104 protein-coding genes and 3 tRNA genes (1 of these 107 only partly in view) are annotated in these 100289 nt (G+C 72.6%); 64 read left to right on the forward strand and 43 right to left on the reverse strand.

The window, feature by feature from the left end; translation table 11 throughout:
* Positions 1-251, reverse strand: the 5' portion of a protein-coding gene (locus NYO98_RS05745; protein WP_268110560.1) for a hypothetical protein. Its footprint begins 118 nt before the window's first position; 251 of the gene's 369 nt are visible here — the first part of the coding sequence; it begins with the start codon at positions 249-251; its stop codon lies off the left edge, out of view.
* A gap of 54 nt (positions 252-305) precedes the next feature.
* On the opposite strand from NYO98_RS05745, the gene NYO98_RS05750 reads away from it, so the two are divergent.
* Positions 306-806, forward strand: coding sequence for a MarR family winged helix-turn-helix transcriptional regulator (locus tag NYO98_RS05750; RefSeq protein WP_268110561.1), 501 nt, complete (start codon positions 306-308; stop codon positions 804-806).
* 62 nt (positions 807-868) lie between these two features.
* Entirely contained in the window at positions 869-1777 is a 909-nt protein-coding gene (locus NYO98_RS05755) for a helix-turn-helix transcriptional regulator (RefSeq protein ID WP_268110562.1), read from the forward strand.
* A 13-nt stretch (positions 1778-1790) separates the two neighbouring features.
* On the opposite strand, the gene glgX is transcribed toward NYO98_RS05755, so the two are convergent.
* Positions 1791-3965 (reverse strand): glycogen debranching protein GlgX, encoded by a 2175-nt coding sequence (gene glgX / locus NYO98_RS05760; protein WP_268110563.1) that lies wholly within the window; start codon positions 3963-3965, stop codon positions 1791-1793.
* A 102-nt stretch (positions 3966-4067) separates the two neighbouring features.
* On the opposite strand from glgX, the gene NYO98_RS05765 reads away from it, so the two are divergent.
* From NYO98_RS05765 to NYO98_RS05780, 4 genes are all read left to right on the forward strand, one after another.
* Complete coding sequence (locus tag NYO98_RS05765; protein ID WP_268110564.1) at positions 4068-4844, forward strand: enoyl-CoA hydratase/isomerase family protein; 777 nt, start codon at positions 4068-4070, stop codon at positions 4842-4844.
* A 38-nt stretch (positions 4845-4882) separates the two neighbouring features.
* The gene (locus NYO98_RS05770; protein WP_268110565.1) at positions 4883-5185 is read left to right on the forward strand and encodes a hypothetical protein; all 303 of its coding nucleotides are present in this window, start codon (positions 4883-4885) and stop codon (positions 5183-5185) included.
* Between the two features lie 169 nt (positions 5186-5354).
* Entirely contained in the window at positions 5355-6137 is a 783-nt protein-coding gene (locus NYO98_RS05775) for an electron transfer flavoprotein subunit beta/FixA family protein (protein ID WP_268110566.1), read from the forward strand.
* A gap of 13 nt (positions 6138-6150) precedes the next feature.
* Entirely contained in the window at positions 6151-7104 is a 954-nt protein-coding gene (locus tag NYO98_RS05780) for an electron transfer flavoprotein subunit alpha/FixB family protein (protein WP_268110567.1), read from the forward strand.
* Between the two features lie 66 nt (positions 7105-7170).
* Here the strand turns inward: NYO98_RS05780 and NYO98_RS05785 are convergent, their stop codons facing one another.
* A complete protein-coding gene (locus tag NYO98_RS05785) occupies positions 7171-8718 on the reverse strand; it encodes a hypothetical protein (RefSeq protein WP_268110568.1) in 1548 nt (515 codons plus the stop codon).
* Between the two features lie 38 nt (positions 8719-8756).
* On the opposite strand from NYO98_RS05785, the gene NYO98_RS05790 reads away from it, so the two are divergent.
* From NYO98_RS05790 to NYO98_RS05820, 7 genes are all read left to right on the forward strand, one after another.
* Complete coding sequence (locus NYO98_RS05790) at positions 8757-10007, forward strand: glutamate-5-semialdehyde dehydrogenase (protein WP_268110569.1); 1251 nt, start codon at positions 8757-8759, stop codon at positions 10005-10007.
* Between the two features lie 30 nt (positions 10008-10037).
* Complete coding sequence (locus NYO98_RS05795) at positions 10038-10184, forward strand: hypothetical protein (RefSeq protein WP_268110570.1); 147 nt, start codon at positions 10038-10040, stop codon at positions 10182-10184.
* A gap of 4 nt (positions 10185-10188) precedes the next feature.
* Positions 10189-10869 carry a nicotinate-nucleotide adenylyltransferase gene (nadD, locus tag NYO98_RS05800; protein WP_268110571.1) on the forward strand — a complete coding sequence of 227 codons (681 nt, stop codon included), beginning with the start codon at positions 10189-10191 and terminating at the stop codon, positions 10867-10869.
* Positions 10866-11225 carry a ribosome silencing factor gene (gene rsfS / locus NYO98_RS05805; RefSeq protein WP_268110572.1) on the forward strand — a complete coding sequence of 120 codons (360 nt, stop codon included), beginning with the start codon at positions 10866-10868 and terminating at the stop codon, positions 11223-11225. The genes nadD and rsfS overlap by 4 nt, the downstream gene beginning before the upstream one ends.
* Positions 11222-11848: a histidine phosphatase family protein gene (locus NYO98_RS05810; protein WP_268110573.1), complete on the forward strand. Its 627-nt coding sequence runs from the start codon at positions 11222-11224 to the stop codon at positions 11846-11848. Before rsfS ends, NYO98_RS05810 begins: the two co-directional genes overlap by 4 nt.
* Positions 11845-12315, forward strand: a complete 471-nt coding sequence (locus NYO98_RS05815) for a DUF4112 domain-containing protein (protein ID WP_268110574.1) — start codon at positions 11845-11847, stop codon at positions 12313-12315. Before NYO98_RS05810 ends, NYO98_RS05815 begins: the two co-directional genes overlap by 4 nt.
* A 77-nt stretch (positions 12316-12392) precedes the next feature.
* Positions 12393-12468 (forward strand) — tRNA-Ala (locus tag NYO98_RS05820).
* A 60-nt stretch (positions 12469-12528) separates the two neighbouring features.
* Here NYO98_RS05820 and NYO98_RS05825 read toward each other — a convergent pair.
* The 3 genes from NYO98_RS05825 to NYO98_RS05835 are packed head-to-tail and all read right to left on the reverse strand — an operon-like array spanning position 12529 to position 14947.
* Entirely contained in the window at positions 12529-13149 is a 621-nt protein-coding gene (locus tag NYO98_RS05825; protein WP_268110575.1) for a TetR/AcrR family transcriptional regulator, read from the reverse strand.
* Positions 13150-13190: 41 nt separating this feature from the next.
* A complete protein-coding gene (locus NYO98_RS05830) occupies positions 13191-13988 on the reverse strand; it encodes an ABC-2 transporter permease (RefSeq protein WP_268110576.1) in 798 nt (265 codons plus the stop codon).
* Positions 13985-14947 (reverse strand): ATP-binding cassette domain-containing protein, encoded by a 963-nt coding sequence (locus NYO98_RS05835; RefSeq protein ID WP_268110577.1) that lies wholly within the window; start codon positions 14945-14947, stop codon positions 13985-13987. Before NYO98_RS05835 ends, NYO98_RS05830 begins: the two co-directional genes overlap by 4 nt.
* A gap of 114 nt (positions 14948-15061) precedes the next feature.
* On the opposite strand from NYO98_RS05835, the gene rocD reads away from it, so the two are divergent.
* Positions 15062-16309, forward strand: coding sequence for an ornithine--oxo-acid transaminase (rocD, locus tag NYO98_RS05840; RefSeq protein WP_268110578.1), 1248 nt, complete (start codon positions 15062-15064; stop codon positions 16307-16309).
* A gap of 153 nt (positions 16310-16462) precedes the next feature.
* On the opposite strand, the gene NYO98_RS05845 is transcribed toward rocD, so the two are convergent.
* Genes NYO98_RS05845 through NYO98_RS05855 form a run of 3 tightly spaced genes read right to left on the reverse strand, consistent with a single transcriptional unit; the run spans position 16463 to position 19067 of the window.
* Positions 16463-17224: an SDR family NAD(P)-dependent oxidoreductase gene (locus NYO98_RS05845; protein ID WP_268110579.1), complete on the reverse strand. Its 762-nt coding sequence runs from the start codon at positions 17222-17224 to the stop codon at positions 16463-16465.
* An 11-nt stretch (positions 17225-17235) separates the two neighbouring features.
* Positions 17236-18489, reverse strand: a complete 1254-nt coding sequence (locus NYO98_RS05850; RefSeq protein WP_268110580.1) for an MFS transporter — start codon at positions 18487-18489, stop codon at positions 17236-17238.
* Positions 18486-19067 (reverse strand): winged helix-turn-helix domain-containing protein, encoded by a 582-nt coding sequence (locus NYO98_RS05855; RefSeq protein WP_268110581.1) that lies wholly within the window; start codon positions 19065-19067, stop codon positions 18486-18488. Before NYO98_RS05855 ends, NYO98_RS05850 begins: the two co-directional genes overlap by 4 nt.
* Before the next feature lie 212 nt (positions 19068-19279).
* On the opposite strand from NYO98_RS05855, the gene NYO98_RS05860 reads away from it, so the two are divergent.
* Positions 19280-19780, forward strand: a complete 501-nt coding sequence (locus tag NYO98_RS05860; protein ID WP_268110582.1) for a DUF4870 domain-containing protein — start codon at positions 19280-19282, stop codon at positions 19778-19780.
* Here the strand turns inward: NYO98_RS05860 and NYO98_RS05865 are convergent.
* The gene (locus NYO98_RS05865) at positions 19773-20537 is read right to left on the reverse strand and encodes a hypothetical protein (RefSeq protein ID WP_268110583.1); all 765 of its coding nucleotides are present in this window, start codon (positions 20535-20537) and stop codon (positions 19773-19775) included. The genes NYO98_RS05860 and NYO98_RS05865 overlap by 8 nt on opposite strands.
* 161 nt (positions 20538-20698) lie before the next feature.
* On the opposite strand from NYO98_RS05865, the gene leuS reads away from it, so the two are divergent.
* From leuS to holA, 5 genes are all read left to right on the forward strand, one after another.
* Positions 20699-23203 (forward strand): leucine--tRNA ligase, encoded by a 2505-nt coding sequence (gene leuS, locus NYO98_RS05870; RefSeq protein WP_268110584.1) that lies wholly within the window; start codon positions 20699-20701, stop codon positions 23201-23203.
* Positions 23204-23228: 25 nt separating this feature from the next.
* Positions 23229-24086, forward strand: coding sequence for a DegV family protein (locus tag NYO98_RS05875; RefSeq protein ID WP_268110585.1), 858 nt, complete (start codon positions 23229-23231; stop codon positions 24084-24086).
* 72 nt (positions 24087-24158) lie between these two features.
* Positions 24159-25034 (forward strand): ComEA family DNA-binding protein, encoded by an 876-nt coding sequence (locus tag NYO98_RS05880; RefSeq protein WP_268110586.1) that lies wholly within the window; start codon positions 24159-24161, stop codon positions 25032-25034.
* Positions 25035-25040: 6 nt separating this feature from the next.
* The gene (locus NYO98_RS05885; protein ID WP_268110587.1) at positions 25041-27308 is read left to right on the forward strand and encodes a ComEC/Rec2 family competence protein; all 2268 of its coding nucleotides are present in this window, start codon (positions 25041-25043) and stop codon (positions 27306-27308) included.
* A gap of 12 nt (positions 27309-27320) precedes the next feature.
* Positions 27321-28307 carry a DNA polymerase III subunit delta gene (gene holA, locus NYO98_RS05890; protein WP_268110588.1) on the forward strand — a complete coding sequence of 329 codons (987 nt, stop codon included), beginning with the start codon at positions 27321-27323 and terminating at the stop codon, positions 28305-28307.
* Between the two features lie 71 nt (positions 28308-28378).
* Here the strand turns inward: holA and rpsT are convergent, their stop codons facing one another.
* From rpsT to NYO98_RS05905, 3 genes are all read right to left on the reverse strand, one after another.
* Positions 28379-28639, reverse strand: coding sequence for a 30S ribosomal protein S20 (rpsT, locus tag NYO98_RS05895; RefSeq protein WP_268110589.1), 261 nt, complete (start codon positions 28637-28639; stop codon positions 28379-28381).
* Positions 28640-28819: 180 nt separating this feature from the next.
* Positions 28820-29764, reverse strand: a complete 945-nt coding sequence (locus NYO98_RS05900; RefSeq protein ID WP_268110590.1) for an aminoglycoside phosphotransferase/kinase family protein — start codon at positions 29762-29764, stop codon at positions 28820-28822.
* Complete coding sequence (locus NYO98_RS05905) at positions 29761-30720, reverse strand: phosphotransferase family protein (RefSeq protein ID WP_268110591.1); 960 nt, start codon at positions 30718-30720, stop codon at positions 29761-29763. Before NYO98_RS05905 ends, NYO98_RS05900 begins: the two co-directional genes overlap by 4 nt.
* Before the next feature lie 83 nt (positions 30721-30803).
* On the opposite strand from NYO98_RS05905, the gene NYO98_RS05910 reads away from it, so the two are divergent.
* Positions 30804-31334, forward strand: coding sequence for a GNAT family N-acetyltransferase (locus NYO98_RS05910; RefSeq protein ID WP_268110592.1), 531 nt, complete (start codon positions 30804-30806; stop codon positions 31332-31334).
* Here NYO98_RS05910 and NYO98_RS05915 read toward each other — a convergent pair.
* A complete protein-coding gene (locus NYO98_RS05915; RefSeq protein WP_268110593.1) occupies positions 31310-32248 on the reverse strand; it encodes a DMT family transporter in 939 nt (312 codons plus the stop codon). The genes NYO98_RS05910 and NYO98_RS05915 overlap by 25 nt on opposite strands.
* A 136-nt stretch (positions 32249-32384) precedes the next feature.
* Here NYO98_RS05915 and lepA point away from each other — a divergent pair, with 136 nt between their 5' ends.
* The 3 genes from lepA to NYO98_RS05930 are packed head-to-tail and all read left to right on the forward strand — an operon-like array spanning position 32385 to position 35117.
* Positions 32385-34250 (forward strand): translation elongation factor 4, encoded by a 1866-nt coding sequence (gene lepA, locus NYO98_RS05920; RefSeq protein WP_268110696.1) that lies wholly within the window; start codon positions 32385-32387, stop codon positions 34248-34250.
* Positions 34247-34750: a HutD/Ves family protein gene (locus NYO98_RS05925; RefSeq protein WP_268110594.1), complete on the forward strand. Its 504-nt coding sequence runs from the start codon at positions 34247-34249 to the stop codon at positions 34748-34750. Before lepA ends, NYO98_RS05925 begins: the two co-directional genes overlap by 4 nt.
* Before the next feature lie 37 nt (positions 34751-34787).
* On the forward strand, positions 34788-35117 hold the full coding sequence (locus NYO98_RS05930) for a hypothetical protein (RefSeq protein WP_268110595.1): 330 nt from the start codon (positions 34788-34790) through the stop codon (positions 35115-35117).
* A 1-nt stretch (position 35118) separates the two neighbouring features.
* On the opposite strand, the gene NYO98_RS05935 is transcribed toward NYO98_RS05930, so the two are convergent.
* Positions 35119-35679: a TIGR03086 family metal-binding protein gene (locus NYO98_RS05935; RefSeq protein WP_268110596.1), complete on the reverse strand. Its 561-nt coding sequence runs from the start codon at positions 35677-35679 to the stop codon at positions 35119-35121.
* A gap of 51 nt (positions 35680-35730) precedes the next feature.
* Between NYO98_RS05935 and NYO98_RS05940 the strand changes: the two genes are divergently transcribed.
* Positions 35731-36582 carry a helix-turn-helix domain-containing protein gene (locus NYO98_RS05940; protein ID WP_268110597.1) on the forward strand — a complete coding sequence of 284 codons (852 nt, stop codon included), beginning with the start codon at positions 35731-35733 and terminating at the stop codon, positions 36580-36582.
* Here NYO98_RS05940 and NYO98_RS05945 read toward each other — a convergent pair.
* The 6 genes from NYO98_RS05945 to NYO98_RS05970 are packed head-to-tail and all read right to left on the reverse strand — an operon-like array spanning position 36563 to position 44392.
* On the reverse strand, positions 36563-37651 hold the full coding sequence (locus tag NYO98_RS05945) for a winged helix DNA-binding domain-containing protein (protein ID WP_268110598.1): 1089 nt from the start codon (positions 37649-37651) through the stop codon (positions 36563-36565). The two genes, NYO98_RS05940 and NYO98_RS05945, sit on opposite strands and share 20 nt — an antisense overlap.
* Before the next feature lie 9 nt (positions 37652-37660).
* Positions 37661-38569, reverse strand: coding sequence for a hydroxymethylglutaryl-CoA lyase (locus NYO98_RS05950; protein ID WP_268110599.1), 909 nt, complete (start codon positions 38567-38569; stop codon positions 37661-37663).
* Entirely contained in the window at positions 38566-39201 is a 636-nt protein-coding gene (locus NYO98_RS05955) for an isochorismatase family protein (protein ID WP_268110600.1), read from the reverse strand. The genes NYO98_RS05950 and NYO98_RS05955 overlap by 4 nt, the downstream gene beginning before the upstream one ends.
* Before the next feature lie 6 nt (positions 39202-39207).
* Entirely contained in the window at positions 39208-41079 is a 1872-nt protein-coding gene (locus tag NYO98_RS05960; protein WP_268110601.1) for a hydantoinase B/oxoprolinase family protein, read from the reverse strand.
* Between the two features lie 3 nt (positions 41080-41082).
* Entirely contained in the window at positions 41083-43158 is a 2076-nt protein-coding gene (locus NYO98_RS05965; protein WP_268110602.1) for a hydantoinase/oxoprolinase family protein, read from the reverse strand.
* A 28-nt stretch (positions 43159-43186) separates the two neighbouring features.
* On the reverse strand, positions 43187-44392 hold the full coding sequence (locus tag NYO98_RS05970) for a CaiB/BaiF CoA transferase family protein (protein WP_268110603.1): 1206 nt from the start codon (positions 44390-44392) through the stop codon (positions 43187-43189).
* Positions 44393-44545: 153 nt separating this feature from the next.
* Here NYO98_RS05970 and NYO98_RS05975 point away from each other — a divergent pair, with 153 nt between their 5' ends.
* Positions 44546-45244 carry a GntR family transcriptional regulator gene (locus NYO98_RS05975; RefSeq protein ID WP_268110604.1) on the forward strand — a complete coding sequence of 233 codons (699 nt, stop codon included), beginning with the start codon at positions 44546-44548 and terminating at the stop codon, positions 45242-45244.
* On the opposite strand, the gene NYO98_RS05980 is transcribed toward NYO98_RS05975, so the two are convergent.
* Entirely contained in the window at positions 45211-45663 is a 453-nt protein-coding gene (locus NYO98_RS05980; protein ID WP_268110605.1) for an XdhC family protein, read from the reverse strand. The two genes, NYO98_RS05975 and NYO98_RS05980, sit on opposite strands and share 34 nt — an antisense overlap.
* 23 nt (positions 45664-45686) lie before the next feature.
* Here NYO98_RS05980 and NYO98_RS05985 point away from each other — a divergent pair, with 23 nt between their 5' ends.
* From NYO98_RS05985 to hemW, 3 genes are all read left to right on the forward strand, one after another.
* On the forward strand, positions 45687-46619 hold the full coding sequence (locus NYO98_RS05985) for an aminoglycoside phosphotransferase family protein (protein WP_268110606.1): 933 nt from the start codon (positions 45687-45689) through the stop codon (positions 46617-46619).
* A 120-nt stretch (positions 46620-46739) separates the two neighbouring features.
* Positions 46740-48560 carry an AMP-dependent synthetase/ligase gene (locus tag NYO98_RS05990; protein WP_268110607.1) on the forward strand — a complete coding sequence of 607 codons (1821 nt, stop codon included), beginning with the start codon at positions 46740-46742 and terminating at the stop codon, positions 48558-48560.
* Between the two features lie 76 nt (positions 48561-48636).
* Positions 48637-49854 (forward strand): radical SAM family heme chaperone HemW, encoded by a 1218-nt coding sequence (gene hemW / locus NYO98_RS05995; RefSeq protein WP_268110608.1) that lies wholly within the window; start codon positions 48637-48639, stop codon positions 49852-49854.
* Between the two features lie 379 nt (positions 49855-50233).
* Here hemW and NYO98_RS06000 read toward each other — a convergent pair whose 3' ends face one another.
* The 3 genes from NYO98_RS06000 to NYO98_RS06010 all read right to left on the reverse strand — a co-directional run bounded on the left by NYO98_RS06000 (position 50234) and on the right by NYO98_RS06010 (position 52505).
* Positions 50234-51079, reverse strand: a complete 846-nt coding sequence (locus tag NYO98_RS06000; RefSeq protein ID WP_268110609.1) for a DUF3097 domain-containing protein — start codon at positions 51077-51079, stop codon at positions 50234-50236.
* A gap of 100 nt (positions 51080-51179) precedes the next feature.
* Positions 51180-51578 (reverse strand): hypothetical protein, encoded by a 399-nt coding sequence (locus tag NYO98_RS06005; protein WP_268110610.1) that lies wholly within the window; start codon positions 51576-51578, stop codon positions 51180-51182.
* Positions 51579-51641: 63 nt separating this feature from the next.
* Positions 51642-52505: an MBL fold metallo-hydrolase gene (locus NYO98_RS06010; protein ID WP_268110611.1), complete on the reverse strand. Its 864-nt coding sequence runs from the start codon at positions 52503-52505 to the stop codon at positions 51642-51644.
* Positions 52506-52587: 82 nt separating this feature from the next.
* Here NYO98_RS06010 and hrcA point away from each other — a divergent pair, with 82 nt between their 5' ends.
* From hrcA to NYO98_RS06025, 3 genes are read left to right on the forward strand one after another with little or no spacing between them, the layout of a single operon-like run.
* Entirely contained in the window at positions 52588-53610 is a 1023-nt protein-coding gene (gene hrcA, locus NYO98_RS06015; protein ID WP_268110612.1) for a heat-inducible transcriptional repressor HrcA, read from the forward strand.
* Entirely contained in the window at positions 53607-54776 is a 1170-nt protein-coding gene (dnaJ, locus tag NYO98_RS06020; RefSeq protein WP_268110613.1) for a molecular chaperone DnaJ, read from the forward strand. Before hrcA ends, dnaJ begins: the two co-directional genes overlap by 4 nt.
* A gap of 5 nt (positions 54777-54781) precedes the next feature.
* Complete coding sequence (locus NYO98_RS06025) at positions 54782-55522, forward strand: 16S rRNA (uracil(1498)-N(3))-methyltransferase (RefSeq protein WP_268110614.1); 741 nt, start codon at positions 54782-54784, stop codon at positions 55520-55522.
* A gap of 11 nt (positions 55523-55533) precedes the next feature.
* Here NYO98_RS06025 and NYO98_RS06030 read toward each other — a convergent pair whose 3' ends face one another.
* From NYO98_RS06030 to NYO98_RS06040, 3 genes are all read right to left on the reverse strand, one after another.
* Complete coding sequence (locus NYO98_RS06030) at positions 55534-56538, reverse strand: GerMN domain-containing protein (protein ID WP_268110615.1); 1005 nt, start codon at positions 56536-56538, stop codon at positions 55534-55536.
* Positions 56535-57065 carry a SigE family RNA polymerase sigma factor gene (locus NYO98_RS06035; RefSeq protein WP_268110616.1) on the reverse strand — a complete coding sequence of 177 codons (531 nt, stop codon included), beginning with the start codon at positions 57063-57065 and terminating at the stop codon, positions 56535-56537. The genes NYO98_RS06030 and NYO98_RS06035 overlap by 4 nt, the downstream gene beginning before the upstream one ends.
* A gap of 77 nt (positions 57066-57142) precedes the next feature.
* Positions 57143-58117, reverse strand: coding sequence for a Gmad2 immunoglobulin-like domain-containing protein (locus NYO98_RS06040; RefSeq protein ID WP_268110617.1), 975 nt, complete (start codon positions 58115-58117; stop codon positions 57143-57145).
* A gap of 74 nt (positions 58118-58191) precedes the next feature.
* On the opposite strand from NYO98_RS06040, the gene NYO98_RS06045 reads away from it, so the two are divergent.
* The 11 genes from NYO98_RS06045 (at position 58192) to NYO98_RS06095 (ending at position 68435) form a co-directional block, all read left to right on the forward strand.
* Complete coding sequence (locus tag NYO98_RS06045; protein ID WP_268110618.1) at positions 58192-58545, forward strand: HIT domain-containing protein; 354 nt, start codon at positions 58192-58194, stop codon at positions 58543-58545.
* 5 nt (positions 58546-58550) lie between these two features.
* Positions 58551-59783, forward strand: a complete 1233-nt coding sequence (locus NYO98_RS06050; RefSeq protein WP_268110619.1) for a hypothetical protein — start codon at positions 58551-58553, stop codon at positions 59781-59783.
* Between the two features lie 118 nt (positions 59784-59901).
* Positions 59902-60957: a PhoH family protein gene (locus NYO98_RS06055; protein ID WP_268110620.1), complete on the forward strand. Its 1056-nt coding sequence runs from the start codon at positions 59902-59904 to the stop codon at positions 60955-60957.
* Complete coding sequence (ybeY, locus tag NYO98_RS06060) at positions 60954-61415, forward strand: rRNA maturation RNase YbeY (protein WP_268110621.1); 462 nt, start codon at positions 60954-60956, stop codon at positions 61413-61415. The genes NYO98_RS06055 and ybeY overlap by 4 nt, the downstream gene beginning before the upstream one ends.
* Position 61416: 1 nt before the next feature.
* The gene (locus tag NYO98_RS06065) at positions 61417-62733 is read left to right on the forward strand and encodes a hemolysin family protein (RefSeq protein WP_268110622.1); all 1317 of its coding nucleotides are present in this window, start codon (positions 61417-61419) and stop codon (positions 62731-62733) included.
* A gap of 13 nt (positions 62734-62746) precedes the next feature.
* Positions 62747-63088, forward strand: coding sequence for a cytidine deaminase (locus NYO98_RS06070; protein WP_268110623.1), 342 nt, complete (start codon positions 62747-62749; stop codon positions 63086-63088).
* Between the two features lie 58 nt (positions 63089-63146).
* Entirely contained in the window at positions 63147-64520 is a 1374-nt protein-coding gene (locus NYO98_RS06075; RefSeq protein WP_268110624.1) for an FAD-binding oxidoreductase, read from the forward strand.
* Positions 64517-65821 carry a class I SAM-dependent methyltransferase gene (locus tag NYO98_RS06080; RefSeq protein ID WP_268110626.1) on the forward strand — a complete coding sequence of 435 codons (1305 nt, stop codon included), beginning with the start codon at positions 64517-64519 and terminating at the stop codon, positions 65819-65821. Before NYO98_RS06075 ends, NYO98_RS06080 begins: the two co-directional genes overlap by 4 nt.
* A 20-nt stretch (positions 65822-65841) precedes the next feature.
* Complete coding sequence (locus NYO98_RS06085; RefSeq protein ID WP_268110627.1) at positions 65842-66618, forward strand: siderophore-interacting protein; 777 nt, start codon at positions 65842-65844, stop codon at positions 66616-66618.
* Entirely contained in the window at positions 66611-67639 is a 1029-nt protein-coding gene (gene era, locus NYO98_RS06090) for a GTPase Era (protein ID WP_268110628.1), read from the forward strand. Before NYO98_RS06085 ends, era begins: the two co-directional genes overlap by 8 nt.
* A gap of 130 nt (positions 67640-67769) precedes the next feature.
* A complete protein-coding gene (locus NYO98_RS06095; RefSeq protein ID WP_268110629.1) occupies positions 67770-68435 on the forward strand; it encodes a VC0807 family protein in 666 nt (221 codons plus the stop codon).
* A gap of 8 nt (positions 68436-68443) precedes the next feature.
* Here the strand turns inward: NYO98_RS06095 and NYO98_RS06100 are convergent, their stop codons facing one another.
* Positions 68444-69253 (reverse strand): septum formation family protein, encoded by an 810-nt coding sequence (locus NYO98_RS06100; protein ID WP_268110630.1) that lies wholly within the window; start codon positions 69251-69253, stop codon positions 68444-68446.
* Positions 69250-69735 (reverse strand): NAD(P)H-dependent oxidoreductase, encoded by a 486-nt coding sequence (locus NYO98_RS06105; protein ID WP_268110631.1) that lies wholly within the window; start codon positions 69733-69735, stop codon positions 69250-69252. Before NYO98_RS06105 ends, NYO98_RS06100 begins: the two co-directional genes overlap by 4 nt.
* A 46-nt stretch (positions 69736-69781) precedes the next feature.
* Here NYO98_RS06105 and NYO98_RS06110 point away from each other — a divergent pair, with 46 nt between their 5' ends.
* The 4 genes from NYO98_RS06110 (at position 69782) to recO (ending at position 74155) form a co-directional block, all read left to right on the forward strand.
* Entirely contained in the window at positions 69782-70540 is a 759-nt protein-coding gene (locus NYO98_RS06110) for a class I SAM-dependent methyltransferase (RefSeq protein ID WP_268110632.1), read from the forward strand.
* A 182-nt stretch (positions 70541-70722) separates the two neighbouring features.
* On the forward strand, positions 70723-72450 hold the full coding sequence (gene leuA / locus NYO98_RS06115; protein WP_268110634.1) for a 2-isopropylmalate synthase: 1728 nt from the start codon (positions 70723-70725) through the stop codon (positions 72448-72450).
* A 25-nt stretch (positions 72451-72475) separates the two neighbouring features.
* Positions 72476-73372, forward strand: coding sequence for an alpha/beta fold hydrolase (locus NYO98_RS06120; protein WP_268110635.1), 897 nt, complete (start codon positions 72476-72478; stop codon positions 73370-73372).
* A gap of 54 nt (positions 73373-73426) precedes the next feature.
* On the forward strand, positions 73427-74155 hold the full coding sequence (gene recO, locus NYO98_RS06125; RefSeq protein WP_268110636.1) for a DNA repair protein RecO: 729 nt from the start codon (positions 73427-73429) through the stop codon (positions 74153-74155).
* Between the two features lie 18 nt (positions 74156-74173).
* On the opposite strand, the gene NYO98_RS06130 is transcribed toward recO, so the two are convergent.
* Complete coding sequence (locus NYO98_RS06130) at positions 74174-75517, reverse strand: glycoside hydrolase domain-containing protein (protein ID WP_268110637.1); 1344 nt, start codon at positions 75515-75517, stop codon at positions 74174-74176.
* 80 nt (positions 75518-75597) lie between these two features.
* On the opposite strand from NYO98_RS06130, the gene NYO98_RS06135 reads away from it, so the two are divergent.
* Positions 75598-75894, forward strand: a complete 297-nt coding sequence (locus tag NYO98_RS06135; RefSeq protein WP_268110639.1) for a hypothetical protein — start codon at positions 75598-75600, stop codon at positions 75892-75894.
* Positions 75891-76436 (forward strand): hypothetical protein, encoded by a 546-nt coding sequence (locus tag NYO98_RS06140; RefSeq protein WP_268110640.1) that lies wholly within the window; start codon positions 75891-75893, stop codon positions 76434-76436. Before NYO98_RS06135 ends, NYO98_RS06140 begins: the two co-directional genes overlap by 4 nt.
* 87 nt (positions 76437-76523) lie before the next feature.
* Here the strand turns inward: NYO98_RS06140 and NYO98_RS06145 are convergent, their stop codons facing one another.
* Together NYO98_RS06145 and NYO98_RS06150 are read right to left on the reverse strand one after the other, a co-directional pair.
* Positions 76524-77216 (reverse strand): maleylpyruvate isomerase family mycothiol-dependent enzyme, encoded by a 693-nt coding sequence (locus tag NYO98_RS06145; protein WP_268110641.1) that lies wholly within the window; start codon positions 77214-77216, stop codon positions 76524-76526.
* A 189-nt stretch (positions 77217-77405) separates the two neighbouring features.
* The gene (locus NYO98_RS06150; protein WP_268110642.1) at positions 77406-78812 is read right to left on the reverse strand and encodes an HNH endonuclease signature motif containing protein; all 1407 of its coding nucleotides are present in this window, start codon (positions 78810-78812) and stop codon (positions 77406-77408) included.
* Between the two features lie 111 nt (positions 78813-78923).
* Here NYO98_RS06150 and NYO98_RS06155 point away from each other — a divergent pair, with 111 nt between their 5' ends.
* Entirely contained in the window at positions 78924-79265 is a 342-nt protein-coding gene (locus NYO98_RS06155) for a hypothetical protein (RefSeq protein WP_268110643.1), read from the forward strand.
* Between the two features lie 59 nt (positions 79266-79324).
* The gene (locus NYO98_RS06160) at positions 79325-80116 is read left to right on the forward strand and encodes an isoprenyl transferase (RefSeq protein WP_268110644.1); all 792 of its coding nucleotides are present in this window, start codon (positions 79325-79327) and stop codon (positions 80114-80116) included.
* Here the strand turns inward: NYO98_RS06160 and NYO98_RS06165 are convergent.
* Genes NYO98_RS06165 through NYO98_RS06180 form a run of 4 tightly spaced genes read right to left on the reverse strand, consistent with a single transcriptional unit; the run spans position 80113 to position 83267 of the window.
* Positions 80113-80520, reverse strand: a complete 408-nt coding sequence (locus NYO98_RS06165) for a Fur family transcriptional regulator (protein WP_268110645.1) — start codon at positions 80518-80520, stop codon at positions 80113-80115. The genes NYO98_RS06160 and NYO98_RS06165 overlap by 4 nt on opposite strands.
* Positions 80507-81511, reverse strand: a complete 1005-nt coding sequence (locus tag NYO98_RS06170; protein WP_268110646.1) for a metal ABC transporter permease — start codon at positions 81509-81511, stop codon at positions 80507-80509. Before NYO98_RS06170 ends, NYO98_RS06165 begins: the two co-directional genes overlap by 14 nt.
* Positions 81508-82317 carry a metal ABC transporter ATP-binding protein gene (locus NYO98_RS06175; RefSeq protein ID WP_268110647.1) on the reverse strand — a complete coding sequence of 270 codons (810 nt, stop codon included), beginning with the start codon at positions 82315-82317 and terminating at the stop codon, positions 81508-81510. Before NYO98_RS06175 ends, NYO98_RS06170 begins: the two co-directional genes overlap by 4 nt.
* Positions 82314-83267 carry a metal ABC transporter substrate-binding protein gene (locus NYO98_RS06180; RefSeq protein WP_268110648.1) on the reverse strand — a complete coding sequence of 318 codons (954 nt, stop codon included), beginning with the start codon at positions 83265-83267 and terminating at the stop codon, positions 82314-82316. Before NYO98_RS06180 ends, NYO98_RS06175 begins: the two co-directional genes overlap by 4 nt.
* Before the next feature lie 63 nt (positions 83268-83330).
* On the opposite strand from NYO98_RS06180, the gene NYO98_RS06185 reads away from it, so the two are divergent.
* From NYO98_RS06185 to NYO98_RS06210, 6 genes are all read left to right on the forward strand, one after another.
* On the forward strand, positions 83331-83660 hold the full coding sequence (locus NYO98_RS06185) for an antibiotic biosynthesis monooxygenase family protein (RefSeq protein ID WP_268110649.1): 330 nt from the start codon (positions 83331-83333) through the stop codon (positions 83658-83660).
* Between the two features lie 64 nt (positions 83661-83724).
* Entirely contained in the window at positions 83725-85125 is a 1401-nt protein-coding gene (locus NYO98_RS06190; protein WP_268110650.1) for a glycine--tRNA ligase, read from the forward strand.
* 39 nt (positions 85126-85164) lie between these two features.
* Positions 85165-85746, forward strand: coding sequence for a hypothetical protein (locus NYO98_RS06195; protein WP_268110651.1), 582 nt, complete (start codon positions 85165-85167; stop codon positions 85744-85746).
* A 37-nt stretch (positions 85747-85783) separates the two neighbouring features.
* A complete protein-coding gene (gene dusB / locus NYO98_RS06200) occupies positions 85784-86923 on the forward strand; it encodes a tRNA dihydrouridine synthase DusB (protein WP_268110652.1) in 1140 nt (379 codons plus the stop codon).
* 298 nt (positions 86924-87221) lie between these two features.
* The gene (locus NYO98_RS06205) at positions 87222-88064 is read left to right on the forward strand and encodes an SH3 domain-containing protein (protein ID WP_268110653.1); all 843 of its coding nucleotides are present in this window, start codon (positions 87222-87224) and stop codon (positions 88062-88064) included.
* A gap of 59 nt (positions 88065-88123) precedes the next feature.
* Positions 88124-89392: a deoxyguanosinetriphosphate triphosphohydrolase gene (locus tag NYO98_RS06210; protein WP_268110654.1), complete on the forward strand. Its 1269-nt coding sequence runs from the start codon at positions 88124-88126 to the stop codon at positions 89390-89392.
* 45 nt (positions 89393-89437) lie between these two features.
* Here NYO98_RS06210 and NYO98_RS06215 read toward each other — a convergent pair whose 3' ends face one another.
* The 3 genes from NYO98_RS06215 to NYO98_RS06225 are packed head-to-tail and all read right to left on the reverse strand — an operon-like array spanning position 89438 to position 90467.
* A complete protein-coding gene (locus NYO98_RS06215; protein WP_268110655.1) occupies positions 89438-89770 on the reverse strand; it encodes a YtxH domain-containing protein in 333 nt (110 codons plus the stop codon).
* 24 nt (positions 89771-89794) lie between these two features.
* Positions 89795-90055, reverse strand: a complete 261-nt coding sequence (locus tag NYO98_RS06220) for a DUF3618 domain-containing protein (RefSeq protein WP_268110656.1) — start codon at positions 90053-90055, stop codon at positions 89795-89797.
* Entirely contained in the window at positions 90048-90467 is a 420-nt protein-coding gene (locus NYO98_RS06225) for a phage holin family protein (RefSeq protein WP_268110657.1), read from the reverse strand. The genes NYO98_RS06220 and NYO98_RS06225 overlap by 8 nt, the downstream gene beginning before the upstream one ends.
* A gap of 139 nt (positions 90468-90606) precedes the next feature.
* Here NYO98_RS06225 and dnaG point away from each other — a divergent pair, with 139 nt between their 5' ends.
* The 5 genes from dnaG (at position 90607) to NYO98_RS06250 (ending at position 95108) form a co-directional block, all read left to right on the forward strand.
* Complete coding sequence (gene dnaG / locus NYO98_RS06230; RefSeq protein ID WP_268110658.1) at positions 90607-92511, forward strand: DNA primase; 1905 nt, start codon at positions 90607-90609, stop codon at positions 92509-92511.
* 41 nt (positions 92512-92552) lie between these two features.
* On the forward strand, positions 92553-93023 hold the full coding sequence (locus NYO98_RS06235; protein ID WP_268110660.1) for a hypothetical protein: 471 nt from the start codon (positions 92553-92555) through the stop codon (positions 93021-93023).
* Positions 93024-93075: 52 nt separating this feature from the next.
* Positions 93076-93148, forward strand: a tRNA-Asn gene (locus tag NYO98_RS06240).
* Positions 93149-93426: 278 nt separating this feature from the next.
* Positions 93427-94122, forward strand: a complete 696-nt coding sequence (locus NYO98_RS06245; protein WP_268110661.1) for a GAF and ANTAR domain-containing protein — start codon at positions 93427-93429, stop codon at positions 94120-94122.
* Positions 94123-94226: 104 nt separating this feature from the next.
* Positions 94227-95108: a hypothetical protein gene (locus NYO98_RS06250; RefSeq protein WP_268110663.1), complete on the forward strand. Its 882-nt coding sequence runs from the start codon at positions 94227-94229 to the stop codon at positions 95106-95108.
* Here the strand turns inward: NYO98_RS06250 and NYO98_RS06255 are convergent.
* Positions 95062-95814 (reverse strand): PIG-L deacetylase family protein, encoded by a 753-nt coding sequence (locus NYO98_RS06255; RefSeq protein ID WP_268110664.1) that lies wholly within the window; start codon positions 95812-95814, stop codon positions 95062-95064. The genes NYO98_RS06250 and NYO98_RS06255 overlap by 47 nt on opposite strands.
* Before the next feature lie 87 nt (positions 95815-95901).
* On the opposite strand from NYO98_RS06255, the gene NYO98_RS06260 reads away from it, so the two are divergent.
* Positions 95902-97104, forward strand: coding sequence for a sulfite oxidase (locus NYO98_RS06260; protein WP_268110665.1), 1203 nt, complete (start codon positions 95902-95904; stop codon positions 97102-97104).
* Between the two features lie 34 nt (positions 97105-97138).
* Here the strand turns inward: NYO98_RS06260 and NYO98_RS06265 are convergent, their stop codons facing one another.
* On the reverse strand, positions 97139-98416 hold the full coding sequence (locus NYO98_RS06265) for a DUF1501 domain-containing protein (protein ID WP_268110666.1): 1278 nt from the start codon (positions 98414-98416) through the stop codon (positions 97139-97141).
* Between the two features lies 1 nt (position 98417).
* The gene (locus tag NYO98_RS06270) at positions 98418-99818 is read right to left on the reverse strand and encodes a DUF1800 domain-containing protein (protein WP_268110667.1); all 1401 of its coding nucleotides are present in this window, start codon (positions 99816-99818) and stop codon (positions 98418-98420) included.
* 265 nt (positions 99819-100083) lie between these two features.
* On the opposite strand from NYO98_RS06270, the gene NYO98_RS06275 reads away from it, so the two are divergent.
* Positions 100084-100157 (forward strand) — tRNA-Ile (locus NYO98_RS06275).
* The last annotated feature ends 132 nt before the right edge of the window (positions 100158-100289 follow it).

Genomic DNA, 100289 nt, shown 5'->3' on the forward strand with positions numbered 1-100289 from the left:
ATGCCGGCGATGACGTTGAGCCCGATCTTGGACGACGTGGGCGAGTCGTCGAGCATCACGGCGGCCACGACGAGCCCGACGACGAGGTGCAGGATCGTGGTGACGGCCAGCGTCGACATCACCCAGCGCTGCACGCGGGCGAGGTCGCGCGCGTCCTTCTCGGGGTCCTGGACGATCCGGCGGGGGGCGTCGAGGTCGAGCAGGTGGCCGCGACCCTTCTCCGTACGTCGAGCGGGAACGCTGCCGGCCATGCGAGCCTCTCTCACCGAATCGTTTGCTGTGACAACGATTGCTAGGCTAACGGAATGCCCGCGCCCCGCCGAATCGACGACGCCGCCGAGACGCTCGACGACCCCCTGGCCCTCGAGCGTCAGGTCTGCTTCGCCCTCGCCGTGGCGTCCCGCACGGTCATCTCGGTCTACCGCCCGGTGCTGGAGCCGATGGGGCTCACCCACCCGCAGTACCTCGTGATGCTGGCGCTGTGGGGCGAGGAGCCGTTGTCCGTGACCGACCTGAGCCGTCGGCTCGAGCTCGACCCTGCCACGCTCTCGCGGCTGCTCCGGCGGCTGGAGTCCGCCGGCCTGGTGCGGCGCGACCGCAACCCCGCGGACGAGCGCAGCCTTGCGGTGGCCCTGACCGACCGGGGCCGAGGGCTCCGCACGCAGGCGCTCGAGGTGCCGGGGACGGTCCTGCAGCGGCTGGGGATGGGGCTCGACGAGCTGATGGAGCTGCGCGACCGCCTCACCGAGGTGATCGGCGCCGCCAAGGCGGCGACGGGGCCGGCCACCGAGGCACAGCCCGCCTGACGGGTGCAGACTGCGCACGTGGGATCAAGCGTGCCGCTCGCTCGCGGGCGAGGGTGGTGGCCATGACGACAGCGGCCGACACCTTCGCCGCGTTCCTCGACACCCTGGCCGAGACGCTCGACCAGGGCGGCGACGAACGGGCGCGCCGGCTCCACCTCTCGCGCTTCCACCTCGCCCGCGTCGTGTCGGCGACGGGCGGTGAGCCGCCCGAGCGGATGCGTCGGAGGCTGCTGCTGGAGCGCGCGGCGTACCGCCTGCTGACCGGTGACGGTCAGGTGGTCGACATCGCGTTCGAGGCCGGCTTCGGGTCGCACGAGGCGTTCACCCGTGCGTTCGCGCGGGAGTACGGCACCGCGCCGAGCCGCTGGCGTCGGCACCCCACCCGCACCCAGATCGAGGGTCCGAGCGGCGTGCACTTCCACCCGCCCGGCAGCCTGCGGCTGCCGACCTCACGAAAGGTGTCCCCGATGGACCTGATGACGCGCATGATCGAGCACCACGTCTGGCTGACGGGCGAGATGATCGAGCGGGCCACCCGGCTCACCGACGAGCAGCTCGACGCCCCGATCGAGGTGCCGATCGGCACCATCGACTGCGACATGACCATCCGCTCCGTGCTCGGCCGGCTCGTCGGGCAGCTGGCGCAGTGGAACGCCGCCGTCGAGCAGCGGCGCTACGACTGGGACCAGGAGCGTGGCAAGTCGCTCAGCACCCTGCGGCGCGAGCTCTCCGAGGAGGGCCCCGCCTTCCTCGAGCAGGTGCGTACGACGATCGAGGAGGGCCGTCTCGACGACACCTTCGTCGACGTCACCTGCGAGCCGCCGCGGGTCTTCACCTACGGCGGCATGGTGGCGCACGTGCTCACCTTCGCGGCCGTACGACGCCTCGTGGTGCTCGGCGCCTTCGAGACCCTCGGCATCACCGACCTCGACGCCGGCGACCCGATGGAGTGGATGGGGTCCCCGGCCTGACCGCTCGGGGGGCTCAGGTCTGGCGCAGCACCAGCACCGAGCGCGCCTGCAGCGTCATCGTCGCGCCCGCGACCACCGGCGTGCCGACGGCCACGTCGGGGTTGGTCGACAGGACGACCTCGCCGTGGTGGACCCATTGGTTGGCCGGCAGCACCAGCTCCACGTCGTCGACGCCGGAGTTGAGCCAGATCATGAACGAGCGGTCGCGCACCTGCTCGCCCCGCGGCCCCGGGGAGCGCAGGGGGGCGCCGTTGAGGAACATCCCGATGGTGCGGATGCTGTCGTCGTTCCAGTCGTCGACGGTCATCTCGTGGCCGGCCGGGTGCACCCAGACGAGGTCCTTGATGCCGCCCTTGATCGTCGGCCGTCCCTCGAACCAGTGCCGCTGCCGCAGCGCCGGGTGCTCGCGACGCAGCCGAAGCGCGGTCTTGGTGATCTCGTAGACGTCGAGCCACGCGTCGTCGGGGCGCCAGTCGATCCACGAGGTCTCGTTGTCCTGGCCGTAGGCGTTGTTGTTGCCGCCCTGCGTGCGTCCGCGCTCGTCGCCCGCCGTGAGCATCGGGACACCGCTGGAGAAGCACAGCGTCGCCATGAGGTTGGCCGCCTGGCGACGACGCAGCGCGATGACCTCCGGGTCGTCGGTCTCCCCCTCGACACCGCAGTTCCACGAGCGGTTGTTGTCGGTGCCGTCGCGGTTGTCCTCGCCGTTGGCCTCGTTGTGCTTGTCGTTGTAGGACACCAGGTCGCGGAGCGTGAAGCCGTCGTGGGCGGTGACGAAGTTGACCGAGGCGTAGGGGGAGCGGCCGTCGTCGGCGTACAGGTCGCTCGACCCGGCGAGGCGGGTCGCGACGGTCCGCACCCCGCTGGAGTGGCCGCGCCAGAAGTCGCGCACCGTGTCGCGGAACTGGTCGTTCCACTCGACCCATGGCGGCGGGAACTGGCCCACGCGGTAGCCGTCCATCGACGCGTCCCACGGCTCGGCGACGAGCTTCACGTGCCGCAGGACCGGGTCCTGGCCGATCGCGGTCAGCAGGTGCGAGCCCATGTCGACGACCTGGTTGGTGCGCGTGATCGCGCTCATCAGGTCGAACCGGAACCCGTCGACGTGCATCTCCGTCACCCAGTAGCGCAGCGAGTCGAGGATCAACCGGAGGCTCTGCGTGTGGGTGGAGTCGACGGTGTTGCCGCAGCCGGTGACGTCCCAGTAGCTCACGGGCTCGGGGTCCTGGCCCGGCTCGGGCGCCGGCGGCACCACGCGCTGGTAGTAGCCGCGGTCGTCGAGGCCGCGGAAGCTCAGCGTCGGTCCGCGCGGCCCGGCCTCGGCGGTGTGGTTGTAGACGACGTCGAGGATCACCTCGAGCCCCGCGGCGTGGAAGTCCTTGACCATCTGCTTGAACTCGGTGACCTGCTGGCCGCGGTCACCGGCGGAGGAGTACGCGTTGTGCGGGGCGAAGAAGCACATCGAGTTGTAGCCCCAGTAGTTCACCAGGCCGCGCTCGGCGAGGGCGGGCTCGGAGAAGAACTGGTGCACCGGCAGCAGCTCGACCGCCGTCACGCCGAGGTCCCTGAGGTAGTCGGTCACGGCGGGCGTCGCGAGGCCGGCGTACGTGCCGCGCAGGTGCTCGGGCACCCGGTCGTGCAGCGCGGTCATCCCCTTGACGTGCATCTCGTAGATCACCGTGTCGCGCCAGCGCCGCCGCGGGTGCGTGTCGCCGCCCCACTGGAAGTCGTCGTAGACCACGACGCTGCGCGGGACGTACGGCGCCGAGTCGAGGTCGCTGATCGTCTCGGGGTCGCTCGGGTCGTAGCCGAAGATGGCGTCGTCGACGACGAGCTCGCCGGAGACCGCCTTGCCGTAGGGGTCGAGCAGCAGCTTGGCCGGGTTGAACCGCAGGCCTGCCTCCGGGTCCCACGGGCCGTCGGCCCGGTAGCCGTAGCGGGTGCCGGGGGAGACGTCGGGGATCGCGCCGTGCCACACGCCCAGCGCCTGCTCGGTGAGCCGGTGACGGGTCTCGGTGCCGTCCTCGTCGAAGAGGCACACCCACAGCGCGTGCGCCTCGGGGGCGTAGACCGCGAAGTTCGTCGACTCGCTGGACCAGGTGGCGCCCAAGGGGTAGTTGCGTCCCGGCCAGACCTGCATGGTCTCGCCGTCGTGCATCCAGACTGTGCTCGTCTCGGGGGGCGTCACGCGGGCCATTGTGGTCGCTCGGTCCCGGCACGGCACAATGCGGCACGCGCCCGCCATCCCCGGTGCCGCCTCGACGCCGTCCCACCGTGACAAGGAGCCACCATGGAGTTCGTCTCGATCGACGTGACCGACGGGGTCGCGGTCCTGCGGCTCGACCGCCCGAAGATGAACGCGATCAGCGTCCAGGTCCAGGCAGACCTGCGCGAGGCCGCGGCCGAGCTGACCGAGCGCGACGACGTGCGCTCCGTGGTGCTCTGGGGCGGCGAGCGGGTCTTCGCCGCGGGCAACGACGTCAAGGAGATGGCGGACCTGACCTACTCCGACATGGTCAAGGTCTCCGCCTCGGTGAGCTCGGCGACCACCGCGATCGCGCGCATCCCGAAGCCCGTCATCGCAGCGGTCAACGGCTACGCCCTCGGCGGCGGCTGCGAGCTCGCCCTCGCCGCCGACCTGCGCTTCGCGGCCGAGGACGCCGTCCTCGGCCAGCCCGAGGTGCTGCTCGGCATCATCCCCGGAGCCGGCGGCACCCAGCGGCTCGCCCGGCTGGTCGGCACGTCGCGGGCGAAGGACATCATCTTCACCGGGCGCTTCGTCGCGGCCGACGAGGCGCTGCGCATCGGGCTGGTCGACCGGGTCGTCCCGGCGGACAAGGTGCTCGAGGAGTCGGTGGCGTACGCCTCCCAGTTCAGCGGGGCCGCCGCGCTCGCCGTCCGGGCCGCCAAGGAGTGCATCGACCGGGGCAGCGAGGTCGACCTCGACACCGGCCTGGAGATCGAGCGCCAGCAGTTCGCCGGGGTCTTCGCGACCGAGGACCGTACCCGCGGCATCACCTCGTTCGTTGAGAACGGACCGGGCAAGGCGACCTTCGTGGGGCGCTGAGCCCCCGACAGACCTCGACTGAGAAGGAAGACGACCACGTGGCAACGAAGATCCGGGCGACGCTCGCCCAGCTGGTGTGGCTGGCGTGCGCGCTCGCGGCCCTGGTGCTCGCAGCCGGAGCGCTGCTGATCGCCCTGGACGCCAACAGGTCCAACGAGCTCGTCGACGCGGTCCTGCGGGCCGCGTCCTGGGTGGACCTGGACGTGTTCTCGCGCCGGGACGGGATCAAGCAGTTCCGCGGGGAGGGCGCCGAGGTCAAGAACGCGCTCTTCAACTGGGGCCTGGCCGCGATCGCCTGGCTCGTGGTCGGACGCGTGCTCTATCGCGTCATCAAGCCCTGACGGGCGCCCGGGCCGCGCTCGTCCCGGGTGGGACCGTGACAGTGCCACTGTGAGCGACCGCACCCGGATGGCCATTCCGGTCGGTGCTGACCGACCAGTAACCTCATAGCCACATCCGAGTGCACAGGAGGGGCCGCGAGGCCACACCACCATGAACATTGTTGTCTGTGTGAAGTACGTGCCGGACGCGACGGCCGACCGCAAGTTCGAGGACGACAACACCGTCGACCGCGTCGGCGTCGACGGCCTGCTGTCCGAGCTCGACGAGTACGCCGTGGAGCAGGCGCTGCAGTTCCGGGAGAAGCGCGAGGGCGAGGAGATCACCGTCACCGCGCTGACCGTCGGCCCCGAGAAGGCCGTCGACGCGGTGCGCAAGGCGCTGCAGATGGGCGCCGACTCCGGTGTCCACGTCGTCGACGACGCGATCGCCGGCTCCGACTACCTCGGCACCTCCCTGGTGCTCGCCAAGGCGATCGAGAAGATCAAGGCCGACACCGGCGCGGACCTCGTGGTCTGCGGGATGGCGTCCACCGACGCCTCCGGCTCGGTCGTCCCGGCCATGCTCGCCGAGCGCCTGGGCATGCCGCAGGTGACCCTGGCCTCCGTCGTGGAGTCGCAGGGCGACCAGGTCCGGATCAAGCGCGACAACGAGGGCTCGACCGAGGTCATCGGCGCGACCCTGCCGATCGTGCTGTCGGTGACCGACCAGTCGGGCGAGGCCCGCTACCCGTCGTTCAAGGGCATCATGGCGGCGAAGAAGAAGCCGCTCGAGACGTGGTCGCTGACCGACCTCGGCCTCGACGCCGACCAGGTCGGCCTGTCGGTGGCCTACACGCAGGTCGAGGACACCACCGCCCGCCCGCCGCGCACGGCCGGCGAGATCGTCACCGACGAGGACGGCTCGGGCGCCGGTGCGCTGGTCGACTTCCTCGCGTCCAAGAAGTTCATCTGAGGAGCAGCCAGAGATGTCTGAGGTTCTTGTTGTAGTCGACCACGCCGACGGCGAGGTCAAGAAGCCCACCTACGAGCTGCTCACGATCGCGCGCCGCCTCGGCGAGCCGTCCGCGGTGTTCTTCGGCTCGCCCGAGCAGGGCGACACGGTGGCGGAGAAGGTCAAGAAGTACGGCGCCGCGAAGGTCTACGTCGTCGACGACGCCCAGATCAAGGGCTACCTGGTCGCGCCGAAGGCCGAGGCGCTGCAGCAGCTGGCCGAGAAGACCAGCCCGGCCGCGGTCCTGCTGCCGTCGACGTTCGAGAACAAGGAGGTCGCCGGTCGCCTGGCGATCAAGCTGGGCTCGGGCCTGATCACCGACGCCGTCGACGTCGCCGAGGGTGGCGTCACGACCCAGTCGGTGTTCGCCGGCAACTACACCGTGCAGGCGAAGGTCACCACCGGCACGCCGATCATCACGGTCAAGCCGAACTCGGCCGCCCCCGAGGAGGCCGACGGCGCGGGTGCGGTCGAGGCGTTCGCCGCGACCATCTCCGACGTCGCGAAGACCGCCCAGGTCGTCGCCACCCAGCCGCGCCAGTCCACGGGCCGGCCCGAGCTGACCGAGGCCGCGATCGTGGTCTCCGGCGGTCGTGGCACCGGCGGCAACTTCGAGCCGGTCGAGGGCTTCGCCGACTCGCTCGGAGCGGCCGTGGGTGCCTCGCGCGCCGCGGTCGACTCCGGCTGGATGCCGCACGCCTTCCAGGTCGGTCAGACCGGCAAGACGGTCTCCCCGCAGCTCTACGTCGCCAACGGCATCTCGGGTGCGATCCAGCACCGTGCCGGCATGCAGACCTCGAAGACCATCGTCGCGGTCAACAAGGACCCCGAGGCGCCGATCTTCGAGCTCGTCGACTTCGGTGTCGTGGGCGACCTGCACACGGTCCTGCCCGCCGCCACGCAGAAGATCACCGAGCGCAAGGGCTGAACCGCACCACGCTCGACGAACGCCCCCGTCCGCTCGGTCGGGGGCGTTCGTGCGTCCGGAGCACGGTCACCAGGTCCGCGCCCGCGCCTTCCACTCGCCGTCGCGCCGCACGATGCGCACGACCTGCCCGCGGTCGATCCGGGTGCTGATCATGTCGAAGCTGCCGGGCGCGCCGTAGGACTGGTCCGCGTCGCTGCACCTGCCCGGGGTCGGCTTCCCGACCCTCCCGAGCCTCTCCGTCCCGGTCGAGGACAGGTGCTCGAGGAGCACCGGCCACCGTCGTGATCCGGTCGTCGCGACCAGGCGCACGGCTGCCTCAGGCCCGTCCGGAACCACCACGTCGCAGCGTCCGCGGACGCCGCCCGGCAGGGTGACGACGCCCCGTTCGGGCGAGATCACGTGGGTGCTGGTGGGGCCGGGCACGGCGACGTACCGCCCGTCGCGGGACTGGCCCAGCGGCCGTGGGCCCATCCGCAGCGCCTGCCACGACAGGCCGTCGCGGGTGGTGAGCGCCACGTTCTCGTCGTGACAGCTCAGGACGGCGACGAGCACCGCGGGGGCGTCCTCCGGGTCGGCGTCGCTCCAGCGGCACCGCACGCCCGACTCGTACGCCACCGTCGCCGGGCCCCAGGCCTGGGCGACCGGGTCGTACACCTGGGCGCGCACCTTCCGGCCCCGGCGCGAGCCGAGGGCGACGAGCGGGGCGTCCGGCGCGGTGAGGAACTCGGTGTATAGGCGCCCCTCGTGGCGGACCAGGCCGGGCGCGGAGGCCGGTGCGACCCGGGTGACGGCCCACGGCGACCCGGCGTCCGGGCGCGAGATCACGGCGACGGAGGCGGGGTCGCTGAAGTCCCCGAACACGACGGTGTCGGCGTCGACGTTGGCGAAGCTGCGGTCCTGGCACGCGTCGTCGACGTCGACGTCCTGACGCACCGGCGTGGTGTCCCCCGTGCGGCTCAGCGCGACCAGGGCGCACCTGCGGCGCGAGACGTTGGCGCCGTACAGGTACGACACGAGGGCGTCGTCGGTGATGGTCACGGTCGTCGTGTACTCCTGGCCCGGCGTCTCGAGCCGGTGCCGGACGAATCCCTCCGGGCCGAAGGTCACGTAGCCCGCGGACTCCGGGTAGACCGCCCGTCGGCCGTCGGGGGAGATGCCCGGCTCCTCGTACGCCTCGCCCTCGAGCTCGTACGACACCCAGCTCACCGTGTCGGCCGACCACAGCGCGCGCGAGGCCACCGGCGCCTGGTCGTCGGAGTACCCGCCGCGATCGCACTCCGCGACGAGCGCCACCGCCCCGTTGGCCGTCCGCGCCTCGACGTCCCCGCAGTAGAGGCGTTTCTCGCCCAGCACCACCACCGGGCCGGCCCACGCGCCGGTCGCCGCGTCCCGGCGCCTCGCGCGGACGGTGCGGTAGCTCTCCGAGGCCCACACACGGAGCAGGTCGCCGTCGGCGAGGACGAGCTCGACCCCACGCTCGATCTCCCTCGGCAGGTCGGCGACCCCGGGGACGTCCCCGGCCGGTGTGGACGCTGGCGCGGCGCCCGAGGTCGAGCCGCTCAGGACAGCCGCCGTCGTCGCCAGCGCGACGATCACCCCCGTGATGCGAGACATGGCGCCACCCTAGGCTCGCCCGCCCTACGCTGGACAGCATGAGCAGCGAGGACGCGGTGCGCGAGGTCGCCGGCCGGGCCCGGGCCGCGAGCCACGAGCTGGCCACGGCCACGCGGGCGACCAAGGACGCCGCGCTGCACGCGATGGCCGACGCGCTGGTGGCCTCGGCGGCGGACGTCCTGGCCGCCAACGCCGAGGACGTCGTCCGCGCCGAGGCCGCCGGCACGCCTGCCAACATCGTCGACCGCCTCCGCCTCGACGAGTCCCGCCTCGAGGCGATGGCCCAGGGCCTGCGCGACGTGGCCGGCCTGCCCGACCCCGTCGGGGAGGTCCTGCGCGGCAGCACGCTGGCCAACGGCCTGGAGCTGCGGCAGGTGCGGGTGCCGTTCGGGGTGGTCGGGATGATCTACGAGGCACGCCCGAACGTCACCGCCGATGCCGCCGGGATCTGCCTGAAGTCCGGCAACGCGGTGCTGCTGCGCGGCTCCTCCAGCGCCCGGTCCAGCAACGCCGCGATCGTCGAGGCGATGCGCGGCGCGGTGGGCGGCAGCGGCCTGCCGGAGGACGTCGTACAGCTGGTGCCGGGCGACACCCACGACAGCGTCAAGGCGCTGATGCGTGCCCGCGGGCTCGTCGACGTGCTCATCCCGCGCGGGGGAGCGGGGCTGATCCGCAGCGTGGTCGAGGAGTCGACCGTGCCGGTCATCGAGACCGGCGTCGGCAACTGCCACGTCTACGTCGACGCCTCGGCGGACCTCGAGCAGGCGCTCGCGGTGGTGCTCAACTCCAAGACCCACCGCACCAGCGTCTGCAACGCGGCCGAGTCGCTCCTCGTCCACGAGGACGTCGCCGACGAGTTCCTGCCCGCCGTGGTCGAGGCCCTGCAGGCGGCCGGGGTGCTCATCCACGGCGACAGCGCGTTCGCGGAGTACGACGACGTGGTGCCGGCGACCGACGAGGACCACGCCGCCGAGTTCCTCGGCCTCGAGATCTCCGCCGCCGTCGTCCCCGACGTGGAAGGGGCGATCGCCCACATCCGCCGTTGGTCGTCGGGCCACACCGAGGCGATCCTCGCCCGCGACCAGGCGACGATCCGGCGCTTCGTGGCCGCGGTGGACTCGGCCGCGGTGATGGTCAACGCCTCGACCCGCTTCACCGACGGCGGGGAGTTCGGGTTCGGCGCCGAGATCGGCATCTCCACCCAGAAGCTGCACGCCCGCGGCCCGATGGGGCTGCCGGAGATGACGTCGAGCAAGTACGTCGTGGTCGGCGAGGGCCACGTCAGGTGATCGTCCGACGGTGCCGGTAGGGTGAGCGCCATGCTGAGCACCGTCATCACGCTGGCCGCCGAGGCCGAGAGCGAGCCTGCCGTCCACCCCTACGTCGTGGGTGCCATCGCCCTGGGGCTGCTGCTCGTCCTGCTGCTGGCCGTGGTCTCCTTCGGTGGCGGTCGCGAGCACAGCTGAGCCGGTGACCGGTCCCGTGGGGCAGCGTCGCGTCGGGGTGATGGGCGGCACCTTCGACCCCATCCACCACGGCCACCTCGTGGCCGCGTCCGAGGTGCAGGCCTGGTTCGACCTCGACGAGGTCGTGTTCGTGCCCACCGGCGACCCGTGGCAGAAGAGCGACCGGGAGGTCACCCCTGCCGAGCACCGCTACCTGATGACGGTGGTCGCGACCGCGGCCAACCCACGCTTCAACGTCTCCCGGGTCGACATCGACCGCGCCGGCAAGACCTACACGATCGACACGCTCCGCGACCTCAAGGCCCAGATGCCCGACGCCGAGCTGTTCTTCATCACCGGCGCCGACGCGCTCGCCGACATCTTCACCTGGCGTGACGCCGACGAGCTGTTCGACCTCGCCAACTTCGTCGGCTGCACCCGGCCCGGCTACGAGATGGACCCCGCGGCCCTCGCCAAGATCCCGGCCGACCGCGTGACCATGGTCGAGATCCCCGCCCTCGCGATCTCCTCCACCGACTGCCGCGAGCGCAAGCGTCGCGGCGAGCCCGTCTGGTACCTCGTGCCCGACGGCGTCGTCCAGTACATCGCCAAGCACGACCTCTACACGGCCACGGGTGCCACCGCCCGCCACCGGGCCCGCCCCGCCCCGAGCGCCGGCCCCACCACCAGCAAGGACTCCGCATGACTGCCACCGACCACGCCCTCGAGCTCGTCGCCGTCGCGGCCCAGGCCGCGCACGACAAGAAGGCCGACCAGGTCCTGGCCTTCGACGTCAGCGACCAGCTCGCCATCACCGACGCCTTCGTGCTGGCCAGCGCCAACAACGAGCGGGCCGTCGGCGCGATCGTCGACGAGGTGGAGGACAAGCTCCGTGAGGCGGGCGCCAAGCCGATCCGTCGCGAGGGGCACAAGGAGGGCCGCTGGGTGCTCCTCGACTACGGCGAGATCGTGGTCCACGTGCAGCACGAGGAGGAGCGGTCCTTCTACGCCCTCGAGCGCCTCTGGAGCGACTGCCCGCTCATCCCGCTGACCCTCGCGTGAGGCGCCTGGTCCTGCTCCGCCACGGCCGCACGGAGTGGAACGACACGGGGCGAGCGCAGGGCCACGCCGACGTGCCCCTCGACGCGACGGGTGAGGCGCAGGCCAAGGCGGTCGCGCCGGTCCTGGCGGCGCTGTCACCGGTCGCCCTCTGGTCGTCCGACCTCGCCCGGGCCGCCGGCACCGCTGCCGTGGTCGCCGCCGAGGCCGGGCTGGAGCCGGTCCTCGACGCCCGCCTGCGCGAGTTCGACGTCGGCCCGCACCGCGTCGGGCTGACCGACGAGCAGTACGCCGCCGCCCACCCCGAGGAGCACGCGGCCCTGGTCGCGGGTGACGTCGCGGCCGTCCCCGGGCGCGAGACGCCGGACGACGTCCTGGCGCGCTTCCTGCCCGCGCTGGCGGCGTACGCCGACACGCTGGGGGAGGACGAGACCGGTGTCGTCGTGTCGCACGGCGCGGCGCTGCGCGTGGCGGTCCCGGCCTTCCTCGGCTGGCGCGGCGAGGTCGCGGAGTCCCTCGGGGTGCTGGCCAACTGCGGCTGGGTGGTGCTCGAGCACTCGGCGTCGACCTGGACCGGAGGGATCGTGAGGTGGCGCCTGTCGGCGTGGAACCGGGTCGTGGGGTGAGCGACCGCGCCCGCGAGGTCGACGTGGCGCTCAGCCGCCAGCTCGCGAAGGTGATGGACGACGCCGTCACCGTGCCCGGCACCCGCGTCGGGGTCGGCCTCGACGCCGTGATCGGCCTCGTGCCCGGCATCGGCGACGCCGTCGGCAGCGCCCTCTCCGGCGTGATCGTCCGCGATGCCGTCCGGGCGCGGGTCCCGATGGCGGTGCTGGCCCGGATGGGGCTCAACCTCATCGTCGATGCCCTGCTGGGCCTGGTCCCCGGGTTCGGCGACCTCCTCGACGTCGCCCACCGGGCCAACCGCAGGAACGTCCGCCTGCTCATGCGCGAGATCGAGCGCCAGCCGCTGCGCGAGCCGCCGAGCACGGCGTACGTGATCGGTGCCGTCGCGCTCATGCTCGTCCCGGTGCTCGCCGGGGTGGCCGTGGCGGTGCTCGGGTTGTGGCTGCTCTGGCGCTGGCTGACCTGATCGGGACAGGCTCCCGACGCAAGGGGGGACCCCGATTTCACCTGCCGGTCAGGTGTCGGCTAATGTTCTCGACCGTTGGGGCTGTGGCGCAGCTGGTAGCGCATCTGCATGGCATGCAGAGGGTCAGGGGTTCGAGTCCCCTCAGCTCCACCAACGAGAAGGCCCGCGGATGTCCGCGGGCCTTCTGCCGTTCTCCCGGCGCGCGCCGGGGGCTCAGGAGGAGGCGGCGGGGTCACGACCGGTGACGAGCCCCGCGCAGAACAGCTCGGCGAACAGCTGCACGTCGTCCTCGTCGAGGCCCTTCGACCCGGCGAGCGGGCTCGTCTGCACCCCCAGGAACGCGGCCAGGAGCATGACCGCGGTCCGTGCGGGGTCGAGGTCGGACCGCAGGCGCCCCAGCCGTTGCTCGGCGGCCAGGAAGTCGGCGAGCAGGAGCGGCGGTCCGCCCGTCGACCGCAGGGCGTCGACGAGCTCCTCACGCGACAGGTCCTCGACCGGGCGCATCACGTGCGGCGAGGCCTCCTCGAGCGGGAGCACCGCCTCGCGCAACCGGGAGAGCTGGGTCAGCGTCTCCGCCAGGAGCTCCACGACCGGCGCGCTCCCGGCTCGTCCGGGGAGCTGCTCCATCCACTCGGTCACGTCGCGCTGGCCGGCCATCACGGCCGCGGCGAAGAGGGCCTTCTTGTCCGGGAAGTGCCGGTAGATCGTGCCTTCCGAGACGCCGGCTCGCTCCGCGATCGCCTTCGTCGTGGCGCCGTGGTATCCGGCCTCCGCGACCAGCTCCGTCGTGGCGCGGATGAGCGCGGCCTGGGTGCGCCGGGACCTCTCCTGCATCTCCGTCCGTCCTGTCGTCGTGGTGGAGGCACGTTACGGGCCTAGTCCGTGATGTCTCGACTCCGGAAGGCGAACAATGCCGCCCCGAGCGCAGCGACGACATAGAGGGCCCCGGTGCTCGCCGCGGCCGCGAGCGAGACGGCCTCGTTGCCACCCTGGGCGAGCGCGGTGAGGATCGCGCCCGGCAGCCAGTCGCTGATGTCGGTGGCCACGGCTGAGATGACCGCCTCCACCAGCAGCACATAGCCGACCCCCACCCCGATGGCGACGCCGGCGGAGCGGGTGAGCGTCGCCAGGGCCAGCCCGATGGAGCCCCAGACGAGCAACGACAGGTAGAGGTGCCCGGTGGCTTCGGCCAGCACCACGAGCAGGTCGGTGCCCCACGCGTCCGGGGAGAAGCCTCCTGCCTGCGCCGCGACGGGCGCGACCGCCACGTTGACGACCAGCGCCGTGACGCAGGTGAGGGCCGTGACGAGGGCGAGAGCGATCCACTTGCCCATGAGCAGCCGCCCCCGACGGGGCTCGGCCGCCACGAGGATGCGGACCAGGCCGGTGCTGTAGTCGCTCGCTGCCGCGAGCGCCCAGAAGGCCAGGGTGATGACGCCGAAGAACGACGCGGCTGCTCCCAGGCCGGCGACGATGCCGTCGGGCGACAGGAGCGCAGCGGCGCTCGGGAAGGAGACGCCCGGACCGTCGGCCGGAGCGGCCCCGGACTCGTCGACGACGTTGAACATCACGAAGTTGATCAGCACGGCGAACACCACCACCAGGCCGAACCAACCGATGAGGACCGAGCGCCGACGCAGGCGCAGCAGCTCGCTCCGGACCACGCCGATCATCGGACGCCCTCCCGTCGGACGCCTCCGCGGAGGGCGGCACCCCGCGCGTCGGCCAGCTCGCCGTCGTCGGTGCCGGTCATCGCGAGGAAGACGGCCTCCAGGCTGTCGCGGTGCACGGCGAGCGAGCTCAGGGTGATCCCTGCGGCCGCGGCCTGGCGGTTGATCAGTGCCGCATCGGCCTCGCCGGCGACCACGCGCAGGGTGGGCTCCTCGGCGCTCACGCTCCACCCGTGCCCCTCGAGGACGTCGCGGAGAGCCCCGCGGTCGGACGCGTCCTCGGGCGCGACCGCGACGCTCGTCGTCGCCCGTCGCATCAGCTCGGACATGGGCCCGGAGAACACCAGGACTCCGAAGCGCACGACCACGACGTAGGTGCAGATGGTCTCGATCTCCGACATGAGGTGGGACGAGACGACGACCGTGCGGCCCTCCGAGCCGAGCTGCCGCAGCAGCGTCCTGATCTCGACGATGCCGGCCGGGTCGAGACCGTTGGTCGGCTCGTCGAGGATCAACAGCGCGGGATCGGGGAGCAGCGCCGCGGCGATCCCGAGGCGCTGCTTCATGCCGAGCGAGAAGCGTCGTACGGGCTCGTTCCCCCTCCCGGCGAGCCCGACCACCTCGAGGACCTCGTCGACGCGGCTGCGGGGGAGGCCGCGCAGCGCGGCCAGCGAGGCGAGGTTCGCCCGGGCGGAGAGTCCGGGGACGAAGGCCGGCCCCTCGATGAGCGCCCCCACCTCTGCGGCGTACGCGGTCGGGTCGTCGATGCCGCGGCCCAGGACGGTGGCCGAGCCCCCGCTCGGCGCGACCAGCCCGAGCAGCATGCGGATGAGCGTGGACTTGCCCGATCCGTTGGGGCCGACCAGGCCGACGACGCCGCCCGCCGGCAGCTCGAGGTCGAGGCCGTCGACGGCGACCAGGGTCCCGAAGCTGCGGGTCAGGGCCTCGGTGGTGATCACCATGGCAGTTCCTCCCCAAATGTAAGTGAGTACTCACTTACATTCTCACGGCCTGCTCGTCCACACAAGTCCGTCGCCGAGTCGGCCATTGCGCCGGGGCGGTGGCACCATGTGCTCATGACCGCGACCGACGTCTCCACCAGCTCCACTCCGGCCGTCTCCGAGCGCACGGCAGCCCACATCGAGGCCACCGAGCGCTACGCCGCGCACAACTACCACCCGCTGCCCGTGGTGCTCGCCGAGGGCGACGGCGCGTGGGTCGTCGACGTCGACGGCAAGCGCTACCTCGACTGCCTCGCGGGCTACTCGGCGCTCAACTTCGGCCACTCCAACGAGCGCCTCGTCGCGGTCGCGCGCGAGCAGCTCGGCAGGCTCACGCTGACCAGCCGCGCGTTCTTCAACGACAAGCTCAGCGGCTTCGCCGAGGCCCTGTGCCGCCTGACCGGCAAGGACATGATCCTGCCGATGAACTCCGGCGCCGAGGCCGTCGAGACCGCCATCAAGGTCAGCCGCAAGTGGGGCTACGAGGTCAAGGGCGTCCCGGCCGGGCAGGCCACCATCATCACGATGGAGGGCAACTTCCACGGCCGCACCACGACCATCGTGAGCTTCTCCGACGACGAGGTCGCCACCTCGGGCTACGCGCCCTTCACCACGGGCTTCCGCGGTGTGAAGTACGGCGACATCGAGGCGGTCGCGTCCGCCATCGACGAGACCACGGTGGCCGTCCTCTTCGAGCCGATCCAGGGCGAGGGTGGCGTGGTCATGCCGCCCGAGGGCTTCCTGCGCGACCTGCGTGCGCTGTGCACCGAGCGCAACGTGCTGATGGTGGCCGACGAGATCCAGTCCGGTCTCGCGCGCTCCGGCAGGACGTTCGCCTGTGACCACGAGGACGTCGTCCCCGACATCTACATCATGGGCAAGGCCCTCGGCGGCGGGATCTACCCGGTCTCCGCGATCGCCGCGGACCGCGAGGTCATGGACGTCATCACGCCCGGCTCGCACGGCTCGACCTTCGGCGGCAACCCGCTCGCGGCGGCCATCGGCACCGAGGTCGTCGCGATGCTCGAGGAGGGCACCTTCCAGGCCCGCTCGGCCGAGATCGGCGCGCAGCTCGAGGCCGGCTTCGGCCGGCTCGTCGGCAAGGGCCTCTCCGACGTCCGCGTCCGGGGCGCCTGGGCCGGCATCGACATCGACCCGACGCTCATGTCGGGCCGGCAGATGTCGGAGGCGCTGATGGCGCGCGGCATCCTCGCCAAGGACACCCACGGCTCCACCGTCCGCTTCGCCCCGCCGCTGGTCGCCAGCGACGAGGACGTCGCCGGCCTGGTCGCCGCGGTCACCGAGATCGTCGCCGCGGGCTGATCGCGCTGCGCGGCCCGGGCGGCCTCCACCGGGGTCAGCCCCTCCAACGGCGACCGGAGGGTGGGGGATGCGCGTCGAGGTGGTGCGCGACCAGCTCGGCGGCGTCCCCCGCGCAGGCCGCGGCGAAGGACGCCTCGTCGTCCCCGTGGGACCTCAGGCGATGGTGAGTCCGCCGTCGACTGGGATCGTCTGCCCGGTGACGTAGCCCGCGGCGTCGGACGCCAGCCAGACGGCGGTCGCCGCCAGCTCGCGCGGGTCGCCCTTGCGGCCGGCCGGCACGCGGGTCATGACCTGGTCGAGGTAGCCCTCGGGGTAGGTCGCGGTCATCTCCGAGGAGAAGAAGCCGGGCGCGAGGGCGTTGACGCGGATGCCCTTGCGGCCCATCCACTGCTGGGCGAGGTCGCGGGTGAGGCCGCCGAGGCCGGCCTTGGAGGCGGAGTACGCCGCCTGCGGCAGGCCGCCGGTGGTGATCCCGAGGATCGAGGAGATGTTCACGATGCTCGAGCCGGGCTGCATCACCCGGCCGCACGCCTGCGCCATCCAGTAGCAGCCGTTGAGGTTGACGTCGATCACCGAGCGGAACTCGTCGGGCGTCTCCCGGGTCGCGGGGACGGCGGTGCCGACGCCCGCGTTGTTGACCAGCACGTCGACCCGGCCGAACTTCGCCATCGCCTCGTCCACGAGCCGCTGGCACTGCTCGGGGTCGGCCACGTCGGTCGCGACGGTGTGCACGCGTCGGCCGGTCGATCGGACGGAATCGGCGACCCGCTCCAGCTTGTCCACACGACGCGCGCCCAGCACGACGTCGGCGCCCGCCTCGGCGAAGCAGTGGGCGAACGCGACGCCCAGACCGCTGGAGGCACCCGTGACGATGACGACCTTGCCGTCGAGGCGGAAGAGATCCATGACGCTCATGCCCGCTGACCCTAGGACGTGCCGCTCGTCACCTCGGCCACGGGGGTGGCCGCGGCCCGCGGCAGGTCGCGCACGGACTGGGAGCAGAGCACCGCGGCACAGATCAGCGCGTACGCCACCCCCGAGCCGACGAGCACCTCGCTGGCGCCCAGCCAGAGCGCGAGGGGACCCCAGAGCAGCTGGCCGATGGGCATGGCGACGAAGGATCCGAGGGCGTCGTAGGAGTAGGCGCGCGAGAGCATGTCGTCGTCGATGTTCTCCTGCATCGCGAGGTTCCAGCCCATGGAGAAGACCTCGATGCCGGCCCCGCCCACGAAGGCGGCGAGCACCAGTGCCAGGAGGACGGGGTCGACGCCCAGCATGACCATCGGCACCGAGGCGAGGCTGATCCCGGCCATGCCCCACAGGAGGGGCCGCTCGAGCCGCACCCGCAGCAGCACCACGGCCATCACGAGTAGGCCGACCGCCTCGGCGGACAGGACGAGTCCCCAGCCCTGGCGACCGACGGCTGCGGTGTCCTCCGCGACGGCGGGCCCGAGCGTCTGCATGGTGCCGACGTGGATCATGTTGAGGACACCGAAGGCCACCACGACGACCCACAGCCACGTCGTCGACCAGAAGAAGGTCCACCCCTCGCGGAGCTCCGCGATGGTGCTGGTGGAGGCCTTCCGCTCGCGGGGCGGCACCTTCACGGGCACGAGCAGCACCGCGGCGACGAACCAGGTCGCGGCGTCGACGGCGAGCGCCCAGCCGGAGCCGATGCTCACGACGAGCAGGGCGCCGACGGTCGGGCCGAGGACGGCGAGGCCGTTGCGGGTCAGCGACAGCAGCGCGTTGGCCGGCTGGAGCGCGTCGCGGGGGACCAGCTGCGGCACCATGCTCGCCATCGCCGGGAACGCGATGGCCGAGACCGCACCGTGCACGACCGAGAGCACGATGACCATCCACAGCTCGGCGGCGCCCGTGATCACCAGGAAGGCGATGAGGCCCTGGGTGACGGCGGAGGCGAGGTTGGAGGCCTGGAGCACCACGGTGCGGGGGAACCGGTCGGAGATCACGCCTCCCCAGAGGAGCAGGACCACCATCGGGATGGTGTGCGCTGCCAGCACCTGGCCGAGCGCTGCCGGCGAGTCGTCGATGTCGAGCACGGCGAAGGCCAGGGCGATGTTGGCCATCATCCCGCCGAAGGTGTTGACCAAGCGCGACGCGAAGTACCACGCGAAGCTGCGGTTGCGCAGCGGTGCGAAGGAGGCTGCCCAGGTCATCGGCCCGCCTCGGGAGCGGAGTCGCGACCCGGCACCCAGCGGGCGGCCTCGCCCTCGAGCCCGCCGGTCATCGTGAAGGCGGTGGTGGTGGCGCTGACGTGCACGGTGTCGGGGGTGCCGGCCGGGCGGGCCTCGGCATGGAGGAGGTGGGAGGCCTCGTGCAGCAGGTCGAGGGCCCGCCGCCACGCCTCGACGGGCACCCACGCCTCGAGGTCGCTCGACGAGCCCGACCCGCGACCCGCCTCGAGCAGCCGGCGCTCCACCTCGAGCGCCGTGGCCCGGGCGTAGGCGATCCGGTCGTCGAGGGGGCTCGTGCGGTCGGCGACGTCGCGCGTGGCGTCGTACCGGTAGCGCTTGGCCACGCCGCCGCGGATCTTCTCCTCGCTCTCGACCACGAGCTCGCCGACGTCGTGGAGCTGGCGCAGGTGGTACGACGCGTTGGCGTGGGTGATCCCCAGGGCGCGGGCCACCTCGGCCGCGCTCATCGCCTCGGCGGTCAGCAGCGAGAGGATCCGCAGCCGCACCGGGTGTGCCGTCGCCCGCAGTCGCGTCACCGCGTCCTGGTCCGTCTCGTCCATCGCCCCACCCTCCAAGAGTCGTTGGGCAGTAGCGTGCCGTCGCCCCGATGAACTGTCAAACACTTCTTGGAGGGTGACCCGCCCGAGACCTCCCGAGCCCGACCCTGAGATGACCCTGACTCGCCCCCGGGAGGGGATGATCCCGGCTGATCGGCGTGCTTGGCTTGTCATCGACAAGGCGCGGGCACCCGGCCCGCGGAGGAGTGAGTGAGATGTCCGACCAGTACCCCAGCCCGCAGGACCAGTCCGGTCAGGGCGGCTTCCAGCAGGGCGGCCACGAGCAGGGTGGCTACGCCCAGCAGCCGGAGCCCGCCTACCGCGCGGCGCCCGCCACCATGTCGGCGCAGGAGGAGCGCACCTGGGGTGCGATCAGCCACGCCGGCGCCGTGGTCGCGATGATCTGCTCGGTCGGGTTGCTGGGGTTCCTGGCCTCGATCGCGGTGTACGTCGTCCACAAGGACCGCGGGCCGTTCGTCCGCTCCCACGCAGCCAACTCGATCAACGTCCAGATCTCGATGTTCATCTGGCTGGTCGTGGCCGCGGTCCTCTACGTCATCCTCGGCCTCGTCACCCTCGGCATCGGGTTCGTGGTCTTCCTGCCGGTCTTCGCCGTGCCGTTCGTCGTCGCCGGCGTCCTGCACGTCATCGGCGCGGTCAAGGCATGGAACGGCGAGTGGTGGAACCCGCCGTTCACCCCGCAGTTCGTCAGGTGAGCTCGCGCAGGACCTCGTCCTGCCACGCGAACGCTGCCCGGGTCCGGACCACCAGGTCCGGCCCGGGCAGCAGTGCTTCCACCCGCTCCGCCATTCCCGCCGGCAGGTCGGTGCGCAGGTAGCGCAGCCCGAAGTCGTGGCGTGCCGGGCAGTGCCGGATGCGCAGCAGCCGCACGAGCGGCTCGACCGCGAACCGCAGGTGGAGCGAGGTGGCCTCGGCGAGGTCGTCCCGGGCGATCGCCCGCTCGACGAGCCAGGCCCCCGTCTGGCGCCGCGCGGCGGTCTGCGCCACCGCCTGCCGGCGCTGCGCCTCCATCTCCGCCTCGTCGTCGTCCTCGAGGACGAGCAGGCCGGCGGGGTCGTGCACCACCAGCGGCACGCCGTGCCGGCGGGTGTCCATGGTGAGGCGCTCGGGAGTGGCCTGCACGACCACGTCCAGCAGCCGCGTCGGCCGGCTCAGGTCCGCGGCATCCGGTTGCAGGTGGACGAAGCACTGCCGGCCGGAGGGCCACGTCGCCTCGGGCAGCTCCCACACGTGGTCGACCGGGAGCTCGCGCCGGGCCAGGGCCAGCACGGCGTCGTACGTCGCCGTGGCGTCGCCGCTGCACCAGGCCTCGACGTCGAGGTCGGAGTGCTCGTCCCAGCCACCGGTCACCGCCGACCCGTTGACCACGACCACTTGCAGCGCCGGCACGTGCTGGGGGAGCGCGGCGAGGAAGCGGAGGCAGTCGTCGTACCTGCTCAGGTCAGCAGCCATGGGAGCGAGTATGATGTCTCTCGTGCACCAGCAGCTCCTTCTTCGACAGCCGCGCTGATCGGGATCTCCCACCCACGGAGACCGACACGCGGCCACCCCTCCATGCGAGGGGTTTTTTCATGCCCGACCCCAGCATCACCCGCACCTGCAGAGGACACGCCATGAGCAGCCCAGACACGAGCGACACCGGAGTCCACGAGGCCGAGCGCGCGACGTACGACATCGCCGCCACCGAGACGAAGTGGCAGCGTGTCTGGGAGGACCTCCAGCCCTTCAGGGCAGACGACGACAGCCCGCGGGAGAAGCGCTACGCGCTGACGATGTTCCCCTACCCGAGCGGCGACCTGCACATGGGTCACGCCGAGGTGTTCGCGCTGCACGACGTGGTCGCGCGCTACTGGTGGCAGCGTGGCTACGAGGTGCTGAACCCCATGGGCTTCGACTCGTTCGGCCTGCCCGCGGAGAACGCCGCGATCCGCCACGACGAGCACCCCGACACCTACACCCGGGCCAACATCGCCAAGTCGATCGAGTCGTGCCAGAAGTACGCCGCGTCGTTCGACTGGACGCGCACGTTCAACACCAGCGACCCGGAGTACTACCGCTGGACGCAGTGGCTGTTCCTGGAGTTCTACAAGCGCGGCCTGGCCTACCGGAAGAACAGCCCGGTGAACTGGTGCCCCAACGACCAGACCGTGCTGGCCAACGAGCAGGTCGTCGGCGGTGTCTGCGAGCGGTGCGGGGCGGAGGTGACCAAGAAGAACCTGACGCAGTGGTACTTCAAGATCACCGACTACGCCCAGGAGCTGCTGGACGGCCTGGACGAGCTGGAGAAGACCTGGCCCGACCGCGTCGTCACCGCGCAGCGCAACTGGATCGGGCGCTCGGAGGGGGCGCACGTCACGTTCGCCCTGCACACCGCCGGCGGCGAGCGCGACATCGAGGTCTACACCACGCGCCCCGACACGCTGTACGGAGCGACGTTCATGGTGGTGGCGGCCGACGCCGCGCTGGCCGCCGAGATCGTGCACCCCGACCGCGCGCAGGCGCTGGAGGACTACCTGGTCGAGGTCCGCAAGGCCTCCGACATCGACCGGCTGGCGACCGACCGGCCCAAGACGGGCGTCGACCTGGGCATCACCGCCACGAACCCGGTCTCGGGCGAGGAGATCCCGGTCTGGGCGAGCGACTACGTGCTGGCCGACTACGGCACCGGCGCCATCATGGCCGTGCCCGCCCACGACCAGCGCGACCTCGACTTCGCGCGCGCGATGGGACTGCCGGTGCGCCGCGTCATCGACGTACCCGGTGAGGGCGACCCCGAGGAGACCGGCGTCGCGACGTCCGGCGAGGGGGCGTACGTCAACTCCGGCAGCCTGGACGGGCTGCGCGACAAGGCGTCCGGCATCCGCGCGATCGTCGAGCGGCTGGAGGCCGACGGGCGCGGCTCGGGGGCGGTCAACTTCCGCCTGCGCGACTGGCTGATCAGCCGCCAGCGCTACTGGGGACCCCCGATCCCGATCATCCACTGCCCGGTGGACGGCGAGGTCCCGGTGCCCGAGGACCAGCTGCCGGTGACCCTGCCGATGCTGAAAGGTGCCGACCTGAAGCCGAAGGGCACCTCGCCGCTGGGCGCGGCGACCGACTGGGTCGAGGTCACCTGCCCGACCTGCGGCGGCCCGGCCACGCGGGACACCGACACCATGGACACCTTCGTGGACTCGTCCTGGTACATGTTCCGCTACTGCTCGCCCCACGAGACCGACCGGCCCTTCGACAGCGCCAAGGTCAACGCGTGGATGCCGTGCAACCTGTACGTCGGCGGCGTCGAGCACGCGGTGCTGCACCTGCTGTACGGCCGGTTCTTCACCAAGGTGCTGAACGACATGGGCCTGGTCGACTTCCGCGAGCCGTGGTCGGCCCAGCTGAACCAGGGCTTCGTGATCAACCAGGGCAAGAAGATGAGCAAGTCGCTGGGCAACGGCGTCAACCTGGGGGAGCAACTTGCGGCCTTCGGCGTGGACGCGGTGCGGCTGACCCTGGTCTTCGCGGGTCCGCCGGAGGACGACATCGACTGGGCCAACATGTCGCCCGACGGGTCGTTGCGCTTCCTGCAGCGCGCCTGGCGGCTGTCCGGCGACGTCACCTCGGCCCCCGGCGTGGACGTGTCGACCGGCGACGTCGCGCTGCGGCGTACGACGGCGCGGACGGTGCACGACGCCGCCGAGCTGGTCGAGTCCTACCGCTTCAACGTGATGGTCGCCCGGGTGATGGAGCTGGTGAACGCCACCCGCAAGGCGATCGACTCCGGGTGCGGGCCCGACGACCCGGCCGTGCGCGAGGCGACCGAGGCGGTGGCGATCCTGCTGTCGCTGGTCGCGCCCTACACGGCCGAGGAGATGTGGGAGCGGCTGGGCCACGAGCCCACGGTCGTCCGCACTGGCTGGCCGGCCGTCGACGAGGCGCTGCTGGTCGAGGACACGGTCACCGCGGTCGTGCAGGTCAAGGGCAAGGTGAAGGCGCGCCTGGAGGTGTCCCCGGACGTCTCCGAGGCCGACCTGGAGGCCGCCGCCCTGGCCGACGCCGGCGTGCAGCGGGCGATCGACGGCGCGACCGTGCGCAAGGTGATCGTGCGCGCCCCCAGGCTGGTCAACATCGTGGTGTGATCCCACCACCATCTAGGGTCGCTGCATGACTCAGGTCGTCGTGGTCACGGACTCGACCGCGAGCCTGCCCGCCGAGGTGGCGCAGGCTCGCGGCATCCGGGTCGTGCCGCTCCAGGTGGTGATCGGCGCGCGGGTGCTCGAGGAGGGACCCGACGGTGCCACGCCCGACGTGGTCGCGGAGGCGCTGCGCGACTTCGTGCCGGTCAGCACCTCGCGCCCGGCACCGGCCCTGTTCGCCGACCTCTACCGCTCGCTCGAGGCCGAGGGCGTCGACGAGATCGTGTCGGTGCACCTGTCCGGCGAGATGAGCGGCACCTTCGAGTCCGCCCAGCTCGCGGCGCTCGAGGTCGAGCTGCCGGTGCACGTGGTGGACTCCGGGCAGGTCGGCATCGCCACCGGCTTCGCCGCCCTCACCGCGGCCGACGTGCTCGACGCCGGCGGGACCGGGGAGGAGGCGGCGCAGGCCGCGCTCGCCCGGGGGCAGGCGGCGACCTCGCTGTTCTACGTCGACACGCTGGAGTACCTCCGCCGCGGCGGGCGCATCGGCGCCGCCGCCGCGATCCTCGGCAGCGCGCTGTCGGTGAAGCCGCTGCTCGAGATCGCCGAGGGCCGCGTGGCACCACGCGAGCGCGTCCGCACCGCCTCGCGGGCCCTGGCCCGACTCGCCGAGCTCGCCGTCGAGGCGGCGGGCGACCAGCCGGTCGACGTGTGCGTCTCCCACCTGGCCAACGCCGGCCGCGCCGAGGAGCTCGCCGCCACCCTGACCGACCGGCTCGCCGACGGGCTGGAGGGGCGCGAGGTGATGTGCGGGGAGCTCGGTGCCGTGCTCGGCGCCCACGTCGGACCCGGCATGGTCGCGGTCTGCGTCTCCCCGCGGCCCTGACGTCCGAGCGGCTCTCCACAGATTGCCGATCGCCCCTGTCGACGGGGCGTGCGCGTTCCTAGCGTGGACGGCATGCGCCAATCCCAGTCGTCCTCCGAGCACGCCGAGGCGGTGTCGCGGCGGCTGGCGACGCTGAGCGCGGAGCTTGCCGCGGTGCGCGGGGAGCCGGCCGACGCGCTCGACCCGGCCCAGGGCCACACCCGGGTCCGCGAGCGACCCGACCGGCACCCTGCGCCTGCGCCCGCTCCGGCGCCCGTCGTGCCGCCGGTGCCGGGCCGCCACGCCTCGCGCCGGCTGCGGGTCGGCGGGGTGCAGCTCGGCCCGCTGCACCTCGCCGTCGTCGCGGTGGTCGCGGCACTGGCCGTCGGGCTGGCGGCGTGGTGGGCGGTGCGCGACCAGGCTCGCCCCGTGCCGGTCGCGCCGGCCGCGTCCGGTGCGACCGGGTCGGCCACGCCGCTGGCCCCCGTCGTGCCGTCGGACGCCACCGGCACGGGTGGCGCGTCCGGCGGGACCGGCCCGGGGGAGGACCTGGTGGTCGACGTCGCGGGCAAGGTACGACGTCCGGGCATCGCCGTGCTGCCCGCCGGGTCGCGCGTGGTGGACGCCCTGCAGGCGGCGGGCGGCGCCCGGCGAGGTGTCGACCTCACCGCGCTCAACCTCGCGCGCCCCGTGGTGGACGGCGAGCAGATCCTCGTGGGCGTCGCCCCGGCCGCGGGAGTGGCCGGGACGGTCGACTCCGCGGCCCCGGGTGGGGCGGCGCTCGTCAACCTCAACACCGCCGACCAGGCGGCTCTCGACACGCTGCCCGGCGTCGGACCGGTGACGGCGGACGCCATCCTCGCGTGGCGCGACAGCAACGGCGGCTTCACCTCCGTCGACGAGCTGCTCGAGGTCGACGGCATCGGTGAGGCCACCCTCGCCGACCTCGCTCCGCTCGTCACCCTCTGACCCGACGTGCCCGACCTGCGCGCGGTCGCCCTCGGCCTCGGTGCCTGGGCGGGCGCGCTCCTGGTCCTCCTCGCGCCGGGCCCACCGGCCCTCGCAGCGATCGTGGCGGTGGTGGTCCTGGTCGTGACCGGCGTGGTCCGCCGGTGGTGGTCCCCCGGCTGGCTGGGGCCGCTCGCAGCCCTCGCGGCGGTCGCCGGGGTGGCCGCGCTCCAGCACGTCCTCCTGACCACCTCGCCCCTCGCGGCCCTGGCCGAGGAGGGCGCCGTCGTCACGGTGGAGCTCGAGCTGACCTCCGACGTGCGCGTGGTGAGCGGGCAGTACGGCGACCTCCAGGTCGTCCGGGCCGCCGTGACCCGCGCCGAGGGGCGGGGGAGCGCGTGGACGCTCGACGCGCCGGTCGTGGTGATGGCCCCCGCCGACTGGCCACGGCTGCCGCTGGGCACCCGGCTGGAGACGACGGCCCGCCTCGTCCCCGGCGACGGGGACGTGGCTGCCCTGGTGCGCCCGTCGGGAGAGCCGACGGTCGTGGCCGAGCCCGGCGTGTGGTGGGACGCCGCGGCAGCCGTACGCCGCTCGGTGCGCGCCGCGGTCGCCGGACGGGACGCCGACGCGCGCGAGCTCGTGCCGGCGCTGGTGGTCGGGGACGACGGCGGGCTCGACCCCGACCTCGCCGACGACTTCCGGACCACCGGGCTGACCCACCTGCTGGCGGTGAGCGGGACCAACCTGACCCTGGTGGTGGGCTTCCTGCTCGTGCTCGGCCGGTGGCTCGGGGTGCGCGGCCCGTGGCTCTACGCCCTGGGTGTCCTCGGCATCGTCGGCTTCGTGCTGACCGCGCGGGCCGAGCCGAGCGTCGTGCGCGCCGCGGCGATGGGTGCCGTGGCGCTGGTCGGGATGGGGCGCAACGGACGGTCCCGCGGGGTGCGGGGCCTGGGCGTGGCGGTGCTCGGCCTGCTGCTGGTGTGGCCGCGGCTCGCCGTGACGGCGGGCTTCGCGCTGTCCGCGCTCGCGACCGCCGGGATCCTCCTGCTGGCGCCGGTCTGGCGCGACGCGCTCGGGCGGTGGACGCCGCGGTGGGTCGCGGAGGCGGTGTCGGTGCCGCTGGCGGCGCAGGTGGCCTGCACGCCGGTCGTGGCGGCCATCTCGGGCCAGGTCAGCCTCGTCGCGGTCGGGGCCAACCTGCTGGCCGCACCGGCCGTCGCGCCGGCGACCGTGCTGGGCCTGGGCGGCGGGCTGCTCGGGCTGGTGTGGAGCCCGCTCGGGGTCGCGGTGGCTGCCCCGGCGGCGTGGTCGGCGGCCTGGATCATCGCGGTCGCCCGCTGGGGCGCGGGCATCCCGACGGCCGCGGTCGACTGGGGCACCGGTCCGGTGCCGCTCGTGCTGCTCACCGGGCTGTGCCTGCTGTCGGTGCCACTCGCCCCGCGGCTGCTCGGACGACCGGCCACGACCCTCGCCTGCACCGGTCTGCTCGTGGTCATGATGCTGGTCCGGCCGCCCTCGCCGGGCTGGCCGCCGCGCGGGTGGGTGCTGGCGATGTGCGACGTGGGCCAGGGGGACGCCCTCGTCCTGCGCGCCGGCCCCGGCTCGGCGGTCGTGGTCGACGCCGGGCCCGAGCCCGCACCGACCGACGCCTGCCTGGACCGGCTCGAGGTCGAGGCCGTGCCCCTGCTCGTGTTGACGCACTTCCACGCCGACCACGTCGGAGGCGTCGCAGGCGTGCTGGACGGCCGCGAGGTGGGCGAGGTCGAGGGCACGGGGCTGCTCGACCCGCCCGAGGGCGCCAGGGCGACCGGGCGAGCGGTCGGCCACGACCTGGCCCCGGCGGCGTACGGCCTCACCCGGCGCGTCGGCGCGGTGACACTGCAGACGGTGTGGCCACGTCCCGGCGCCGGCCCGGGCGACCCCGCGGAGAGCGCGCCCAACAACGCCAGCGTCGTCCTCGTCGCCGAGGTGGGCGGGGTGCAGGTCCTGCTGACCGGCGACGTCGAGCCCTCGGCCCAGCGGACCCTCGCCCGCGACCTGGCGGGCCTGCGCGTCGACGTGCTCAAGGTGCCGCACCACGGCAGCCGCCACCAGGACCTCGACTGGCTCACGTCGCTGCAGGCGCGGCTCGCGCTGGTGTCGGTGGGGGAGGACAACGACTACGGGCACCCGGCGCCCGAGCTGGTGGCAGCGCTCTCCGCGGCCGGTGCGAGCGTGTGGCGCACCGACGTCTCCCGCGACGTGGTCGTGGTGGTCGAGGACGGCGAGCTGGGTGTCGTCGCCCGCGGATAGGGTGAGGGCACCATGGCTCGCACTCCCTCCGCCGCGCAGGTCCTCGGCCACGTCGTCCTCGTGACGGGCAAGGAGGAGTACCTCTCCTCCCGCACCGTCGCGTCCGTGCGCGAGGCCGTGCGGGCCCACGACGCCGAGGCGGAGATCGCCGAGTCGTCGGCCTCCGACCTGACCCTGGCCTCGCTCGGCGAGATGTCGGCGCCGTCGCTCTTCTCCTCGATCCGGTGCGTTGTCGTGCGCGGGCTGGAGGATCTCCCCGACGAATCCGTCGACGGGCTGCTCGACTACTGCGCGGCCCCGGCGGACGACGTCGCACTCGTGCTGGTGCACTCCGGCGGGCAGAAGGGGAGCGGTGTGCTCACCAAGCTGCGCAAGCTGTCGCCGGTGACGGAGGTGAAGTCCGAGGAGGTCAGGCCCAGCGAGATGGCCGGCTTCGTGACGTCCGAGGTCGCCTCGCACGGTGCGCGGATCGACTCCGACGCCGCGACCTTCCTCGTCCAGGCCGTCGGCACCGACCTCCGGTCGCTCGCCGCCGCGGCCGACCAGCTCACCAACGACTTCCACGGCGAGCAGCTGACCGTCGACAAGGTCCAGCGCTACTTCGGGGGTCGCGCCGAGGCGAAGTCGTTCACCGTCGCCGACGCGGCGTTCGCCGGGCGTCGCGCCGCGGCGCTGGAGGAGCTGCGCTGGGCGCTCGACTCCGGGACCTCGCCGGTGCTGGTCACCTCGGCGATGGCGGCGTCCGCACGCAGCCTCGCCCGCTACCTCGGCGCCCCGCGGGGAGCCCGTGACGCCGACCTCGCCCGCGACCTCGGCGTGCCCCCGTGGAAGGTGCGCACGGTGCGCGACCAGTCACGCTCCTGGAGCGCGGAGGGCATCGCCGCCGCGGTCCGGGCGGTGGCCCACGCGGACGCCGACATCAAGGGGCAGGCGCACGACGCGTCCTACACCCTCGAGCGGCTCGTGCTCACCGTCGCCGGCCTGCGCGACGGCCGCTGAGGCGGGCCCTCGGCCCCCCGAAATGCAGGACACCCGCCACGGAGGGCGGGTGTCGCAGGTGAAGGTCCGCGTCAGAGCGAGGCGGTCTTCTTGGCGATCGAGGACTTGCGGTTGGCGGCCTGGTTGGCGTGGATGACGCCCTTCGAGGCGGCCTTGTCGAGGGCCTTCATCGCGTCGCGGCCGGCGGCGACGGCAGCGTCCTTGTCGCCCGCCTCGGACAGCTCGCGGAACTTGCGCACCGCGGTCTTCAGGCGCGACTTGACGGCCTGGTTGCGCTGACGAGCCTTCTCGTTCTGCTTGTTGCGCTTGATCTGGGACTTGATGTTCGCCACGTGTGGGTCCTCGGAGCTAGAACTGGTCTGGAATGGAAGTCTGGTGCTTGTCGGCTGCCTGGCAACCCCGGGCAGAGGGTCGGGTGCCGGACATGCAGGGAGAAACACTACCGTCACGCTCGTGGGCGCCCAAATCGCCCGCTGCGTGTGCGGGACGGTCGGGACGTACGTCGCAAGCGCTCAGCGGCCGGTGCGCCGGGCGACGGCCTCCAGCATCCTCCTCGACTCCCGCACGCGGAAATCGTTGAGCGTCGGCAGGTTGCGGTCGACCGCCACGACCGAGCGGACCGCGAGGTGCGCGCCGAACCCGGCCAGGAAGGCCGTCACCACGTCCTCGCCCGCCTCGGCGAGCACGGGGGAGTCGGCGCTCGAGTCGTCGAACCACGGCTCGTCCACCCGCTCGAGCCGGGCGAGGAGGGGGTCCACCCACGCGGGTCCGCGCGCCGCCATGCCCCAGTCGACGAAGACGACCTCCCCGACCGGGCGCCTGAGCAGGTTGTCCACCCGGATGTCCCAGTGCACGACCTGGGTCGTGGGCCGGCCGGCGTGCTCGCGCAGGACGTCGGCCCACCCGTGGGGGTCGGAGCGGAGCCACGGAGGCAGGGGTGCTGTGGCGGGAGCGTCGACCAGCGTCTCGAGGCACGCGGCCCACTTGCGGAAGACGGAGGCGACGTCGACCAGGTCGACCGACGCCGGCACCCCACGCTCCTGCAGGACCGCGGAGAGCCGGTCCGTCCCCGACAGCACGGCCTCGAGCTCGCCGGGATGCGTGAAGTCGGGGTGGCGCCCGTCGACGTCCTCGACGAGCAGCGCGACCCAGGCCCCGTCGTCGTACGACGCCAGCAGCCGCGCCCAGAGCTCGTGGTCGCCGAGGTGGCCGAGCACGCCGATCTCGCGGCGGAACAGCCCGGGGGTGTCGGGGTTGAGCTCCGACCCGACGGCCTTGACGAAGGCGCGGGTGCCGTCGGCGCAGGTCAGCCGCGTGGCGCACCCCGGTGACATCCCACCGACCTGCTCGGCCGTCGCGACGACGGGGGACCCGAGCTGCTCCTCCACCCAGGAGCGGACCGGGGCGGGGACGGCGTCGTAGGTGAGGCGTACGCCGACCGCGCGCGGACCGGTCACGACCAGCCGCGCCGCTCCGCGAGCCAGTCCCAGCACACCTCGCCCTGCCAGCGCTGGTGGTCGCGGATGTGCGGCGACGTCGGTGGGACGGGCAGCTCGCACTGGGTGAAGAAGTAGCCGACGTAGAGCGCGAGGTTGACGTCGAACGCCTCCGGGTCGACGTCGCGGAGCAGCCGGCGACGGCCGATGACGGCGTCGACGTCGATGCCCTCGCCCCGCGGTCCGATCAGGGCGGCGAAGGAGTCGAACCACGCAGCGCCGAGCACCGGCCAGTTCCAGTCGCAGATGAGCGCGCGACCGTCGGGGTCGATGATCGCGTTGTCGGAGCGGATGTCGGTGTGGACGACGGTGTCGCCCCCGACCACCTCGGCGTAGCGCCGTGCCAGCGCCTCGGCCTCGGCCAGCCGCTCCGCGCCGAGGTCCGTACGCCGCTCGCGGAGCGCCGGCCAGCCCTCGAGCAGCGGGGCGAAGTCGTCCGCCGCCGTGTCGAGGTCGAGCTCCGGCGGTGCGGGGGTCAGCACGTCGGCGACGACCTCGAGCGCGTCGAGCAGCGCGTCGAGGTCGTCGGCCTGCCACGGCCGGTGCGGCGGGCGCGCGGCGACGTACTCGATGCCGAGGACCACCCAGTCGTCGTCGAGGTGCCACAGCAGCCTCGGTGCCGGCACCTCCGGCGGCAGGGCGGCCAGCTTGCGCGCCTCCTCCCGGTAGGAGTCGGCGAATATCCGCTGCGCCTTGGTGGAGGCCGCCTTCACGAAGTGCCGCGAGCCGTCCTCGCAGACGAGCACGGAGGCGAGGCCGGGGGTGAACCCGCTCGTCTGGGAGATCGCCGAGACGACGGGGGAGCCGCACCTGCGCTCGATCCAGGCCCGGAGGTGGGGCGGCAGGAAGGCCCACTCGAGACGGCGCGCGGTCTTCCCGTGCGGCGCGGGGTAGGGGGCGATGGAGGAGCGGACCATGGGCGCATCCTCCACCACGCCGCCGGCCCCCACGACCGGATATCGGGTGGAGGCGCGAGCGACCGACCGGGGAGACTGTTGCCATGCCCGAGCTCGTGCTGCCGACCACCACCGTCCGCGAGTCGTTCCTGGAGGCGATGGACGAGTTCGTCGCCGAGGGAGCGCAGAACAGCCAGACGTCCGCGTGGATCGACCGCAACGCGCCCGGCTGGAAGGCCCCCGACGCCTTCGCGGCCTTCGTCGACGCGGTCCGCGCCGACGCGCTCCCCGGGACGCCCCGGCCGGAGGGGCACGTCCCGTGCACGACGCTGTGGTGGGTCGACGGCGAGGACTACCTCGGCCGCATCGCCATCCGCCACGAGCTCAACGACTTCCTCCTCGACGTGGGCGGGCACATCGGCTACGACGTGCGCCCGACCCGGCGGCGCGAGGGCCACGCCAGCGCGATGCTCCGGCACGCGCTGCCATGGGCGCTCGGACTCGGGATCGACCGGGCCCTGGTGACCTGCGACGACGACAACGTCGGCTCGATCCGCGTCATCGAGGCCGCCGGCGGCGTGCTGGAGGACGTGCGCGGGGCGAAGCGACGCTACTGGGTGCCGACGGCGTCCTGAGGGTCCCGCGCGGATCCCGGCACCGGCACCGGCGTACGTCGCGTCCGCGTGGCCGCACCCACGCCGACCACCGCGACCACCAGTCCCAACAGCTGGGTCGGCGACAGGGTCTCGTCGAGCACCAGCCACGCGAGCACGGCGGTGACCGGCGGGCTCAGGAAGAACAGGCTGGCCGCGGCCCCCGAGCCGCCGCGCAGGACGAGCAGCGCGAGCAGCACGAGGCCGACGATCGAGTTCACGACCGCCAGGAACCCCACGGCCACGACCGCCTGCCGGGTGTCGGTCACCGGCCAGGCGCCCTCGGTGGCCCAGCCCAGCACGAGCAGCGGGGGAGCCGACACGGCGAACTGCGCCGCGGCCGACCACAGCAGGTCGGGCTGGGCGCCGATCCAGCGCTGGCCGAGCGTGCCGAGGCTGAGCGTGAGCATGCTCAGGCACCCGACCAGCACCGCGACCGGGCCGCCGGCGTGGTCGAGGTCCGCGCCGAGGACGAGCAGCACCCCGACGACGCCGGCGGCGAAGCCGGCGACCTGCAGCATCGAGACCCGCTCACCGAGGAGGGCGGCGGCCAGCAGGGCGGTCAGGACCGGGCTGAGCGCGTGGAGGAGGGACGCCAGCGTCGCCCCGAGGCCGAGGTCGAAGGCGACGTACATCAGGCCGAACTGGACGGCGTTCATCACGAAGCCGACGAGCGCGACCCGGCCCAGCGTGCGCCGGTCCATCCGCGTCGGGCGGCGCAGCGCGAGGGCCAGGCCGGTGGCGAGGAGCGCCGCGAGGACGAAGCGCCAGCCGAGCACCGTGAACGGCGCCGCCGCGTGGACCGCCGCCGGGCCGGAGATGTAGCCCGACGACCAGACCAGCACGAACGCCGCGGCGGGGACGAGGGGCAGGCTCGTTCCGGTCCGCGACGTCACCGCTGCACGCTAGCGCCCCGACAGGGAGGCACCGGCCGTGCCCGCCGTGCGCCGGCGCCGGTTCGGTGCGGCAGCCCCCGCGTGGAAGAATGACCCGACCCCGCCGTCGTACTCCCGAAAGCAGTCCGTGAGCCTCATCAACGCGCCGAAGCCGGGCTCGACCGACCCGTCGATCATCCGCAACTTCTGCATCATCGCGCACATCGACCACGGCAAGTCGACGCTCGCCGACCGGATGCTGCAGCTCACCGGCGTCGTCGACGAGCGGGCGTCGCGCGCGCAGTACCTCGACCGCATGGACATCGAGCGCGAGCGCGGCATCACGATCAAGTCGCAGGCCGTGCGGATGCCCTGGACCGTGCCCCCCGACAACGCCGAGGGCGCCGAGCCCGGCACCTACGTCCTCAACATGATCGACACCCCGGGCCACGTCGACTTCACCTACGAGGTCTCCCGCAGCCTCGAGGCGTGCGAGGCGGCGATCCTGCTGGTCGACGCCGCCCAGGGCATCGAGGCGCAGACCCTGGCCAACCTCTACCTGGCCATGGGCGCCGACCTGCACATCATCCCGGTGCTCAACAAGATCGACCTGCCGAGCGCCAACGTCGAGAAGTACGCCGCCGAGCTCGCCGGCCTGGTCGGCTGCGAGCCCGAGGAGGTGCTGCTGACCAGCGCCAAGACCGGGGTCGGGGTCGAGGCGCTCCTCAACGAGATCGTGAAGCAGACCCCGGCGCCGGTGGGCGACGCCGACGCCCCCGCGCGCGCCCTGATCTTCGACTCGGTCTACGACACCTACCGCGGCGTCGTCACCTACGTGCGGGTCGTCGACGGCAAGCTCAGCCACCGCGACCGGATCAAGATGATGTCGACCAACGCGGTCCACGAGATGCTCGAGGTGGGCGTGATCAGCCCGGAGCCGGTGAAGGCCGGGGAGATCGGCGTCGGCGAGGTCGGCTACCTCATCACCGGCGTGAAGGACGTGCGCCAGTCGCGCGTGGGTGACACGGTCACCTCCCAGCACCACGGCGCGACCGAGTCGCTCGGCGGCTACAAGCACCCCAACCCGATGGTCTACGCGGGCCTCTACCCGATCGACGGCGACGACTACCCGACGCTGCGCGACGCCCTGGAGAAGCTGCAGCTCAACGACGCGGCGCTGACCTACGAGCCGGAGACGTCCGGCGCGCTGGGCTTCGGCTTCCGCTGCGGCTTCCTCGGCCTGCTCCACATGGAGATCACCCGCGACCGGCTCGAGCGGGAGTTCAACCTCGACCTGATCTCGACGGCACCGAACGTGGTCTACCAGGTCGTCATGGACGACGGCACCGAGCACGAGGTCACCAACCCCAGCGAGTACCCCGACGGCAAGGTCGCCGAGGTCCGCGAGCCGGTCGTGAAGGCGACGATCCTCGCCCCGGCCGACTTCATCGGCACGATCATGGAGCTGTGCCAGCTCAAGCGCGGCAGCCTGCAGGGGATGGACTACCTCTCCGAGGACCGCGTCGAGATGCGCTACACGCTGCCGATGGGCGAGATCGTCTTCGACTTCTTCGACCAGCTGAAGTCGCGCACCAAGGGCTACGCCTCCCTCGACTACGAGCGCTCGGGCGAGCAGGCCGCCGACCTGGTCAAGGTCGACATCCTGCTGCAGGGGGAGCCGGTCGACGCGTTCAGCGCGATCATCCACCGCGACGCGGCCTACTCCTACGGCGTGATGATGGCCGGCAAGCTCAAGGACCTCATCCCGCGCCAGCAGTTCGAGGTGCCGATCCAGGCCGCCATCGGGGCGCGCGTGATCGCCCGCGAGACCATCCGCGCGATCCGCAAGGACGTCCTCGCCAAGTGCTACGGCGGTGACATCAGCCGCAAGCGCAAGCTGCTGGAGAAGCAGAAGGCCGGCAAGAAGCGGATGAAGAACATCGGCTCCGTCGAGGTGCCCCCGGAGGCCTTCGTCGCCGCGCTCTCGACCACGCAGCCGGCGGAGAAGTCCGGCAAGAAGTGACCGGCGCCCGGACGGTCCGTGCCGCCGACGTGCGGCCGACGCCGTGGGCCGACGGGGGCGGTACGACGCGCGAGCTGGCGGTCGCCGACGACGGTGCGTGGCGGATCAGCCTGGCCGACGTCGACCGCGACGGGCCGTTCTCGACGTTCGCCGGCCGCCACCGGGTGCTGACGGTGGTCGAGGGGTCGGTGCTCGACCTGGTGGTCGACGGCGAGCCGCACGTGGTCGAGCCGCAGCGACCGTTCGCCTTCTCCGGCGACGCGAGCGCCGTGGGCTCGGTGCCCGAGGGCCCCGTGCGGGCCCTCAACGTGGTGGTCGACCCGGCCGTCGTCACGCCGTACGTCACGGTGCTCGAGCTGGGCCGCTCCTCGACGCTGCCGCTGGCCGACGACCAGGCGGCGTACGTCCTCACCGGCGGGCAGTCGGGCACCCTCGTGGTCGGGCCCGGCGAGGTCGAGGGCCGCTGCACGGTCGCGGTCGTGACCCTCGAGCGCTCCTGACGGCGCCTCCGCGCGCCGCGTCGGGCACAGTGGTCGGGTGGCCACCTGGCAGGACGTCGAGGAGATCGCCCTCGGGCTCGAGGGTGCCCGCGCAGCGCTGTCGCACTCCGGCGACCCCGCCGTCGAGGTCGGCCGGCACCCGTTCGCCCGGCTCAGGTGGGACGACGAAGGCCGTGAGCTCCTCCAGGTCTGGTCCTTCGACCTCGACTCCGAGGCGGCGCTCGCCGACCGCCCGGAGACGTTCGTCAGGGTGGACACGTTCGCGGTCAAGGCGTCGGTGTGGGCGCGCCTCGACCGGCTCGACCGCACCGAGCTGACCGAGCTCCTCACCGACTCGTGGAGGGCCCGCAGGGGCGTGCGCGGGTAGCTCAGGCGGCGGGCGCCCACCCCGGGTCGCGGCCGAGCCGGGCCAGGAGCCGGTCGGACGCCGAGGCGTCGTCGGGCACCGGGACCGCCTCGGCGCACACGCCGTCGGAGTAGAGCGCGTCGCCCCACCCGTCGGCGGTCCGGTGCAGGGCGGCCGCCTCCTCGTCGGTGACCGACCACTCCTGGCCGGTCGCCCGCGCGATGTCGGAGCCGTGGACGACGAGGTCCCAGCCGTAGAAGTCGGCCATCGTGGCGGCGATCGTCGTCCGCCCGAAGTAGCCGTCGTACTCCTTCTCCGCCACGCCGTCACGCGACAGCACCTCGGCCACGGCGGCCGCGTGCTCGCGCCAGGCGGACGGCAGGTCGGCCAGGTCCGGTGCCGGCCCGGGGGAGAGGTCCTGCCGCTCGAGGAAGTCGCGCTCGGTCTCGATGGCGTGCACGACGACGTCGCGGACGGTCCAGTCGTCGCACGGGGTGGGTGCGTCCCACCTCCCGTCGGCCCGGTCGAGGATGGTGGCGAACGCGTCGGCCCGCGCGGTGAAGTCCTGTGCACTCGTGGTCATGCCCCGACGATCGCACCGGGGCTGTCGGTGGCTCTTGTGATAATCCGACACATGACGGAGCAGGCCGCGCCGCACCCGGTGGACCCGATCGACCGGGCCCACCTCACCGGGGTCAGCCGGCCGTCCCCGCCGATCCACCGCTACGCGCCGAGCGCGCACCTCACCGAGCTGGTCGACCGCTACTGGATCCCGGTGTGGTCGCTGGCCGAGCCGTCGACCCAGAGCACCCTCCAGCACCCGGTCTGCCTGGTGGTCGTCAGCGACACCTACGCCAGGTTCTACGGCGTCAGCCGCGGGCGCTCGAGCGTGACGCTGGAGGGGGACGGCTGGGCGGTCGGCACGATGCTGCGCCCGGCCGCCGGCCGGCTGGTGCTCGGCCGGTCCGTCGCGGAGGTGACCGACACCTGGGTGGACCTGGGCGACCTCCTGGCCGGCGGTCGGGCGGAGCGCGCCCTCGTCCACGGCATCCGCACCGCGATGGCGGCCGACCCGCACGACCCGGGCGCCCACCTCGCCGCGATCTCCCACGTCGAGGCGTGGCTGGCCACGCACCTGCCGGTCGACGCGCCCGGCCGGCTGGTCAACCGGCTGGTCGCGTGGCTGGGCGACCACCCGGAGGTCACCCGGGTCGACGAGCTGGCCCGTGAGGCGGGCCTGTCCGAGCGCAGCCTGCAGCGGCTGGTCGAGCAGCGCATCGGGCTGAGCCCGAAGTGGCTCCTGCAGCGGCGCCGCCTCCACGACGCGGTCGAGGCGCTCAAGGCCGGCCGCGGCACCCTCGCCGAGGTGGCCGCCGACCTGGGCTACGCCGACCAGGCCCACTTCACCCACGACTTCCGCACCGTCACGGGCATGACGCCGGGGGAGTACCTCAAGGACCAGCCCGTCAGGGCGCCTCGCGGCTGACCGTCACCTCGGTGACCGTGATGCCGAGCGCCGACTCGAGCGCGGCCACCGGCTCGTCGAGCTCCGCCCTGCGCGGCCGCCTGGTGCGTGCGAGCCAGGTGACCTCGAGGGGCCGGCGCCTCGCCGTGCCCGCGGCCCGCCAGAAGCCGGTGATCCGGCCGTCGACGAGCAGCGGCGGCAGCAGCATCCCGTTGGACTCGTTCCACAGGCGCCGGTGGTGCTCGGGCGTCACGAACCGGTCCCGGGCCTTGGAGTCGTAGCCGCAGAGCAGGGCGTCGAACTCCGGCAGCAGGCGCACGCCGGGCAGCTCGCGCGGGGGCGGGGCGTCCGGCAGGTCGACGTACGCCCTGCCGTCCGGTCCGTCCAGCTCGACGGTGTCGAGCCCGGCGAGGCCCTCCTCGACGGCCTTGAGCGGGATCCCGGCCCACCAGGCGACGTCCTGGCGCGACGAGGGTCCGTGGGCGCGCAGGTGCAGGCGTACGACGTCGGCGAGCGTGGCCGGCCCGGTGCGGTCGAACGTGCGGTAGACCGGCTTGCCCTGCCCCTCCCAGCGGTCGCCCGACGCCGGCCTGCGGACGAGGGCTCCGTGGGCGAAGCCGAGGTAGCGGCCGGGCCCGGCGGCGGCCGCCTCCCGCGCGGCGGGTGCGTGGCGTCCGAGCCAGTCGTCGACGTGGGCGCGGAGCTCGTCGGGGGTGCGCCACTCCCGGGCCCAGGCCTCGACGGAGGTCCAGAGCTCGGCGAGCTGCGCGTCGCTGATGCCCAGGATCCGGGCCCAGCGCTGGTGCTGACCGACCCGCGTGGCCTCGGCGAGCACCGTGTAGACGTCGGGGTCGGCGGTGTGGACCGTGCCGCGGATCGTGCTGCCGCGGACGATCTCGCCGGCGTCGTAGGCGGCGGTGATCTCGGCGTGGGTGACGCCGGGGAACCGCGCGCCGAGGCCGATGAACGCCGACCGCGCCGTCTGGGTCTGCAGGTCGCCGATCGCGTGCACCCGCCCCGCCACCGTGCCGGGGTCGTCGGGGAACTGCCGGGCCAGCGAGCCGGCGGCCAGGTCGTCCCAGCTGAGCATGCGGTCAGCCTAGGGCGCCGGGAACCCGCCTGCCCTGAGCAGCGCGCCGGGCAGGCGCTTGCCGAGCCGCTCCTCGAGCCACGCGGTCGTGGCGGTGGTGGTCGCGAGGTCCAGGCCGGTGCTCACGCCCATCCGGTCGAAGAGGTAGACGAGGTCCTCGGTGGCCACGTTGCCGGTGGCGTTCGGCGCGAACGGGCAGCCACCCGTCCCGCCGATGCTGGCGTCGAGGGTGCGGACCCCTGCGGCGTGGGCGGCGACGGCGTTGGCCACGCCGGTGTGGCGGGTGTCGTGGAGGTGCAGCCGCAGGGGCACGTCGGCGCCGGCGACCTCAACGGCCAGGGCAAGCCGGGACGTGACCGCGGTGGGCACCGCGACGCCGATCGTGTCGGCGAGGGCGAGCTCGTCGGGCCCGGCGTCGGCGACGCGCGCGAGCACCTCGCGCAGCCGCTCCTCGGGGACCTCGCCCTCGAACGGGCAGCCGAAGGCCGCGCCGACCGTGACCGTCGTCAGCACACCCGACTCCCGGGCCCGCCCGACGAGCGCCGCGGCCTGCCGGCACGCGTCCTCGGTGGTGACGCCCTGGTTGCGGAGGCAGAAGGTGTCGGTGGCCACGACCACGACGTCGACCTCGTGCACCCCCGCGGCCAGCGCCCGGTCGAGCCCCCGGTCGTTCATGACGAGGCCGGCGTAGCTGACGCCCTCGGGTCGGGGGAGCGCGGCCATCACCTCGTCGGCGTCGGCCATCTGGGGGACGCGCGCGGGGTTGACGAAGCTGGTGACCTCGATGCGCCGGGACCCGGCTCGCACCGCGCGCTCGACGAGCTCGACCTTGTTGGCGGTCGACAGCACGGCGCTCTCGTTCTGCAGCCCGTCCCGCGGGGCCATCTCCACGATGGCGACCGCGTCCGTCGCGGTCATCGGTCCGCGCCCCGGGCCGCACCGGCGAGGTAGTCGACGGCGGTCACCTCGTCCACCACCTCGGCGTACTTGGCCGCCAGGTCGCGGAGGTTGGACTCGTGCGGCTCCGGGCCGCGGTCGCCGACCGCGTCCGCCACGACGAGCGGGACGAACCCGTGCTGGATCGCGTCGACCGTCGTCGCCCGGACGCACCCGCTGGTGCTGACCCCGACGACGACGACCGTGTCCACGCCCCGGGCGTGCAGGGTGGAGGCGAGCGACGTGCCGAAGAACGCGCTGGCGTACTGCTTCACGACCACCAGCTCGCCGTCAGTGGGGGCGACCGGAGGCATCAGCTCGCCCATCGGGCCGTCGCCGACCAACGCCCGCAGGGCGGGGACCTTGCGGAAGAACACCCCGCCGTCCACGCCACCGGCGCTGTAGCGCACGCGGGTGTGCACCACGGGCACCCCGGCCTGCCGGGCGGCGCCCAGCACCCGGGCCGCGGCGTGCAGGCAGTGGTCGTCCGGCAGGCACAGCCCGCTGGCGGGGTCGAAGTAGGCCCGCATCATGTCGACGGCCAGCACGACCGGGGACGTGCCCGGCCGGAGCGATCCTCCGAAGGGGTCGGCGGACGTGAGGTCGTCAGCCACGCCGGGTCACCGGGGCACCGGGGGGCGCGGCGCGGGCAGGCCGGTCTCCTCGAGCGACCGCTCGAGGATCGTCTCCAGCGGCGGCCCCATGTCGAAGGTCGGCAGCGGGTGGGGCCGGTCGGCGTCCAGGGTGGCGCGCAGCGACTCGGTGGCGTCACTGTCCACGGTGCCGGACCCGTCGCACACCACGCCGTAGCGGCGCGCACCGTCCGCGCTCACCAGGCCGCGCCGGACCTCCAGGCCGACCAGGTCGGGGTCACGCGCCAGCGGGTCGCCCCACCCGCCGCCGCCCCAGGTGACGAAGTGCAGCAGGTCGCCGCGGCCGACGGGCACGTCGTGGACCTTGCTGCCCAGGACCTCGGTCGTGCCGTCGGCCCGCTCGATCCACTTGCGGCCACGCGCGCCGGGCTCCCCGCCGTTGACCCCCCAGGGGTAGGTGAGCCACCGGTCGTCGTGGATGGCGATGGTGCCGGCCTCGAGGAAGCGGTAGGCGACGTCGACGCCGTTGCCGCCGCGGTGCAGCCCCGCGCCGCCGGTGTCGGCGACGGTCTCCCAGCGCTCGATGCGCAGCGGGTAGTAGGACTCGAGGTACTCGCACGGGATGTTGACGAAGGACGGCCACAGCGAGTGGCCGTCGGGGCCGTCCCCGATCGGCCGGCCGGGGATGCCGCCGAAGCCGATGGAGTAGAGCTGGAACCACTCGCCCTTGCGGTCGCCGTCGCCGTACGTGCCGGAGTACATGAAGTGCGGCGAGGAGGAGAACCCGGCGGCGTTCAGCAGGTCGGGGTTGGTCTGCCCCAGCAGCCCGCCGAAGAGGTCGAACACGCGGCCGATGCCGTGGTTGCGCGCGTTCAGCGCGGCCGGGTACTGCGGCTTCCAGAACGAGTCGTCGGGGATCTCGACGTCGACGAGCGGGTAGAAGCCGTCGTTCCACAGGATCTGAGGGTCCGCCACGGTGATCATGTAGATCCCGAAGAACATCCGGACCAGGTTCTCGTTGATGTAGTAGTTGATCGGCCCCTGCGCCTGCGGGCTGCTGCCGGTGAAGTCGAGCAGCACCTTGTCGCCGGTGCGGGTCAGGCTCAGCTTGAGCTCGTAGGGGCCGTAGCCGAGGCCGTCGTCGCAGATGTAGTCGGTGAAGGAGAGGGTCTTCCCCTCCTCGAACACCATGGCCAGGAGCGTCTTCATGGCTCGGTAGTTGCGGTCGAGCAGCGCCTCGAGTGCCGAGTTGTAGGTGTCGACGCCGAAGCGGGCGCACAGCTCCTGGACCCGGCGGGCGGCGGTGCGGCAGGCGGCCACGATCCCGTTGAGGTCGGCGCGGTTCCAGTCGGGCTTGCGGACCTGGTTGAGGATGATCCGCAGCGCGTCGTCGTCGAGGACGCCCGCCTTGTAGAGCCGGAAGGGCGGGATGACGACGCCCTCCTCGTAGATGGTGCGCGCGTCGGTGGGCATCGACGCGGGCGTCTTGCCGCCGACGTCGGACATGTGGCCGAACATCGACGACCAGCCGACGATGCGGCCCTCGAAGAAGATCGGCATGACGACCAGCCAGTCGTTGGCGTGGCTGATCGCCGCGCCGCAGGAGTAGGGGTCCGACGTCAGCAGCACGTCGCCCTCCTCGATCGTGCCGTCGAAGTTGTCGAGGAAGTCGGGGATGGACAGGCCGAACTGCCCGACCATCATCTTGCCGTCGCGGTTGGCGATGAGCGGGAACTCGTCGTGCTGCTCGCGGATGCCGGGCGAGAGCGCCGTGCGGAACAGCACCTCGTCCATCTCGTAGCGGGCGTTGCGCAGGGCGTTCTCGACGAGGTCGAGCGTCACCAGGTCGACGTCGACCTGCTGCATCGGGGAGGTGTTGGTCTCGATCAGGCGTGCCATGGCTCAGCCCTCCTGGCTCTGGTCGACGGGTCGGATGAGGAGGCTGCCGCTCGGGTGGACCGTCGCCGCGTGGTCGCGCAGCACGAGGGTGGTGGAGTCCATCTCGGTGATGACGGCGGGTCCGGGGACCACGTTGCCCGCCTTCAGCAGCGAGCGGTCGTAGACGTCCGCGTCGACGAGGCCGCCGTCGGACCAGATCCGGTGCCGCTCCACGCGTGCGGACGACGGGTCGGTGCCGCCGTCCTCCAGGTCGACGGACGCCACGTCGGGGCGGGGGGCGTCGGCGGTGGCGCGGAGCGTCACCAGCTCGTGCTCGGTGTCGAGGACGAAGGAGAAGAGCCGGTCGTGCTCGGTGTCGAAGGCCTTGCCGAGCGCCTCGAGGCCCCCGCCGCTGCCGTCGAAGGCGTCGATGTCGACCGGCACGGGGATCTCGAAGCCCTGGCCGTGGTAGCGCAGGTCGGCCGCGTAGGTCACTCGCAGGTCGTCCTCGGGCACGCCCTCGGCGGTCAGGGTCCCACGCGCCGACGCGGCCAGGTCGTCCAGGATGGCCCGGAGACCGTCGTCGGTGAGCTCGGAGAAGCGGCGTACGAGCGTGCGGACCGCCTCGTCGCGCAGGCTGGTCGTCGCGTCGCCGTAGGCGCAGAGCACGCCGGGGGAGGGCGGGATGATGACCGGCCACGACCCGGTCAGCCGCCCGAGCGCGTTGGCGTGCAGCGGGCCGGCGCCGCCGAACGCGACGAGCGCGAAGTCGCGGGGGTCGAACCCCTGCTGCACCGAGACCAGGCGCAGCGCCCCGAACATGTTCTCGTTGACGATGTCGATGATCCCGGCCGCGGCGGCCTCGACCGAGTCCAGGCCGGTGGCGTCCGCGATGGTCTGGACGGCGGTGCGGGCCGCCTCGGGGTCCAGTGCGACCTCGCCGCCGGCGAGCGCCGAGGGGAGGTGCCCCAGCACCACGTTGGCGTCGGTCACCGTCGGCTCGGTCCCGCCGGCCGCGTACGCCGCGGGCCCGGGCGCCGCGCCCGCTGACTGGGGGCCGACCCGCAGCGCCTGGGTGAGCGGGGGGACGTGCGCGATGGAGCCGCCGCCGGCGCCGACGGTGCGCACGTCGACCGACGTGGCCCGCACCTTGAGGTCACCGACGGTGGTCTCGCGACCGATGCGCGGCGTGAGGTCCTCGACCAGCGCGACGTCGGTCGACGTGCCGCCCATGTCGAAGGTGAGGAAGTTGCGGTGCCCGGTCTGGGCGGCCACCCAGGCTGCTCCCGTCACGCCTCCGGCGGGTCCGGACAGCAGCAGGTTCACGGGGTTGTCAGCGGCCACGCTCGCGGAGACGAGGCCGCCGTCGCTGCGCAGGATCGACAGCGAGCCGCTGACGCCCGAGTCGCGCAGCTGGCCCTCCAGGTTGGCGACGTAGCGCTTGACCTGGGGCTGCACCGCGGCGTTGGCGACCGTGGTGATCGTCCGCTCGTACTCCCGCAGCTCCGGGAGGACCGACGAGGACATCGACACCGTGAGACCGGGCAGCTCCTCGGCGGCGATCTCGCGCACCCGCTGCTCGTGGGCGGGGTTGGCGTAGGAGTTGATGAGGCTGATGCTCAGGGCCTCGATGCCGCGGCCCGCCAGGGCGCGCAGCTGGGTGCGGACGTCGTCCTCGTCGAGCTCGGTGACCACGCTGCCGTCGCTGGCGATGCGCCCCCGCACCTCGACGGTGTCCTCGAGGGCGGCGAGCGGCTCGGGCTTGGGCCAGATGATCCAGCCCGCGAGCCCGCCGGGGACGAACGACCGCGCGATCTGGAGGACCTGCCGGAACCCGTGGGTGGTGACCAGGCCGACCCGGGCGCCCTTGCCCTCGAGGATCGCGTTGGTCGCGACGGTCGTCCCGTGGAAGACGTCGCCGACCGCGCTCCGCTCGATGCCGGCGGCGGCACAGGCCTGGTCGATGCCACGCAGGACGCCCACCGACTGGTCCTCGGGCGTGGAGGAGGTCTTGGCACGGAACGTCGCGCCGGAGTCCTCGTCGATCAACAGGATGTCGGTGAACGTGCCACCCACATCGACTCCGAGCCGGTAGGTCATGCTCTCTCCTTGGTGGTCGGTGGTGCGCTCAGATGACGCCGTCGGCGCGGAGGGACGACAGATCGTCGTCCTGCAGCCCCAGCAGGCCGCGGTAGACGACGTCGTTGTGCTCGCCCAGGGCCGGTCCGACGTGTCGGACCGAACCGGGGCTCTCCGAGAGCTTGGGGGCGACGTTGTGCATCGCGAACTCACCCAGGTCGGGGTGGGCCAGGCGGACGATGGCCTCGCGGGCGGCGAAGTGCTCGTCGGCCAGCATGTCCTTGGCGCGGAAGATGCGCCCGGCGGGGACGCCGCCGGCGTGCAGGCGCTCGAGGAGGTCGTCTGCGTGCAGCGTCGTGCTCCACGCGGCGATGAGGCCGTCGAGGTCCTCCATGTGCTTCCCGCGGGCGCCGTGCGTCGCGTAGTGCTCGTCCGTGGCCAGCTCGGGGCGGCCCATCACGTCGGCCAGCCGGCGGAACACGGTGTCCTGGTTGGCGGCGATGAGCACCATCTCCCCGTCGGCGGTGGGGTAGACGTTGCTCGGCGAGACGTTGGGCAGGGTCGTGCCGGTCCGCTCGCGCTGGTAGCCGGCCACCTGCCACTCCGGGACCAGCGACTCCATCAGGGCCAGCACGGCCTCGTAGATGGCGGAGTCGACCACCTGGCCGCGACCCGTGCGGCCGCGCTGGTGCAGGGCGACGAGCGTGCCCAGGCAGGCGAAGGTGGCGGCGAGCGAGTCGCCGAGCGAGACGCCGGCGCGCGCCGGTGGCCGGTCGGGGTCGCCGGTGACGTAGCGGATCCCGCCCATCGCCTCGCCGATGGAGCCGTAGCCGGCGCGGGACGCGTACGGGCCGGTCTGCCCGAACCCGGTGACCCGGGTGACGACGAGCCCGGGGTTGGTCTCCCACAGCGTCTCGGGGGCCAGGCCCCACCGCTCGAGGGTGCCGGGGCGGAAGTTCTCGATCAGCACGTCGGCCTCGGCGACGAGGCGCCGGACCAGGTCCTGGCCGCGCTCGGTGCGCAGGTCGGCGGTGACCGACAGTTTGTTGCGCGCCACGACGGGCCACCACAGCGACTGGCCGTAGGGCTTCTCCCGTCCCCACTGGCGCATCGGGTCGCCGGTCGCCGGGTCCTCGACCTTGATGACCTCGGCGCCGAAGTCGCCGAGCAGCTGGCCGCAGAACGGGCCGGCGAGGAGCTGGCCCAGCTCGACGACGCGCAGGTCGTCGAGGGGGAGAGGCGACGGTGAGGCCACGGAAGCCCTTTCGTATGCAACGCGGGAACGGGGTGTGAGCCAAGTCATACGTGCTGACGGTGACGCTAGCGAGGACAGGGCGACGCCGTCAACGGGCGTCTCGCGGATTGCATACAATATGGGGACGCGGTGGCGCTGCTAGGGTTCGCGACCATGACCCAGGACGCGGGCGCGGACGCCGGCAAGGCCGCCGAGGTCACCTACGCCACCATCCGCCGGCAGATCCTCAGCGGCGAGCGCGCGAGCGGGGAGTGGTTGCGGGAGGGCGACCTCGCCGCGGTCATCGGGGTGAGCCGTACGCCGGTGCGGGAGGCCCTGCGACGCCTCGCCGCGGAGGGCCTGGTCAGGCACGAGCCCAACCGGGGCGTGCAGGTCGAGGACTGGGGCGTGGCGGACCTCGACGAGATCTTCAGCCTGCGCTCGCAGCTCGAGCCGTGGGGGTGCGGTCTCGCCGCCACCACCGGCCTCGCGGACCTCGACACGCTCGGCCGGCTCGCCGACCGGATGGACGAGGAGGCGCGTCGCGACCCGCCCGACCTCGACGCCATCACCGAGCTGAACAACGCGTTCCACCGCGGCGTCCTCGAGGCCTCCGGCAACGGGAGGCTCGTCGGGCTGGTGTCGTCGGTGGTGGAGGTGCCGCTCGTGTGGCGCACCTTCTCGCACTACTCGCCCGAGGCGATGCGACGCAGCCTGGCCCACCACCACGAGATCGTGCAGGCGCTCGCTGCCGGCGACGCCGAGTGGGCGGAGTCGGTGATGAGGTCGCACGTCCGCGCCGCCTGGGTGAGCCTGCGGGACGAGCACCCGGTCGCGGGTCAGCCGCGCATCGAGCCGCCGGGCCGGCCGTAGGACTCGGCGACGACCTCGGCCACCACTGAGAGGGCGATCTCGCCCGGTCCCTTGCCGCCCAGGTCGTGCCCGGCCGGCACGTGCAGGGTGGACACGTCCACGCCCTCGGCGGCGAGCTCCTCGAGGAGCCCGGCCGCGCGCCCGCGACTGGCCATCATCGCGACGTAGGACGCGTCCGAGGCCAGCGCCGCCCGCAGCACGGCGGGCGCATCGGGCGCGTCGTGGTCGCACAGGACCACGGCGTCGCCGGGCTGCGGGTCCAAGCCCGGTCCGCCGTCGTCGGCCGACTCGACCAGCACCGTGCGCCCGGCCGTCGAGGCGATGGCCGCGATCGACCGTGCGATGGGGTTGTCGCTGAGGACCAGGATCCGACCGTGCCGCACGCCGTCGTCGGACCACGGCTGCTGCCGAGGACTCATGCCCGCCAGCCTAGGCTCGCGGGATGCCGGTCACCATCCCTCCCGCGCTGCTCGCCCAGCGGGCGCTCGGGGACGACTGGGGGCGCTGGCTCGACCGGCTGCCCCGGCTCGCGGTCGACCTGCTCGACGAGTGGCGCCTGACCCTGGTCGGCGCGCCGAGGCACGGCTTCTGCTCGCTGGTGCTCCCCGTCGCCGGCGCCGACGGCACGCCCGGCGCGCTGAAGATCGCCTTCGACGGCGACGACGAGTCGCTCCACGAAGGCCTCGCGCTGCAGCACTGGGGCGGCAGGGGCGCCGTACGGCTCCAGCGGGCCGACCCGCGCCGTCGCGCGCTGCTGCTGGACTGGCTGCCCGGGCCGGACCTCGGCGACTCGTGGGACGTCGAGGCCTGCGAGGTGGTCGGTGGGCTCTACGGCCGGCTCCACCTCCCGGCGATGCCGCAGCTGGTCGCCCTCTCGTCCTTCGTCGAGCGCTGGTTGGGCGACCTCGAGGAGCTCGGTCGCGCGCTCCCGGTCCCGCCGCGCTACGTCGAGCAGGCACTCTCGCTCGGTCCGGACCTGCTCGCCGGCGACGCGGCGCCGGTCGTCGTGCACGGCGACCTGCACTACGCCAACGTGATGGCCGACGAGACGGGGGAGTGGCTGGCCATCGACCCCAAGCCGATGGCCGGCGACCCGCACTACGAGCCCGCGCCGATGCTCTGGAACCGGATGGACGAGCTGAGCGGTCCGGGCGCCGTCGGCTCCGTGCGTGACGGCATCCGCCGCCGCTTCCACGCCCTGGTCGACGCGGCCGGCCTCGACGAGGCGCGCGCCCGGGACTGGGTCGTCGTGCGGATGGTGCTCAACGCCGGCTGGGCGGTGCAGGACGCGCAGCGGGCCGGGCGTCGCCTGGCGAGGGACGAGCAGGACTGGATCACCCGCTGCATCGCCATCACGAAGGCCGTGCAGGACTGACGAAAGTCGGAAAGCCGCCCGTCTGACGGGACATTCGGGGCGTTTGCTACCGCTGGGTAAACCCAGTGATCTAGGTTACAGCCCAAGTCAGCCCCGCCCCGACGAATGAGTAGGTAACAGATGCCGACCACCATCGACACGGCCTTCCTCGACACCATGCCGCCCAACGTCGCCGTCCAGTTCTTCGACCGCGTCGGAGCCACCCCTGACGCCGAGGCCTTCCGCTTCCCCCGCGGTGAGGCGTGGGAGTCCGTCACCTGGAAGCAGGCCGGGGACAAGGTCGAGGCGCTGGCCGCCGGCCTGATCGCGCTGGGCGTCGAGCCCGAGCAGCGCGTCGGCATCGCGTCGGGCACGCGCTACGAGTGGATCCTCGCGGACCTCGCGATCATGTGCGCCGCCGGCGCCACCACCACGGTCTACCCGAGCACCAACGCCGAGGACACCGTCTACATCCTGGGCGACTCCGAGAGCCGCGTCGTCTTCGCCGAGGACGACGAGCAGGTCGCCAAGCTCACCGCCCACCGCTCCGAGCTGCCCCACGTGACCAAGGTCGTCACCTTCGAGGGCGCGACCGACGGCGACTGGGTGATGTCCCTGGAGGACCTCGCGGCGCTGGGCGCGGAGAAGCTCGCCGAGCAGCCCGACGTGGTGCGTACGACGTCGCAGGCGATCCGTCCCGACCAGCTGGCCACCCTCATCTACACGTCCGGCACGACCGGCCGCCCCAAGGGCGTGCGGCTGCGTCACTCGTCCTGGGTCTACGAGGGCGAGGCGATCCGCGCGCAGGGCATCCTCGGTCCCGACGACCTCGAGTTCCGCTGGCTGCCGATGGCCCACTCCTTCGGCAAGGTGCTGATGTCCACGCAGATGGCCTGTGGCTTCGCCGCGGCGATCGACGGCCGGGTCGAGAAGATCGTCGACAACCTGGGCGTCGTGAAGCCGACCTTCATGGGTGCCGCGCCGCGCATCTTCGAGAAGGCCCACGGCCGCATCGTCACCATGCAGGCCGCGGAGGGCGGTGCCAAGGAGAAGATCTTCAAGAAGGCCTTCGACGTCGGCCTCGAGGTCGAGCGCCGCAAGCGCGAGGGCAAGTCCGTGCCGATCGGCCTCAAGGTCCAGCACGGCCTCTTCGACAAGCTCGTCTTCTCCAAGATCCGCGACCGCTTCGGCGGCAACGTCCGCTTCTTCATCTCCGGTGCCGCGGCCCTCAACCGCGACATCGCCGAGTGGTTCGGCGTCGCCGGCATCAAGATCCTCGAGGGCTACGGCCTCACCGAGACCTCCGCGGGCTCGTTCGTCAACCACCCCGACCGCAACAAGTTCGGCACCGTGGGCCCGGTCTTCCCGGGGAGCGAGGTCAAGCTCGGCGACAACGACGAGATCATGATCAAGGGTCCCGGCGTGATGGACGGCTACCACAACCTGCCCGAGGAGACCGCCAAGACGCTGACCTCCGACGGCTGGCTGCACACCGGTGACAAGGGCGCCCTCGACGAGGACGGCCACCTGGTCATCACGGGTCGCATCAAGGAGCTCTTCAAGACCTCCGGCGGCAAGTACATCGCGCCGCCGGCGATCGAGTCGAAGTTCAAGGCCGTGTGCCCCTATGCCAGCCAGTTCATGGTCTTCGGCGACGAGCGCAACTACTGCGTCGCGCTCGTCACCCTGGACCCCGACGCGATGGCGGGCTGGGCCGAGGAGAACGGCATGGGCGGCAGGTCCTACACCGAGATCGTGCAGTCCGACGAGGTGCAGAAGATGGTCGGCGGCTACGTCGACGAGCTCAACAGCCACCTCAACCGCTGGGAGACCATCAAGAAGTGGAAGCTCCTCGACCACGACCTCACGGTCGAGTCGGGCGAGCTGACCCCGTCGATGAAGGTCAAGCGCAACGTCGTCCAGGAGAACAACCAGGCGCTCATCGAGCAGATGTACGCCTAGGACCACGTGACGGACGGGTGCCGGTGGGGGACCACTGGCACCCGTCCGCGCGTGCGGCACGTGGTTGGATACCGGCGTGTCCCCCGCCCAGCCCGACGGTGACGTCGCCCCCGAGGACGGACTGCTCCCCGACGAGGCGTGGGCGCAGTTCGGCAGCAAGCCCTTCGGTCTCTACGTCCACGTGCCGTTCTGCTCGGTGCGCTGCGGCTACTGCGACTTCAACACCTACACCGCGCAGGAGCTCGGCGACGAGGTCGGCGCCAGCCGGTCGTCGTACGCCGAGGCGGCGATCCGCGAGATCCGCTTCGCGCGCCACGTGCTCGGGCACCGGGACGTCCCGATCGAGACGATCTTCTTCGGCGGCGGCACCCCCACGCTCCTGAAGGCCGCCGACCTCGGGGCCATCGTGGCCAGCGCCGCGGCGGAGTTCGGACTCGTCGACGACGTGGAGATCACCACCGAGGCGAACCCCGACAGCGTCGCCGCCTGGGACCTCGAGGAGCTGCGCACGGCCGGTTTCAACCGGATCAGCTTCGGCATGCAGTCAGCCGTCGACCACGTGCTGCGCACCCTCGACCGCACCCACGACCCGATGCGCGTGCCCGCGGTCGTCGACTGGGCCCGGCAGGCCGGGTTCGACGACGTCAGCCTCGACCTCATCTACGGCACGCCGGGGGAGTCGCTGGCCGACTGGGAGACCTCGGTCGACGTCGCCCTCGGCTGCCGCCCCGACCACATCTCGGCGTACTCCCTCATCGTGGAGGAGGGCACGGCGATGGGCCGCCAGGTCAGGCGCGGCGAGCTCCCGATGCCCGACGAGGACGACCTCGCCGACAAGTACCACCTCGTCGACGAGAAGCTCGCCGCCGCCGGGATGAGCTGGTACGAGGTGTCCAACTGGGCCACGTCGCCCGACCACTGGTGCCGCCACAACCTCCTCTACTGGACCGGTGGGCACTGGTGGGGCGTCGGCCCCGGCGCCCACTCCCACGTCGGCGGGGTGCGCTGGTGGAACGTCAAGCACCCGGCGGCGTACGCCCAGCGCCTCGCCACCGGGGTGTCACCGGCCCAGGCGCGCGAGGTCCTCGGCCACCACGACCAGCGCGTCGAGCGGATCCTCCTGGAGATCCGGCTCGTCGAGGGGCTGCCCGTCACCGCCCTCGAGGCCACCGGCCGCTCCCACGTCGCCCGCCTCGTCGCCGACGGCCTCGTCGAGCTCGCCGCCGAGCGCCTCGTGCTCACCCAGCGCGGGCGGCTCCTCGCCGACGCGATCGTCCGGGATCTCGTCGACTGAGCTGGTTGGCGGTGTTGTCGGCGCTCGCTCCGCTCGCGCGTGCTCGGCGCCCTGAGAGACGTCGTCTTCCCTCCTCGCTCCCAAGCTGCCTCGCTGCGCTCGTCGCGCTTGCTCGCTCGTCAGTCCAGACGACGTCGGGCGCCGAGCGCGGTGGCTGAGGCAGCTGGGGCGATGAGGGTGCCGTGTGCCGGCGCGCCACTGATCGAACCGCGCAAGCAGGGCACCCAGGCGGTTCGGTCGACGGCCCGGTGGTCGTCGCGGCGCGCCCGGGAGTGCAGGAGGAGCGGCGAAGCCGGAGGAGCGGAGCGGGGGAGGGTGAAGCCGCGACGACGAACGAGCGGGTCACGAGCGCCGCGACATGCGAGCGAAGCGAGCCAAACTACCCAGTCGTGAAGTCGATGAGCTCCTCGACCCGGCCCAGGAGGGCGGGCTCGAGGTCGGCGTAGGAGCTCACCCGGCCGAGGATGTGCTTCCAGGCGCGGGCGATGTCGGCCTGGTCGCGGTGCGGCCAGCCGAGCTGCTGGCAGGTGCCGGTCTTCCAGTCGATGCCGCGCGGGACGGAGGGCCACTGCTTGATCCCGAGGCGCTCGGGCTTGACCGCCTGCCAGACGTCGATGAACGGGTGGCCCACGATCAGCACGTGCTTGCCCACGGGGGAGCGGGCGATGTTCTGGGCGATGCGTGACTCCTTGGACCCGGCGACCAGGTGGTCGACGAGGACGCCGACGCGGCGCTGCGGCCCGGGCTTGAAGTCACGGAGGTGCTCGGCCAGGTCGTCCACGCCACCGAGGTACTCGACGACGACCCCCTCGATGCGCAGGTCGTCGCCCCACACCTTCTCGACGAGCTCGGCGTCGTGGCGGCCCTCGACGAAGATCCGGCTGGCGCGCGCGACGCGGGCGCGGGCGTTGGGCACGGCGACCGACCCGGAGGCCGTACGGGTGGGTGCGGCCGGGGCGCCCGCGCGGACCGGCCGGGTGAGGATCACCGGCCGGCCCTCGAGCAGGAAGCCGGGGCCGAGCGGGAAGGTGCGGCGCTTGCCGCGCCGGTCCTCGAGCGTCAGCGTGTCGATGTCGCGATCGACGGCGACGACCTCGCCGCACCAGTCGGTGGTGACCTCCTCGACGACCATCCCGAGCTCGGTCGGCAACTCGGTGGCGCGACCGTTCCTGGGGGCACGCCAGTCGCCGGAGAGGACGTCGGTTCCGTAGCGATCCTGTGGCACCGGTCCACGTTAGGCGCCGAGGGGCCCGTGGGCGGGGTGGCACGCCGTGCGGCGCGGATCACACCCGTACGACGGACCTGCCGGAGCGCCGGAGCGGAGCTCAGCCCCCGGCGATCCCGCCGCCCTCGGCGCCGTCGCCGCTGTTCGCGTCGGAGCCCTCCGAGTCCCCGTCGGAGTCCCCGTCGGAGTCCCCCGACTGGCTGGGCGCCTGGCTCGCGCCGTCGTCGTTGCCCAGGTCCTCCTGGGTGGCGTCCATCTCGAGCTCCTCGCGGCTCTTGGTGTTCTCGTCGTCGGGGTCGAGGGGCTCGGCCAGCGGGTTGTCCTCACCGGGCTGCAGGTCCTCGGGCAGCTGGTCGTCGGAGATGCCGCCCAGGGTGGCGTCGTCGGGCGAGGTGGTCTTGCCGGAGTGGTCGGAGTCGGCAGGGCTGGTGCCGCTGCCCGCCTTGGGCGTGTCGGTCGACTCCGTGTTGTCGGTCTGGGACTCGCGGTTCTCGGTCATGCACCAGTCCTACTGGGCCGGGTCACGCGAGACCAGCCCCCGGAGGGTGTGCGGGCCGGACGGCTAGATCAGGGGGAGCCGCTTCTGGCTGCGGGGCAGGTGCTCGTAACCCAGCCGCACCGCGCTCGCGAGGCGCTCGCGCTCCCACGGCCACTCGCCGGCGGCGAGGGCCTCGGACTGCGGCACGCCGCGCGTGGCGAGGTCGCGGATCGTCTCGGCGATGACGCCGAGCTCGGCGCGCTGGTCCTGCACGAACGCCTTGTCCACGACCTTGCCGTGCCCCGGCACGACGACGGTCGCGTCGGTCATGAGGCCGATGACGAGGTCGAGCGTCATCGGCCACTCCAGCGGCCACGAGTCGTCGCCGATGAAGGGCGGGTCGGACTCCTCGACCAGGTCGCCCCCCAGCAGCACGTCGGCGTCCGGCACGCGGACGACGAGGTCGCCGGCGGTGTGCCCGCGCCCGGGGTGGATCAGCTCCACCGCCCGGTCGCCCAGGTCGAGCTGGAGCACCGACGAGAAGGTGCGGGTGGGCAGGCGGAGGGTGGTCGCGAGGATCTCGTCGCGGCGCGGGTGGTCGGTGTCCTGCTCGTAGTGCTCGAACGTGTGCGCCGAGGAGACCTCCATGTGCTCGGCGGCCCAGTCCGTCGCGTGGATCGGCAGGTCGCCGAACTGCTCGACCATGGTCGCGTTGCCGAAGTGGTGGTCCCAGTGCTCGTGGGTGTTGACCAACCCGGTCAGCGGGCCCGCGCCCAGGCGGCGTACGTCGTCGGCGACCACGCGGGCCTGCGCGGCGGACCCGTGCGTGTCGACCATGAGCAGGCCGTCCGCTCCGCCGACGAGCGTGATGTTGACGTGCATCCAGTCGTAGTGCGCGACCCAGACGCGTGGGGCGACCTCGGTGAACCGAGGGGTGTCGTCGGGCATGCCCGCGAGCCTACGGACTGCTAGTAGTCTTGGCACTCCGGGTGAACGAGTGCCAGACCGCGACGTGCAGAGGAGAGGCTCGATGGTCGACGACCGCAAGCTCGACGTGCTCCGCGCGATCGTGGAGGACTACGTCGCCACGGAGGAGCCGGTCGGCTCCAAGGCGCTCGTCGAGCGGCACGGCCTCGGCGTCTCGCCCGCGACCGTCCGCAACGACATGGCGGCGCTCGAGGACGAGGGCTACATCCACCAGCCCCACACCAGCGCCGGCCGCGTCCCCACCGACAAGGGCTACCGGCTCTTCGTCGACAAGCTCGCCACGCTCAAGCCCATGAGCGCGGCGGAGCGCCGGGCGATCGCGACGCTGCTCGACGGGGCGGTGGACCTCGACGACGTGGTGCAGCGCTCGGTCCGGCTGCTCAGCCAGCTCACGCGCCAGGTCGCGATCGTGCAGTACCCGACGCTCTCGCGGTCGACCGTGCGCCACATCGAGCTGGTGTCGCTCACGCCGACCCGGGTGATGGTGATCCTCATCCTCAGCACGGGCCGGGTCGAGCAGCGGCTCGTCGAGCTCGACGCCCCGGTCGTCGACAGCGACCTGGCCGAGCTGCGGGTCGCGGTCAACCAGGCCAGCGCGGGCGTGCAGATCGCGGCCGCCGCCGCGGCGCTCGGCGACCTGCCCGACGGCGTACGCCCCGAGCAGGCCGACTCGGCCCGCGCGATCGTGGGCGTGCTCACCGAGGCGATGTCGGACCACCGCAGCGACGAGCGCATCGCGGTCGGCGGCACCGCCAACCTCGCCCGCTACGGCGACTTCGAGACCGCCGTCCGCCCGTTGCTCGAGGCGCTGGAGGAGCACGTCGTGCTGCTCAAGCTGCTCGGGGAGTCGGGGACCGATGCGCTGACGGTGCGCATCGGACACGAAGGCCCCTACTCCGAGCTCGCGGCCACGAGCGTCGTGGCCACCGGCTACGGCCCGCAGGAGTTCCACCTCGGCTCCCTCGGCGTCGTCGGCCCCACCCGCATGGACTACCCCGGATCCATGGCAGCCGTGCGCGCGGTCGCGCGCTACGTCTCCCGGATCCTCGATGAAGGAAACCAGTGACCCAGGACCCCTACGAGATCCTCGGCGTCTCGCGTGAGGCGAGCGCCGACGACATCAAGAAGGCCTACCGCAAGCTCGCGCGGCAGCTCCACCCCGACGTCAATCCCGACCCCGACACGCAGGAGCGGTTCAAGGACGTCTCCCGTGCCTACGAGGTGCTGAGCGACCCCGGCAAGCGGGCGGCGTACGACCGCGGCGGCGACGCCTTCAGCCAGGGCTTCGGCGGTGCCGGCCAGGGCTTCAGCTTCACCGACATCATGGACGCCTTCTTCGGCGGCGGTGCCGCCGGCGGCGCGCAGACCCGCGGTCCGCGCTCCCGCGCGCGCCGCGGCCAGGACGCGCTGATCCGGCTCGACGTCGAGCTCGCCGAGGCGGCCTTCGGCGTGACGCGCGACCTCAAGGTCGACACCGCCCTGCGCTGCGAGGCCTGCGAGGGCCAGGGCACCGCCCCCGGCACCAAGCCGATCACCTGCGAGACCTGCCACGGCCAGGGCGAGGTCGCCGTGGTCCAGCGCTCCTTCCTCGGCGAGATCCGCACCCTGCGTCCCTGCGCGGCGTGCCGGGGCTACGGCTCGATCATCCCGGACCCCTGCCGCGAGTGCTCGGGCGACGGCCGGGTGCGCTCGCGCCGGACCCTGACGGTCAAGATCCCCGCCGGCGTCGACCACGGCACCCGCGTCCAGCTGACCGGTCAGGGCGAGGTCGGTCCGGGCGGCGGACCGGCGGGTGACCTCTACGTCGAGATCCACGTCGACCCGCACCCCACGTTCACCCGCCACGGCAACGACCTCCACACCACGATCTCGCTGCCGATGACGGCGGCCGCCCTCGGCACCCAGCTCACGCTGCCGCTGCTCGAGGCCGACCTGCCCGCCTCGGCCGAGGAGTCGTCGGAGACGACGACGACCTACGACCTCGACATCCGCCCCGGCACGCAGTCGGGCAGCGAGCAGGTGATCCGCGGCTTCGGCGTGCCCAGCCTCCGCGGCGGTCGTGGCGACCTCGTCGTCAGCATCGCGGTGGAGACGCCCACCCGCCTCGACCCGCGCCAGGAGGAGCTGCTGCGCGAGCTCGCGGCGATTCGTGGCGAGGAGCAGCCCGACGGCAAGAACGAGGCGCCGCACAAGTCGATGTTCGGTCGGCTCCGCGACGCGTTCCAGGGCTGAGCCGGGTGACGCTCCCGGTCCACCTCGTCGAGTCCCTGGACGGAGCAGCGCCCGGCACGCTGGTCGAGGTGACCGGCGACGAGGCGCACCACGCGGTCGCCGTACGACGCCTCCGCGAGGGCGAGCAGGTCGTCCTCACCGACGGCCGGGGCACCTCGGCCACCGGGTCGGTCGCCTCGACGGGCAAGCGCGTCTTCTCCGTCACCGTCGGGTCCGTCTCGCAGGACCCCCGCCCCGAGCCGGCGATCACCGTGGTGCAGGCGCTGCCGAAGGGCGATCGCGGGGAGCTCGCGGTCGAGGTGCTCACGGAGGTCGGGGTCGACCGCATCGTGCCGTGGGCGGCGTCCCGCTCGGTCGCGGTCTGGAAGGGCGAGCGCGCCACGAAGTCCCATGCGAAGTGGCAGTCCACCGCCCGCGAGGCGGCCAAGCAGTCGCGCCGCTCCTGGCTGCCGAGCGTCGCCCCGCTCGCCTCCACCGCCGACCTCGCGGCCGTCGTCGCAAAGGCCGACCTCGCGGTGGTGCTGCACGAGGACGCCACCCTGCCGCTGGGCGCGCTCGAGGTTCCCGAGGCGGGCCGGGTGGTGATCGTCGTGGGGCCCGAGGGCGGCATCAGCCCCGACGAGCTCGAGCAGCTGGGCGCTGCCGGCGCCCACGCCGTACGCCTCGGGGCCGAGGTGCTGCGCACCTCCACCGCCGGCGTCGTCGCCGTGGCCGCGGTGCTGGCCCGCACCAGCCGCTGGGCCTGACGCGCGCGTCGCTAGTCGACGATCGTGATCCGGCGGGTGTCGGTCTCGGTGGTGCCGTCGGCGCTGCGCACGGCCGCGACCACGACGTACTCGCCGGGGTCGACTCCAGCCAGCCCGAAGCCCGCCGGCCCGAAGGTCGTGTGGCGGTCTGGCCGGAGCACGCCCTTGATCGTGCCGTCACCCGCGCTGTCCGTGCCGTCCACCCGGTCGATCGTGATGCGCAGGCGGTTGTTCGAGGTGATGCCCTGGCCGCTGACGTACAGGACCTTCTCGTCCTTGTCGACGACCTGGCCCTCGAACGGCTCGGACAGCGACACCGGCGCGAGCACGTCGCGGTCGGGCGATCCCGTCAGGGGCGCCGTCGTCGGCACGCCGAGGATCGTGTCGGTCACCTGCTGCTCGATCTGTACGTCGACGGGCACCTTGCCGCGGCCGCTGACGGACTGGGCGGTCCGGACGAGCTGCTCGAGCGCGAGGCGGGCATCCTCCTCGCTCAGGCCAGCAGGACGCTTCACCGGGGCGCCCTCGAGGGTGACCGTGATCCCGTCAGGTCTGTCCGACCACTGGCGGAGGACCACGCCCTCGGGCCAGGGGGAGCGGTAGTCGGGGTCGAGCGCGTCGCCCCCGAGGGCAGCATGGATGGCGAGGAGCACTCGCGAGTCCGCGTCGATCTCAGGCCGGAGCTCGCTGAAGAGCCGCGGTCCCGATGCGGTGTCGCCCACGAAGTAGACGGCCACCGGGTCGGTCTTCGTACCTCCGTCGGTCGCGGTCGTGCCCGCGGTCGACGCCGGTCCCACGGGGTCAGGCTCCCTCGTCTGCGGCGCCCCGCCGGTCGTCACGGCGAGGGCCGTGACCACCGACGCGGCCACGAGCCCGGCACCGCCGGCCACCCACCACCCGCGACGGGTACGTCGACCGGCAGGCGCAGTGGCTGCGCGGATGGCGTCGAGCCGGTCAGCCGGCTCCATGTCGTCGGCGACCTCGTGGAGCAGGTCACGGATCAGCTGGTCGTTCACGAGAGGTCCTCCCACCAGTCGCCGAGCAGCCCGCGCAGGGCCGCGCTTCCGCGGAACGCGTGTGACTTCACGGCGCCGCGCGAGACGCCGATGGCCTCCGCGATCTGGGCCTCCGACCAGTCCAGGTAGTAGCGCAGGACGAGCACCTCGCGCTGGCGCTCGGTGAGCTGCAACAGCGCGTCGCGGACGGCGTCACGCCGGGCGGCGCCCACGCTCGGTCCGTCGACGGTCCCCTCGCCCGGCGCCGTGGCGCGCACGTGGCGCTCGACGACGGCGCGATGGCGCAACGCCGACCGGGAGCGGTTCACGACGGCCCGGCGCAGGTAGGCGAGCGCCTTCTCGGGGTCACGGAGCCGCGACCACTTGCCGTGCATCGCGACGAACGCGTCCTGGACGACGTCCTCCGCCGCCTGCTGGTCGTGGACGAGCAGGGCTGCCAGCCGGACGAGCTGCCGCCAGTGGGCGGCGTACAGCTGCTCGACCGCGACGCCTGCGTCCGCGCCGACGAGGCTCAGGTGGTCGGGCACCGGAGTCCCCTCTCGGAGGGGCCTGGTCTGGGTGGTCACGCAGGGGAGACGCGCCGGCTCGCGATCTGGTTGACGACTCACTCCACCGTGATCGTCTTGGTGTCGACGGCCGGTCCGGGGCCCTCGGTGCCGCCGGAGGGGTCGTCGGTCTCGCAGCGCACGGTGACCTCACCGGTGATCCCGTCGAGGGGGAGCGAGGCCTCGAAGGGGAAGAGCTTGTTGCCCATCCACGCCTCGGCCTGGTAGCCACCGCCGACGAGCTCCTCCTCGCCGCGGAGGATCCAGCACGGTCCCGACGCCTCGAAGGAGTTCGCGACGCCGGTGATCTCCAGGGCGTCCCCGGTGACGGTGTCGCCCTCGGCGGGCGAGGTGATGTTGACGAGGTTGAGGGTGCGCAGCGCACCGGCCGCCTCGTAGGGCGCGTCCGTCGGTAGCCCAAAGAGCGGCGCCCCGCCCTCGCGCTGCACCTGCACCGGCACCCGTTCCTGCTGCACGCCCTGCAGCGTGTAGACGAGCTGCTGGAGGGCGAGCCTGGCGTCGCGCCTCGACATCCCGTCGGGCCGGTCGGTGAACCCGTCGGAGGGGATCTCGACCAGCAGCACGCCGTCGGTCGCCTGCACCGAGGCGATCTCCACTCCCGGCCAGAGGGTGCGGTAGTCCGGGTCGACGGGCTGGCCGGAGGCCACGAGCCGGGCGGCCTCGGTCAACGGGTCGCCCTCGACGCGCTGGAACTCGCGGAACAGCACGGTGCGCCCGCCCGGGCCGTCTCCGGCGAAGTAGACCGGGACCGCGGTGCCGGACGCCGCCGGCTCCGACGGCGACCCCGACCCGGCGGGTGGCTCGGCCGGCGTCGCCGGGGACGACTCCTCCCCGGACGCCTGCTCGTCGGGCTGCGGGTCCTCGGTCGCCGTGCCCGTGTCGTCGGACACCGGCGCCGGGTCGTCGCTGCACCCGGCGAGGGCCAGGCTGCTCGCCACGACGACCGCCGCGGCGCCCGCCCAGCGTCGTACGGCGTGCGGGCGGGCCGGTCGAGCGGTGGTGGGGAAGGTCATGCGCGTCACGGTAGTGGGACGCGCGGCGGTCGTTTCCGGTCCCACGCCGCGCCGCCAGAGCCTAGGCTGGCGCCATGAGCGAGACGGCCCCCGACTGCATCTTCTGCAAGATCGTCGCCGGCGAGGTCCCGGCAGACGTGCTCGGCCGCAGCGACCACGCCCTCTCGATCAAGGACCTCAACCCGCAGGCGCCGTTCCACGCGCTGGTGATCCCGGTGGAGCACCACGACAACGCCGCCGCCTCCGCGGCCGCCGACCCGGCCAGCATCGGCCACCTCGTCGTCCTGGCCGACGAGGTCGCCCGCGACTCCGGCAACGCCGACTACCGGCTCGTCGTCAACACCGGCGCCGGCGTCGGCCAGACGGTGTTCCACACCCACGTCCACGTGCTCGGCGGCTCCGCGCACCTGTCCGAGAGGCTGGTCTGAGCGCCATGTCCCGCCGCGCGTCCCGCACCCGTCCCGCACTCGCGGCCCTGCTCGCCGCCGGCCTCCTCGCCCTGTCCGCCTGCAGCGGCGACGACGGCGCCGGGCGGGCCGACCAGACGGCCACCCAGCCCGCGGACTCCCCGACGAGCCCGTCCACCGCCGACGCCGACGAGGCGGGGCAGGCCGGCCACAGCGGCCACTACGCGGAGCCGGCGAGGTCGCGTCCGCTGCGCGCCGGCGAGACGCGTACGACCATCGCCATGGAGGGTGCGTACACGCCGTCCGCGCCCTACGGCACCGGCACCGACGACTACCGGTGCTTCCTCCTCGACCCCCAGCTCGACCGGGACGCCTGGCTCACCGGCACGCAGGTGCTGCCCGGCAACCCCGACGTCGTGCACCACGTCATCCTGTTCCAGGTCCCGCCCCGGCAGGTCGCCGCGGCCGAGGCCAAGGACGCGGCCGAGGACGACGAGGGCTGGACCTGCTTCGGCGGCACCGGGCTCGACCGCTTCCAGAACGTCGACCGGTCCTCGTGGATCGGCGCCTGGGCGCCGGGTGGCGAGGAGTCGGTCACCAAGCCGGGCTTCGGCATCCGCCTGCGCAAGGGCAGCCGGATCGTGATGCAGGTCCACTACAACCTGCTCGCCGGGCAGCAGCCCGACACCTCCGCCGCGCAGCTGCGCCTCGCGCCCGGCAAGCGCGACTACCAGGCGCTCAGCACGATGCTGCTCCCGGCGCCGGTCGAGCTGCCGTGCCGGCCGAAGCACTCCGGCGGGGAGCTGTGCGACCGCGACGCGGCGCTCGCCGACGTCAAGGAGCGCTTCGGTGCCGAGGGCAACACCGCCGACCTCCTCTACTTCCTGTGCGGCGGCGAGCCGCGCGCCGGTGAGGTGCAGTCGTGCGTGCGCACCCTCGCCGACCCGATCACCATCCACGGCGTCGCCGGGCACATGCACCTGCTGGGCCGCTCGCTGAAGATCGAGGTCAACCCGGGCACCCCGCAGGCGCGCACCATCCTCGACATCCCCGTCTGGGACTTCGACGACCAGGGCAGCCGCCCCATCGACCCGATCCACCTCGAGCCGTTCGAGCAGGTCAAGGTCACCTGCCGCCACGTCCAGTGGCTCCGTGACAAGCTGCCCGCCTTCGAGGGGCAGCCGGACCGCTACGTCGTGTGGGGCGAGGGAACCACCGACGAGATGTGCCTCGGGATGCTGCAGGTGACCCGGCCCTAGCTCCACGCCGGCCCGCCCGCCGTCGGGCCCACCGGTGTCCAGGTGGGCCTGACGCCGACCGCTCGGTAGCATGGTGGGGCTCTGCCACCGACCCGGAAGGCCGCCCAGACGGGCATCCATGACTGCGACGAACCAGCCAGGCTCCCCCCAGGAGCGACCGACCCACACCGTGGTCGTCCCCAACAGCATCGACATGGTCTCGGTCCTGGGCCCGGGGGACGAGCACCTCCGGCTGATCGAGCGGTCCTTCGACGCCACCGTCCACGTCCGTGGCAACCGCATCACGCTGGCCGGCGAGTCGGCCGAGGTGGCCACCGCCGAGCGCCTGCTCGACGAGATCGTGACGCTGGTGCGCACCGGCCAGGGCGTGACCGGCGAGACGGTCGAGCGGATCATCCAGATGCTGCGCACCGAGACGCAGGAGCGCCCGGCCGACGTGCTGAGCCTCAACATCCTGTCCAACCGCGGTCGCACGATCCGGCCCAAGACCCTCAACCAGAAGCGCTACGTCGAGTCGATCGACAAGAGCACGATCACCTTCGGCATCGGCCCGGCCGGCACCGGCAAGACCTACCTGGCGATGGCCAAGGCCGTGCAGGCCCTACAGGCCAAGGAGGTCAACCGGATCATCCTCAGCCGTCCGGCCGTCGAGGCGGGGGAGCGGCTCGGGTTCCTCCCCGGCACGCTCAGCGAGAAGATCGACCCCTACCTGCGCCCGCTCTACGACGCGCTGCACGACATGGTCGACCCCGAGACGATCCCCAAGCTGCTCGCCGCCGGAACCATCGAGGTCGCCCCGCTGGCGTTCCTGCGCGGCCGGTCGCTGAACGACTCGTTCATCATCCTCGACGAGGCGCAGAACACCACGCCCGAGCAGATGAAGATGTTCCTGACCCGCCTCGGCTTCGGCTCGCGCATCGTCGTCACCGGCGACACCAGCCAGGTCGACCTGCCCTCCGGCACGAAGTCGGGCCTGCGCGTCGTGGAGGGCATCCTCGACGGCGTCGACGACATCACCTTCTGCCGCCTCACCGGCACCGACGTCGTGCGCCACCGCCTCGTCGGTCGCATCGTGGAGGCCTACGAGGTCTTCGACGCCCAGGAGGAGTCCGGGTCGAGGTCGAGGCCGAAGTCCGGACCCAAGAGCACCACCGGGCCGCGGAGCCAGCGATGAGCATCGAGGTCCTCAACGAGTCGGGCCTCGAGTTCGACGTACGCCGCCTCTCCCGGCTGGCGCGCTTCGTGATGGAGCAGATGCGCGTGCACCCGCAGGCCGAGCTGTGCATCAAGGCGGTCGACGAGGACACCATCGCCCAGCTCAACGGCCAGTGGATGGAGAAGGAGGGCCCGACCGACGTGCTCGCCTTCCCGATGGACGAGCTGCGCCCGGGCAAGGTCAACGAGGAGCCCGAGGAGGGCGTCCTCGGCGACCTGGTGCTGTCCCCGGCGGTGGCCGAGCGGCAGGGCGTGGAGGCCGGACACGGACGCGAGGCCGAGATCGACCTGCTGACCGTCCACGGCATCCTCCACCTCCTCGGCTACGACCACGCCGAGCCCGAGGAGCACGCGGTGATGTTCGGGTTGCAGGACGAGCTGCTGGAGAAGTGGCGCGCGTCGGCCGAGCCCGCCTGACATGACCGCTGACATCTGGCAGCTCGGCACGGCCGCTCTGCTGGTCGTCCTCGCCGGGCTCTTCTCGGCCGCCGACGCCGCCCTGGGCGGCTTCTCCCGCGCCCGCGCGGAGGAGCTCAAGGCCGAGGGGCGGGCCGGCGCGGCCCGCCTGGTCAGGCTGCTCGACGACCCCGCGCGCTACCTCAACACCGCGCTGCTGATGCGCCTGCTGTGCGAGATCAGCGCGATCGTGCTGGTCGCGACGTGGGCGCGCGACGCCTACCAGGGCTCGCCCGTCCCGACGTTCCTCACCACGGTCGGCGTGATGCTGGTCGTGTCGTTCGTCGTCATCGGCGTCGCGCCGCGCACCATCGGCCGCCAGCACGACGTACGGGTGGCGCTGGCGTCGGCGGGCCCGCTGTCCTTCGTGACGACGATCCTCGGCCCGATCCCGGCGCTGCTGATCCTGCTGGGCAACGCGATCACGCCCGGCAAGGGCTTCAGCGAGGGCCCCTTCTCGACCGAGACCGAGCTGCGCGAGCTCGTCGACCTCGCCGAGGCCGGTGCCATCATCGAGTCCGGCGAGCGCAGGATGATCCACTCGGTCTTCGAGCTCGGCGACACCATCACCCGCGAGGTGATGGTCCCGCGACCCGACGTCGTCTACATCGAGCGCCACAAGAACATCCGCCAGACGCTGTCGCTCTTCCTGCGCAGCGGCTACTCCCGCATCCCGGTCATCGGCGAGAACCTCGACGACATCGTCGGCATGGCCTACCTCAAGGACCTCGTCCGCCGCGACTTCGAGGCGCCCGACGTCGAGTTCACCCAGCGCGTCGACGAGGTGATGCGGCCGGTGCACTACGTGCCCGACTCCAAGCCCGTCGACGCGCTGCTCACCGAGCTGCAGGCCCGTCGCCAGCACATCGCCGTGGTCGTCGACGAGTACGGCGGCACCGCCGGGCTGATCACGATCGAGGACGTCCTGGAGGAGATCGTCGGCGAGATCACCGACGAGTACGACGCCGAGGAGGTCGAGGTCGAGCACCTCGACGGCGGCGCGATCCGGGTGTCCTCCCGCTACCCGGTCGACGACCTCGACGAGCTGGTCGGCTTCGACGTGGAGGACGACGACGTCGACAGCGTCGGCGGGCTGATGGCCAAGCACCTCGGCAAGGTCCCGCTGCCCGGCTCGGTCGTGGAGTGCCACGGCCTGCGCCTCGAGGCCGAGCGCGCCACCGGACGGCGCAACAAGATCGAGACCGTGCTGGTCACGGTCCTGGCGCCGGGCGCGGACGCCGCGGACGACGACACCCCGATCGGCTCCACCGGCCGCTGACTAGGGTTCGGGCATGAGCAACGACGCCGTCGACCTCAGCGCCGAGGACGCCAAGCTGGTCACCCTCGCCCGCGCGACCCGGGCGCGGGCCGGGGCCGACGAGGGCGCCGCGGTGCGCGACCTCGACGGCCGCACCTACGCCGCCGCGAGCGTGCGCCTCGCGCACCTCGAGCTGTCGGCGCTCGACGTGTGCGTCGCCATGGCCGTGTCGTCCGCCTCGGCCGGCCTGGAGGCGGCGGTCGTGCTGGCCGACGACGAGCCCGACCTCGACTCCGTGCGCGACTTCGCCGGTGCCGGGGTGCCGGTGCACCTCGGCGACGCGCGGGGCGCGATCGCCCGTTCGCTCGCCACCTGAAGGCCGGTCGGACCGCAACATGCTCGCGCGAGCGGTCCCAGATCGCTAGCGTGGAGGCGTGCGCACGACGGTCGGTCGAGAGCAGCATGCTGCCGGGGAGGCGAGGCTCAGGGAGTCCTACGCCGCCCTGCCGCCGGGTGCGCCGGTGCGGCTGGCCAAGCGCACCAGCAACCTGTTCCGTGGTCGCTCGGCCTCGGAGGCGGGGCTCGACGTCTCCGGGCTGACGGGTGTCGTCGAGGTCGACGGCGACGTGGCCGAGGTGCAGGGGATGTGCACCTACGAGGACCTCGTCGAGGTGACCCTCGCGCACGGCCGGATCCCGCTGGTCGTCCCGCAGCTCCGGACGATCACGCTGGGAGGGGCGGTCAGCGGCCTGGGCATCGAGTCGACGAGCTTCCGCAGCGGCCTGCCGCACGAGTCGGTGCTCGAGATGGACGTGCTCACCGGTGCCGGCGAGATCGTCACGACCAAGCCGGGTGACGAGCTCTTCGACGCCTTCCCCAACTCCTACGGCTCCCTCGGCTACGCGACCCGCCTGCGGATCGAGCTCGAGCAGGTGCCGTCGTACGTCGCCCTGCGACACGTGCCGTTCGCCGACGCCCGGGCCCTGGCCGACGCCGTCTCCCGCATCGTCGAGGACCGGGCGTGGCAGGGCGAGCGCGTCGACGCGGTCGACGGCGTCGCCTTCACCCCGGGCGAGCTCTACCTCACACTCGCCCGCTGGACCGACGAACCGGGCCCGACCAGCGACTACGCCGGCCAGCAGGTGTTCTACCAGTCGATCCGACGGCGCACGACCGACCGGCTCACTGTCCACGACTACCTCTGGCGCTGGGACACCGACTGGTTCTGGTGCTCGCGCGCGTTCGGCGCGCAGCACCCACTGGTCCGGCGGGTGTGGCCGCGCCGCCTGCGGCGCTCCGACGTCTACTGGAAGCTCGTCGCCCTCGACCGCCGGTTCGGCATCGCCGACCGGCTGGACCGGCGTGCCGGTCGGCCCCAGGGGGAGCGGGTCGTGCAGGACGTCGAGGTCCCCGTCGAGCGGCTCTCGGAGTTCCTGTCCTGGTTCGACCGGGAGGTCGGCATGCGGCCGGTGTGGCTGTGCCCCCTCCGGTTGCGCCGCAGCGGGGACGGCTCCGGCGACCGGCCCTGGCCCGGCTACCCGCTCAGCGCGGCGACGACCTACGTCAACGTGGGCTTCTGGGGCATCGTCAACGTCGGCCCCGACGCCCCCACGTCCCCGCGCAACCGGGCGATCGAGGCGAAGGTCTCCGAGCTCGGCGGCCACAAGAGCCTCTACTCGGAGGCCTTCTACGCGCCGGCCGAGTTCGACCGCCTCTACGGCGGTGACCACCTCGCCGCCGTCAAGGCCGCCCACGATCCCGACGACCGACTGACGTCCCTCTACGACAAGGTGGTGCAACGACGATGACCCTTCACACGGACCCCGGCTCGCGACGCGCCCCGACGCGCCTCACGATCGGTGACGCGATGGACCGGCTGGTGAGGGGCGGGCTGCCGCTGCACTTCACGGCGTACGACGGCTCCAGCGCCGGCCCGCCGACCGCGGACGTCGGGCTGCAGCTGCGCAACGAGCGCGGGCTCGCCTACCTGATGACGGCACCGGGCGACCTCGGCATGGTGCGGGCCTACGTCGCCGGCGACCTCACGCTGTCGGGCGTCCACCCCGGCGATCCCTACGACGCGCTCGTGCTCCTCAAGGACCACACGAAGTTCCGCGTGCCGGCGCCGTCGGAGGCGGTGCACATCGCCCGCAGCCTCGGCCTGGCACACCTGCGGCCACCGGCCCCGCCGCCGCAGGAGCACCTCCCGCGCTGGCGCCGGGCGGTCGAGGGGCTGCGTCACTCCATGACCCGCGACGCCGAGGTGATCTCGCACCACTACGACGTGTCCAACAGGTTCTACGAGATGGTGCTCGGCCCCTCGATGGCCTACACGTGCGCCCTCTATGAGACCCCCGAGGCGTCGCTCGAGGAGGCGCAGGCGGCGAAGTTCGACCTGGTCTGCCGCAAGCTCGACTTGCAGCCGGGCCAGCGGCTGCTCGACGTGGGCTGCGGCTGGGGGACGATGGTGCGGCACGCGGCCCGGGAGTACGGCGTCCGGGCGCTCGGCGTGACGCTGTCGCTGGAGCAGGCGCAGTGGGCCAAGGAGGCGATCGACCGCGAGGGCCTCGGCGACCTCGCCGAGGTGCGCCACCTCGACTACCGCGACGTCGTCGACACCGGCTTCGACGCGGTCAGCTCCATCGGTCTCACCGAGCACATCGGCGTGCGCAACTACCCGGCGTACTTCCGCCACCTCCGCGACCGGCTCAAGCCCGGCGGCCGGCTGCTCAACCACTCCATCACCCGGCGTCACAACCGCCGGCAGGAGACCGGGCACTTCATCGACCGCTACGTCTTCCCCGACGGGGAGCTGATCGGCTCCGGCACCATCATCAGCGCCGCGCAGGACCAGGACCTCGAGGTGCAGCACAGCGAGAACCTGCGCCTCCACTACGCCGCCACCCTGCGCGACTGGAACCGCAACCTCGTCGAGCACTGGGACGAGTGCGTGGCGGAGGTCGGCGAGGGAACGGCCCGGGTCTGGGGCCTCTACATCGCCGGCTCGCGCATCGGCTTCGAGCGCGACGAGGTCGAGCTCCACCAGGTGCTCGCGACCCGCAACCACGACGACGGCCGCTCCGACTTCCCGATGCGCCCCCACTGGTGAGCCACCGATAACCTCCTCGGGTGAGCACCCGTGCAGCCCAGTTCCAGGCGACCGTACGTCGCCGCGAACCGCTCTCGGACCACCTCGTCCGGCTCGTGCTGGGCGACCTGGACGGCTTCACCTCGACCGGGATCCCCGACGAGTGGGTCGGCCTCGTGGTGCCCGGGCAGTTCCAGAGCCGCTACTACACCGTGCGGTCCCTCAGCGGGGGAGAGCTCACCCTCGACGTCGTGGTCCACGACGTCGGCCTGGTCACCGAGTGGGCGACGCGCGACTGCGTCGGCGACACGGTCACGATCACCGAGCCCAAGGCCTCGTTCGCCCCGCCCGAGGGGGCGCGCTGGCTGTTGCTCGTCGGCGACCTGACGGCCATGCCCGCGATGGCCCGCATCGCCGAGACCCGGCCCGACCTGCCGACGTACGTCATCGCGGAGGTGCCCGACGACCTGTCCGGCTACCTCCCCGCCGGCACGGACGTCACCTGGCTGACCCCGCCGGCACCCGGCCAGAGCGCGCTCGCCGAGGTGGTCGAGGGCATCGAGTGGCCCGAGGGCGAGGGCTACTTCTGGATGGCCGGCGAGTCCGCCCAGATGCGCGCGATCCGCAAGCACCTGATGCGTGAGGTCGGCCTGCCGACCAGCCACTACGACGTCATGGGCTACTGGCGCGCCACCGCCGCCCGCCAGCCCCGCGCGGTCGACCCCGGCCCGGTCTGGCGCGCGGGCAAGGCGGCAGGCAAGACTGACGAGCAGATCTGGGCCGACTACGACGCAGCCAGGGAGACGAGCGATGGGTGACCACGACGACGAGCTGGACGGGTCGGACGCCGAGCTGGACGACGAGCTGGACGACGACTTCGACCTGTCCGGGGTCGCGCCGGCGGGCGCGTTCTACGAGGCGCCGGAGGGCTACCGCAGCGGGTTCGCGTCCTTCGTCGGTCGCCCCAACGCGGGCAAGTCGACGCTGACCAACGCGCTCGTGGGACAGAAGATCGTGATCACGTCGTCCAAGCCCCAGACCACGCGCAACGTGGTGCGCGGCATCGTCCACCGCGACGACGCCCAGCTGATCCTGGTCGACACCCCCGGCCTGCACCGTCCCCGCACGCTGCTGGGGGAGCGGCTCAACGACCTCGTGCGCACCACGTGGGCCGAGGTCGACGTGGTCGCCGTGTGCTTCCCGGCCAACGAGAAGATCGGGCCCGGTGACCGGTTCATCGTCACCGAGCTCGCCAAGGTGCGGCGCACGGTGCGCATCGCGGTCGCCACCAAGACCGACCTGGTCACCCCCGAGCAGCTGGCGACCCACCTGATGGACATCGCTGCCCTCGGCGAGGAGACCAGCACGGAGTGGGCCGAGATCGTGCCGGTGTCCGCCGTCGCGGGCGACCAGGTCGACCTGCTCGCCGACCTGCTCGTCGGGCTGCTGCCGGAGGGGCCGCCGCTCTACCCCGACGGCGACCTGACCGACGCGCCCGAGGAGGCGCTGGCCGCCGACCTCATCCGCGAAGCGGCCCTCGAGGGGGTGCGCGACGAGCTGCCGCACTCCATCGCCGTGGTGGTCGAGGAGATGGGGCTGCGCGAGGGGCGTCCCGACGACAAGCCGCTGCTCGACATCGTGGCCAACCTCTACGTCGAGCGCGACTCGCAGAAGGGGATCATGATCGGCCACAAGGGCTCGCGCCTGCGCTCGGTCGGCACGGCCGCCCGCAAGCAGATCGAGGCGCTGCTCGGCACGCCGGTCTACCTCGACCTCCAGGTCAAGATCGCCAAGGACTGGCAGCGCGACCCGCGCCAGCTCCGCAAGCTCGGTTTCTGACGCCCCTTCCCTCGTCCTTGCCGCCGCCGGGGCGCGTCGGCGTATGGTGAGGAGGTCGAGGACAAACCGACAGGCGTCGATCCACGAGCGTCACTCCTCCGCGATCGACCACCTGGCAGGACCGACGACCTTGACGTTCCACGCACCCCACCGCCCGACCCTCCTCACGGTGCTCCGGCGCGTGTCGCTGAGCCTGCTGGTCGCGGTGGTGGTCCCCGCAGCCGTCTTCTACGGCACGTTCGCGCTGGCCGGCGTGTGGGCCGCGATCGGGGGTGCGCTCGTCTGGTCGTACGGCGCCATCGCCTGGCGCGCGCTGACCCGGCGTCGTACGTCGGGGCTGCTGGTGCTGACCGCGGTCCTGCTCACCGGCCGGACCGCCCTGTCGGTCGTGGCCGACAGCACCTGGCTCTACTTCCTGCAGCCGGTGATCAGCGACGGCGTCGTCGCCACGCTCTTCCTGCTCTCGCTCGCGAGCGCGCGGCCGATGGTGGCCCGTCTGGCCGGCGACTTCTACCCGATGGACCACGAGCTCGCCGTGCGTCCGCGGGTCCGCCGCCTGTTCCGCCACCTGACCGCGCTGTGGGCGGTCCTCGGGTTCGCCAAGGCGGGCATGACGCTCTGGCTGCTGCAGTCACAGACGCTGGAGACGTTCGTCCTGGTGAAGAGCGTCTCCATGCTGACGATCAACGTGGTCGCGGCGTTCGCGACGATCGGCCTGGCCGCGCTGGTGGCGCGGAAGGAGGGCCTGATGGGCTCCACCCGCCCCGTCCCCGTGCCGGTCGAGGCTCGCGCCTGACGGACGCCTCAGTCGGGCACCCAGCAGATGCCGTAGCGCTGGCCCGCGTCCCACTGCTCGCGTGTGGGGCTCTCCTGCGACCAGCTGAAGTCGAGCGGGTCGTTCGTGGCGGCCGCCGCGACGTCGCGGCACACCGGGTCCATCCGCGCGGCCACCGCGTCGCGGGCGGGCAGCCTGCGACCGGGGATGTCGACGGTCGCCACGGCCCGCCAGGCGTGCTTCGCGCCGCACGTCACCCGCCGGAACCCGCGGGTGCCGGGCGCCGCGGTGGCGCACATCGCCGGACCGTCCCAGCCCTTCGTCCGCCGCGGCAGCCGCAGCAGCGTGCCGGGCGAGGCCACGGCCACGATGTCGCAGCGGAACCAGTCGGCTCCGGCCTCAGCGCGCGCCGGGCTCGGGCTGAACCAGACGGCCCGCACCATGCTCAGCCTCAGCTCGCGCGGCGTCCGCCCGAGGTGCCGGGGGAGCCGGGCGGTGCACGCGCGGCTCATCTGCCGCTGGGCCGCCCGCGAGTCCACGCGCCGGGTGAAGCCCGACGTCGTCGTGAGGTCGAGCCGACCCACGAAGTAGGTCTGCGCCGTGTGCGGCCGCCGGCACGCGACCGGCGCGGTGCGGCCCACCACGGCGACCGCCTGGCGCATCGACAACGCGTGGCACTCGCCGACCTCGGGCCGCGGCCCCGGGTCCGGCGTCGCGGTCTCGCTCGGGGTGGAGGTCGACGACGGCGACGGTGCCCGGTCGTCCGACGGCAGGTCGACCGGCGCGGTGCAGGCCGACAGCACGACGGCCGTGGCCAGGGCCGCGAGGAGCCGCCTCATCCCATCACCAGGGCCGCGAGGGTCCCGCCCAGCTCGTACGCCGACCCGCGCTCCGCCGCGCCCACGTCACCCAGCACCTCGAGGACCGGCGCGCTCTGCCGCCAGCCGAGCGCACCCACGATCGACTGGACGGAGCGCACCGCGCCCGTCGTGTCGTAGCGCCCGTGCACGTAGAGCCCGAACGGCTTCCGTCCGCCCTCCACCGTCGCGGCCGAGCCGTCGTCGGTGAGCGCGCCCCCGGCCTGGAGGAAGATGGAGTCGAAGAAGTGCTTGAGTGCCCCGCTCATGTAGCCGAAGTTCGCAGGGGTCCCGAGCACGTAGCCGTCGGCGGCCAGGACGTCGTCCGCGTCGGCCTCCAGCGCCGGCCGGACGACCACGTCGACACCCGTGATCGCGTCGTCCGAGGCTCCGGCGACGACGGCGTCGGTCAGGGCGGCCACCGAGGGCGTGGGCGAGTGGTGGACGATGAGCAGGCGCGGCACGGTGCCGAGGCTACTCACGGCCCCGCGGGCGGCGTACCGTCGATGCGTGAGCTTCGAGGTGGCGGGTGAGGCGTACGACCGGTTCATGGGTCGCTACTCCCAGCCGCTCGCGGCGCACTTCGTCGACCTCCTCGAGGTGCGCGCCGGGCAGCGGGCGCTGGACGTCGGCTGCGGGCCCGGGGCGCTCACCGCGCCGCTGGTCGACCGACTGGGCGCGGACCACGTGTCCGCGATCGACCCGTCGGCGCCGTTCGTGGAGACCTGCCGCACCCGCTTCCCCGAGGTCGACGTCCGTCGGGGCTCCGCCGAGTCGCTGCCGTGGGACGACGACTCCTACGACGTCGCCGCCGCGTGCCTCGTCGTGCACTTCATGACCGATCCCGTCGCCGGCATGTCGGAGATGAGGCGGGTGACCCGGGACGACGGCTGGGTCGGCGCCACGGTGTGGGACCTCGCCGGCTCGCGCGCGCCGATGGCCCCGCTGTGGACCGCCATGGCCGAGGTGTCCCCGCAGCAGCCGGACGAGCGGGACTTCCAGGGCGGCTCGCGCGAGAGCCTCCGCTCGATCATGGAGGGGGCTGCCCTGCGCGACGTCGAGGTGGTCGAGCTGCCGGTCACCGTCACCCACCCGACCTTCGAGGAGTGGTGGCAGCCCTACCTGCACGGCGTCGGCCCGGCGGGCGAGGTCGTCGCCTCGCTCGACCCCGACCGCAGGCAGGAGCTCGAGCGGACCCTGCGCCGCGACCTCGGCGAGGGTCCCTTCGACATGACCGCGGTGGCGTGGGCCGGCCGCGGGCGGGCGTAGGCGTCTCACGACGCGGGAGACGGCGCGCGCGTGCGACGGGGGAGGGCTACGCTGGTCCGGTCATGATGCGCAGCCTCCTTCTCCTTCGCCGCCGCAGCGAGGCCTGACCCGGCCCCCTCGTTGCGGAGTGTGGCGCGTGCCGGTCGCCCCGTCTCGATCGAGCAGCAGGAGAGCAGGACCTCATGACCAACCTGAGCAACACCGCCAACCAGCAGGGCGCGAGCCCCATGCCGTTCGCCCGCTACACGCCGTTCGTGCCCGTCGACGTGCCGGACCGGACGTGGCCGACCAGGAAGGTCGAGAAGGCGCCGCGCTGGCTGTCCACCGACCTCCGTGACGGCAACCAGGCGCTCATCGACCCGATGACGCCCGCCCGCAAGCTCACGATGTTCGAGCTGCTGGTCTCGATGGGCTACAAGGAGATCGAGGTCGGCTTCCCCAGCGCGAGCCAGACCGACTTCGACTTCGTGCGCAAGCTCATCGACGAGGACCGCATCCCCGACGACGTACAGATCTCGGTGCTGACGCAGGCCCGGGAGGACCTCATCGAGCGGACCGTCGACTCGCTCGTCGGCGCTCCCCGCGCGACCGTCCACCTCTACAACGCCACAGCCCCGCTCTTCCAGCGCGTCGTCTTCAACGTGACCCCCGACGAGTGCCGCAACATCGCGGTGCGCGGCACCGAGATGGTGATGAAGTACGCCGAGGAGCGGCTCGGCGGCCTCGTCGGCAGCGAGGACTTCGGCTACCAGTACAGCCCCGAGATCTTCACCCAGTCCGACACCGACTTCGCGCTCAGCGTGTGCGAGGCCGTCTCCGACGTGTGGCAGCCCGAGGCCGGTCGCGAGATCATCCTCAACCTGCCCGCCACCGTCGAGATGTCGACGCCCAACACCTACGCCGACCAGATCGAGTACTTCGGGCGCGGCCTGACGCGCCGTGAGCACTCGGCGATCAGCCTCCACCCGCACAACGACCGCGGCACCGCGGTCGCCGCCACGGAGCTGGCGCTGATGGCCGGGGCCGACCGCGTCGAGGGCTGCCTGTTCGGCCACGGCGAGCGCACGGGCAACGTCGACCTGGTCACCCTGGGCATGAACCTGTTCAGCCAGGGCATCGATCCGCAGGTCGACTTCGGCGACATCGACGAGGTGCGTCGCACCGTCGAGTACTGCACCAACCTCCCGGTCCACCCGCGCCATCCCTACGCGGGCGACCTCGTCTACACCGCCTTCTCCGGTTCCCACCAGGACGCCATCAAGAAGGGCCTGGAGGACCTCGACAGGAAGGCCGCCGCGCTCGGCGTCGACGTGGGGGAGCTCCCCTGGGAGGCGCCCTACCTGCCGATCGACCCCAAGGACGTCGGCCGCACCTACGAGGCGGTCATCCGGGTCAACAGCCAGTCCGGCAAGGGCGGCGTGGCCTACGTCCTCAAGTCCGAGCACAAGCTCGACCTGCCGCGTCGCGCGCAGATCGAGTTCAGCCGCGTCGTGCAGCAGCGCACCGACAGCGAGGGCGGCGAGATCACCCCCGAGGAGATCTGGTCGGTCTTCCGCTCCGAGTACCTCGACCGCGAGACCCCGCTGAAGCTCAACTCGGTCCACACCTCCAGCGCGGCGGGTGAGAAGGACCAGCTCACCGTCGGCGTCTACGTCGACGGCGAGCGCCGCGAGCTCACCGGCGAGGGCAACGGCCCGATCGCGGCGTTCGTCGACGCGATCGCCGCCGTCGGCCACGACGTACGGGTCCTCGACTACCACGAGCACGCACTGTCGTCGGGAGGCGACGCGATCGCAGCGGCGTACGTCGAGTGCGCCGTCGGCGACAAGGTGCTGTGGGGCGTGGGTCTCGACGCCAACATCGTCACCGCCTCGCTGAAGGCGGTCATCAGCGCGGTCAACCGCGCCTGAGCGCGGGCGGCGCTACATTCGGTCCATGTTGGTCAGCGAGCGGATCGGCCAGTTCTTCGTCGAGTCGGACGGCGGACGCGACCGGCTGGAGTACACCGAGTACGGCTCGGGTGACGACTGGGTGGTGCTGCTGCACGGCCTGCTGATGCCGCGCCGGATGCAGCAACCGCTCGCCCGGGCGATGGCCGCGCAGGGCCTGCACGTGGTGACGCTCGACCTGCTGGGCCACGGCCGCTCCGACCAGCCGGCCGACCCACTGGTCTACTCGATGACGTCGTTCGGGGAGCAGGTCGTCGCGCTGCTCGACCACCTCGGCGCGGAGCAGGCCGTCATCGGCGGGACGTCGCTGGGCGCCAACGTCTCGCTGGAGGTGGCGGTCATCGCGCCCGAGCGGGTCAAGGGCCTGCTCGTCGAGATGCCGGTGCTCAACAACGCGCTGGTCGCCGGGATCCTCGCGTTCGTGCCGATCATGCTCGCCGCGCGCTACGTGCCGGTCACGGCCAACACGCTGCAGCGCCTCGCGCGCTCCGTGCCCCGCGGGATCGTCCCGTTCTGGGCCGGCATCTGCCTCGACACCGTCGACCACCGCGCCGACTCGATCGCGTCCGTGCTGCACGGCGTGATCTTCGGCCGCCTCGCCCCGTCGCGCAGCCAGCGTCGTCGCATCCAGGCGCCGGTCTTCCTCGTCGGCCACCCGATCGACCCGATCCACCCCTTCGTCGACGCCGACATGCTCGCCGAGGAGCTGCCGAACGTCCGGTTCGAGCGGGCCACCTCGATCCTGGAATGGCGGTTCCGCCCGGAGCGGTTGACCGCCGCGGCCGCGGACTTCGCGATCGGGTGCTGGCACGAGCACCCCGCCACGACGAAGGTGGCGAAGCCGACGAAGGCGACCGCGAAGGCCCGCACCCGGAAACCCTGACGCCGCACCCCGCCCGTCCCGGCCCGCACGGGCCCGGTGGGGGAGAATGGTCCCGTGCCCCTGTACCGCGACGAGGCCGTCGTGCTCCGCACCCACAAGCTGGGCGAGGCCGACCGCATCATCACCCTGCTGACGCGTCAGCACGGGCGCGTGCGCGCGGTCGCCAAGGGGGTGCGGCGTACGACGTCGCGCTGGGGCTCGCGCCTCGAGCCGTTCACCCACGTCGACCTCCAGCTCGCGGAGGGGCGCAGCCTCGACGTGATCACCCAGGCCGAGACGCTCGACCCGTTCCACGCGCGGCTCGGCCTCGACTACGACCGCTACACCGCCGGCACGGTGATGCTCGAGACCGCCGAGCGCCTGGTCACCGAGGAGAAGGAGCCGGCGGTCCAGCAGTTCCTGCTGCTCGTCGGCGGCCTGCGGGCCATGGCCGGTGCCGAGCACCCGGCCAAGCAGGTCCTCGACTCCTACCTGCTGCGCTCCCTGTCCGTCGCGGGCTACGCGCCGTCGTTCGACCACTGCGTGCAGTGCGGGGTCGAGGGCCCTCACCGCTTCTTCAACCCGTCGGCCGGTGGCGTCCTGTGCGCCTCCGACCGGCTGCCGGGATCGGCCACTCCCGCCGCGGAGACCGTCCGGCTGCTCGGTGCGCTCCTCGTCGGTGACTGGCCCGTCGTCCACGCCGCCGACCCGCGCCACCTGCGCGAGGCCAGCAACCTCGTCTCGGCCTACCTCGCCTGGCACCTCGAGCGCGGCCTCCGCTCGATGGCGTACGTCGAGCGGTGACGGTGCCTCAGGCGCTCGTCAGCGCAGTCCGCGCTCCAGGGCTGCCCAGGTGTCGGCCGTGACGACGCCTGTCGGGTCGAGGCCGAGGCGCTGCTGGTGCCGGCGCACGGCCTTCGCGGTGCGGTCGGTGATGACACCGGACGGCTCGACCGACCTGTAGCCCGCGGCGCGCAGGGTCCGCTGCAGGCGGAGGGCCGGCTCGCCGGCGGAGCCGACCTTGAGCAGCGGCGCCGAACCCCGTGCGAAGAGCGCCATCCAGGTCGAGGGGTCGGCCTTGCGCGTGACGCGCAGGTCGTGGCGGCGCTGGAAGGACCGCACGGCCCTGACCACGTCCCGGTCGAACCGGCCGTCGAGCCGTCCCCGGTAGCGGGCGTTCTTCCGGAGCAGGCACTGCAGCGCCTTCACGCGATCGCCCCGGCTGCCCGACGTCAGGCGCGGGTAGGTCCCGAAGTCGAGGCGGGTGCCCCCGCAGGCCCGGGTCGAGCGGGGCGGCCGGGAGCCGCCGTCGATCTCCATGAAGTTGCGGTCGATGGTGAGCGCGACACCGCCGTACGAGGCGGTCGTGTGCCCCTCGTACTGGTGGACGCGCTGCCCGGTCCAGCTGCTGGAGCGCACCCAGCGCGGGTCGATGTCGGCGTCCGAGCGACCGTTGTACCAGGCGTACCAGACCTGGTCGGGCATCGCGTAGGAGCCCGGCGAGAGGTGGTCGGCGTTGTCGAGCGCGTGGATGCCGGCGGAGATGCTGGAGTAGACACCGGAGCGGTAGCCGAGGTCGTGGAGGGCCAGCGCCCAGCCGCTGAGGAAACGCAGCGCGGATCGCCGGCAGTCCTCGTCCGCGACGTCGAAGCCGCCCTCGAGGTCGTACCAGAGGGTGCCTCCCGCTGGCAGGCCGAGCTCGCGAGCACGGGCCACGGCCGCTGCGGCCTCAGCGCGCCCGCGGGCGTCGGCTGCGGCGTACGACCCGGCGGGATCGGGGTCGATCCGGTCGGCGTACAGGGACTGGCACGCGGCCTGCGGCCCCACCCAGATCGGCAGCAGCCGCCACCCGTTGGCGCGCTGCCGAGCCACCCACGTGGCGTCGAGGTGCGGCTGACCCGGGTCGACGGCCGTGGGACGGCAGGACGCCATCGATCCGCCGATGTAGATGCCGGCACCCCAGAACGGCGACGAGGTCAGCCACGCGTCCATCTGCTCCTGCGTCGGCGCACATCGGGCGTCGAAGGCGTAGCCGGTCAAGCCGTCCGGACGGCGCTCCGCCGCCGTGGCCGGAGGGCCGGTCAGCACCGTGACGCACAGCGCCAGCACCGCCGTCACCAGGACGCCGGCGCGGATCCGGGCAAGGCTGATCTGTCCGAGTCGCATGTTGTTCTCCCCCGAGAGCGTGTGGTGAGCAGACCATAGTGCAGTCATCGGGGGCGTCCGGTCCTCGGTAGCCTGCTCGCGTGAGGTCCCTCCGTGCCGCAGCTTCGCGTCTCATGACGGTCGGGGTGCTGAGCGACGGGTGGTACGCGATCCTGACCGGCCTGGTGCTGCTCCTCCTGGCCCACCTGCTCGGCAGCGTCCCGTGGGACGTCGACCCCGCCGCGACGCTCGTGGCGATGGCGTTCCTCGTCATCGGCCTGTGGCAGCTCGCGCAGGGCCTTCGTGCCGAGCTCCCGCGACAGCGCAGGTCCACCGACGAGCCTGCCTCGAGGACGTCGGAGTGTCCGGTGGCGCATCACCCAGAATGGCTGGCATGACCGACGACTCGGATCGGCTGCCCCTGGACAGCCCGAGGTGGAGCCGGCTGTGGACCCGGATGGGGCCCGGGGCGTACCCCGTTCCGCAGGCGCTCCGGGACCTCGGCGACGACCCGTCGGACCTCGAGCTCTTCCGGGAGATGTGGCCGGAGATCTGCGCAGAGGAGACGACGTACGACGCCGCCTACGCCGCTGCCCCCTACCTGGTCGACATCGCAGCGAGTCCGGACGCGGCCGATCAGTACCTCATCGTCCTCGGACTGGTCGCCACCTACGCCTCGGACGTGCCGGGCGACCTGGAACCGGCCTTCAGGACGGCGATGCGCCGGGGACTGACCCTGGCGCTCGAGCGCCTCGAGACCTGCCGGACCGACGCAGACCTGCGGTACCTCTTGGCGTCGGTCGCCGCCATGCGAGGGCGGCCGGACCTCGCGGAAGTGCTGCAGGACCTCGACGCGATCCAGGAACCCTGCCCGACGTGCGGAACCGTCGTGCACCCCTCCCTGCTGCAGGCGGCGATCGAACGGGACCGGTCGTCCTGAGCCGCAGTCCGTGGATCTCCGGCCGTCCGACTGGCTCGATCGAGGCGCTACCGATGCATGCTCGCTTCATTGTGCGGACGGCGAGGACTACGGGGTCAAGGCACCCGACATGAGCCCGCGCGCTTGTGGGTCGGACACATGGACGCGGGGATCCGCGCGATGCCACAGCAACCGCAGAAGTGTCTCCGCCTTGTCTCGCAGCACGATCGACTCGCCGTCGCCGAGGACGGCGTACCCGGAGACGTCCGTGCCGATCAAGCGGACGGCGCGTGGCAGGGGCTGAACGCGCCCGAGTCTGACCTGCCGTGGGTAGATCACGTCCCGGACCTCGAGGACTCCATCCCAAGCCAGGGAGGGGTCCATCGGACGAGGCTGGCCCAGCGCATTCTCGGCGTCCCACGCATGCATCACGGTCTCGTGAACCTGACGCCTCATCCAGAACTGCGCGGTGTGGTCTCGGTCGTCGAGGGTCCACGCGGGCGCGTCCGTCGCTGTCGAGGTCAGCACGTCGACCAGGTGCGAGGCATGTCGGCGGTACCACGCGGTCAGACCCGAGCGGTCTTTGTCGGCGGGCGGTTCCGGACGGAGGTTCGGGTTGCCCTCGACCACGGCATGAGCCGCCCACTGATGAACACGACCCAGGTGCACGACAAGGTCTCGCAATGACCAACCCGGACAAGAAGGCACCGGTGCGTCGAGCTCGCCATCCCGAGCAACGTCACCGAATCGCTCGGTGTGCGTGCGCAGTAGCGGCAACCAGTCAGGCGATTCGCTCGTCACCCATCCTCCCGGTCCGGAAGCACGACGCAGGCTCGTGTGCACGAAGGAACATAGCCCGCAGCATCCGTACCTGCCGCGTTCCGCGGGGCGGGCGCAGCCGGTGGTCGCCGTGTTCGCCGCTGTCTGCTCGGGTCTCCTGGACGTGCCGGTCGCCCCGCTACCTGGTGGATGGCGGGGTGTGGGGCGGGGTCATGGTCGGCGCGGGCGTGGGATCGCAGTTGGGTCGGGTGGCTCGGCAGGATCGATGGGGGTGGTGCCGGTCCGGTCGCGTCGGTAGCGATGGCCGTGTGGGCTGGTCCACTCGAAGCGGCCTGGCTCGACCATGCGGTAGGTCCAGGCGGTGTGGGTCTTCAACCGGTGGTGGAACCGGCACAGGCAGGCGAGGTTCCAGGTGGCGGTGGGTCCGGGTTGGGGACGTCCCTCGGCTGCGGCGTCGTGGTCGTACTCGATCACGTGGTCGACGTCGCAGCCACGGGCGGGGCGGGTGCACCACGGGAACACGCAGGTGCGGTCTCGAAGAATGACCTGCTCGCTGATCCGGTCGGGGACCTCGTAGGCGTCGGTGTGCAGGTCCGCGTTGAGGTCGACGACCGGCCTGATGGTGACCCTTGTGCGGGAGTCGGCGCACCAGTCCTTGACCTGCTCCAGCAGGACCAGCCGCTGACCCTCCTCCATCCGACCGGTCGGACCGAACACCGTTGCGTCGCCCGAGAAGCCGGCGTCGAAGTGGGCGTGGAGGACGACCTCCCGCGCAGGCGGCAGGTGCTCGCGATCCGCATCGAGGCCGGCGAGGTCGAGGGCAGTCTGCGTCCTCGCGAGGTCGCCGAGGGCTGCGGAGCGACGCGCGCCGAGTGGCGCCTGGGAGCCGAGGGCCTTCAACGTGGCGGCGCCGTGGGCGAGTGCCCGGTCGAGGTCGACGGCGTCGGCGATGTCGAGCTGGGCCTCCAGCCGCATGGTGCCGGCGAAGTGCACGTCGTCGTCGTGGATCGTCACGTGGCGGGGGTCGACCGACAGGTAGCCGTCCTCCGGGTCCGCGGCCGGATCCGCTTCGGCGAGGTCGAACCGCTTGATCGCCTCGGCCACAAGCCGGTCGAGCTGCGCCGGCCCGACCTTCCCGGCCACGGCGGCCACCTGCGCGTCCACGAACGCCGCCGCATCCCGGGTCAGCGTGGGCGTCGCGTGGATGGTCGTCTCGGCCACCAGGCGGGCCCGCCAGGCCGGCACCCGCCCGGTCTGAACCAGGGCCCACAACCGCGGAAGCCGGTGGCGCAGCTCGAGGGCATGCCCGACGAGCTTCTTCGCCGCCGTGGTCGAGGTCCCGAGGACCCCGCCGAGCTCGGCGAGGCAGAACTCCGCCACCAACGGTGCACCGTCTCCGGCGATGGGCTCCTCGTGCTCGGAACCCGGCACCGTGAAGGCCGCCGCGGAGTGGATCGACTCCGGCGGGTGCAGGTCCGCCCACCGAGCAGCGAGCACCAGCTGGTCGGCCGCCGCCCGCTCCTCCTCCACGCGACGGGAGCGGATCGCACGCAGCAGATCCGCGGCGGTGAGGTCCTCGACCCCACCTGCTTCGCGTCCTGCCAGCGTCTCGATCATGTGTTCGATTGTATCCACGCCCACCGACACCGCTCGGGCAGCGAAATCGCCGCCTCCGCCGGTGGACTTTCGGCCCTACCCGGCCACGCCAGTCGCCGGAATGCTCGGGTCATGGAGGACGTGCCCGGCACCCGGCTCGGTGGCGACGGCCGGTCGGCTGGACGGACGGCGTGGCGGCTCGCGGCGCTGTCCCTGATGGTGCTCGCGCTCGGCGCGGTGCTCTTCGCCACGGCGTGGGTGGTCGGGGGAGATGACGCGGTCTCCGACAACTGGGTCGGTGCGACGGTGGTGCTGGCTCTCTTCGCCGGCCTGTTCTGCTCCCTCGTCGCGATGGTGACGGCCCTCTACGCCGGCATCCGTCGCGAGCCGTGGTCGACGCTGTGGCTCCCGTTGACGACGTTCCCGGCCGTGGTCGCCGTCGTCGCCCTCCTCGAGGCCTTCGTCTCCGAGTGAGGGCCGGGACATCAGGCGCCGTCACCGCGACGGCGCCCGTCCCGCCTACGCTGTCCACCGTGAAGCGACAGGTGAAGCCGCCGACCCCGCACCCGAGCGGCGCGACGCCGCCGCCGGTCCCGCGCGACCTCGTGCCCGAGCACGTCGCGATCATCATGGACGGCAACGGGCGGTGGGCCAAGCAGCGCGGGCTGCCCCGCACGAAGGGCCACGAGCAGGGTGAGCACACCCTCTTCGACGTCGTCGAGGGAGCGATCGAGATCGGCGTCAAGGCGATCTCGGCCTACGCCTTCTCCACCGAGAACTGGACGCGCTCGCCCGACGAGGTGCGCTTCCTGATGGGCTTCAACCGCGACGTGATCCGCCGCCGTCGCGACGAGATGCACGACCTGGGCGTCCGGGTGCGCTGGGCCGGACGCGCCCCCCGGCTCTGGAAGTCGGTGATCCGTGAGCTGCAGGTCGCCGAGCAGATGACGAAGGACAACGACGTCCTCACCCTCACGATGTGCGTCAACTACGGCGGGCGCGCCGAGCTGGCCGACGCGGCCCGCGCCATCGGCCGTGAGGTCGCGGCCGGGCGTCTGAACCCGGACAAGATCGACGAGAAGACCTTCGCCCGCCACCTCTACGTCCCCGAGCTGCCGGACGCCGACCTGGTCTGGCGCACGTCCGGCGAGCAGCGGCTGTCCAACTACATGCTGTGGCAGGCGGCGTACAGCGAGATGGTCTTCACCGACGTGCTCTGGCCCGACGTCGACCGTCGACACCTCTGGTCCGCGATCGAGACGTACGCCAGCCGCGACCGCCGCTACGGCGGTGCCGTGCCGAACCAGACGCCCCAGCAGACCTAGCGACAGGCCGGGCAGGTCCCGAAGATCTCCAGCGTGTGGCTGATGTCGGCGTAGCCGTGCTCGGTCGCGATGGCGCTCGTCCACCGCTCGACCGCCGGTCCCTCGACCTCGACGGTCGCCCCGCACGTGCGGCACACGAGGTGGTGGTGGTGCGTGTCGGAGCAGCTGCGCCAGATGGCCTCGCCGTCCTCGTTGCGCAGCATGTCGACCTCGCCGGCGTCGGCGAGCGTGGCCAGCGTGCGGTAGACCGTGGCGAGGCCGACCGACTCGCCCTGCTGGGAGATGAGGTCGTGGATCTCCTGCGCGCTGCGGAAGTCGTCGAAGCCCGCGAGGGCGGCGGCGACCGCGCGGCGCTGGCGGGTCGGGCGGACCGCGGGCCGCGGCGTGGGGTCAGTGCTCGTCATAGTGCTCTCCGTGTACGGCGTGCCGGTGCCCGTCGTGGACGTAGTCGACGTGGTCCCCGTGCGGGACCGCCGGGTGCCCGCAGGCCTCGCCGTGCTCGTGCGGGTGTTCGACGGTGGAGCGGTGCGGCGTCGCGGTGACCTCGGGGAAGGGGGCCATCAGCCGGCTGCGGCGGCGCAGCCACACCCCGAGCGGCCAGGTGGCGGTGAACATCGCCAGCGCCAGCAGCACGATCGTCGGTCCCGGCGCGACGGTGACCCGGAACGACAGCGCGGCGCTCAGCACGAGCCCGCCCACGGCCGCCACGCAGCCGACCAGCATCGCCCCGGCCAGCGTGGTGCGGAACGACCGCGCGACCTGCTGCGAGGTGGCCACCGGCACCACCATCAGCGCGGACACGAGCAGGAGCCCGACGGTGCGCATGGCGACGGTGATGCTGACGGCGGCGAGGACGGCGATGAGCAGGTTGTAGGTCCGCACGCGCAGGCCGGCGACGCGCGCGAAGTCGGGGTCGCTGGCGACGGCGAAGAGCTGGGGGAGCAGCCCGAGCGTGACGGTCAGCACGACGACGGTCAGCACGATGGTCGACCACACGTCCCCGACCGAGATGGCGTTGAGCGAGCCGAAGAGGAACGCCTGCAGCGTCGCGGCACCCTCGCCGGCGATGCCGGTGATCAGGACGCCGCCCGCCAGCCCCCCGTAGAAGAGGAGGGCGAGCGCGACGTCGCCGTTGGTGTGCCCGCGCTCGCGGATCAGCTCCATCAGCACCGCGCCGAGCACGGCCACCACGACAGCCGTCCAGGTGGGCGAGGTGCCGGTCAGCAGGCCGATGGCGACACCGGTGACCGCGACGTGACCGATGCCGTCGCCCAGCAGCGCGAGGCGTCGCTGCACCAGGAAGGTGCCGATCGCCGGCGCGGCGAGCCCGGTGAGCAGCGCGGCGATCAGCGCGCGCTGCATGAAGCCGAGCGAGAAAAGGTCCCAGAAGGTCATGACCGGTTCCTCCGCTCGAAGTCGAGGGGCGAGGCGACGTGCGGGACGTGGTCGTGGCTGCCGGGTCCGTCGGCGGGGTGGTCGTGCGCGTGGTGCGTGTGCGAGGCGACCTCCTGCGTGAGCGGCGGCCCGTCGTACGCCACCCGGCCGTCGCGCATCACCACCGACCGGTCGATGAGCGGCATCATCGGGCCGATCTCGTGGGCGACGAGCAGGATCGTCGCGCCGCGGGCCTTGAGCCGGCCCAGCGCGTCGGCGAGCGCCTGCTGGTTGGGCAGGTCGACGCCCGCGGTGGGCTCGTCGAGGACGAGCAGGTCGGGCTCGCCCGCGAGCGCGCGGGCGATGAGCACGCGCTGCTGCTGGCCGCCGGAGAGCTGGGAGACGCCGTACGACGCGCGGTCCACCAGGCCGACGACCTCGAGCGCGGACTCCACGGCCACCCGGTCCGCGGCGCCCGACGGGCGCAGGAGCCTGCGGCGCCCGACCCGTCCCGAGGCGACGACCTCGCGCACCGTGGCCGGGACGCCGCCGGCCGCCGACGAGCGCTGCGGTACGAAGCCGAGCCGTGGCCAGTCGCGGAACTGCTCGATCGGCGTCCCGAAGAGCCGCACGGTGCCGCGGGTGTGGGGGAGGAGCCCGGTGACGGCCCGGACGAGGGTGGACTTGCCCGAGCCGTTGGGGCCCAGGAGCGTCACGACCTCGCCGCTGCGGACCGTCAGGTCGACGTCGCGCAGGACCGGCCGGCCCCCGATCGGGACGGAGACCTGGTCGAGGACGACGGGTGCTGACGGGTCGGACGTCGTCACGAGCAACCGTTGGCCTGCTGGAGGGCGGTCAGGTTCTCGCGCATGAGGGAAAGGTAGTCCTCGTCGGAGGTCTCGTCCGAGAGGCCCTCGATCGGGTCGAGCACCGCGCTGGTCACGCCCAGGTCGTCGGCGAGGGTGTCCGCCATCTTCGGGCTGACCAGCCGCTCGGAGAACACGGTCGTCACGCCGTCCTCGGTGATGAGCTCCTGGAGGTGGGCGAGGTCGGCCGCGGTCGGCTCGGCGTCGGGGGAGAGGCCGGCGATCGGCTCGAACTCCAGCCCGTAGCGGCTGAGGTAGCCGAACGCCTGGTGGCTGACCACCGTCGCCGAGCGCTCGCACGACGCGAGGCCGCTGGTGTACTCCTCGTCCACGGCCTCCAGGTCGGCGCGCAGGTCGGCCGCGTTGCCGGCGTACGTCTGTGCCCCCTCGGGGTCGACCTCGCCCAGCTCGTCGGCGACGGCGTCGGCGAAGTCGGCCACGAGCAGGGGGTCGAGCCAGAAGTGCGGGTCGAGGTCGCCGTGGTCGTGGCCGTCCTCCTCCGCGTGCTCGCCCTCGCCCTCGTCCGCGTGGTCGTGGGGGTCCTCGGTGGCCGGCATCAGGTCGACGACCGCGGCCGCGTCGACGACGGCGGCGTCGGTGTTCTCGGCGGCGGCGTCGACCGCCGGCTGGAATCCCTCCTCGAGCACCACGAGGTCGGCCTGCTCGAGCGACGCCGTCTGCGCGATGCTCAGGTCGAGGTCGTGCGGCTCCTGGCCGGGCTGCGTGAGGTTCTCGACGGTCCACCCGTCGCCCGCCACCCGCTCGGTCACCCAGGCCAACGGGTAGAACGACGCGACTGCCCGGCGACCACTTCCGGACGAGTCGTCACCCAGCGCCGCGCAACCGGCAAGGAGGACGGTCGCGGCGACGAGGCCGGCGGTGGCGGGAAGGGACCGGGCGACGGACGACATGAGAACGATTCTCACGCTGGTTGAGAACGATTGTCAAACTGGGTCGGGCCCTAGGCTGGGCCCGTGCTCGTCGTCACCCGCCTGCGTACGCCCTCGACCGACGCCGCAGCTGAGCGCGAGCTGCGCGCCGGGCTGCTGCGGGCCCTCGACATCCTGGCCGCCAAGCCCGGCTGGGTCGGTGGGGACGTCGGCCGCAACGTCGACGACCCGACGCTGTGGGTGCTGACCACGCGGTGGGAGAACGTCGGTTCCTACCGGCGCGCGCTCGGGTCGTACGAGGGCAAGATGCACGTCCAGCCGCTGATGGTCCACGCCCTCGACGAGCCCAGCGCCTACGAGGTCGTCGAGGAGGGGACCGACCTCAACGAGGCCCAGCCCCGGTCGATAGGCTGACCGCTCGTTCGAGCGAGCCGGCAGCCAGCCGGCCCGACCTGCCCACACCTGAAGGACCTGCACCGTGGCCAAGCCCGCCCCGACCGCCCTGGACAACGTCGTCTCCCTCGCCAAGCGCCGAGGTTTCGTCTACCCCAGCGGCGACATCTACGGCGGCACCCGCTCGGCCTGGGACTACGGACCGCTCGGCGTGGAGCTCAAGGAGAACATCAAGCGCCAGTGGTGGAAGTTCATGGTCACCCGCCGCGACGACGTGGTCGGGCTCGACTCGAGCATCATCCTGCCCACGCGCACGTGGGAGGCCAGCGGCCACCTGAGCACGTTCAGCGACCCCCTCGTCGAGTGCCAGTCGTGCCACAAGCGCTTCCGCGCGGACCACCTCCAGGAGGACCACGCCGCCAAGAAGGGCATCGAGGACCCCGAGACCGTCGACATCAACGAGTCGGTCGCCTGCCCCAACTGCGGCACCCGCAACGCCTGGACCGAGCCGCGCAACTTCAACATGATGCTCAAGACCTACCTCGGCGTGATCGAGGACGAGTCAGGCCTGCACTACCTGCGCCCCGAGACCGCGCAGGGCATCTTCCTCAACTTCGCCAACGTCGTGACCTCCAGCCGCCAGAAGCCGCCGTTCGGCATCGCCCAGATGGGCAAGAGCTTCCGCAACGAGATCACGCCCGGCAACTTCATCTTCCGCACCCGCGAGTTCGAGCAGATGGAGATGGAGTTCTTCGTCAAGCCGGGCGAGGACGAGGAGTGGTTCCGCTACTGGATCGAGGAGCGCACCCGCTGGTACGTCGACCTCGGCATCAACCCCGACAACCTGCGCCACTACGAGCACCCGCAGGAGAAGCTGTCGCACTACTCCAAGGGCACGACCGACATCGAGTACCGCTTCGGGTTCTCCGGCCGTGACTTCGAGGAGCTCGAGGGCATCGCCAACCGCACCGACTTCGACCTCAAGCAGCACAGCGAGCACTCCGGCAAGGACCTGTCCTACTACGACCAGGCCGCCGACGAGCGCTACCTGCCCTACGTCATCGAGCCGGCCGCCGGCCTCACCCGCTCGCTGATGGCGTTCCTCATCGACGCCTACACCGAGGACGAGGCGCCCAACACCAAGGGCGGCGTCGACAAGCGCGTCGTGCTCAAGCTCGACCCGCGTCTCGCGCCGGTCAAGGTCGCGGTCCTGCCGCTGAGCCGCAACGCCGACCTCTCGCCCAAGGCCAAGGCCCTCGCCGCCGAGCTGCGCCAGAACTGGAACGTCGAGTTCGACGACTCCGGCGCCATCGGTCGCCGCTACCGTCGGCAGGACGAGATCGGTACGCCCTTCTGCGTGACGGTCGACTTCGAGACCCTCGACGACGACGCGGTCACCGTCCGCGAGCGCGACACCATGTCGCAGGAGCGGGTCGGCCTCGACGGCATCTCGCAGTACTTCGCCGGGAAGCTCCTCGGCTGCTGAGTGGTTGGCGCTCGTCGCGAGGGGCGTCACCATGGCGTCATGTGGCGGCCCCTGTTCCTCGTGACGGCATTGTCGCTGCCGCTGACCGGGTGCGGCGGTGACGAGCCGGAGCCGGACGACGAGCCGACGCCCGCGGCCACGGCCGCGGTGGACGACGGCACCGAGCCCGGCACCGAGCTGGCGTTCGGTGATCCCGCGACCCTGGTGTGGCGGCCCACCCGCGACCTCGTGGGCGAGCTCGAGCTCAGCGTCGACGAGGTCGCGGAGCAGCGGCGGTCCGTCTTCGACGGCTGGACCCGCGACGGTGCGAGCGCCGAGGCGCGCCCCTACTTCGTGTCGGTGAGCGTCGCCAACACCGGCGAGACCGACCTCGGCGGCCAGGACGTCCCGCTCTACCTGCGCGACACCGCGGGCACGCTCGGCGCGCCGTGGACGCTCGGCGGCGACTTCACCGCCTGCCAGAGCGGCCCGCTGCCCGAGCGCTTCGAGCCGGGCGACGAGGCCGAGATGTGCCTGGTCTACCTCGTCCCCGACGGCGGCCGGGTCCGCGACCTGGTCTTCGAGCCGACCGAGTTCTACGACCCGGTCTCGTGGACCGGCAGGGTGCGGGACCCCGGCTGATTTGGGCCGGGATCGGTCCCGCTCCGACAATGGAGGCATGACCGCCGTGCCAGACTCCCTCACCCTGGGTTCGCTGCGCGTCGACACCCCCGTCGTGCTCGCGCCGATGGCCGGCATCACCAACGCCGCCTACCGCCGGCTCTGCGCCGAGCAGGGCGCCGGCCTCTACGTCTGCGAGATGATCACCAGCCGCGGCCTCGTCGAGGGCGACGAGACGACGAAGAAGATGCTGGTCTTCGACGAGCTCGAGTCGGTGCGCTCCGTCCAGCTCTACGGCACCGACCCGGTCTACATCGGCAAGGCCGTCGAGATCCTCTGCGCCGACCACGGCGTGGCCCACGTCGACCTCAACTTCGGCTGCCCGGTCCCCAAGGTGACCCGCAAGGGCGGCGGGGGAGCGCTGCCGTGGAAGCGCGGCCTCCTCGGCGAGATCCTCGAGCACGCGGTCGCCGCGGCGGCGCCGTACGACGTCCCGGTGACGATGAAGACCCGCAAGGGCCTCGACGACGACCACCTGACCTACCTCGACGCAGGTCGCATCGCCCAGGACAGCGGCGTCGCGGCCATCGCGCTGCACGGACGCACCGTGCAGCAGGCCTACTCCGGCGAGGCCGACTGGGACGCCATCGCCGCCCTCGTCGACCACGTCGACATCCCGGTCCTCGGCAACGGCGACATCTGGGAGGCCGCCGACGCGATCCGGATGGTCGAGCGGACCGGCGCCGCGGGCGTCGTCGTGGGCCGCGGGTGCCTCGGCCGCCCGTGGCTCTTCCGCGACCTCGCCGCGGCCTTCCACGGCGAGGACGTCGCCACCCTCCCGACGCTCGGCGAGGTCAAGGCGATGATGCGCCGCCACGCCGAGCTGCTGTCCGAGCACATGGGGGAGGAGCGGGGCTGCAAGGAGTTCCGCAAGCACATCACCTGGTACCTCAAGGGCTTCCCGGCCGGGGGCGAGCTGCGTCACCAGCTGGCCCTCGTCGACTCCCTCGTCTCCCTCGACGAGCTCCTCGCCGGGCTCGACGACACCGCGCCGTTCCCGGAGCGTGAGCTCGGCACGCCGCGCGGGCGACAGGGCGCTCCGCGCAAGAAGGTCGTGCTCCCCGACGGGTGGCTCGACGACACCGACGGTCGCGACGCGCACCTGCGCGAGGACGTCGACGAGACCACCGGGGGCTGAGCCCGCACCTCGCCCCGGGGCCGCTGGTGCGTACGCGGGTGAGCCGGAACACGCAGGAATTTACCGGGGAAGATTGGGACAGCCCGAGATTCCTGTGCTTCACTCGATGATCGCGTCGACGTGGGCACGAGTTCTTCCCCCGTTTCCGGGCTCGTGGATCGACGCATCGTCCCCCGTCAGCAACTGCAAAGGAATCAGCGCTGTGGCTCAGCATCGCCACAAGCGGGAAACCCCTGCTACCACCCCCCGTCCGTCTCGGATCCCCCGTTCCGTCCTCGTCTCCGCACCGCTCGCCGTCGTGGCGACGCTCTCCGCGGTCACCATGGGCGTCCTCGCCGCAGAGCCGACGACCAACGACGGCCTGCTCGCCTCGTCGGGCACCTCGCAGCCCGCCGCCGAGCCTGCCGCCGACTCCGTCGACGACACCGCTCTCCGCCGGCGCAGCGAGACGACGACTGTCTCCCGCTCGCAGATCCGCACCGCCGCGAGGGCCGAGGCCGCCGCGCGCAACGACATCAGCGTGGACCAGAAGGCGCGCCGGCTCGCCAAGAAGCTGGACGACAAGGTGTGGACCACCGACCTGCTCAACCTCTGGGACGGCCCGTCGGAGAAGTCCGAGAAGCTCGGCGTCATCGACGCGCTGAAGCAGGTGTCCGTCACCGGCCGGCAGCAGGCCGGGCGCACCCAGGTCGTCATCGACGGCCAGTCGCGCTGGGTCACCTCCGACTACCTGAGCGACGAGAAGCCGAAGCCCGAGCCCCAGGTCCAGGCGAAGGCCGCGGGCCCGAGCCTGGGCGGCGCCTGCACCAACGGCTCGTCCATCGACGCCGGTCGCGCGTCGCTCTACGACATCCACGACGTGGTGTGCGCCAACTGGCCGTCCGTCACGAGCTACGGCACCTGGCGTGGCGACGGTGAGCACGGCCAGGGTCGTGCCATCGACATCATGGTCAGCGGCGAGACCGGCTGGGACATCGCCAACTTCCTGCGCGCCAACTACGCCGCGTTGGGCATCGAGTACATCATCTACTCGCAGAACATCTGGTCCGTGGAGCGCTCCGGCGAGGGCTGGCGGGGCATGTCCGACCGCGGGTCCACGACCGCCAACCACTACGACCACGTCCACGTCACGGTCTACTGACCCGGGTCCCGCCCCGGGTCGTCGTCGGCGTCCGAGGTGCTCGCTAGGCTGACCGGCCGATGAGCATCGAGGACCCGTACGACGACTCGGCGCGCGAGCGCATCGTCGCCGAGCCGCCCAAGCGCGTGGAGGCGCCGGTGCGCCTGGCGTTCGAGCGCGACCGGGCGCGCGTCGTCCACGCGGCGGCCTCGCGCCGGCTCGCGGCCAAGACGCAGGTCGTCGGTCCGCAGACCGACGACTTCGTCCGCAACCGCCTCACGCACAGCCTCGAGGTGGCGCAGGTCGCGCGCGACCTCGCCCGCGCCATCGGGACGCACCCCGACATCACGGAGACCGCCGCGCTCGCGCACGACCTCGGCCACCCGCCCTTCGGCCACAACGGTGAGCGGGTGCTGGCCGAGCTCAGCGCCGGGTGCGGGGGCTTCGAGGGCAACGCGCAGACCCTGCGCCTGCTGACCCGGCTGGAGTCGAAGACCTTCGACGCCGACGGTCGCTCGGCCGGGCTCAACCTCACCCGCGCCACCCTCGACGCCTGCACGAAGTACCCCTGGGCGCGCTCGGAGGCGACCGGGCCCCACGGGGTGCACGCCGACGGCACCCCGCGGGTCGTGGTGAAGTTCGGCGTCTACGACGACGACCGCCCGGTCTTCGACTGGCTGCGGTCCGGCGTCGCCGGGCGTCGGCGGTGCATCGAGGCGCAGGTGATGGACCTCGCCGACGACGTCGCGTACTCCGTCCACGACGTCGAGGACGGCATCGTCGCCGGTCGCCTCGACCTGACCCGGCTCGACCGCGACGCGCTCTGGGAGACCGTCCGCTCGTGGTACCTGCCCGGGATCGACGACGCCGCGCTCGACGTGGCGCTCGACGACCTGCGTGCCGTGGGCAGCTGGCCCCGGTCGTCGTACGACGGCACCAGGCGCAGCCTGGCCGCGATCAAGAACCTCACCAGCGACCTCATCGGCCGCTTCTGCGGCAGCGTGCAGCAGGCCACCTTCGCCGCGACGGCGGGGGAGCCGCCCGTGCGCCACCGCGCCGACCTGGTGGTCCCCGAGGCCACCGAGGTCGAGATCGGGGTCCTCAAGGGGATCGCGGCGCACTACGTCATGCAGGCCGACGACCGCGTCGCCCTGATGGAGCGCCAGCGCCAGCTCGTCGCCGAGCTCGTCGAGGCCCTGTGGGAGCGCGGTGTCGACGCCCTCGACCCGGTCTTCGTCGAGGACTGGGAGCGGGCGACCGACGACGCCGGCCGGCGCCGCGTGGTCGTCGACCAGGTCGCGTCGCTCACCGACGCCAGCGCCGTGGCACGCCACGCCGCGCTCGTCTGAGGGGTTCGGCCGCGGCCGGACCCCTCAGACGTGCAAGCGCGCGACCTACGGCAGGTTGCCCTGGGGGTAGGGGTCGTCCTGCCGCGCAGTGCTGTCGGGGTGCAGCTGCTCCTCGAGGTCGGAGCGGTGCTCACCGCTGCCGCTTCCCGAGGGCGTCACCTTGTCGGCGGCCGTGCTGGCGGCCGAGGCCACCTTGTCCTTCACCACGGGGGCCTTGTCCTTGGCGAGGTCTGCGGCCTGGTGCGCCTTCTCCTGGACCCGCGGGTCCTCCTTGACGCGGGTGGCCGCCTTCTTGATCTGTTCGTAGCGCTCCCGGCCGGCCCGGGCGCCGAGCACGTAGCCGACACCTCCGGCGACGAGCAGCATGAGCTTCTTCATGGAGTCTCCCTTCCCTGGTTGGCTTCAGCGGTCGCCGCGGCGCCGCCACAGCAGCAGCACCACGGCCATCGCCACGAGCGAGCCGGCGGCCGCGAGCACCTCGGTGCGCGGCTTGCCGGTGTCCGTCGTGGCGGCGTCCTTGAGCGAGGCCACCCGCTGCTGGGCCTGCGACTTCACGTCCAGCTTGGCGGCGAGCTGGTCGACGGTCCCGGCCAGCTGCTCGCGCTGGAGCGCGATCTCGGCCTCGAGCTGGGCAGGCGTCTTCTCCGGCGTCTGGTCACTCATGGTGGTCTCCCTTCACCGTCGCGAGGTCGTCCTTCAACCCCTGGATCGCCCGCTCCGGCGCCGGCGGGCCGGCCTCGGCGACCTTGTTGCGGCCGACCAGGCCGGCGACGGCCGCCCCGGCCAGGAGGACCAGCGCCACGAGGAGGCCGGCCAGCCAGGCGTCGACGACGAGCGCGAGGGCGATGACCGCGGTCGCGACCAGCGTGCCGAGCGCGAAGAACGCCAGCAGCCCGGCGACGCTGAACATGCCGATCCCGGCACCCGCACGCTTGCCCTTCTGGGCGACCTCGGCTTGCGCGAGACGCATCTCCGAGCGGATGAGCTCGGGGAGCTGCTGGCTGAGCTGGTGGACGAGCGCGCCGAGGGTCTGCTCCTGTGCCTGACCCTCTGGCGCACGGTGCTGAGCGGTCATGCTTCGACCTTCCCAGACGCTTCGGCGGCACACCAGCGACGTACGCCCCAAGGGGTGGCCGGACCCGACGACCGGGCTACGGACGGCCGTTGTGGAGACTCCGCGGTGGTCGTGGGAGGGCGCCCGTAGACTCCCGGGCGTGGCAGGCCGGATTCGCGACGACGACATCGCCGAGGTGCGCGAGAAGGCGCGGATCGACGACGTGGTGTCGGGCTACGTCACGCTCAAGCGCGCCGGGGGCGGGTCGCTCAAGGGCCTGTGCCCCTTCCACGACGAGAAGACGCCGTCGTTCAACGTCAACCCGGCCCGCCAGTTCTTCCACTGCTTCGGCTGCGGCGAGGGCGGCGACGTCATCTCCTTCCTCATGAAGGTCGACGGGCTCACCTTCACCGAGGCCGTCGAGCGGCTCGCGGACAAGTTCGGCGTCCAGCTGCGACGCGAGGACGGCGACGACGAGCCCGTACGCCCGCGCGGACCGGCTCGCGGTCGGCTGATCGAGGCGCACAAGGTCGCCCAGGAGTTCTACGCCGAGCAGTTGTCCGGCCGCGACGCCGTGGTCGCGCGACAGTTCCTCCACGAGCGCGGGTTCGACCAGGCCGCGGCCGCCACCTTCGGGGTGGGCTTCGCGCCGCGCGACGGCGAGGCCCTCGTGCGTCACCTGCGCGGCCGGCGCTTCAGCGACGAGGAGTCGGTCGCTGCCGGCCTCGTCGCGCTCGGCCGCTCCCACTACGACCGCTTCCGCGGCCGTCTGGTGTGGCCGATCCGCGAGGCCAACGGCGACACGATCGGCTTCGGCGCGCGCCGCATCTTCGACGACGACCGCATCGAGGCGAAGTACCTCAACACCTCCGAGACCGCGATCTACAAGAAGAGCCAGGTGCTCTACGGCATCGACCTGGCCCGGGCCGCGATGAAGGACAGCCAGCAGGCCGTCGTGGTCGAGGGCTACACCGACGTGATGGCCTGCCACCTCGCGGGCGTCAAGACCGCGGTGGCCTCGTGCGGCACGGCCTTCGGCCAGGACCACGCGCGGGTGCTGCGCCGCTTCCTCGGCGACCACGACACCACCAGCGGTGAGGTGATCTTCACCTTCGACGGCGACTCGGCCGGGCAGAAGGCCGCCATGAAGGTCCTCGACAGCGACCAGGTGTTCGCCTCGCAGACCTACGTCGCGGTCGCGCCCGAGGGGATGGACCCCTGCGACCTGCGGCTCAAGGAGGGGGACGAGGCCGTGCGCGAGCTGGTCGCCAGCCGCCAGCCCCTCTACCGCTTCGCCCTCGACAACGTCCTCACCCGCTACGACCTCGACCGTGCCGACGGCCGCGTCGACGCGCTGCGTGACGCGGCGGGGCTGGTGGCCGGCATCCGCGACAAGACCAAGGTCGAGACGTTCTCCCGCGAGCTCGCCCACATGGTCGGGGTCGACCTCGACCAGGTGCGGGCCGAGGTGCGCCGGGCAGCGGGGCGGCCCGCCCCCGCCAGGGACGAGCGCCGTCCGGTCCGCGGGGGCGATGCCCCGCAGGTGGCCGAGCCGGCCCGTCCAGCGCTGCCGAGCCTGTCCGACCCGCGGTTCCTCATCGAGCGCGAGCTGCTCAAGCTCGTCATCCAGCACCCTGCCGGGGTGGGCCGCACGACCACCCACGTGACCGCGGCCGACTTCACCCACCCGACGTTCCAGGGCGTCTGGGAGGCGGTGACCGCGGCCGGGGGTCCCGTCGCCGGCGTCGACGACGTCGGCTGGGCCGCCAAGGTGCGCGGGTCGGCCACCGACCCCGCCGTCGTCGCGGCGGTCACCGAGCTCGCCGTCGAGCCGGTGCGCGGCACCACCGACCCCAACCCGACGTTCGCCGTCGCCTACGTCTACCGCCTCCAGGAGCTCACCACGTCGCGCCGCATCGCCGACGTCAAGGCGCGCCTGCAGCGCACCAACCCCGTGGAGCACGCCCTCGACTACAACCGGATGTTCGGCGAGCTCGTCATGCTCGAGCAGCACCGTCGCAAGCTGCGCGAGGGCGCCGTGGGCCAGCCCGGAGGTCAGTCCTGATGGCGCCCATCGGCTGGGGGCGGCGTCCGCACGGCTCGTCCGTGACCGTGCCACGCGGGGAGAAGGTGCTCGCCCTCACGACCGCGGCCGACGGCACCACGCTCGCCGGCACGCGGGACGCGTTCTACGTCGTCCGCGAGGGGGAGACCCGACGTGTGCCGTGGGAGCAGGTCGAGGCGGCCAACTGGGACCGCGACACCGACGTCTTCCGGCTCGCCGAGGTCGGCAGCTGGGGCGAGGAACGACCCGTCCACACCGTCACGCTCACCGACCCGGGGCGGTTGCCCGAGCTGGTCCGCGAGCGCGTCACCGCGAGCGTCGTGCTCCAGCGCCACGTGTCGCTGGGGCGGCGTCGCGGCCTGCGCGTGATCGCGCGCCGCGCGCCCTCGGGCGCGGGTGGCGTCCAGTGGGTCTACGAGTACGACGAGGGTGTCGACCCCGGCGACCCCGAGGTCCGCGCGGCCGCCCGGGAGGCGCTCGAGCTCGCCCGTCGCGACGTCGGCCTGCCCTGATTTCACCCGCGGTGTCGGGGCTTGCTAAGGTTTCGCCTCGCTGCACAAGCGATCCCCTGTAGCTCAACTGGCAGAGCATTCGGCTGTTAACCGGAGGGTTGTTGGTTCGAGTCCAACCGGGGGAGCCGACGGACCGCCCCCGACCTGCACGACAGGTCGGGGGCGGTCCTGTCTGTGTCGCCCGTCATGCTCGCGGGGTTCGACGGATCGGCAGGCACACATCCGGGTACCGCGTCGCAGGTCCCTGCGGAGTCGCGACTCCACCGGGGCTCAGGTCCGGGTGGTCAAGAAGCGGCCACCCGGACCGATCCTTGTCGCCTGCCGCCTCACGGCTCCCTGGTCGACGGACGGCTCTATACGCTTCGCTCGGGTGTCGTACCAAGGGGAAGGGGAAGGCGTGGGCATGGACCGTCACGAGTTCGGTCGGAGGCTCGCCGAGGCTGCGAGGGCGATGTCGGGCGGCCGTCATCCCTCCGACACGCTGCCGCAGATCGCTGCGATGGCCGTCGACCTGATCGACTCCTGCGACGTCGCCGGCGTCTGCGTGCTCCGACCGGGACGCAACGACACCTGCGCCCACACCCACGCCTCGGTGCAGGTGATGGACGACCTGCAGCACGACCTCGCCGAGGGTCCGGCCATGGGGGGTGCGTCGAGTCCCGACGTGATGTCGATCGGTGACCTCTCCGGCGACGCCCCGTGGCCGAGGTGGGCCAGCGAGGTCGTCGAGAGGACCGGGGTGCGGTCCTACCTCGGCTTCCGGCTGTTCGTGGAGGGCGACGACAGCATCGGACTGCTCAACCTCTACGCCTACGAGCCCCACGCGTTCGACCACGAGGACCAGCTCGACGGCCTGGTGGCGGCCGCGCACGCGTCGGTCGCGCTCAGCTCGTCGGTGCGGCACGACCAGATGCACACGGCCCTGACCAGCCGCCAGCTGATCGGCGAGGCGACCGGGATCCTGCGCGAGCGCTTCGAGCTGACGTCCGAGCAGGCCTTCGCCGTGCTCAAGCGGCTCTCCTCGCAGCAGAACATCAAGCTCTTCGCCGTGGCCCAGCACGTGGTGGAGACGGGCACCCTGCCCGGCTCCGCACCGTGACCCGGGCTCCGCTCCCCGTTGCCGTGGCGTAACGCTTCCGCGACGCGTGTGAACTGTGCGTTACGCCGACCCGGTCCGCGGCCGGCCTGGGTCAGGCTGGCGCCATGAGCGCAGGACCGATGGATGGCGCCCCCGACCGCTGCGAGTTCGTCGTACGCCCGGACGGGACCGTGGTGGGCGACGACGGCGCGGCTGGTGCGCTCGCCGGTGCCCTGCCCTACACGGGTCGGCTGGCGCGCCGCGCGGGCGAGCTCGTCGAGGTCGGCGACCTGCGGGCGCTGGAGGCGCTGGGCGCGCGGCGCCTGACCGTCGGGGTGACCTGGACCCCGGCCGGGGAGGGCACCTACCGGGCGGTTCTCGTGCCCGCCGAGCCCCGCACCCTCCCGAGCTTCATGGTGGTCGGCGGCGCGGACACCGCCGCGACCGTCGCGCACTGCGTCGACCGGGTGCTGGCGGTCGGGGGAGTCCGCTGGAGCGGCATCGTCACCGCGGGGTCCCGGGTCGTCGCCAGCGCGGGGGACGGGGCGGCGACCAGCCGCCTCGCCGAGGTCGGCAACCGCATGCTCGCGATCCTGCGGTCGCTCGAGGACCAGCACGTGGCCGGCTTCGTGCGCCTGCGCTTCGAGAAGGCGTCCGTCGTGGGCGCGTCGCTCGGTCGCCACGCGCTGGTGGCCTGCGCGGGCGTCACTGACGACGAGGACCTGCTCGCGACGATCGACGAGGTGCGCGCGATCCTGGCCGACCGGGACCTGTCGACGGTGCCGACGCCGCAGGACCCGGCCGCCCACGAAGCGGCTGCCGACGAGTCGACCGACGAGTCCGCCGTCGAGATCGAGGTGACGGCCACACCCGCGCCGCCGCCGCTCGTCGGCGCGCGGTTCGCGGGCGCGGGCACACGGCAGCCGCGCACGGGTCGGCGTCGGTTCGGGCGGGGGAGCCTCAGCCCCAGCCCAGGGGGAACACCTCGAAGGTCGACGCGTGGGTGACGCCGAGCCCCTGCCCGCCGCCACGCAGGATCCCGTCGAGGAACTCCTCGGGGTCCCAGCCCTCCCAGCCGAGGCCCTCGATGTAGGCCCGGTGCTCCTTCAGGGAGGCGACACCGGCCGCGAACGTGTCGGTCACGTCCACGGCGTGCGTGGCCTGCGGTGACCCGCCCGCCCACACCGCCCTCACGCCACCCCAGGGCTCGAGGCCGTCGGTGAGCTGCTCGGGGAACACCCAGCGGTTGCCGGCGTCGCGGACCGCGTCGAGGAGCGCTTTGCCCACGGCGATGTGGTCGGCCTGGTTGAGGTTGGTGCCGCCGAAGGTCTCGCGGAAGTTGATGGTCAGCGCGATGTCGGGTCGCTGCTCGCGGACGACCTGCGCGAGCACCCGCCGCAGCCCCACGCCGTACTCGAGGATCCCGTCGGGCAGGCGGAGGAACAGCACCTCGTCGACCCCGACGGCGGCAGCCGAGGCGATCTCCTCCGCCTCGCGCAGGGACCCGCACTCGTCGGGGTGGATCCCGTCGATGCCGGCCTCACCGCTGGTCACCATGCAGTAGACGACCCTCTTCCCCTGGCCCGTCCACCGGGCGACCGCGGCGGCCGAGCCGTACTCGATGTCGTCCGGGTGCGCCACGACGAACAGGGCGGTCTCCCAGTCCTCGGGCAGCGGTTCGAAGGAGGGGGGCGCGGGTCGTTCGGCGGTCATGTCCCGAGCATGGCACCGCGACTACGTCGTGTCTGCCGACCGAAGTTGTGTAGTGAAACGAACGACTTACTCCTATATGGTCGGCGCATGACCTCGTTCGCGCCCACCCGCCGTGGGTTCCTGACCGCCGCCGCAGCGCTCGCGGGCGCTGCCGCCGTCCCCACGTCCGTGTGGCGCGCCGCCCCCTCGTCCGCGGCGACCCCCTTCATCCTCAAGCCCACCCCGCCGGCGTACTTCACGGACTTCGGCACCAACGCCGAGATGCGGTGGGGCTCGGTCGACCCGGAGCGCTACCTCACGCCGCAGTCGCGCCTGTTCGTGCGCAACCACACCCGCACGCCGCAGATCGACCGGTCCACCTACGCGCTGCGGTTGTACGGCGACGGGCTCGCGACGCCGAGGGCGGAGGGCGAGGCGCTCAGCCTGTCGTTCGCCGACCTCCAGCGACTGCCGCACCACGAGCTCACCGCCGTGGTGGAGTGCACCGGCAACGGTCGGAGCCACTTCCGGACCCAGCAGGGGCAGGCCGTCTCGGGCACCGCCTGGACCCTCGGCGCCGTCGGCACCGTGCGCTGGAGCGGCGTGCGGCTGCGCGACGTCCTGGCCTCCGTCGGGTTGTCCCCCGACGCGGTGTCCGTCCAGGCCACCGGCCTCGACGACCCGTTCGTCTCCGGCGGCACCGACTACGGCCGGGTGCGCCGTCCGTTCCCGGTGGAGAAGGCGCTCGACGACGCGCTGCTCGCGTGGGGGATCAACGGCGAGGAGCTGCTGCCCGACCACGGCTACCCGCTCCGGCTGGTGCTGCCCGGCTGGGTCGGCATCGCGAGCATCAAGTGGCTCGGGTCGCTCGAGGTCTCGACGACCCAGCTGACGTCGCCGTGGAACACCACCTTCTACCGGATGGTCGGGCCCGACTGGCCGGCCGACTCGCCGCCGCTCACGGTCAACCCGGTGCGCTCGGCGTGGGAGCTGCAACCCGACCAGGTGCTGCCGTCGCGGCCCGTCACCCTGACCGGCCGGTCGTGGAGCGGCGCGGGCCGGATCTCCCGCGTCTCGGTGAGCCTCGACGGCGGTGCCAGCTGGCGCCCCGCCGTCCTGGACCGCAGGTCGCGGGGGGACCAGGGCTGGACCCAGTGGTCCGTGCGCTGGGCGAACCCGCGTCCGGGGCGCCACGAGCTGCTCGCGCGGGCCACCGACGAGCAGGGCCGCACGCAGCCGCTCGTCGCGGCCTTCAACACCCAGGGCTACTTCTTCGACGCCGTCGTGCGTCACCCCGTCCAGGTCGTCTGACCGACGGCCGCGGCCAGGGGTCGACCGCCAGGGGTCAGGCCATCACGCCGACGGCCTGCGGGGCGAAGCCAGGGAAGACCTGCGCGACCGAGACCCCGAACCTCCGGGTGACGACCTCCGCGAGCACGCTGCGGTAGTCGGTGGTGACCAGCAGGTCGGCGTCGAGCGTGTCGGACAGGCCCGGCCACGAGCCGTAGTAGCGCCCACCTCGCACCCCGGCGCCGGCGACGAACATGACGTTGCCGAAGCCGTGGTCGGTGCCGTAGTCGTCGTTCTCCCGCACCCTGCGGCCGAACTCGCTCAGCGTCACCAGCGTGACCCGCTCGGCCGCCGGGCCGAGGTCGGCGAAGAACGCCGCGATCGAGCTCGCGAGGTCGCCGGCGTTGCGCACCATGTCGCCCCAGTCGAGCGTGCCCGCGTCGGTGTGCATGTCCCAGTCGCCCTGGTCGACGGTGACCACCTCGGTCGCGACCCCCGAGCGCACGATCCGGGACACGTCCGACAGCGCACGGCCCAGCCCGCTGTCGGGGTACGCCGGGGCGGGCGCACCTGCCGGGGTGTCGCGGGCGGCGCCGAAGTTCTGCGCGCCAGAGATGGCGTCACGCACCGCACGGCTCATCGGGTCGCTTCCCCGCCACGCGTGTGCCAGGGACGCCAGGCGTCGGCCCTCCTCGTCCGCGCCGGCGAGCCTGGCCTGGTCGACACGGCCGACGACGAAGGCCGGCTGGGTGCCGAAGAGCGAGGTCGGCGCCTGGTTGCCCATCGCCGTCCCCTGCAACGGGGAGGTGCCGGGCAGCTCGCCGAGCAGCCGGTTGAGCCAGCCGGTGCGCTCGCGCGAGCCGGGCGCGGCGTCCTCGATCGCCTCCATCGCCGCGAAGTGCGAGCGGTTGGGCGTGGCCATGCCGGTGGCGTGCACGGCCGCCAGCGCGCCGGCGTCCCACATCGGCAGCAGGGGTGCGAGCGCGGGGTGCAGCCCGAACATCGCGTCGGGTGCCAGCAGGGCGGTGTGCGGGATGCCGAGGCGCGGTCGCGCGGCGTAGTAGACCGGGTCGCCGTGCGGGACGACGAGGGAGAGGCCGTCGGCCGCGCCGCGCAACGAGAGCAGCACCAGCACGGGACCGCCCGGAGCTGCCAGCCCGGCGGCGCTGCGCCCGGTGACGGCGTACGCCGACGGGCCGCCGCCGGTCAGCGACGGACCGAGCGCGACGGCGCCGCCGGCGAGGGCGGTGCCGAGGAGGGCACGCCGGCTCAGGGCCAGCCGGGCCTCGTCGTAGTCGGGGCAGCCGCAGGAAGTCGGGTGGGAATCAGTCATGTCAGCACGCCAGGTGGTCGGGGGAGTCGAGGACGGCGGCCAGGAGGCGCGGGAAGCCCCACTGGTAGAGGGCGTGGTCGCGGTCGATCCTCTCCCGCGCCTTGCAGCCGGTGGCGAGGACCGCGGTCTGCACCAGGTGCTTGCTCGCCGGGCGGTGCAGCAGGTCGCGGCTGACCGCGTCGACGACGTCCTCGAAGCGGACCGGCTTCTTCGCCGGCACCCACGCGCCAGGGGTGCGGTAGCGGATGCCCTCGGAGGGCCACCACCCGCCGGCCATCGAGTAGTGCAGGTCCATCGACCCGAGGGCGCGCGAGGGCGAGGCCCACACGGCGTCGGTGACGGGCGTGCCGTCGGGGCGCGGCCAGGCGTGGGGGGTGAGGCCGAGCCGGGACGCCTGCCACAGGATCGCGTTGGACGCGGAGTCGTTGCGGCTCGGGCGGCCGACCTCGACGCCCAGGGCGCGGTAGGTCGCGACGACGTCCTCGCTCGGGTCGCGCAGCTTCTCGCCGGCGGACGAGCGGAACTCCTTGCTCGCCACGAGGGCACGGAGCACCGGCACGATCGCGGTGTCGTTGCGCAGGTAGACCTTCGCCAGCCGCTTCACGAGCGCCCGCGGCGGGTCGTCGCGCACGAACTTGGTGGCCAGCCGCCGGCAGACGTGCTCGGCGGTCAGCGGGTGGTGCGCCAGGTAGCGGAGGTACTCGCGCGTGACGTCGCGCCCGTCCGCCTTGCGGTTCTTGTGGCTGAACCCCTTGACCCGGACCTTCCCGGTCGCGTGGTCCTCCTTGACGTAGGACGCCTTCCACGTCTTCCAGAGGTCGACGTGGTGACCGGTGAGGATGCGTGCCGACGCCTTGACGTCGTCCTCGTCGTAGTTGCCGGCACCGAGCGTGTGCAGCTCAAGCAGCTCGCGCCCGAGGTTCTCGTTGGGCGCCCGCTTCGTCGACGTCGCGGCGGACAGGAAGATCAGCATCGCCGGGTGGGTCGTGGTCGCGGCGAGCAGCTCGTCGAAGCGGCCGAGCGCGTGGCGCCGGACGGTGTCGCCGTAGTCCACCCGCCAGGTGAAGTGGGCGTCACCGCTCACCGGCACGTGGAGCATCGCCTCCCAGAACTCGGTCATCTTCTCGAGCACCGGGCGCCGCGTGCGGGTGCGCCGCACGAGCAGCCAGCGGCCGTAGTCCTCCATCACCTGCCAGCCGCCGCGCACCTCCTGGACCTGGCGCTGCCACAGGTCCGCGGGCCGCCGGTCGAGGTCGGGCCACCACCGCCGGACGGCGTCGGCAGGTCCGTCCGGGAACGAGCCCGGCCGGGTGAGCTGCTGCTCGAACCACGCGGGTGCCCCGCCGGCACGGCGTACGTCGCGCGCGAGCGTTGGGTCGATGCCGTAGCCGAAGCGCGTCACCAGGTGACGCTGCGACGGGGACAGCAGAGCAGACCGATCCTTGGCCACCGAGGTCCTCCCGTACCCGAGCCGCTTCGAAAGACGCATCACTGTCCCACGAGCGGCCGCGGACGCGAAGTCGAAACGCGGAATCCCGTTTGCCCGCCGGCCGACAGGTGCGGTCGGATGGCCGGGTGGAGGTCCAGGAGCTCGACGTGACCGACCCGGCGGCCCGGGGCACCTGGCGCGACGTCATGGAGCGCCCATCGCCTAGGGTTCCGCCCGAGGGGCGGTAGCTCAGTCGGTCAGAGCAGAGGACTCATAATCCTTGGGTCGTGGGTTCGAGCCCCACCCGCCCTACGCAGTGCATGTATGAGCCCGGGTCCTCCTTGACGGAGTGGCTCGGGTTCTTGCTTTACAGGGTTTCGGTTGCTGCTTGACGGTGGCTTCGGCTCCTTCTTGACACTCGTTCATGGTCAAGGAGTTGAGCGT

Source organism: Nocardioides pini (assembly GCF_026712185.1).
In the GTDB taxonomy this organism is placed as follows: Bacteria; Actinomycetota; Actinomycetes; order Propionibacteriales; family Nocardioidaceae; genus Nocardioides; species Nocardioides pini.

Excerpts from the sequence above, each read along its gene's own strand:
- NYO98_RS05795 (WP_268110570.1), top strand. The coding sequence starts at position 10,038 with ATGCTGAGCACCGTCATCACGCTGGCCGCCGAGGCCGAGAGCGAGCCT.
- NYO98_RS06070 (WP_268110623.1), top strand. The coding sequence starts at position 62,747 with ATGAGCAACGACGCCGTCGACCTCAGCGCCGAGGACGCCAAGCTGGTC.
- NYO98_RS06265 (WP_268110666.1), bottom strand. The coding sequence starts at position 98,416 with ATGACTGATTCCCACCCGACTTCCTGCGGCTGCCCCGACTACGACGAG.
- hrcA (WP_268110612.1), top strand. The coding sequence starts at position 52,588 with ATGGTCGACGACCGCAAGCTCGACGTGCTCCGCGCGATCGTGGAGGAC.
- NYO98_RS06120 (WP_268110635.1), top strand. The coding sequence starts at position 72,476 with ATGTTGGTCAGCGAGCGGATCGGCCAGTTCTTCGTCGAGTCGGACGGC.
- NYO98_RS05755 (WP_268110562.1), top strand. The coding sequence starts at position 869 with ATGACGACAGCGGCCGACACCTTCGCCGCGTTCCTCGACACCCTGGCC.
- NYO98_RS05910 (WP_268110592.1), top strand. The coding sequence starts at position 30,804 with ATGCCCGAGCTCGTGCTGCCGACCACCACCGTCCGCGAGTCGTTCCTG.
- NYO98_RS05765 (WP_268110564.1), top strand. The coding sequence starts at position 4,068 with ATGGAGTTCGTCTCGATCGACGTGACCGACGGGGTCGCGGTCCTGCGG.
- NYO98_RS05880 (WP_268110586.1), top strand. The coding sequence starts at position 24,159 with ATGCGCCAATCCCAGTCGTCCTCCGAGCACGCCGAGGCGGTGTCGCGG.
- NYO98_RS06040 (WP_268110617.1), bottom strand. The coding sequence starts at position 58,117 with ATGACCTTCCCCACCACCGCTCGACCGGCCCGCCCGCACGCCGTACGA.
- NYO98_RS06195 (WP_268110651.1), top strand. The coding sequence starts at position 85,165 with ATGTGGCGGCCCCTGTTCCTCGTGACGGCATTGTCGCTGCCGCTGACC.
- NYO98_RS05750 (WP_268110561.1), top strand. The coding sequence starts at position 306 with ATGCCCGCGCCCCGCCGAATCGACGACGCCGCCGAGACGCTCGACGAC.
- NYO98_RS06220 (WP_268110656.1), bottom strand. The coding sequence starts at position 90,055 with ATGAGTGACCAGACGCCGGAGAAGACGCCTGCCCAGCTCGAGGCCGAG.
- NYO98_RS05835 (WP_268110577.1), bottom strand. The coding sequence starts at position 14,947 with ATGGTGATCACCACCGAGGCCCTGACCCGCAGCTTCGGGACCCTGGTC.
- NYO98_RS05940 (WP_268110597.1), top strand. The coding sequence starts at position 35,731 with ATGACGGAGCAGGCCGCGCCGCACCCGGTGGACCCGATCGACCGGGCC.
- NYO98_RS06260 (WP_268110665.1), top strand. The coding sequence starts at position 95,902 with ATGACCTCGTTCGCGCCCACCCGCCGTGGGTTCCTGACCGCCGCCGCA.
- NYO98_RS06080 (WP_268110626.1), top strand. The coding sequence starts at position 64,517 with ATGACCCTTCACACGGACCCCGGCTCGCGACGCGCCCCGACGCGCCTC.
- NYO98_RS06140 (WP_268110640.1), top strand. The coding sequence starts at position 75,891 with ATGACCGACGACTCGGATCGGCTGCCCCTGGACAGCCCGAGGTGGAGC.
- NYO98_RS05965 (WP_268110602.1), bottom strand. The coding sequence starts at position 43,158 with ATGACCTACCGGCTCGGAGTCGATGTGGGTGGCACGTTCACCGACATC.
- NYO98_RS06055 (WP_268110620.1), top strand. The coding sequence starts at position 59,902 with ATGACTGCGACGAACCAGCCAGGCTCCCCCCAGGAGCGACCGACCCAC.
- NYO98_RS05945 (WP_268110598.1), bottom strand. The coding sequence starts at position 37,651 with ATGCTCAGCTGGGACGACCTGGCCGCCGGCTCGCTGGCCCGGCAGTTC.
- dusB (WP_268110652.1), top strand. The coding sequence starts at position 85,784 with ATGACCGCCGTGCCAGACTCCCTCACCCTGGGTTCGCTGCGCGTCGAC.
- ybeY (WP_268110621.1), top strand. The coding sequence starts at position 60,954 with ATGAGCATCGAGGTCCTCAACGAGTCGGGCCTCGAGTTCGACGTACGC.
- NYO98_RS06170 (WP_268110646.1), bottom strand. The coding sequence starts at position 81,511 with ATGACCTTCTGGGACCTTTTCTCGCTCGGCTTCATGCAGCGCGCGCTG.
- NYO98_RS06165 (WP_268110645.1), bottom strand. The coding sequence starts at position 80,520 with ATGACGAGCACTGACCCCACGCCGCGGCCCGCGGTCCGCCCGACCCGC.
- NYO98_RS06050 (WP_268110619.1), top strand. The coding sequence starts at position 58,551 with ATGTCCCGCCGCGCGTCCCGCACCCGTCCCGCACTCGCGGCCCTGCTC.
- leuS (WP_268110584.1), top strand. The coding sequence starts at position 20,699 with ATGAGCAGCCCAGACACGAGCGACACCGGAGTCCACGAGGCCGAGCGC.
- NYO98_RS05985 (WP_268110606.1), top strand. The coding sequence starts at position 45,687 with ATGCCGGTCACCATCCCTCCCGCGCTGCTCGCCCAGCGGGCGCTCGGG.
- NYO98_RS06010 (WP_268110611.1), bottom strand. The coding sequence starts at position 52,505 with ATGCCCGACGACACCCCTCGGTTCACCGAGGTCGCCCCACGCGTCTGG.
- NYO98_RS05825 (WP_268110575.1), bottom strand. The coding sequence starts at position 13,149 with ATGCAGGAGAGGTCCCGGCGCACCCAGGCCGCGCTCATCCGCGCCACG.
- NYO98_RS06255 (WP_268110664.1), bottom strand. The coding sequence starts at position 95,814 with ATGACCGCCGAACGACCCGCGCCCCCCTCCTTCGAACCGCTGCCCGAG.
- rsfS (WP_268110572.1), top strand. The coding sequence starts at position 10,866 with ATGACTGCCACCGACCACGCCCTCGAGCTCGTCGCCGTCGCGGCCCAG.
- NYO98_RS06005 (WP_268110610.1), bottom strand. The coding sequence starts at position 51,578 with ATGACCGAGAACCGCGAGTCCCAGACCGACAACACGGAGTCGACCGAC.
- NYO98_RS06130 (WP_268110637.1), bottom strand. The coding sequence starts at position 75,517 with ATGCGACTCGGACAGATCAGCCTTGCCCGGATCCGCGCCGGCGTCCTG.
- NYO98_RS06150 (WP_268110642.1), bottom strand. The coding sequence starts at position 78,812 with ATGATCGAGACGCTGGCAGGACGCGAAGCAGGTGGGGTCGAGGACCTC.
- NYO98_RS05905 (WP_268110591.1), bottom strand. The coding sequence starts at position 30,720 with ATGGTCCGCTCCTCCATCGCCCCCTACCCCGCGCCGCACGGGAAGACC.
- holA (WP_268110588.1), top strand. The coding sequence starts at position 27,321 with ATGGCTCGCACTCCCTCCGCCGCGCAGGTCCTCGGCCACGTCGTCCTC.
- NYO98_RS05790 (WP_268110569.1), top strand. The coding sequence starts at position 8,757 with ATGAGCAGCGAGGACGCGGTGCGCGAGGTCGCCGGCCGGGCCCGGGCC.
- NYO98_RS06245 (WP_268110661.1), top strand. The coding sequence starts at position 93,427 with ATGGACCGTCACGAGTTCGGTCGGAGGCTCGCCGAGGCTGCGAGGGCG.
- NYO98_RS05780 (WP_268110567.1), top strand. The coding sequence starts at position 6,151 with ATGTCTGAGGTTCTTGTTGTAGTCGACCACGCCGACGGCGAGGTCAAG.
- era (WP_268110628.1), top strand. The coding sequence starts at position 66,611 with ATGGGTGACCACGACGACGAGCTGGACGGGTCGGACGCCGAGCTGGAC.
- NYO98_RS05950 (WP_268110599.1), bottom strand. The coding sequence starts at position 38,569 with ATGACCGCGACGGACGCGGTCGCCATCGTGGAGATGGCCCCGCGGGAC.
- leuA (WP_268110634.1), top strand. The coding sequence starts at position 70,723 with ATGACCAACCTGAGCAACACCGCCAACCAGCAGGGCGCGAGCCCCATG.
- NYO98_RS06100 (WP_268110630.1), bottom strand. The coding sequence starts at position 69,253 with ATGAGGCGGCTCCTCGCGGCCCTGGCCACGGCCGTCGTGCTGTCGGCC.
- NYO98_RS05935 (WP_268110596.1), bottom strand. The coding sequence starts at position 35,679 with ATGACCACGAGTGCACAGGACTTCACCGCGCGGGCCGACGCGTTCGCC.
- NYO98_RS06250 (WP_268110663.1), top strand. The coding sequence starts at position 94,227 with ATGAGCGCAGGACCGATGGATGGCGCCCCCGACCGCTGCGAGTTCGTC.
- NYO98_RS06155 (WP_268110643.1), top strand. The coding sequence starts at position 78,924 with ATGGAGGACGTGCCCGGCACCCGGCTCGGTGGCGACGGCCGGTCGGCT.
- NYO98_RS05990 (WP_268110607.1), top strand. The coding sequence starts at position 46,740 with ATGCCGACCACCATCGACACGGCCTTCCTCGACACCATGCCGCCCAAC.
- NYO98_RS05860 (WP_268110582.1), top strand. The coding sequence starts at position 19,280 with ATGTCCGACCAGTACCCCAGCCCGCAGGACCAGTCCGGTCAGGGCGGC.
- NYO98_RS05865 (WP_268110583.1), bottom strand. The coding sequence starts at position 20,537 with ATGGCTGCTGACCTGAGCAGGTACGACGACTGCCTCCGCTTCCTCGCC.
- NYO98_RS05975 (WP_268110604.1), top strand. The coding sequence starts at position 44,546 with ATGACCCAGGACGCGGGCGCGGACGCCGGCAAGGCCGCCGAGGTCACC.
- NYO98_RS06065 (WP_268110622.1), top strand. The coding sequence starts at position 61,417 with ATGACCGCTGACATCTGGCAGCTCGGCACGGCCGCTCTGCTGGTCGTC.
- NYO98_RS06180 (WP_268110648.1), bottom strand. The coding sequence starts at position 83,267 with ATGTCGTCCGTCGCCCGGTCCCTTCCCGCCACCGCCGGCCTCGTCGCC.
- NYO98_RS06225 (WP_268110657.1), bottom strand. The coding sequence starts at position 90,467 with ATGACCGCTCAGCACCGTGCGCCAGAGGGTCAGGCACAGGAGCAGACC.
- NYO98_RS05960 (WP_268110601.1), bottom strand. The coding sequence starts at position 41,079 with ATGGCACGCCTGATCGAGACCAACACCTCCCCGATGCAGCAGGTCGAC.
- NYO98_RS05785 (WP_268110568.1), bottom strand. The coding sequence starts at position 8,718 with ATGTCTCGCATCACGGGGGTGATCGTCGCGCTGGCGACGACGGCGGCT.
- NYO98_RS05850 (WP_268110580.1), bottom strand. The coding sequence starts at position 18,489 with ATGACCTGGGCAGCCTCCTTCGCACCGCTGCGCAACCGCAGCTTCGCG.
- NYO98_RS05830 (WP_268110576.1), bottom strand. The coding sequence starts at position 13,988 with ATGATCGGCGTGGTCCGGAGCGAGCTGCTGCGCCTGCGTCGGCGCTCG.
- NYO98_RS06210 (WP_268110654.1), top strand. The coding sequence starts at position 88,124 with ATGAGCATCGAGGACCCGTACGACGACTCGGCGCGCGAGCGCATCGTC.
- rocD (WP_268110578.1), top strand. The coding sequence starts at position 15,062 with ATGACCGCGACCGACGTCTCCACCAGCTCCACTCCGGCCGTCTCCGAG.
- NYO98_RS06215 (WP_268110655.1), bottom strand. The coding sequence starts at position 89,770 with ATGAAGAAGCTCATGCTGCTCGTCGCCGGAGGTGTCGGCTACGTGCTC.
- NYO98_RS05845 (WP_268110579.1), bottom strand. The coding sequence starts at position 17,224 with ATGAGCGTCATGGATCTCTTCCGCCTCGACGGCAAGGTCGTCATCGTC.
- NYO98_RS05980 (WP_268110605.1), bottom strand. The coding sequence starts at position 45,663 with ATGAGTCCTCGGCAGCAGCCGTGGTCCGACGACGGCGTGCGGCACGGT.
- NYO98_RS05855 (WP_268110581.1), bottom strand. The coding sequence starts at position 19,067 with ATGGACGAGACGGACCAGGACGCGGTGACGCGACTGCGGGCGACGGCA.
- NYO98_RS05875 (WP_268110585.1), top strand. The coding sequence starts at position 23,229 with ATGACTCAGGTCGTCGTGGTCACGGACTCGACCGCGAGCCTGCCCGCC.
- NYO98_RS06045 (WP_268110618.1), top strand. The coding sequence starts at position 58,192 with ATGAGCGAGACGGCCCCCGACTGCATCTTCTGCAAGATCGTCGCCGGC.